The 114,271-nt window shown below is 62.5% G+C and carries 102 protein-coding genes, 3 tRNA genes and 1 pseudogene (2 of these 106 only partly in view); 50 read left to right on the top strand and 56 right to left on the bottom strand.

Features of this window, described 5'->3' with window-relative positions:
* The 4 genes in view from HK107_RS03855 to HK107_RS03870 are tightly spaced (at most 57 nt apart) and all read left to right on the top strand, a layout consistent with a single transcriptional unit that may run on beyond the window.
* Positions 1–53, top strand: partial view of a PilZ domain-containing protein gene (locus HK107_RS03855; RefSeq protein WP_173196935.1) — the 3' portion only. 535 nt of this gene lie to the left of the window's left edge; only the last 53 of its 588 coding nucleotides appear in the window; the start codon falls outside the window, past its left edge; it ends in the stop codon at positions 51–53.
* A 12-nt stretch (positions 54–65) separates the two neighbouring features.
* Entirely contained in the window at positions 66–554 is a 489-nt protein-coding gene (locus HK107_RS03860) for a hypothetical protein (protein WP_173196937.1), read from the top strand.
* Between the two features lie 57 nt (positions 555–611).
* Positions 612–1,313 (top strand): response regulator, encoded by a 702-nt coding sequence (locus HK107_RS03865; protein ID WP_173196939.1) that lies wholly within the window; start codon positions 612–614, stop codon positions 1,311–1,313.
* 9 nt (positions 1,314–1,322) lie between these two features.
* Complete coding sequence (locus tag HK107_RS03870; RefSeq protein ID WP_173196941.1) at positions 1,323–2,624, top strand: ATP-binding protein; 1,302 nt, start codon at positions 1,323–1,325, stop codon at positions 2,622–2,624.
* Positions 2,625–2,629: 5 nt separating this feature from the next.
* Here the strand turns inward: HK107_RS03870 and HK107_RS03875 are convergent, their stop codons facing one another.
* From HK107_RS03875 to HK107_RS03905, 7 genes are all read right to left on the bottom strand, one after another.
* Positions 2,630–4,009, bottom strand: coding sequence for an outer membrane protein assembly factor BamB family protein (locus tag HK107_RS03875; RefSeq protein WP_173196943.1), 1,380 nt, complete (start codon positions 4,007–4,009; stop codon positions 2,630–2,632).
* Positions 4,006–4,878: a tetratricopeptide repeat protein gene (locus HK107_RS03880; RefSeq protein WP_173196945.1), complete on the bottom strand. Its 873-nt coding sequence runs from the start codon at positions 4,876–4,878 to the stop codon at positions 4,006–4,008. Before HK107_RS03880 ends, HK107_RS03875 begins: the two co-directional genes overlap by 4 nt.
* A gap of 32 nt (positions 4,879–4,910) precedes the next feature.
* A tRNA-Trp gene (locus tag HK107_RS03885) sits at positions 4,911–4,986 on the bottom strand.
* A gap of 69 nt (positions 4,987–5,055) precedes the next feature.
* Complete coding sequence (locus tag HK107_RS03890; protein WP_173196947.1) at positions 5,056–5,460, bottom strand: nuclear transport factor 2 family protein; 405 nt, start codon at positions 5,458–5,460, stop codon at positions 5,056–5,058.
* Positions 5,461–5,524: 64 nt separating this feature from the next.
* Entirely contained in the window at positions 5,525–5,986 is a 462-nt protein-coding gene (locus HK107_RS03895; RefSeq protein WP_173196950.1) for a J domain-containing protein, read from the bottom strand.
* 9 nt (positions 5,987–5,995) lie between these two features.
* Positions 5,996–6,886 carry a division plane positioning ATPase MipZ gene (locus HK107_RS03900; RefSeq protein ID WP_173196952.1) on the bottom strand — a complete coding sequence of 297 codons (891 nt, stop codon included), beginning with the start codon at positions 6,884–6,886 and terminating at the stop codon, positions 5,996–5,998.
* Positions 6,883–7,380 (bottom strand): hypothetical protein, encoded by a 498-nt coding sequence (locus HK107_RS03905; protein WP_173196954.1) that lies wholly within the window; start codon positions 7,378–7,380, stop codon positions 6,883–6,885. Before HK107_RS03905 ends, HK107_RS03900 begins: the two co-directional genes overlap by 4 nt.
* A 98-nt stretch (positions 7,381–7,478) precedes the next feature.
* Between HK107_RS03905 and panC the strand changes: the two genes are divergently transcribed.
* On the top strand, positions 7,479–8,339 hold the full coding sequence (panC, locus tag HK107_RS03910; RefSeq protein WP_173196956.1) for a pantoate--beta-alanine ligase: 861 nt from the start codon (positions 7,479–7,481) through the stop codon (positions 8,337–8,339).
* A 49-nt stretch (positions 8,340–8,388) separates the two neighbouring features.
* A complete protein-coding gene (locus HK107_RS03915) occupies positions 8,389–8,958 on the top strand; it encodes a hypothetical protein (RefSeq protein ID WP_173196958.1) in 570 nt (189 codons plus the stop codon).
* On the opposite strand, the gene HK107_RS03920 is transcribed toward HK107_RS03915, so the two are convergent.
* Both HK107_RS03920 and tig read right to left on the bottom strand, forming a co-directional pair.
* Entirely contained in the window at positions 8,955–9,752 is a 798-nt protein-coding gene (locus HK107_RS03920; protein ID WP_173196960.1) for a hypothetical protein, read from the bottom strand. The genes HK107_RS03915 and HK107_RS03920 overlap by 4 nt on opposite strands.
* A 73-nt stretch (positions 9,753–9,825) precedes the next feature.
* Positions 9,826–11,151 carry a trigger factor gene (tig, locus tag HK107_RS03925; protein ID WP_173196962.1) on the bottom strand — a complete coding sequence of 442 codons (1,326 nt, stop codon included), beginning with the start codon at positions 11,149–11,151 and terminating at the stop codon, positions 9,826–9,828.
* Between the two features lie 214 nt (positions 11,152–11,365).
* On the opposite strand from tig, the gene HK107_RS03930 reads away from it, so the two are divergent.
* Together HK107_RS03930 and HK107_RS03935 are read left to right on the top strand one after the other, a co-directional pair.
* The gene (locus HK107_RS03930; RefSeq protein ID WP_173196964.1) at positions 11,366–12,226 is read left to right on the top strand and encodes a M23 family metallopeptidase; all 861 of its coding nucleotides are present in this window, start codon (positions 11,366–11,368) and stop codon (positions 12,224–12,226) included.
* Positions 12,227–12,624: 398 nt separating this feature from the next.
* Complete coding sequence (locus HK107_RS03935) at positions 12,625–15,177, top strand: glycoside hydrolase family 3 protein (protein ID WP_198912283.1); 2,553 nt, start codon at positions 12,625–12,627, stop codon at positions 15,175–15,177.
* A 151-nt stretch (positions 15,178–15,328) separates the two neighbouring features.
* Here the strand turns inward: HK107_RS03935 and HK107_RS03940 are convergent, their stop codons facing one another.
* Positions 15,329–18,454, bottom strand: a complete 3,126-nt coding sequence (locus tag HK107_RS03940; RefSeq protein WP_173196966.1) for a TonB-dependent receptor — start codon at positions 18,452–18,454, stop codon at positions 15,329–15,331.
* Positions 18,455–18,684: 230 nt separating this feature from the next.
* Between HK107_RS03940 and HK107_RS03945 the strand changes: the two genes are divergently transcribed.
* Genes HK107_RS03945 through HK107_RS03960 form a run of 4 tightly spaced genes read left to right on the top strand, consistent with a single transcriptional unit; the run spans position 18,685 to position 24,711 of the window.
* Positions 18,685–20,208: a tryptophan halogenase family protein gene (locus HK107_RS03945; protein WP_173196969.1), complete on the top strand. Its 1,524-nt coding sequence runs from the start codon at positions 18,685–18,687 to the stop codon at positions 20,206–20,208.
* Positions 20,208–21,668 (top strand): tryptophan 7-halogenase, encoded by a 1,461-nt coding sequence (locus tag HK107_RS03950; protein ID WP_173196971.1) that lies wholly within the window; start codon positions 20,208–20,210, stop codon positions 21,666–21,668. The genes HK107_RS03945 and HK107_RS03950 overlap by 1 nt, the downstream gene beginning before the upstream one ends.
* Positions 21,655–23,172, top strand: a complete 1,518-nt coding sequence (locus tag HK107_RS03955; protein WP_198912285.1) for a tryptophan halogenase family protein — start codon at positions 21,655–21,657, stop codon at positions 23,170–23,172. Before HK107_RS03950 ends, HK107_RS03955 begins: the two co-directional genes overlap by 14 nt.
* 30 nt (positions 23,173–23,202) lie before the next feature.
* Entirely contained in the window at positions 23,203–24,711 is a 1,509-nt protein-coding gene (locus HK107_RS03960) for a tryptophan halogenase family protein (protein WP_173196973.1), read from the top strand.
* Here HK107_RS03960 and HK107_RS03965 read toward each other — a convergent pair whose 3' ends face one another.
* A complete protein-coding gene (locus HK107_RS03965; RefSeq protein WP_173196975.1) occupies positions 24,712–25,446 on the bottom strand; it encodes a tetratricopeptide repeat protein in 735 nt (244 codons plus the stop codon).
* Positions 25,447–25,786: 340 nt separating this feature from the next.
* Here HK107_RS03965 and HK107_RS15490 point away from each other — a divergent pair, with 340 nt between their 5' ends.
* Positions 25,787–26,875 carry a LacI family DNA-binding transcriptional regulator gene (locus HK107_RS15490; RefSeq protein WP_269815570.1) on the top strand — a complete coding sequence of 363 codons (1,089 nt, stop codon included), beginning with the start codon at positions 25,787–25,789 and terminating at the stop codon, positions 26,873–26,875.
* A gap of 19 nt (positions 26,876–26,894) precedes the next feature.
* On the opposite strand, the gene HK107_RS03975 is transcribed toward HK107_RS15490, so the two are convergent.
* From HK107_RS03975 to HK107_RS04000, 6 genes are all read right to left on the bottom strand, one after another.
* On the bottom strand, positions 26,895–27,722 hold the full coding sequence (locus tag HK107_RS03975) for a sugar phosphate isomerase/epimerase family protein (RefSeq protein ID WP_173196977.1): 828 nt from the start codon (positions 27,720–27,722) through the stop codon (positions 26,895–26,897).
* 40 nt (positions 27,723–27,762) lie between these two features.
* A complete protein-coding gene (locus HK107_RS03980) occupies positions 27,763–29,457 on the bottom strand; it encodes a GMC family oxidoreductase (RefSeq protein WP_173196978.1) in 1,695 nt (564 codons plus the stop codon).
* A gap of 30 nt (positions 29,458–29,487) precedes the next feature.
* The gene (locus HK107_RS03985; protein WP_173196980.1) at positions 29,488–30,090 is read right to left on the bottom strand and encodes a gluconate 2-dehydrogenase subunit 3 family protein; all 603 of its coding nucleotides are present in this window, start codon (positions 30,088–30,090) and stop codon (positions 29,488–29,490) included.
* On the bottom strand, positions 30,087–31,403 hold the full coding sequence (locus HK107_RS03990) for an MFS transporter (RefSeq protein WP_173198734.1): 1,317 nt from the start codon (positions 31,401–31,403) through the stop codon (positions 30,087–30,089). The genes HK107_RS03985 and HK107_RS03990 overlap by 4 nt, the downstream gene beginning before the upstream one ends.
* 136 nt (positions 31,404–31,539) lie before the next feature.
* Complete coding sequence (locus HK107_RS03995; protein ID WP_173196982.1) at positions 31,540–32,592, bottom strand: sugar phosphate isomerase/epimerase family protein; 1,053 nt, start codon at positions 32,590–32,592, stop codon at positions 31,540–31,542.
* Entirely contained in the window at positions 32,589–33,686 is a 1,098-nt protein-coding gene (locus HK107_RS04000; protein ID WP_173198737.1) for a Gfo/Idh/MocA family protein, read from the bottom strand. Before HK107_RS04000 ends, HK107_RS03995 begins: the two co-directional genes overlap by 4 nt.
* Positions 33,687–34,011: 325 nt before the next feature.
* Between HK107_RS04000 and HK107_RS04005 the strand changes: the two genes are divergently transcribed.
* The 6 genes from HK107_RS04005 (at position 34,012) to HK107_RS04030 (ending at position 40,778) form a co-directional block, all read left to right on the top strand.
* Positions 34,012–34,599: a hypothetical protein gene (locus tag HK107_RS04005; RefSeq protein ID WP_173196984.1), complete on the top strand. Its 588-nt coding sequence runs from the start codon at positions 34,012–34,014 to the stop codon at positions 34,597–34,599.
* Between the two features lie 157 nt (positions 34,600–34,756).
* Entirely contained in the window at positions 34,757–35,869 is a 1,113-nt protein-coding gene (locus tag HK107_RS04010; RefSeq protein ID WP_173196985.1) for an endo-1,4-beta-xylanase, read from the top strand.
* A 221-nt stretch (positions 35,870–36,090) separates the two neighbouring features.
* Positions 36,091–36,486, top strand: a complete 396-nt coding sequence (locus HK107_RS04015; RefSeq protein WP_173196987.1) for a DUF4402 domain-containing protein — start codon at positions 36,091–36,093, stop codon at positions 36,484–36,486.
* Between the two features lie 165 nt (positions 36,487–36,651).
* Complete coding sequence (locus HK107_RS04020) at positions 36,652–37,155, top strand: DUF4402 domain-containing protein (protein WP_198912288.1); 504 nt, start codon at positions 36,652–36,654, stop codon at positions 37,153–37,155.
* 25 nt (positions 37,156–37,180) lie between these two features.
* Entirely contained in the window at positions 37,181–38,020 is an 840-nt protein-coding gene (locus HK107_RS04025; RefSeq protein WP_173196989.1) for a molecular chaperone, read from the top strand.
* 10 nt (positions 38,021–38,030) lie between these two features.
* Positions 38,031–40,778, top strand: coding sequence for a hypothetical protein (locus tag HK107_RS04030; protein WP_173196991.1), 2,748 nt, complete (start codon positions 38,031–38,033; stop codon positions 40,776–40,778).
* A gap of 134 nt (positions 40,779–40,912) precedes the next feature.
* Here HK107_RS04030 and HK107_RS04035 read toward each other — a convergent pair.
* Positions 40,913–40,997, bottom strand: a tRNA-Leu gene (locus tag HK107_RS04035).
* Positions 40,998–41,100: 103 nt separating this feature from the next.
* On the opposite strand from HK107_RS04035, the gene HK107_RS04040 reads away from it, so the two are divergent.
* A complete protein-coding gene (locus tag HK107_RS04040; protein WP_173196992.1) occupies positions 41,101–41,451 on the top strand; it encodes a DUF1428 domain-containing protein in 351 nt (116 codons plus the stop codon).
* On the opposite strand, the gene HK107_RS04045 is transcribed toward HK107_RS04040, so the two are convergent.
* Positions 41,444–42,907, bottom strand: a complete 1,464-nt coding sequence (locus HK107_RS04045) for an NAD(P)H-hydrate dehydratase (RefSeq protein WP_173196994.1) — start codon at positions 42,905–42,907, stop codon at positions 41,444–41,446. The genes HK107_RS04040 and HK107_RS04045 overlap by 8 nt on opposite strands.
* A gap of 127 nt (positions 42,908–43,034) precedes the next feature.
* Here HK107_RS04045 and dprA point away from each other — a divergent pair, with 127 nt between their 5' ends.
* Positions 43,035–44,147, top strand: coding sequence for a DNA-processing protein DprA (gene dprA, locus HK107_RS04050; RefSeq protein WP_173196996.1), 1,113 nt, complete (start codon positions 43,035–43,037; stop codon positions 44,145–44,147).
* Here the strand turns inward: dprA and HK107_RS04055 are convergent.
* From HK107_RS04055 to HK107_RS04065, 3 genes are read right to left on the bottom strand one after another with little or no spacing between them, the layout of a single operon-like run.
* Positions 44,114–45,064: an alpha/beta hydrolase gene (locus tag HK107_RS04055; RefSeq protein WP_173196998.1), complete on the bottom strand. Its 951-nt coding sequence runs from the start codon at positions 45,062–45,064 to the stop codon at positions 44,114–44,116. The two genes, dprA and HK107_RS04055, sit on opposite strands and share 34 nt — an antisense overlap.
* Positions 45,061–45,378, bottom strand: a complete 318-nt coding sequence (locus HK107_RS04060) for an SCP2 sterol-binding domain-containing protein (protein WP_173197000.1) — start codon at positions 45,376–45,378, stop codon at positions 45,061–45,063. Before HK107_RS04060 ends, HK107_RS04055 begins: the two co-directional genes overlap by 4 nt.
* The gene (locus tag HK107_RS04065) at positions 45,371–46,312 is read right to left on the bottom strand and encodes a class I SAM-dependent methyltransferase (protein WP_198912289.1); all 942 of its coding nucleotides are present in this window, start codon (positions 46,310–46,312) and stop codon (positions 45,371–45,373) included. Before HK107_RS04065 ends, HK107_RS04060 begins: the two co-directional genes overlap by 8 nt.
* A 192-nt stretch (positions 46,313–46,504) precedes the next feature.
* Between HK107_RS04065 and HK107_RS04070 the strand changes: the two genes are divergently transcribed.
* Positions 46,505–46,975 (top strand): Hsp20 family protein, encoded by a 471-nt coding sequence (locus HK107_RS04070; protein WP_173197002.1) that lies wholly within the window; start codon positions 46,505–46,507, stop codon positions 46,973–46,975.
* A gap of 199 nt (positions 46,976–47,174) precedes the next feature.
* Here the strand turns inward: HK107_RS04070 and HK107_RS04075 are convergent, their stop codons facing one another.
* Entirely contained in the window at positions 47,175–48,122 is a 948-nt protein-coding gene (locus tag HK107_RS04075; RefSeq protein WP_173197004.1) for a LysR family transcriptional regulator, read from the bottom strand.
* Positions 48,123–48,217: 95 nt separating this feature from the next.
* Between HK107_RS04075 and HK107_RS04080 the strand changes: the two genes are divergently transcribed.
* On the top strand, positions 48,218–48,502 hold the full coding sequence (locus tag HK107_RS04080) for a hypothetical protein (RefSeq protein ID WP_173197006.1): 285 nt from the start codon (positions 48,218–48,220) through the stop codon (positions 48,500–48,502).
* Positions 48,503–48,661: 159 nt separating this feature from the next.
* Positions 48,662–49,831, top strand: a complete 1,170-nt coding sequence (locus HK107_RS04085) for an MFS transporter (protein ID WP_173197008.1) — start codon at positions 48,662–48,664, stop codon at positions 49,829–49,831.
* Here the strand turns inward: HK107_RS04085 and HK107_RS04090 are convergent.
* From HK107_RS04090 to HK107_RS04105, 4 genes are all read right to left on the bottom strand, one after another.
* A complete protein-coding gene (locus tag HK107_RS04090) occupies positions 49,783–50,184 on the bottom strand; it encodes a hypothetical protein (RefSeq protein ID WP_173197010.1) in 402 nt (133 codons plus the stop codon). The genes HK107_RS04085 and HK107_RS04090 overlap by 49 nt on opposite strands.
* Before the next feature lie 78 nt (positions 50,185–50,262).
* Positions 50,263–50,850 carry a class I SAM-dependent methyltransferase gene (locus HK107_RS04095; protein ID WP_173197012.1) on the bottom strand — a complete coding sequence of 196 codons (588 nt, stop codon included), beginning with the start codon at positions 50,848–50,850 and terminating at the stop codon, positions 50,263–50,265.
* Between the two features lie 92 nt (positions 50,851–50,942).
* Entirely contained in the window at positions 50,943–51,107 is a 165-nt protein-coding gene (locus HK107_RS04100) for a hypothetical protein (protein WP_173197014.1), read from the bottom strand.
* Between the two features lie 170 nt (positions 51,108–51,277).
* The gene (locus tag HK107_RS04105; protein ID WP_198912290.1) at positions 51,278–52,321 is read right to left on the bottom strand and encodes a succinylglutamate desuccinylase/aspartoacylase family protein; all 1,044 of its coding nucleotides are present in this window, start codon (positions 52,319–52,321) and stop codon (positions 51,278–51,280) included.
* Between the two features lie 132 nt (positions 52,322–52,453).
* Between HK107_RS04105 and rpmG the strand changes: the two genes are divergently transcribed.
* Positions 52,454–52,621, top strand: a complete 168-nt coding sequence (rpmG, locus tag HK107_RS04110; RefSeq protein WP_173197016.1) for a 50S ribosomal protein L33 — start codon at positions 52,454–52,456, stop codon at positions 52,619–52,621.
* A gap of 173 nt (positions 52,622–52,794) precedes the next feature.
* On the opposite strand, the gene HK107_RS04115 is transcribed toward rpmG, so the two are convergent.
* Complete coding sequence (locus HK107_RS04115; protein ID WP_173197018.1) at positions 52,795–53,382, bottom strand: flavodoxin family protein; 588 nt, start codon at positions 53,380–53,382, stop codon at positions 52,795–52,797.
* A gap of 120 nt (positions 53,383–53,502) precedes the next feature.
* On the opposite strand from HK107_RS04115, the gene purQ reads away from it, so the two are divergent.
* Positions 53,503–54,162, top strand: a complete 660-nt coding sequence (purQ, locus tag HK107_RS04120; RefSeq protein WP_173197020.1) for a phosphoribosylformylglycinamidine synthase subunit PurQ — start codon at positions 53,503–53,505, stop codon at positions 54,160–54,162.
* On the opposite strand, the gene HK107_RS04125 is transcribed toward purQ, so the two are convergent.
* A complete protein-coding gene (locus tag HK107_RS04125; RefSeq protein WP_173197023.1) occupies positions 54,159–54,881 on the bottom strand; it encodes a sterol desaturase family protein in 723 nt (240 codons plus the stop codon). The two genes, purQ and HK107_RS04125, sit on opposite strands and share 4 nt — an antisense overlap.
* Positions 54,882–55,022: 141 nt before the next feature.
* On the opposite strand from HK107_RS04125, the gene HK107_RS04130 reads away from it, so the two are divergent.
* On the top strand, positions 55,023–56,261 hold the full coding sequence (locus HK107_RS04130; protein ID WP_173197025.1) for a DUF917 domain-containing protein: 1,239 nt from the start codon (positions 55,023–55,025) through the stop codon (positions 56,259–56,261).
* A gap of 8 nt (positions 56,262–56,269) precedes the next feature.
* Here HK107_RS04130 and HK107_RS04135 read toward each other — a convergent pair whose 3' ends face one another.
* Positions 56,270–57,376, bottom strand: coding sequence for a serine hydrolase domain-containing protein (locus tag HK107_RS04135; RefSeq protein ID WP_173197027.1), 1,107 nt, complete (start codon positions 57,374–57,376; stop codon positions 56,270–56,272).
* 75 nt (positions 57,377–57,451) lie between these two features.
* Here HK107_RS04135 and HK107_RS04140 point away from each other — a divergent pair, with 75 nt between their 5' ends.
* Entirely contained in the window at positions 57,452–58,033 is a 582-nt protein-coding gene (locus tag HK107_RS04140) for an NnrU family protein (protein WP_173197028.1), read from the top strand.
* 43 nt (positions 58,034–58,076) lie between these two features.
* On the top strand, positions 58,077–60,800 hold the full coding sequence (purL, locus tag HK107_RS15810) for a phosphoribosylformylglycinamidine synthase subunit PurL (RefSeq protein WP_269815571.1): 2,724 nt from the start codon (positions 58,077–58,079) through the stop codon (positions 60,798–60,800).
* Between the two features lie 67 nt (positions 60,801–60,867).
* Here purL and HK107_RS04165 read toward each other — a convergent pair whose 3' ends face one another.
* A complete protein-coding gene (locus HK107_RS04165; protein ID WP_173197029.1) occupies positions 60,868–61,521 on the bottom strand; it encodes a hypothetical protein in 654 nt (217 codons plus the stop codon).
* 55 nt (positions 61,522–61,576) lie between these two features.
* Positions 61,577–62,593, bottom strand: a complete 1,017-nt coding sequence (locus HK107_RS04170; protein ID WP_173197030.1) for a ligase-associated DNA damage response exonuclease — start codon at positions 62,591–62,593, stop codon at positions 61,577–61,579.
* A gap of 89 nt (positions 62,594–62,682) precedes the next feature.
* Between HK107_RS04170 and HK107_RS04175 the strand changes: the two genes are divergently transcribed.
* Both HK107_RS04175 and HK107_RS04180 read left to right on the top strand, forming a co-directional pair.
* Positions 62,683–63,660, top strand: coding sequence for a YncE family protein (locus tag HK107_RS04175; RefSeq protein ID WP_173197031.1), 978 nt, complete (start codon positions 62,683–62,685; stop codon positions 63,658–63,660).
* A 61-nt stretch (positions 63,661–63,721) separates the two neighbouring features.
* A complete protein-coding gene (locus tag HK107_RS04180) occupies positions 63,722–64,375 on the top strand; it encodes a DUF2793 domain-containing protein (protein ID WP_173197032.1) in 654 nt (217 codons plus the stop codon).
* A 156-nt stretch (positions 64,376–64,531) separates the two neighbouring features.
* Here the strand turns inward: HK107_RS04180 and msrB are convergent, their stop codons facing one another.
* From msrB to HK107_RS04195, 3 genes are read right to left on the bottom strand one after another with little or no spacing between them, the layout of a single operon-like run.
* Complete coding sequence (msrB, locus tag HK107_RS04185; protein ID WP_173197033.1) at positions 64,532–65,062, bottom strand: peptide-methionine (R)-S-oxide reductase MsrB; 531 nt, start codon at positions 65,060–65,062, stop codon at positions 64,532–64,534.
* Between the two features lie 42 nt (positions 65,063–65,104).
* Positions 65,105–66,010, bottom strand: coding sequence for a 4-hydroxybenzoate octaprenyltransferase (gene ubiA / locus HK107_RS04190; protein WP_173197034.1), 906 nt, complete (start codon positions 66,008–66,010; stop codon positions 65,105–65,107).
* Between the two features lie 30 nt (positions 66,011–66,040).
* Positions 66,041–68,098, bottom strand: coding sequence for a TonB-dependent receptor (locus HK107_RS04195; RefSeq protein WP_173197036.1), 2,058 nt, complete (start codon positions 68,096–68,098; stop codon positions 66,041–66,043).
* A gap of 222 nt (positions 68,099–68,320) precedes the next feature.
* Between HK107_RS04195 and nuoE the strand changes: the two genes are divergently transcribed.
* Positions 68,321–68,977, top strand: a complete 657-nt coding sequence (gene nuoE, locus HK107_RS04200) for an NADH-quinone oxidoreductase subunit NuoE (protein ID WP_173197038.1) — start codon at positions 68,321–68,323, stop codon at positions 68,975–68,977.
* An 18-nt stretch (positions 68,978–68,995) separates the two neighbouring features.
* Here nuoE and HK107_RS04205 read toward each other — a convergent pair whose 3' ends face one another.
* On the bottom strand, positions 68,996–71,029 hold the full coding sequence (locus tag HK107_RS04205; protein WP_173197040.1) for a TonB-dependent receptor plug domain-containing protein: 2,034 nt from the start codon (positions 71,027–71,029) through the stop codon (positions 68,996–68,998).
* Between the two features lie 239 nt (positions 71,030–71,268).
* Between HK107_RS04205 and HK107_RS04210 the strand changes: the two genes are divergently transcribed.
* Together HK107_RS04210 and HK107_RS04215 are read left to right on the top strand one after the other, a co-directional pair.
* Complete coding sequence (locus tag HK107_RS04210; RefSeq protein WP_173197042.1) at positions 71,269–71,688, top strand: nuclear transport factor 2 family protein; 420 nt, start codon at positions 71,269–71,271, stop codon at positions 71,686–71,688.
* On the top strand, positions 71,685–72,623 hold the full coding sequence (locus HK107_RS04215; protein ID WP_173197044.1) for a polysaccharide deacetylase family protein: 939 nt from the start codon (positions 71,685–71,687) through the stop codon (positions 72,621–72,623). Before HK107_RS04210 ends, HK107_RS04215 begins: the two co-directional genes overlap by 4 nt.
* Here HK107_RS04215 and HK107_RS04220 read toward each other — a convergent pair.
* The 3 genes from HK107_RS04220 to HK107_RS04230 form a co-directional block, all read right to left on the bottom strand.
* The gene (locus tag HK107_RS04220; protein ID WP_173197046.1) at positions 72,620–73,216 is read right to left on the bottom strand and encodes an exopolysaccharide biosynthesis protein; all 597 of its coding nucleotides are present in this window, start codon (positions 73,214–73,216) and stop codon (positions 72,620–72,622) included. The genes HK107_RS04215 and HK107_RS04220 overlap by 4 nt on opposite strands.
* Before the next feature lie 47 nt (positions 73,217–73,263).
* A complete protein-coding gene (locus HK107_RS04225) occupies positions 73,264–74,424 on the bottom strand; it encodes an alkane 1-monooxygenase (protein WP_173197048.1) in 1,161 nt (386 codons plus the stop codon).
* Between the two features lie 112 nt (positions 74,425–74,536).
* Entirely contained in the window at positions 74,537–75,457 is a 921-nt protein-coding gene (locus tag HK107_RS04230) for a glycerophosphodiester phosphodiesterase family protein (RefSeq protein ID WP_173197050.1), read from the bottom strand.
* A 170-nt stretch (positions 75,458–75,627) separates the two neighbouring features.
* On the opposite strand from HK107_RS04230, the gene nuoF reads away from it, so the two are divergent.
* On the top strand, positions 75,628–76,932 hold the full coding sequence (nuoF, locus tag HK107_RS04235; protein WP_173197051.1) for an NADH-quinone oxidoreductase subunit NuoF: 1,305 nt from the start codon (positions 75,628–75,630) through the stop codon (positions 76,930–76,932).
* 18 nt (positions 76,933–76,950) lie between these two features.
* Here the strand turns inward: nuoF and HK107_RS04240 are convergent, their stop codons facing one another.
* Positions 76,951–78,171, bottom strand: a complete 1,221-nt coding sequence (locus HK107_RS04240) for a glycosyltransferase family 4 protein (RefSeq protein WP_173197052.1) — start codon at positions 78,169–78,171, stop codon at positions 76,951–76,953.
* A 17-nt stretch (positions 78,172–78,188) separates the two neighbouring features.
* The gene (xrtD, locus tag HK107_RS04245; protein ID WP_173197053.1) at positions 78,189–79,766 is read right to left on the bottom strand and encodes a VPLPA-CTERM-specific exosortase XrtD; all 1,578 of its coding nucleotides are present in this window, start codon (positions 79,764–79,766) and stop codon (positions 78,189–78,191) included.
* Positions 79,767–80,054: 288 nt separating this feature from the next.
* Between xrtD and nuoG the strand changes: the two genes are divergently transcribed.
* Positions 80,055–82,169, top strand: a complete 2,115-nt coding sequence (nuoG, locus tag HK107_RS04250) for an NADH-quinone oxidoreductase subunit NuoG (protein ID WP_173197054.1) — start codon at positions 80,055–80,057, stop codon at positions 82,167–82,169.
* A 4-nt stretch (positions 82,170–82,173) separates the two neighbouring features.
* Here nuoG and HK107_RS04255 read toward each other — a convergent pair whose 3' ends face one another.
* Positions 82,174–82,479, bottom strand: a complete 306-nt coding sequence (locus HK107_RS04255) for a hypothetical protein (RefSeq protein ID WP_173197055.1) — start codon at positions 82,477–82,479, stop codon at positions 82,174–82,176.
* A gap of 132 nt (positions 82,480–82,611) precedes the next feature.
* Here HK107_RS04255 and HK107_RS04260 point away from each other — a divergent pair, with 132 nt between their 5' ends.
* Positions 82,612–83,445: an enoyl-CoA hydratase-related protein gene (locus HK107_RS04260; RefSeq protein WP_173197056.1), complete on the top strand. Its 834-nt coding sequence runs from the start codon at positions 82,612–82,614 to the stop codon at positions 83,443–83,445.
* Between the two features lie 17 nt (positions 83,446–83,462).
* Complete coding sequence (locus HK107_RS04265) at positions 83,463–83,879, top strand: DUF6491 family protein (protein ID WP_173197058.1); 417 nt, start codon at positions 83,463–83,465, stop codon at positions 83,877–83,879.
* Here the strand turns inward: HK107_RS04265 and HK107_RS04270 are convergent.
* From HK107_RS04270 to HK107_RS04280, 3 genes are all read right to left on the bottom strand, one after another.
* The gene (locus tag HK107_RS04270) at positions 83,876–84,706 is read right to left on the bottom strand and encodes an HpcH/HpaI aldolase/citrate lyase family protein (RefSeq protein ID WP_173197060.1); all 831 of its coding nucleotides are present in this window, start codon (positions 84,704–84,706) and stop codon (positions 83,876–83,878) included. The two genes, HK107_RS04265 and HK107_RS04270, sit on opposite strands and share 4 nt — an antisense overlap.
* A 51-nt stretch (positions 84,707–84,757) precedes the next feature.
* A complete protein-coding gene (yghU, locus tag HK107_RS04275; RefSeq protein ID WP_173197063.1) occupies positions 84,758–85,612 on the bottom strand; it encodes a glutathione-dependent disulfide-bond oxidoreductase in 855 nt (284 codons plus the stop codon).
* Between the two features lie 219 nt (positions 85,613–85,831).
* Positions 85,832–85,905 (bottom strand) — tRNA-Gly (locus HK107_RS04280).
* 51 nt (positions 85,906–85,956) lie between these two features.
* Between HK107_RS04280 and HK107_RS04285 the strand changes: the two genes are divergently transcribed.
* Positions 85,957–86,565, top strand: a complete 609-nt coding sequence (locus HK107_RS04285; protein ID WP_173197065.1) for a DUF938 domain-containing protein — start codon at positions 85,957–85,959, stop codon at positions 86,563–86,565.
* Here HK107_RS04285 and rsmD read toward each other — a convergent pair.
* The 3 genes and pseudogenes from rsmD to HK107_RS04300 all read right to left on the bottom strand — a co-directional run.
* Complete coding sequence (rsmD, locus tag HK107_RS04290) at positions 86,546–87,112, bottom strand: 16S rRNA (guanine(966)-N(2))-methyltransferase RsmD (RefSeq protein ID WP_173197067.1); 567 nt, start codon at positions 87,110–87,112, stop codon at positions 86,546–86,548. The genes HK107_RS04285 and rsmD overlap by 20 nt on opposite strands.
* Complete coding sequence (locus tag HK107_RS04295; protein ID WP_173197069.1) at positions 87,112–87,975, bottom strand: hypothetical protein; 864 nt, start codon at positions 87,973–87,975, stop codon at positions 87,112–87,114. The genes rsmD and HK107_RS04295 overlap by 1 nt, the downstream gene beginning before the upstream one ends.
* A 2-nt stretch (positions 87,976–87,977) precedes the next feature.
* Positions 87,978–88,700, bottom strand: a pseudogene (locus tag HK107_RS04300) (pseudouridine synthase); the annotation flags it as partial.
* Between the two features lie 131 nt (positions 88,701–88,831).
* Here HK107_RS04300 and HK107_RS04305 point away from each other — a divergent pair.
* From HK107_RS04305 to HK107_RS04315, 3 genes are all read left to right on the top strand, one after another.
* Positions 88,832–89,491: an OmpA family protein gene (locus HK107_RS04305; protein WP_173197073.1), complete on the top strand. Its 660-nt coding sequence runs from the start codon at positions 88,832–88,834 to the stop codon at positions 89,489–89,491.
* 265 nt (positions 89,492–89,756) lie between these two features.
* Positions 89,757–91,499 carry a flagellin N-terminal helical domain-containing protein gene (locus HK107_RS04310; protein WP_173197075.1) on the top strand — a complete coding sequence of 581 codons (1,743 nt, stop codon included), beginning with the start codon at positions 89,757–89,759 and terminating at the stop codon, positions 91,497–91,499.
* A 143-nt stretch (positions 91,500–91,642) separates the two neighbouring features.
* Positions 91,643–93,100 (top strand): flagellin N-terminal helical domain-containing protein, encoded by a 1,458-nt coding sequence (locus HK107_RS04315; RefSeq protein ID WP_173197076.1) that lies wholly within the window; start codon positions 91,643–91,645, stop codon positions 93,098–93,100.
* 2 nt (positions 93,101–93,102) lie between these two features.
* On the opposite strand, the gene HK107_RS04320 is transcribed toward HK107_RS04315, so the two are convergent.
* Entirely contained in the window at positions 93,103–94,104 is a 1,002-nt protein-coding gene (locus HK107_RS04320) for an SDR family oxidoreductase (RefSeq protein WP_173197077.1), read from the bottom strand.
* A gap of 247 nt (positions 94,105–94,351) precedes the next feature.
* Between HK107_RS04320 and HK107_RS04325 the strand changes: the two genes are divergently transcribed.
* Entirely contained in the window at positions 94,352–95,977 is a 1,626-nt protein-coding gene (locus HK107_RS04325) for a hypothetical protein (protein ID WP_173197079.1), read from the top strand.
* 120 nt (positions 95,978–96,097) lie between these two features.
* Here HK107_RS04325 and HK107_RS04330 read toward each other — a convergent pair whose 3' ends face one another.
* Entirely contained in the window at positions 96,098–97,885 is a 1,788-nt protein-coding gene (locus HK107_RS04330) for an acyl-CoA dehydrogenase C-terminal domain-containing protein (RefSeq protein WP_173197081.1), read from the bottom strand.
* Positions 97,886–98,179: 294 nt separating this feature from the next.
* Here HK107_RS04330 and HK107_RS04335 point away from each other — a divergent pair, with 294 nt between their 5' ends.
* The 4 genes from HK107_RS04335 to kdsB all read left to right on the top strand — a co-directional run bounded on the left by HK107_RS04335 (position 98,180) and on the right by kdsB (position 102,649).
* Complete coding sequence (locus HK107_RS04335) at positions 98,180–100,444, top strand: tetratricopeptide repeat protein (RefSeq protein ID WP_173197083.1); 2,265 nt, start codon at positions 98,180–98,182, stop codon at positions 100,442–100,444.
* Between the two features lie 96 nt (positions 100,445–100,540).
* On the top strand, positions 100,541–101,515 hold the full coding sequence (galE, locus tag HK107_RS04340; protein ID WP_173197084.1) for a UDP-glucose 4-epimerase GalE: 975 nt from the start codon (positions 100,541–100,543) through the stop codon (positions 101,513–101,515).
* Complete coding sequence (locus HK107_RS04345; RefSeq protein WP_173197085.1) at positions 101,508–101,903, top strand: VanZ family protein; 396 nt, start codon at positions 101,508–101,510, stop codon at positions 101,901–101,903. Before galE ends, HK107_RS04345 begins: the two co-directional genes overlap by 8 nt.
* Positions 101,900–102,649, top strand: a complete 750-nt coding sequence (gene kdsB, locus HK107_RS04350; RefSeq protein WP_173197086.1) for a 3-deoxy-manno-octulosonate cytidylyltransferase — start codon at positions 101,900–101,902, stop codon at positions 102,647–102,649. The genes HK107_RS04345 and kdsB overlap by 4 nt, the downstream gene beginning before the upstream one ends.
* On the opposite strand, the gene HK107_RS04355 is transcribed toward kdsB, so the two are convergent.
* From HK107_RS04355 to HK107_RS04375, 5 genes are all read right to left on the bottom strand, one after another.
* Positions 102,646–104,358, bottom strand: a complete 1,713-nt coding sequence (locus HK107_RS04355; protein ID WP_173197087.1) for a GGDEF domain-containing phosphodiesterase — start codon at positions 104,356–104,358, stop codon at positions 102,646–102,648. The genes kdsB and HK107_RS04355 overlap by 4 nt on opposite strands.
* Before the next feature lie 108 nt (positions 104,359–104,466).
* Positions 104,467–104,877: a hypothetical protein gene (locus HK107_RS04360; protein ID WP_173197088.1), complete on the bottom strand. Its 411-nt coding sequence runs from the start codon at positions 104,875–104,877 to the stop codon at positions 104,467–104,469.
* Positions 104,878–105,241: 364 nt separating this feature from the next.
* A complete protein-coding gene (locus tag HK107_RS04365; protein ID WP_173197089.1) occupies positions 105,242–105,889 on the bottom strand; it encodes a hypothetical protein in 648 nt (215 codons plus the stop codon).
* 81 nt (positions 105,890–105,970) lie between these two features.
* Positions 105,971–106,534 (bottom strand): elongation factor P, encoded by a 564-nt coding sequence (efp, locus tag HK107_RS04370; RefSeq protein ID WP_173197090.1) that lies wholly within the window; start codon positions 106,532–106,534, stop codon positions 105,971–105,973.
* A 121-nt stretch (positions 106,535–106,655) separates the two neighbouring features.
* Entirely contained in the window at positions 106,656–107,714 is a 1,059-nt protein-coding gene (locus tag HK107_RS04375) for a GIN domain-containing protein (RefSeq protein WP_173197093.1), read from the bottom strand.
* A gap of 180 nt (positions 107,715–107,894) precedes the next feature.
* Here HK107_RS04375 and HK107_RS04380 point away from each other — a divergent pair, with 180 nt between their 5' ends.
* The 3 genes from HK107_RS04380 to HK107_RS04390 all read left to right on the top strand — a co-directional run bounded on the left by HK107_RS04380 (position 107,895) and on the right by HK107_RS04390 (position 113,864).
* Complete coding sequence (locus HK107_RS04380) at positions 107,895–108,212, top strand: DUF4212 domain-containing protein (protein ID WP_173197095.1); 318 nt, start codon at positions 107,895–107,897, stop codon at positions 108,210–108,212.
* Positions 108,209–110,008 carry a sodium:solute symporter family protein gene (locus tag HK107_RS04385; protein WP_173197097.1) on the top strand — a complete coding sequence of 600 codons (1,800 nt, stop codon included), beginning with the start codon at positions 108,209–108,211 and terminating at the stop codon, positions 110,006–110,008. Before HK107_RS04380 ends, HK107_RS04385 begins: the two co-directional genes overlap by 4 nt.
* A 142-nt stretch (positions 110,009–110,150) precedes the next feature.
* On the top strand, positions 110,151–113,864 hold the full coding sequence (locus HK107_RS04390; protein WP_173197099.1) for a sodium:solute symporter family transporter: 3,714 nt from the start codon (positions 110,151–110,153) through the stop codon (positions 113,862–113,864).
* Here HK107_RS04390 and HK107_RS04395 read toward each other — a convergent pair.
* Positions 113,836–114,271, bottom strand: the 3' portion of a protein-coding gene (locus HK107_RS04395) for a LuxR C-terminal-related transcriptional regulator (protein ID WP_173197101.1). The gene runs 194 nt beyond the window's last position; the window shows 436 of its 630 coding nt (coding positions 195–630); the start codon falls outside the window, past its right edge; it ends in the stop codon at positions 113,836–113,838. The two genes, HK107_RS04390 and HK107_RS04395, sit on opposite strands and share 29 nt — an antisense overlap.

The raw sequence follows: 114,271 nt of genomic DNA on the forward strand, positions 1-114,271 counted from the left end.
ACCATGCCGAAGGCATCGGCATCAGCTTCCCGCCGCCGCGCTACAAGGCCTGACTGGAGAGAAGGATGGCGACCGAGAACTGGTGCATGAATGTCGGCGAGCGGATCTACGGTCCCTACTCCACCGACCAGCTCAAAGACTTCGTTGGCCAGAAGCGCCTCGCCTATCACTCCATGGTGGCCCCGGCAGGGAGCCGCGACTTCCGTCCCGCACTCCAATATTCCGAACTGAGGGCCTTCTTCCGCGGTGAAGGTGCCGTTGCCGAAGCGCAGCCCCAGACTGGGGCCGTCCACCTCGCCATCTTCGGCAGCGACGACGCAGCCGCCAAGGCCAACTCCCAGCTGTTCGCTGCCCTGCCCGAGGCACGGCCGCTCAGCGGTTCGGCGTATATGATTGTCTCGCCGAAGAGCGCCGACGACCTGCGCGATTCGCTGAGCCAGACCCTCGGTGCGATGGAGCGGACGATCATTGTGACCCTCGGCGATGCCGAGATCTCCTCCCACGGGGTGAGCCTTCAGGAGCATGAGACGTTAAAGGCGATGCTCGGCTCGTGATCAGGGACGCTGGCTCTTCTTCTTGGGCCGAGGCCAGAAACTGTTCTAAAGGGCCCCATGAGCTCCCGTAACGACACCCTCGCTGGTTCGGACACGCCGCATATCCTCGTTATCGACGATGACGAGCGGATTCGGCAGCTCCTTGCCCGTTACCTGCGGGAGAATGGCTTCCTCGCCTCTGCCGTCGAAAGCGCTGACAAGGCCGATGCGCTGATGAAGACCATCAGCTTTGACGCGCTGGTCATCGACGTGATGATGCCGGGCGAAGACGGTCTTTCCATGACGAGGCGTGTGCGGGCCGGATCGGCCGTGCCGATCATCCTGCTGACCGCGCGGGGTGAGCCTCAGGACAGGATCGCAGGCCTCGAATCAGGCGCCAGCGATTACCTGCCGAAGCCATTCGAACCGCGTGAGCTGGTGCTGCGGCTTCAGGGCCTCCTCCAGCGTTCGGCCCTGCCGCCCAAGGATGATGTCATCCGTTTCGGTCCCTTCGCGTTCGATCCAGGCCGGGGTGAGCTGACCCGCGGCGAGGAGCGCGTGAAGCTGACCGATGCGGAGCTTCACCTTCTCCGCACGCTCGCGGCCAAGCCTGGCGCACCGATCCCGAGGACGGTGCTCGCGCAGAAAGAGCTCGGGGTCTTCGACCGCTCGATTGATGTTCAGGTGACGCGCCTTCGCCGGAAGATCGAGGATGATCCGCGTACGCCCCAGCACCTCAAGACGGTGCGCGGCATCGGCTACGCCTTGATGACGGACTAGCGGCGAAAAATGCTCCGCCGTATTGCTCCCAAAAGTCTCTGGGGACGGACGGTCCTGATCGTCGTGCTGCCCATCTTCATGATGCAGTCGGTGGTGACCTTCATCTTCTTCAACCGCCACTGGGAGGAAGTGACCGGCGCCCTCGCCCGTCAGTCGGCGAGCGAGATGGCGCATATCCTGAACCTCTGGAAGGAGCCGCCCGAAGGCTTTACCCGCGCCGATGTCACCCGGATGGCGCGGGAGGACCTGCAGCTCTTCATGCGATGGGCACCGGGGGAGACCATTCCGGCGACGGATAAACTCTCCTTTTTCTCCCCGCCCAACAGGACCCTCGAGATGGAGCTCGAGCGCGCGATCGAGGAACCGGTCTGGATCAACACGAGAGGGTATGCGGAGGAAGTCGAAGTCCGCGTGCAGCTCGATGAAGGCTATATGGTTTTCGTCACCCCGCGCGATCAGGTGAGCGCCCAGAACGGGCACCTCTTCGTCCTCTGGATGATCGCGACCACCGGGCTCCTCGGCTATGTCGCCGTCCAGTTCATGCGCAATCAGGTGCGCTCCATCACGAGGCTCGCAGCCGCTGCGGAGGCCTTCGGCCGGGGTGATGACATGCCTGAGTTCAGGCCCACCGGCGCGCGCGAAGTCAGGAAGGCAGGTCAGGCCTTCATGGCCATGCGTGCACGGATCAAGCGTTACCTCCTCCAAAGGACTGAGATGCTGGCCGGGGTCAGCCATGACCTGCGCACCCCCCTCACCCGCATGAAGCTCGGCATCGCGATGCTGCCCGATAGCGAAGACAAGACCGCCCTCGATGCCGATGCGCGGGAGATGGAGCGGATGCTCGAAGCCTATCTCGACTTTGTCCGGGACAGTCAGGACGCGGATCGCGAGATCGTCGACATGCAAGAGCTGGCGAACGAGCTGATCGCGGAACATGGCCGACTCGGCCACGACCTCACCGCCAAGATTGAGGAGGATCTCTCCGTCCACGCAGGGCGCGTGAGCCTCAAGCGGGCGCTCGAGAACCTCTGCTCCAACGGCTTCAAGTTCGGGGAGAAGGTGACGCTATCCGGGCACCGTGCGGGCGACAATGTGGTGCTGACCATCGAAGATGATGGGCCCGGCATCGCGGAAACGGATCGTGAGCGGGCGCTCCAGCCCTTCGAGCGGCTGGATCAGGCGCGCTCTACGCCAGGCACGGGCCTCGGTCTGGCAATCGTGCAGGACATCGTCAGGAGCCACGGCGGGCGCCTCACCCTTGGCGATGCGCCAGACGGAGGCCTCCGCGCCCAGATCAGCCTGCCCGGCTGATCCGTTTACTGAAGTTCGAAAGGTGCTGCGCCGAAGGCCTCGATGAAGCCGTCATCGGTAATGACGAACAGCATGCCCTGCGCCACCACTGGCGGCTGGGTCGAGCCTTCCTTCAGGCGGTACTCATCGATGATCTCGCCATTCTGGGGATCGACGGCCACAAGCTCACGCTCGGAACCCGAGAGATAGAGCTTGCCGCCAGCAAGCACGGGGCCCGACCAGGTCCTGCGCTTCTTGCGCTTGTCGGGGTTCCGCCAGAGCGGCAGCTCCGCCGTCCACCGAACGCGGCCATCGACGCGGTTGAGCGCCGTCAGGCTGCCGCGGTTCGAAAGAACGTAGATCGTCTCTCCTGCGACCCAGGGCAGGTTCTGGCCACCCACAGGCTGCTCCCACGCAACATTGCCCGTACGCAGATCAATGCCGGCCATCTGTCCGGCTTGGCTGACGGTGAAGACAGCGCCTCGGTCGATCACCGGGCTGCCTGCGATATCGCCGAAGGTCGAAAGGGCGTTGAGGCGCGAGGTCCTTGCGATCACGGCCTGCCACAGGACACGGCCGTTGGTGCGGCTGAGGGAGACGATCTCACCGGAGGAGAAAGGCACGACGACGCTTTCGCCTTCGACGGCAGGGGCGGCCGAGGCGAGGAACCGTGCGGACTCCTCAAAGCTCTCATAGCTCCAGACTTCATCGCCGGTCTGCTGATCGTAAGCGATGACCTGGTTCGAGATCGTCACCGCGATCACGAGGCCATTGGCAACCGTTGGCGGATTCCGCGTGGGGCTCGGCGTGTCGATCTGCCAGAGAAGCTCGCCCGTGCCCGCATCGAGCGCGGCCACGAAGCCGAAGCCGCTGGTCACGAAGACCCGGCCGTTCGCCAGGGCCACACCGCCGCCGAAGCCGAGATCTTTCGGATCGATCTTGGCAAAGATATTCCATGCACGGACATTCTCGTCGCGCACATCAGGGGTCAGGGTCGTCCGCCACGTTTCATCGCCGGTGGCGATGTCGATCGCGACCACCGAACCGATGGCGTCGATGACGAAGAGGCTGGTCTCGCTCACCGCAGGCGCGGAGGTAACCGGGGCACCGCGCGCCTTGCGACTGTAGGCAGCCGTGCGCCATTGGCGCTCGAGCGTGAAGGGTGCCGCGACGTGACCGATCGCGTGGCTCGGACCGCCTGCGACCTGTGGCCAGACCATATTTTCTGTGGCCGGAGGGATCGCGACGGGCTGCCCTGCGAACTCAGGATCCGGGAGGACCTGGTCTTCAGGGTTCAGGATCGCAACGGCGTCGGAGAAGTCACCCTTGTCCTTGTCGCCCGTGTAGCTGCCGCAAGCGGCGAGGAAAACGAAGGACGAGGCGGCGAGCCAGTGGAGACCCCTCACGGTTGCTCACCTTCTTCGGTTTCTTCTTCTGCGCCTTCGGCAGCATCCTCAGCGGCGGCGACTGCAGCTGCTTCAGCGGCTGCGGCCTGCTCAGCCAGGGCGCCAAGTTCGGGAAGTTCGGGGAGCGCGGGAGCGTCGGTGACGCTCGCTCCGGACGTGCCGAGCTGCTCACCGAGCCGTTCAATAAAGGACTGGGTGCTCTCTGGCGGGGTCAGCTGGGAGCCGTTGGCAGCAGCATCCGCGACCGCGGCATAGAGGTCCGCGCGCTGCTGAAGGCTCGGCGGGACACCGTCCTGCGCGGAGAGTGCGCGGAACCCGGCCCGGGCAGCGGCATACTGGCCGTTCTTGAGCGCTGCGGCGGAGGTGAGCTCTTCTGCGTGGAAGCGGAAAGCCTCGCTCTCGACCTGCGCAGCGATGTCTGCGGCACGGTTCGTCTTGTTGTCGAACAGGAGATAGGCAGCGCGAAGACGGGCCAGGTCGCGGAGCGGCGCGGAGAGGCCGTCATCCTCATAGACCTTTGCGTAGAGCTCCTCGGCGCGCTCGAGGTCACCCTCGGCGCCGAGCTGTGCCGCCGCGCGGAGCGAAGCGAGGACAGCATACCCCCCGCCGGTCTCATTCGCGAAATTGGTCAGTTCGCCAGCGGGCACTTCGCCCTCGGCGCCGAAGCTGAGCGGCACATAGGCCTGCGCCGCAGAAGACACGGCGTTCTCTTTCGAGGTCGACCAGATCTCATTGCCTGCCACACCGCCAAGGACGAGCACCGCGCCAGCAATCAGCGGCGTGCGGTACTTGCGGAGGCGGTCAAAAGTTTGGTCCCGGGAGAGATCTTCATCGACCTCACGAAGGAGGACGTCTTCTTCAGAGGCCACAGGCGCTCCTCATTCTTGCGAAACGGAGGGCCTGGCAGGGGCAGCAGGACTTGAACCCGCGACCCTCGGTTTTGGAGACCGATGCTCTACCAACTGAGCTATACCCCTAAGGCCGTCTGGGGGCCTTACGGCCCCCGCTCTTCTGACGCAATAAGCCCTGAACCATGAAGGGCGATTTTACATCGGATAGAAGAATTCCTCGCGGACGATCTTCCCGTCCTTGACGTGATAGGTCGCGATTTCCGTCCCTTCGGTGATTTCCCCGGACTGCTTGTTCTTCACCTTCATCTGGAAATGGACGCTGAACGCCTCATCGCCGTGGTAGTAAGGCCCCTGAACGGCCTGCTCTGGCGGGATGGCGCCGATCTGCTCTTCGAACATCGACTCCCACCATTCGTGCTTACCCTTGATGGCGTCACGACCGTTGGCCTCCCGGTCCATCTTCATGTCAGGGTTGGCGTAGGCTTCGACCGAGACAGCGTCTTTGGCATAGAGCTTCTCAAGGTTCTGGCTGGCCGTTCCTTTGCGGCAGCCATCAACCAGCGTGGTGGCGACTTCGCGCAGCTTGTCACTCGGACCCATGATGTTCTCCCTTTGTTTCACGCCCCTCCGTCGCACGGACAAAGAGGCGGGGCAAGCACGGGAGTCAGTTCTTCGGCAGCAGGATGCCCTTCGCCTCGTTGACCTTGGCGGCAAGGTAGTCGCTGCCGCCCTGGTCGGGGTGGGCGCGCATGATCATCCGCTTGTGCGCGGCGACGATCGCCTCGCGGTCAGGTTCGCCTTCGAGGCCGAGGACAGCCATCGCCTCGTCGCGGCCCATGCCTTTACCGGGAGGCGGCGGCGGAGCGCCTGCCGGCTCACCGAGATCGTCTTCGAAGTCCCCTCGCCTGCCGACCTCCTGCATGAGCTGGCTCGCCGCAACGCCGACACCGATCACCGTCGCGAGTGCCGCGAGGGGCGCCAGCCGGATGAGGCCCAGCGTGAAGACGATGACGGCCGTGGTGGCACCGATCAGCATCAGCCGACGGCGCAAGGCCACCGAAGGGGCGAAACGCTTCTCGACCACACCGTAAAGAACAAGGAGAGCCGCAAGGCAAAAAAGGACCATGCCTTCTCCCTACGCGGCTGCGATGCTCTCCGCTACCGCAGGTTTCGCGGGCTCTGCAGGTGCTTCGGGTGCCGCCAGCTGGGGCAGCTTGAGGAACGAGAGATAGCTCCTGAGCTCCTGGCGTGCCGCGATGTGGCTCATCGAGGAAAGTTTCCGCGGGCTGCCTTTGCACCCGAGATCGAGGAGCGTCATGCCATAGCTAAAAAGCTCCCGGTAGATGACGCGTTCACCGAAGCCCCGGGCCTGACGGAACTGGATGCGGGACGAAAGGTCCTGAAGCTTCGCCGCCATCGCCGCCTTGTTCTTGGCGTTGGTCGCCTGAAGGCGATTCCTGAGGACCACCCAGTCGATGCCGCCGATGACCCCCGACTTGGCCCGCATCTGGCGCGCCCGCCAGACGGTCTCTGCGTAGAGCGAGGGGCCGATGATCTCACCCGTCGCCGGGTTCACTCGCGCGAGGAGGTCGAAATCGACGAAGCTGTCGTTCAGCGGTGTCACGATCGTATCGGCATAGCAGTGGGCCGAGCGGCTGAGATGGGTGTCCGCGCCTGGGCTATCGATGACGAGGAAGTCGCAGTCGGCGAAAGCTGCGAGCGTTCGCCGCAGCCGGTCGTCATCGTCCTGAATGCGCTTCTCGTGGCTGTCATGCTCGGAGTTCTGGAGCGGCAGGAACTTCGGCATCGGAAGCTCTTCGGCCGTGAGGCCCTGAGCCACGCCCCACTGGGCGCGGTTCTCGAGATAGCGCGCGAGGCTCTTCTGACGCACATCGATATCGAGGACGCCTACGGAGTATCCTGCGCGAAGAAGCGCCACGACGGTGTGCATGGCGACGGTGGTCTTGCCGGAGCCGCCCTTCTCATTGCCGATGAGAATGACGTGGGTGTCGGTTTCTCTGTTCATCCGCGGGTTCCGAAATCAGAGGTGAGGAAATCGCCGGCAGCACTTGCCGGAACGCAATAGGCACCCGCGCCCCTCAACGCGGAACATAGGTCAAAGGCTTCGCTCTCGCCGGGCAACGGCCCCGCATAGAGCCTGATGAAAATGCCCCGCTCGCCAAGGTCGACTTCCCGCAGGAGCGGCGTCCTAGGGTCAAGCTCCTCCGGATGGCGGCTGGCGAGGATCTCCCATCCACGCAGCGCGGCACTCTCGGAGTAGTAGGATGCAAGGTGCACCATGGCGCCCTCGCCCTCCTCGTCCAGCGCAGCCTCTTCCTCGAACTCTTCGTCCTCTACGGCTGCCTCCAGCTCCTCCGCAGGCTCGGGCGCGGGGGCCGGTGCCTTCGGCTCGAGCCGCAGCGGATCGCGCACGGAATCGAGCGATTGCGCAGCCGCCATCCCCGGCGCGAGAAGCACCGAAAGCAGCAAGAGCTTGAACTTCGAAGCAGGCTTTGACATGCGACCCAGCGTTTCCCATCGGGGTTGACGAAAAGTTACCGAACACGCGCGCAATACGTGTGCGGTGGTTCGCGGATAAGAAAAAGGCCAAATTGTCGATGCAGGTAGCCCGCGGCCGAGCCGAGCTGGACAAAATTCTGTCGTCACAGAAGTTTCACGGAAGGTCGCGGGGCTTCGTACCGACCATGGGGGCGCTTCACGATGGGCATTTGTCCCTCGTCCACGTGGCCAAGGCACACGCGGAACGTGTGTGTGCGTCACTTTTCATCAACCCCAAACAGTTCGGACCCACTGAGGACCTCGCCAACTACCCCCGGACCGAGGAGGACGACCTCGCCAAGTTCGAGGCAGCAGGGGTCGATCTTGTCTATATCCCGAGCGCCGAGGGGATGTATCCTGAGGGCTATGCGACACTCGTCGATGTCGGCCCGGTGGCGCGGCCTCTCGACGGCGCCTCGCGTCCTGCCTTCTTCGGGGGGATCGCCACGGTCGTCACCAAGCTCTTCATGCGGGTGAAGCCTGACGTCGCGGTCTTTGGCGAGAAGGACTATCAGCAGCTCCTTGTGATCCGCCGCCTCGTTCAGGATCTCGACCTCGGCGTGAAGATCGTTGGCGCACCGATCATCCGTGAGGATGACGGTCTCGCCATGTCCTCGCGCAACCGCTACCTCACGCCGCCTGAGCGGAGGATCGCCGGTGAGCTCAACCAGATCATGCGCAAGGTCTGTGAGCGGATCAGGGGCTCTGTCCCCGTCGAAGCTGCCCTCATCCAGGGCATGCAGGAAATGGATCAGGTGGGCCTTCGCCCCGTCGACTATTTCGAGCTACGCTCATCGGACGACCTCGCCCCCATGCCCGACCGCGTCCTCCGCAAGGACGAAATCGCGACTGCAAGGCTTTTCGCTGCGGTCATGCTGGGGCGTACGCGGCTGATCGACAATATGGCGGTCGCAGTATGAGTGATTGCCACGCCTGAAACTCTCTGTAGAGTAAAGAGGACGGGGAGTTATGAATATGTTTTACAGGACTTTTTCTTCTTTCGTCAGCCTGGCGCTGTCATCTTTCGCTTCGGCTAGTGCGGCAACTATCTGGGACGAAGCGATCGATGGTGACTTGGCCAGACTTCCGCCAGGTACCGACCTCGGTTCGATCACAGAACCAGGGTCCGTGATCGTCGGATCTCTCTCAGCGGGCCCTACCGGGACGCAGCCGGTCATCGATGAATTTGACTTTTTTGCGTTCACGACGGACGGCTCCCTTGAAATTGCTATCACTTACGTCACTGGCACGGCGCAGGCCTTCAACAACGTCAGCTCGCTGGCAATCACCTTCCCGGCTTTCGGGCCACCTCTCCAGATCGTTCCGATCGGTCAGACCTTCGTTTATTCTCCATCGGACTTCGATTTCGCCAATTCGCTGAGCATCGGACTACTTCCGTTCGCGAACGCCGGTGATGCGGTGTATCGGGTGGAGTTTCGGCCTGAGACGCCGATTCCGGCACCAGGAGCCGCGCTCCTTCTTCTCAGCGGTCTTGCACTTACAACCGGCCGACGGCTGACAGCGAGACCGAAAAACTAGCGCTCGGCGCCGCCTTCTCCCGCCTTGTCTTCTGTCAGCTGCTGGAGGCCGCCTTTCCGGCCCTCGCACTCGGGGCGGTCGAGGAGGCATCTCAGATGCTCACGAACGTTCCGTACGGCGAGCATTTCGGCCTCGCGCTCGACGGAGAAGTCTTCGGAGAGTTCGATCTGGTTGAAGAAGGCCACGAGGGCGCGATTGTCCGATCTCAGGCCTTCGAGGTCGTAGCTCTTCCCGAGCGCGATCCCCTCGCCGTTCGCTTCGCCTGCGAGGATCGCGTGCTGGTCCGAAAAGGGCTGCGCACCGAGGAGCGCTGACCTCAGCGCGTCCGCCCGCGCCGCGACCTGTTCGTGGGTCGCCATCTGGCGCTGGAGAAGGCCCCGCAGCTCCTGATCGCGGATAATCGGCATACGGCCCGTCGAGATGAGTTCGTCATAGGTCCCCGTGAGGACCGCGGGCCTTGGCAGGTCGCCTGACTGCACCAGCGCATCGACCGTGCGCTTGCGCTCCTCGGGGGTCAGCGCCTCTCCCGAAAGGAGGCGCTCCAGCGCCTTCCTGCCCTGGTCCCGCCTGTACCACATGCGCTCGAGCACTTCCTTGAGGGCGCCGTGATTGGCCTCTGCGTCTTCGAGAAGCCTTGCGAGATATTCCGTCTCGTCTTCGCGGTTCTGCACCTCGTCGCGCCATGCGTCGATCCGCAGGCCAATGAGGATACCTGCGATGACGACGAGAAGGTCGAGGCCAACGCCGAGCCAGTTCTGCGTCTTCCAATGGCGCAGGATACGGCGGACCAGCATTTTGGGCGCTCCTTAGAGAAAAGGCGCCGGACGTTCCCGCCCAGCGCCTTTCATTGTTCCGATGACGGAGGGCTTACTCGTCGCCCGGCTCCGCCATGAGTTCGTCCTTGGACACCGTTTTCTCGGTGACGTCGGCTTTCTCAATGAGGTGATCGACGACCTTCTCTTCGAAGAGCGGTGCACGGAACTGAGCGAGCAGTTCAGGGCGCTCCTGGATCATCTGGAAGAGCTGCTGAGGCTGCATGCCCATCTGCATGGCCTGCATCTGGATCGAGCGGGTCAGCTCGTCCTGCGGGACATCGACGTTTGATTCCTTGCCGATCTCGGCGAGGAGGAGACCGAGTCGCACGCGGCGCGCGGCGATCTTCTCGTAGTCAGCCTTGAGGTCGTCTTCCGACTTTTCCTTGTCCTCTTCGTCGAGCTCGGCCGACTGGACCTGTTGCCAGATCTGCTCGAACTCGGCCTTCACCATGCCTGGGGGCAGATCGAAGTCGTGCTTCTCGTCGAGATAGTCGAGGAGCTCACGCTTCATGTGGAGGCGGGACTGGCTGTCGTAGCGGCCCTGGATCATCTCTTTGACGCGGGCTTTCAGCGCATCGAGGTCGTCCATGCCGAGCTGCTTGGCGAGATCGTCGTTGATCTCCGCGTCCTGCGGCTCTTGGTTGGCTTTGATCGTGACTTCGAACTCAGCCTCTTTGCCTGCGAGGTGCGCGGCCTGGTAGTCCTCAGGGAAGGTCACGGTGATGACCTTCTCTTCGTCCTTCTTGGCGCCGACAAGTTGCTCTTCGAAGCCAGGGATGAACTGGCCGGAGCCGATCACCAGCTCGGCGGCCTCGCCCGAGCCGCCTTCGAAGTACTCGCCGTCGACCTTGCCCTTGAAGTCGATCGTGACCTTGTGGCCGTCCTTGACGTTCCGGTTCTTCGGAAGATCCTTGTACGTCTTGTTCTGGTCAGCGAGCTGCTTGAGCTCTTCCTCGATCTCCTCGTCGGCGATCTCGGCAACCATCTTCTCGAGCTTGATGGCGTCGAGGCCCTGGGGCTCGATCTCAGGAAGCACTTCGACGTGCATGTGGTATTCGAGGTCGGCCTTGCCGTCGACAACCTCGTCGAGGAGGCCGTCCTTCATGTGCGGATGCGGCTGCATCGCAGGCTGGACGTCCTTGAGCGCTTCGGCCTGGGCCGCCTGCATCTCTTCCTGGATCAGCTCGCCCATGAGGTTCTTGCCGTAAAGCTTCTTGAGGAAGCTGGTCGGCGCCTTGCCTGGGCGGAAGCCTTTCAGGTGAACCTGCGGCTTGATCTCTTCGAGCTTGGCGTTGAGCCGCTCCGAAAGGTGAGCCTGCGGGATGACGACGTTATATTCGCGGCTCAGGCCTTCGTTCTTGGTCTCGGTGACTTGCATCTCGTTTCCGTTCCGGTGCCCGTTCATGCAGGCGCGTGTGATCCATGGCGCCGGGCCCTCCCGGCGGAAGCGGAGCGCCTAGAGCGGAAAGACGCTCTTTTCAATGGGGCGCTTGTCGATTGCTTGGGTTGCAGGGGTCAGGGCCGCAGCGCGCAGCTTGACTCACTGTGTCGCGATCGTGAATCATTAACGGTACGCAGTTGGGGTCAGGGCCATGCGGGACATCGTCAAGTTCGTCAGGATCGCCTTCCTGATGCTGCTCTTCGCCGGTGGCTGGCTCCTGGGCGACCGGTTTGGCGTCCCACAGGTGGTCCGCGATCAGACCGACATCGTCTGGGGACAGGCGGTCTCCGGTGGCCAGAGAGCTTGGGCAAACTCAGAAGACATCATTCGCGAGCGGCTCAACGAAGCCGCAGCGTTCGACTTCGACGTCGACCTGCCTGAGCTCCCCTCCTCAATCAGTGCCGAGGATATCTCCATCGTTGTGACGCGCCCTGAGGTGACCCCGGCAATCAACCCCTCAGCTCCTAAGACCGTCGCAGAGAGTGGCGCGATGAGCCTTGTGAGGCTGTGCAAGGGGATGAGCATCTCGAACGCACCAAGAGCCGGGAGCGATCTCGTGGTGCAGGGCCTTGCCGAGCGGCGGGTCATCAATGGCGTCGCGATCCGCACCGTCCCGGTCTCAGAAGGCTGCATCAGCTCAGGCCATGGCCCGCGCAGCGGTAAGACCCACCGCGGCGTCGATTTCCACCATCCCTCAGGATCGACAGTTATGGCGGCGGCTTCAGGCAAGATTGTCGAGGCGGGATATCGCGACGACTTCGGCAACTACGTGATCCTCGACCACGGCAAGGGCGTCTACACGCGCTACGCCCACCTCGCGTCGTTCAGCTCAGGCATCAAAGCGGGACGTTCTGTGAAAGATGGCCAGGCGCTTGGCAGGATGGGAAATACGGCTGGCTACCCCATGCCGATCCACCTGCACTACGAGCTGCTGACAGGCGACTATGAGACCTCGAAGAAAAGCTTCGGCCTCAAGGACGCGAACCCGTTCACGGCAGGCAGCAGCGCCTGAGGGCATCTGCCTTTTTCATGGCTGACTGAAGAGCGTGGGGTGCTCCGTGCGGGTGCTAGGGTTCCCGCACGGAGCAATCGTGCTGCCCGCAGGGAGTTGCGGGAACACGGAAACGGACATGAGCAGGAATGCCTTTGGGAAGGAGGAGGCGCAGACCGTTCTTCTCCCGACGTCCTGAGACTGACATCCCTGTTGACTACGTTGTCAAATGTGGCACGTAGACGCTTATTGTCATCGTTGTCAATATTTTCCGGCACTGTGCCCCACAGTTGGTGAGAGCACCGACCGGGATTAGTGCAGGGATGGCGCGACACCGCGAGAGAGAAGCAGCGCATGCGCTTTCAAGTGGCCTCAAGAGGACGAGCCGAGAAACGCAGCCGCAGGGAAAGGGAACTCAAATGATCAAACGTACGAACTGGATGGGCCCATCGTTCATTGCCCTGACCGTAGGTCTTGCGGCCTGCGGCGGCGGTGATGCGCCAGAGGCTACGGCTCCGAGCGCCGGTGAACCGACCGCTGTCGCCGAAACGGGCGCAGCGCCGGCTCCCGCCGAAGCGGTCATCAATCCAGAGAACTGGCCGAAGGTCGAGACCCCGGCTCTGAACCCAGTGGTTGAGCGCCGCGTGGATGAGCTCCTCTCGAAGCTCACCCTCGAGCAGAAAGTCGGTCAGGTGATCCAGGCCGATTCAAGCGATATCACTCCTGAGGAGGTCAAGAAGTACCGCCTCGGATCCGTTCTCTCCGGCGGCAACTCGGCTCCTGGTCCCCTCCCCTATGCTGATACGGCGACGTGGCTCGCAGCTGCCGACGCTTATTGGGAGGCCTCCGTTGATGGCGAGGGCGTCGAGGTCGCCATCCCGATCATGTGGGGCATCGACGCTGTCCACGGCCACGCGAACCTGCGCGGCGCCACCGTCTTCCCGCATAATATTGGCCTCGGCGCTGCCAACAACCCTGACTTGATCGAAGAGATCGCCGCGGTCACGGCACGCGAGCTGACCGTCTCCGGCCACGACTGGACCTTCGCACCGACCCTCGCCGTCCCGCAGGACGACCGCTGGGGCCGCACCTATGAGGGCTTCTCCGAAGACCCCTCGATTGTTGCATCCTATGGCGACCGCATCGTGATCGGCCTTCAGGGCCGGTTCGGCTCGGACGAGTTCATGGGGGATGGCCACGTCATCTCTTCGGCGAAGCACTTCCTCGGCGATGGCGGCACGAAAGACGGCATCGACCAGGGCGACGCCATCATCAGCGAAGAAGAACTGCGCGACATCCACAATGCCGGCTACGTCACTTCGGTGCAGGCTGGCGTTCAGACCGTCATGGCGAGCTTCTCCGCATGGCAGGGCCAGCGCATGCACGGCCAGAAAGAGCTCCTCACCGACGTTCTCAAAGGCCGGATGGACTTTAAGGGCTTCGTCATCGGTGACTGGAACGGTCACGCGCTGATCCCGGGCTGCACGAGCGAGGATTGCCCCCAGTCGCTCAATGCCGGCCTCGACATGTACATGGCGCCTGACAGCTGGCGCTATCTCTATGAGAGCACCCTGCGCCATGTGCAGGAGGGCACGATCCCCATGGAGCGCCTCGACGATGCGGTCCGCCGTATCCTGCGGGTGAAGGTCCAGTCTGGCATCATGGACAAGCCCCGGCCCTCTGAACGACCGAACGCAGGGGACGAAAGCGTTCTCGCATCGGCAGAACACCGCGAGGTCGCAAGACGCGCCGTACGCGAGTCTCTCGTCCTGATGAAAAACGAGAACCAGACGCTTCCCCTTGATGCCTCCAAGACGATCCTCGTCGTTGGCGACGGTGCCGACAGCATCTCCAAGGTCTCAGGCGGCTGGACACTGAGCTGGCAGGGCGGCGGCTACCCGAACTCGGAATTCCCGAACGGACAGTCGATCCTCGATGCCATGGAAGAAGCGGTCGAGGCCGCGGGCGGCGAGCTCATCTTCTCCGCTGACGGCTCTTACGATGGCGAGGCCGACGCGGTCGTCGCGATCTACGGCGAAGATCCGTATGCCGAGTTCCAAGGCGACAGGCAGGATGTCGACTTCGAGCCAAACGGTTTCGACACAGGCCTCCTCCAGACCTATCGTGACCGGGGTCTGCCAGTCGTATCGGTCTTCCTCTCGGGTCGTCCGCTCTGGACCAACCCGGAGATGAACGACTCCTCCGCATTCGTCGCAGCGTGGCTGCCGGGCTCGGAAGGCGGCGGTGTCTCCGACATGATCTTCCGGAGCGACGACAGCTTCGAGTTCACCGGACGTCTCAGCTATTCATGGCCGGCGCTTGCGACCCAAACGACGGTCAATGTGGGCGGCGATGAGACCCCCCTCTTCCCCGTGGGCTACGGTCTTTCCTACGGCGACAGCGCAGAGCCTGTGATCCTGAGCGAGGAATCAGGCCTGACCGATGCGGCAACGGCTGCGAAGGGCGAGTTCTTCGTCCGCGGCGAATTCCGCCAGCCCTGGCAGCTCTACCGCGACGGCACGCCGGTCGACGCGGTTCCGTTCAGCGACGACGTGGTTGCTGCACGGACGGTGGATGGAGAGGCTCAGGAAGACTCCCTGGCGTTCCGCTTCTCGGGCGCTGGCGATGTCGCCATCGGATCGGGCTACGGCCATGACTTCTCTCGCGAGAGCAATGGCGCGCTGGAGCTTGTCTTCCGTGCACGCATCCTCTCCGGCCCTGAGGACGTCACGGTCGGGATGGGTTGCCATCAGGACGACTGCACGGCCTTCGGCACCATGACCCTCGATGAGGAATGGTCAGAGTACCGCATGGCCCTGTCCTGTTTCGCTGGGGACGGCGTCGACATGACGAGCTTCAACCGTGCCCTGATCATCCGGGGTGCTGAGGGCCAGGAGGTCGCCGTCGGCAATGTCCGTCTGACCTCGGATGATGACGGTCAGGCCGACTGCCCGGCTGGCCTCGGCGACTGACGCCACTTCCATAGAACCCACAGAGGCCGCAGCGTTTCCGCTGCGGCCTTTTTTACTGCCCGGCATTCACCCGACTACGGACGATCCGCCCACGAAAAAAGGGGAGGCCGCAAGGCCTCCCCTTCTCCTTTTGAGCAGTACCAGCCCGCTCTTAGAAGAACGAGTACCGGACGCCGACTTCGAAGCGGCGGTCGTTGGTGAAGACCGAGCGGCCGAAGCGCTGGCCTTCCTGGTCGATCTGCTGGAACGCGACAGCTTTGGTATCCAGGAGGTTTGCACCGAGGATACGGAACTGAAGGTTGTCCGTCAGGTCGTAACGGAGCGACGCATCGAGGAAGCCGATGTCATCCTGGATGATCGGGTTACCCGTGATGAAGTCGCGGTACGAGCTGAAGTACTCCGAACGCCAGTTGTAGGCGAGACGGGCTTCGAACTTGTCGGTCTGGTAGAGGCCGACGAGGTTGTAGTTGTGCTCGGAGAGACCAAGGAGGTCCTGCACACCCCAACGGAAGACCGTCAGGAAGCCTTCAACACCGTCACCGTCAGCATCTTCCAGAGCCGGAAGCGGCTCGGTTTCAGACTGGAGGTAGGTGTAGTTGGCCTGCACACCGAAGTTCGACCAGTAGCCCGGCAGCTCGGTGAAGAACTGCTGGAAGGCAACTTCGACACCCGAGACCGAACCGTCGTTGAGGTTCGTCTCGCCGCGGAAGTCGAGGCCGATGTCCATGCCGTCAAGGTTCACGACACCGAGGTTCTCTTCACCGAAGACGATAATGTTCTCGAGTTCCTTGTGGAAGAACGCGACCGAGAACTGGCCGTCTTCACCGAAGTAGTACTCGTAGGACAGGTCGAAGTTCAGCGATTCGATCGGCTGAAGGTTCGGGTTGCCACCATTGATGATGATGGTGCCCTGCGACTCGATGTTGGCGACCGCCATCGGATCGTTCGGGTCAGGCGTGAAGACCAGCGGAGCGAATGCACCGCCGCCTGCGTTGAGGCTGGCGATGTTCGGCGGCGTGATCGACTCGCTGATGCCGAGGCGGATCAGCATCTCGTCGTTAAGACCCCATTTGAGGTTCAGCGACGGCAGGTAGTACTCATAGTCACGCTCGGTGACCGAGAGTGCATCGCCGTTCGCCATGAACGCTGCCAGTTCCGGAAGGAACGATGCCGGTTGGGCATCGAGGTTCTGGAAGTCGACGACGCCGTTGCTCAGGATGTCCGTCCGGGTATAGCGAACACCGAAGTTGCCATCGAGCGTCATGCCGTTGGCGAACTCGCTTGCGATGTCGAAGCGAACATAAGCGTTGGTGGTTTCTTCCGTAACCGAACCATCTGCGCCGCGACCGGCAAAGTCCGTGACGCCATTGCGGCGAAGCGGGTTCCAGTCAGGAGCAAACGTGCCTGGGGTGTTGATGAGCGGCTCATTGTCAACAAAGGCGACGAAGTCGTCATAGTTGTTGAGAAGCTCGGCGCTCGGGAACACGACGCCCGTGTTCTCGCCCTGGAAGACACCGCCACGCTGGAAGTTGCTGAAGTCGACGAACTCAGAAGCGTTGTCGACGGCAGTGATGTTGCCAAACGGCAGGTAGCCGCCAGCCCACGGAGGAGCGATACCAGCCCAGTTCAGGCCAGCCTGACGGTTGTTCTGCTTACGCTCAGCACGGCGGACGCCGAACTTCACCGACTCGAACCAGCTGTCGTTGTCGAACTCATAGGTCGCGTCACCGCGCCATGCGAAGAGCTCGCCATCGTTCTCCTGGAACTCGTCTGCTGCGAAGAGCAGGAACGAGGTTGCCGGGTCTGCGAGCGACGTCGGCGGAACGCCATTGCCACCGCGGACAGCCCATTCCTGGACCTGCATCGAGTCATCGAGGAACAGACGGACCTCGGGGTTCTCGATGTCGGAGAAGTCGAACTCGTAGTCCGCGAAGACATTCGTACCAGCCCAGAGGCGGTCGAGCGTAGCCGTAGCTTCGGTGTAGTGCGCGTCAAACTCGAGGAAGAGGTTGTCGGTCGCACGCCACTTATAGTTGGCGCTGAGGTCCGAGGTCACCGAGTTACGGGTCTCGCGAACGGCAAGGCCAGAGAACGGAGTGCCGAGCGTACCATCGGTACCGAGCCAGTCACGCAGGCCGTTGGAGACCGTACCGGCTTCGAAGAGGCCACCGTCAACCGGGACGAGCGTCTCACACGAGCCCGGACCGCCATTGGCGCCTTCGTTGTTGCCGTTACACTGGGGCAGGCCCGAGGACGTGAACGGGGTGATGTTGTAGTCGGTGCCGAGGAATTCCCAGTTCTGCCACGACTCACCGTCGGTGAACCACTCGAAGGTGCGCTCGCTGGAGGCCGTGTCGTTTTCGGCACGGATGTACTTGACCGTCAGCTCACGGGTCGAGTCAGGCGAACGCCACTGACCAGCGACGTAGATCGAATCGCGCTCGCGCTCGAAGTCGACGTCACGAGCCTGGAAGCCGCCGGGAAGGCCGATGGTGCTCATGTTGTTCGGATCCGGGTGCGCGACCGGAACCACTTGACCGTACTGGAAGCCGTTGATCTTCGAGTTGAGCTCGGAGGTCGAGAACATGCCCAGGAGACCCCAGTCGCCTGCGTCCGTGCTCCAGCGGTTGCCGAGAACGACGCTGCCGCCCGGTGCCCACTCTTCTGCGAGGTCAGTGTAGGTGGCTTCGCCAACGACAACGGCAACAGGGCCGGAATTGTCGAAGGGCTCGAGGGTGCGGAGGTTCACCGTACCGGCGATACCGCCTTCGATCATGTCGGCCGATTGCGACTTGTAGACGTCGACCGAGCCGATCAGTTCCGGCGGGATCGAAGCCCACTCGAGAGCACGACCACCGTTCGCGGAGAACGCGTCACGGCCGTTGAACTCGGAACGAACGTACTGGAGACCACGGACGATGTTGCCGGAGCCTTCAGGGCTCGGGAAGTCGCCGTCGGAGCCGCCAAGCTCAAAGCGCTGAACCACGACACCCGGGACACGGGCGAGGGCTTCAGCAACCGAGAGGTCGGGCAGCTGGGTGACGTCCGATGCCGTGATCGAGTCGACCGCGACGTCGGAATTCTTTTTCGTGTCACGTGCGGTACGCAGCGACTGGCGGATGCCTTTGACGACGATGACGTCGCTGTCTTCGGCGGCTTCGATCCCGTCAGCAGGTTCCTGCGCGTGGGCAGTGGGCATCGCCAGCGCCAGGAGCGCTGTTGAGCCCAGCAGCGCGCACTTCGCTGAAGCGCCGCTGATCTTCAGTCTCAAACTCATTGATGATCCTCCCTAGGATACAAAAAGGCCTTCTGATGTCTTTGAAGAGGCTATTGACCCTGCGCTGTCCCCTGCATCCTGCCTGACGTGTCCCCGCCAATTCGGATCGTTTGCAAGAGGGTGCCCTGTCCTCCACAGAAGACATCGTTAGCCATTTGTCGCGGCGTGTATAGTGTCACAAAAGCGATAACCGTGCTAAATGTGCACGCTACCATAAGGATGTTGTATTTATGCAGCAGTCGCAGTCTGTATGCGTGCTAGGGGGCGGCACGGCCGGTTGGATGACCGCTGCTGCCCTTGCGAACAAGTTCCAGAGGTCGGCCGTGCCGGTGACCCTGATTGAGTCCGAGCAGATCGGAACGGTGGGTGTCGGCGAGGCAACCCTTCCGCATATTCGCTTTTTCAATCAGGCCCTTGGCATCGACGAGCGGGCCTTCATGCGGGAGACGAATGCGACCTTCAAACTGGGCATCGAGTTCTGCGACTGGGGTGCGCTCGGAGACCGGTACATCCACCCGTTCGGGGACTATGGGCTGCCCACCCCGGACAATGATTTCCACCAGCTTTGGCTCCGCGCAGGCAAGGTTTCCAAGGTCTCGCGGCTCGACGACTATTCTTACCCAATAGTTGCGGCGGAGGCCGGCAGGTTCCGCATTCCGGGTGAGAATCCTGACCAGATTGGCTCGAATTTTGGCTATGCGTACCAATTCGACTCGAATCTCTTCGCGAAGTTCTTGCGCGGCTATGCCGAATCGGCAGGCGTCGAGCGGCAAGAGGGCAAAGTGGTCGATGTCGCCGTCGATCCCGAGAGCGGCCACGTCCGGTCGGTGACCCTCGACGACGGCAGAACGATCGAGGCGGACCTCTTTGTCGACTGCTCAGGCTTCAGGGGCATCCTGATCGAGCAGACCCTCAAAACCGGCTATGATGACTGGTCGAACTGGCTGCCTTGCAACCGGGCGGTTGCGGTGCCGACCGAGCTCAACGGAAAGCCCCTGCCCTTTACCCGCGCCACAGCGAAGACCGCTGGCTGGCAATGGCGGATCCCGCTCCAGCACCGAACCGGCAACGGCCATGTCTACTGCAGCGATTTTGCCACCGATGATGAGGCCCTGAAGACTCTCATGGACGGTCTTGATGCACGGGCCATCGCAGAGCCGAGGCAGCTCTTCTTCACGACGGGCCGCCGCAAGAAGTTCTGGAACAAGAACGTGGTGAGCATCGGCCTCTCCGGCGGTTTCCTCGAGCCATTGGAGTCAACGTCGATCCACCTGATCCAGGAAGGCATCACCAACCTGATCGAGCTCTTCCCGACCGGTGAGCTCGAGCCCTACGACATTGACGAGTACAATGAGCGGATGGGCCTCAACTTTGAGCGGGTGCGGGACTTCCTGCTTCTTCACTATGTCGCCACCCAACGGGACGACAGTGAGATGTGGCGGCATTTCCGAAACCTGACCCTTCCGGATTCGCTTCAGGAGAAGATCGATGCATGGCTGACGCGTGGCTATGTGCTGCCCTACGAATTCGGCGTGTTCCTGCCGCCAAGCTGGATCGCCGTGATGCTCGGCCAGAACCTGGAGCCGAAGAATCACGACAAGCGTGCGGATCGCATTCCGGAGGCTGATCTTTTGAGATATCTTGAGGACATTCGCGCCAAGACCGCGAAAGAGGCGGAGGCGACCCCCGTCCACGCCGACTTCCTTGAGCGTTACCTCGCTGACGCGCCGCAAGCGGCCTGGCGGACGACCTGATGGACCAGCCTTCAAAAAAGCCTCTCCGTGTCCTGATCTTCGGACGTGGCATGACCGCCGAGCTGACTGCAGCAGCCCTCGCGGTCGGCCTTGGCAGCGCAGCCACCTGCATCCGTGTAGGGAGCGTCGCGCCCGCGCCCGACGACATTCTGTTCGGCAATGCCGCGGGGCCGTCGGCCTATGATTTTTTCCAGTCGATCGGCCTGACCGAACCGAGGCTCTTCCTTGGTGCCCCGACTTCGTTCTCGTTCGGCACCAAGTTCGAAGACTGGCCTGCGCCTGGCAGGAGCTGGCTTCAGAGTTTTCAGGCGCCGATTGAAACCCTTTTCGGCGTTCCGTTCCATCAGTTCCTCCGTGAGCGGAGCGAGGGCCTATCGCCCTACCTCATTGCGGCCGCTGCTGCCGAGGCAGGCAAGTTTGCCCACCCGCCCGAGGAACAGGGGCACCCCCTCGCCAAGGCTGAGTATGGTCACCATATCTCTCCAGAAGCGCTGACAGCTCTCGTCGGGCGCCATCCGGCAGTCACCGCGCAGGAGCGCTATCTCAGCGATGGTGCTGAAGTCCTCGTCGAGGATGGCGAGATCAAGGGGTTGAAGCTCGTCGATGGAAGGACCGTCGAAGCAGATCTCTACGTCGACTGTTCGGGCACAGAGCGTAAGCTCGCTTCAGCGGTCGGTGCGCGCTTTTCAGCAGCTCGGACCCTGGCAGCAGCCCACTCTCAGGCGGCCCTCACCTCGCCCCCTCCCGCCTACAGGACCGTCAGCCTCCAGAGCTTTGGCTACGATATCGACACCCCTCTGCAGGACAGGATTTCGAAGCTCCGCGTCTTCCATCCCGACCAGAAGCAGGAGGCCGTTGGCGATGAAGAGGCGCTGACCTTCGAAACCGGCCATGTGGAAGAGGCATGGGTCGGCAATTGCGTCGCCATCGGGCTTGCCTCTGCGGTTCTTGAGCCCCTCACCCCTGCGCCGATGATGCTCCTGGAGCGCGCGGTCCAACGTCTGGTCGAGCTTGCTCCTGATGCAGACGATATGTCGGTGGAGCGCCGTGAGTTCAATCGCCTCCACGCCAACGACACGAAGAACGCGAGCCTGTTCACCCGCGCGCTTTTTGTCGGCGACGACTTCCCCGACACGCCCTTCTGGGCTGAAGCTCAGGGCTCGGACATTCCCTCCGAACTCGACCGCAAGCTGAAGCAGTTCGCATCCCGCGGCGTGCTCGTACAGTACGATCATGAACCGTTCGACGCAGAGGACTGGGCCGTCCAGCATTTCGGTATCGGTAGGCGCCCGTCGCGGCACGATGCACAGGTCGATCAAGTCCCCACCGATGACATCGATCGTGCGCTGACGAGTGTCCGCACAACGGTGGACAGGGTGGTGGCCGCCATGCCGCCCCACCATGTCTATCTTACGAAATTCAAAGACTATCTGACGAGGAAGAACCTTGGCCAATCCTGAAGACAACCAGGTCCGCAAGGTCGTCATCGTTGGCGGCGGTTCCGCCGGATGGATGACGGCTGCCGCGCTGTCGAGCCTTCTTTCTCCGCGTGCGGTGGAAACGGCTCTGGTCGAGTCCGATGCTATCGGCACGGTCGGCGTCGGCGAAGCGACGATCCCGGACATCATCAACTTCAACGCGCTGCTCGGCATCGACGAGGCAGAGTTCCTGAAGGCCACCAACGGCACCTTCAAGCTCGGCATCGAGTTCGTGAACTGGTCTCGTCTGGGCGAGAGCTATTTCCATCCCTTCGGCACCCACGGCGCCGATATGCAGGGCATCGACTTCCATCAATTCTGGATGCGGACGAAAGCCGGCGACCCTCAGAGCCGGCTCGAGGACTACAGCCTCTGCTCGGCCGCGGCGATGAAGGACAAGTTCTGCCTGCCGCAGAACGATCCGCGTTCGGTGCTTTCGCAGATCCGCTACGCCTATCATTTTGATGCCACAGCCTATGCCCGCTTTCTGCGCGACTACGCCGAGAAGCGCGGCGTGAAGCGGCAGGAAGGCAAGATTGAAAGCGTCGCACAAAACGCCGAGAACGGGTTCATCGAAAGCGTCACGCTGGACAATGGGACGACGATCGAGGGCGACCTCTTCATTGATTGCTCCGGATTCAGAGGCCTTCTGCAGGAAGAGACGCTGGACGTTCCGTACAGGGACTGGAGCCACTGGCTGCCCTGCGATACCGCCCAGGCCGTCGCGTGCGAGCGGAGCGGGCCTCTCCTGCCCTACACCCGTTCGACGGCGACCGAAGCAGGCTGGCGCTGGCGCATCCCGACCCAGCACAGAACGGGCAACGGTCAGATCTATTCGAGTGCCTACATGGATGACGACGCCGCGCGCCAGTCGCTCCTTGATGGCCTTGACGGCAAGCCCTTGGGTGAGCCGCGGAAGATCAAGTTCCGCACCGGTTGCCGCGAGCGGTTCTGGGAGAAGAACTGCGTCGCCATTGGCCTCTCTGGCGGCTTCCTTGAGCCTCTGGAATCGACATCGCTCTACCTCATTCAGGAGGGCATTTCGAAGCTGATCTCGCTCTTCCCAACGGCGGACATGCCGGCCATCGTGCAGCAGCAATATAACAGCCTGCTGACGAAAAAATTCGAACAGGTGCGCGATTTCATCATCCTTCACTACAAGGCAACCGAACGCGATGACTCGCCGTTCTGGAACTATTGCCGGACGATGGATGTGCCGGACTCCCTGAAGGAACGCTGGGAGCTGTTCGAGCAGGCGGGGCGCGTGTTCCGCTTCGAGGACGAGCTTTTCTCCAAGACGAGCTGGATCGCGGTTTTCATTGGACAGAACATCATTCCGCGGACGGTCGATCCGATCGCAAGCTCCGTGGAGCTTCCCGCCATCGAGCGCAGCCTCGCCTCGATGAAAGGCGCCATCGCGCAGGCGGCAGAGCGGATGCCGACCCATGAGGCCTTCATCCGGCGCTACGCCCCATCGGGCATCTAAGAGAACAACAAAAGACTAGGGATCAGAGACGTGGACGATTTGAGGATCAGGAAAATTGTCGTGGCAGGCGGCGGCACAGCGGGCTGGATGGCAGCCTCAGCGCTGGCCATTCTCCTCAATGACCCAACCGTCAGCATACGGGTCATCGAATCTAAAGCGATCGGTACGGTAGGCGTCGGCGAGGCGACCATCCCGCATATTCGCTACTTTAACCGTCTGCTCGGCCTTGATGAAGCAGAGTTCCTGCGGAAGACCAAAGCCACGTTCAAACTCGGCATCGAGTTCGTGAACTGGGGCAAGCTAGGCGACAGCTACATACACCCGTTCGGTCCGTATGGATACAATATGGACGGGGTGCACTTCCACCATTACTGGCTTCGTCACCAGAACCAGCCAGGCTCTGCCCACGTCGATGACTACAACCTGGTCGTCTCGGCGGCCAAGGCTGGCAAGTTCACCCACCCTAAGACCAACCTCAACAACTCGCCGCTGAACACGGTCGAATACGCCTATCAGTTCGATGCCGCGCTCTATGCGCAGTACATGCAATCGGTCGCTGAAGCCCGCGGGGTACGGACGACCGAGGGCAAGATCACCAAGGTCAACCAGCGCGCCGAAGATGGCTTCATCGAAAGCCTCGAAATGGAAGATGGCGAGGTCATCGAGGGTGATCTCTTCATCGACTGCACGGGCTTCCGTGGCCTTCTGATCGAGCAGACGCTTCAGACGGGGTACACGGACTGGTCGCACTATCTGCCTTGCAACCGCGCTGTCGCCATGCCGTGTGAGATGAATGGCCCGCCCATTCCCTACACCCGCGCAACGGCTCGTGACGCGGGCTGGCAGTGGCGCATTCCGCTGCAGCACCGGACAGGCAACGGTCATGTCTATTGTAGCGAGTATATCAGCGACGACGAAGCCGTCTCGGTCCTCAAGAGCAACCTCGATGGCGAAGCGTTGGCAGACCCCAACTTCCTGCGCTTCACCACGGGGATCAGGAACAAGGTCTGGAACAAGAACGTCGTGGCGCTCGGCCTCGCGTCAGGCTTCCTTGAGCCGCTGGAGTCGACCTCCATCCACCTCATTCAGACCGCCATCGCGCGGTTGATGACCAACTTCCCGGACCGTCTCTTCAACGAGCATGATATCGAATACTATAATCAGCGTACGCTGCTGGAGTACGAGCAGGTGCGAGACTTCCTCGTCCTCCACTACAACGCGACCCAGCGGGACGATACGCCGTTCTGGAATTACTGCCGGACGATGGAGCTGCCTGAGACGCTCAAGCAGCGGATGGACATCTATTCAGAGAACGGACGGCTCTACCGCCACGACAACGAGCTGTTTGGCGACACCAGCTGGTTTGCGGTCTTCGAGGGGCAGAATGTCCGTCCGAAAAGGTATCACCCGTTTATCAACCGCCTGTCCGATGCAGAGCTTGATCACCGTATGACCGAGATGCGCCGCGCCACGCAGAAATGCATGGACGCCTTCGAGGATCACAGCACCTATCTTCAGAAGGTCATGGGCGCGCGCTGATCAGCGCAGCTCGACCTCTCCGGCAATCGCTGCCTCAAGGTGCGTGATACGCTGTTCGATCTCGTCCTTGGCTTCGCATTTGCGGCAGCGGCGCAGCACTGTCTTGATGCTCCGCAGGCGTCGCTTCGCAGTACCTTCATCTCCCTCAAGAAGGGCGATCAGGCCTAGCTTGTAGTGGGCGTCGTAGAGCATGGGGTCGAGGGAAATCGCGGTCTGGAAATTCTTCTTCGCGTCCTCAGTCTTACCGAGCTGAAGCTGCGAGAGGCCCTTCATGTAGAGCTGGAAGCCGCGGTTCTCGCAGGTGCGCTCCTTGCTCTCCTCGCCCTCGTCACGGACATTGTTCGGCACGGAAGAGCCGCCGCTGCTGGCGCCCTGATTGCTGGAGCCGCCCTGGCCCGGGCCGCTGGCACCTGAGGGGGTCGTGGACTGGCTCTGGCTCTGCGTCTCGCCACGCGCTGCATCACGGCGGGCGTTTTCGAAGGCCGCTTCCTGCTCACGCTCACGGCGAAGGGCGCAGCGGGCGTTGAGATTGAACTCCACCTCAGCCTTTGCGTAATCGCCGCGCCGGAAGGCATCCATGGCGTTGTCGCGCTGGATCGGGACCTCAATGACGATCGTGTCGTCTGCCTCAGCCTCGGCCTGATCGGCGGCCTCCTCATTGTCCTGAGCGCTCGCGGGGAAGGAAGCTGCCATCATGAAGCCGAAGGCGGCGGCCAACAGGCGGTTCTTAGTCATGAGATCTTCCCCAATCGAAGCGGTTCGACCCCACTATACTGCCCGATCTGACATCGAGAGACAATAAAGGCCGACACAGAGCGGAAAATCCGATCACAGCATCGCCGGCGGACGTCGGAGAGCTTCAAGCCTCTGTTTTCGTATATTTTTCTAACTCTGACAGTCAGGGGTGTGGCAAAATGGCAGCGCCGATGTTACTGTTATCATTCCAGAACGATGAGCGACCACGGAGGGAGAGAGGGCCGTCGGTCGGATCTGGCCTCGAGAGGGCGCTGCACGCACCACAATATCTCTTGGCAGGATGCGCTCTTCTATCTGGCGATGTTCAAGGTCATCGCGTATGCCGTTGAACGCTAGGGTTTTTGTCGCGTTGACTCGCGGCAAAAAGAAAAAGGGAGTCTGGGACGTGCGTCGCTCTGGTTCGACGATCAAAGAAGTTGCGCAAAAAGCTGGCGTATCGCCCATGACCGTTTCGCGGGTCCTGAACAATCAGGACGTCGTGCGCGAGACGACGAAGCGCCGGGTCTTCGACGCTATCCGTGAGCTGAACTACCGGCCGAGCATCATGGCGCGCAGCCTCGCCAATGGCCGCAGCCTGTGTGTCGGTCTCCTCTACACCAACCCGAGTCACGGCTATCTGAGCGAGCTGCTGCTCGGCACGCTTTCAGCCTGCCGGGAGCGCCAACACCTTCTGGTGGTCGACAAGCCGGATGAGGATCTTCTGCGTAGGGATCCTCAGTATGTGGAACAGACGTTCCTGCGCTCGAGCATTCAGGCCCTGGTCGTTGCGCCGCCTCTCTCGGAAGACGCTGAGTTCATGGCGAAAATCGCAGCTGCGGAAATCAGGTACATCGCGCTTGGCCCTGTCCATTGGGGCAACGGACTGTCCGTATGCATCGATGAGATCGCGGCTGCGGAGGATATGACCAGCCACCTCCTTGAGCTCGGCCACCGGGACATCGGCCTGATCCGGGGGCCCGCTGCGCACGCCGCGAGCGCCTTGAGGTTTGAAGGCTACAAACGCGCAATTGAAAAGGCGGGTATCCCGGTCGACGAGCGTCTGATCGCCGACGGTAACTTCGACTACCATTCGGGCCGGGAAGCTGCTCGCAGGCTCCTCTCGGGCGACAAGAAGCCTACGGCGATCTTCGCGACGAACGACGACATGGCCTGCGGCGCTATTGGTTTTGCTTATGAGCAGGGCCTTCGCATCCCGAGGGATCTGTCCGTGGTCGGATTTGACGACTCGCCGAGCGCTGCAGCCAACTGGCCGCCCCTGACGACCATTCGTCAGCCAGTGCGGGAGATGGCGGAGATCGCCGTCGGCTTGCTCGACGCCGACATTATGACGATCGCCCCTGACCAACGCCAGCGAGTTGTTCCGCACACCCTGGTCAAGCGAGAGTCAACAAGGCCGCTTCTCGACTAGAAGCGGCCCTGGTCGCTGGCTAGAATTCGAGATCGCTCAAATGCTCATAAGCGTAGCTGATCGATACGAGCGCGTCGTCCGGGTTGTCGTGCTCGACGAAGTAGTGCTCGACGCCCGTTTTCCTTCCCGTCGATAGGATCCGCGCGAAGTCGATATCGCCTCGGCCAACATCGACCATCGATTGATCCGTACTTTTCATATCCTTGATGTGGAGGAGCGGGATGCGCCCAGGGTTCGCTTCCATGATCGCAACCGGATCAAAGCCTGCAAGCGTGGCCCAGAAGACGTCGAGTTCAATCTTCACACGGTCCGGGTCGGTGCCTTCGAGGATGAGATCGAAGGGGATCACGCCCTCCACCTCTTCGAACTCGAACTCGTGATTGTGGTAGGCGAACTTGATGCCGATTTTCTCAGCATACGCACCGGCCTGATCGATCCGCTCGACCCACTGCTGCCATTGGGCAAGCGTCTGGCGCTCATCTTCGGGGAGGTAGGCGAGGATCGCGTACTCGGCGCCGACGGCTTTGGCTTCATCGATGACCGCTTCGGGCGTATCGCGGAAGCGTCGCCAATCGACATGGGACGCGACAGGGGTCAGCCCTTTGCTGGCCAGGATTTCGCGGACCTCGGCGGGATCGCGACCAAAGAAGCCCGCGAGTTCAACCTGGTCATAGCCGACATCAGCGATTTTCTGGAGGGTGCCCTCATAGTCTTCCGCAAGCGGTGCTCGCAGTGTGTAGAGCTGAACGCCAGGGGCGTAGTCCGAACCCTCGGGGGTCGAGACTTCACCGCCAGATCCGCATGCTGCGGTGAGTGCAAGCGCGCAGATGCCGAGAAACCGTTTCATAAGCCGATACCTTTTTCTTCCGTAGACGGTTGGCTCCGCCCTATGAGAACACACCCTGCTCGAAGAGGTCCGTGGCGTAGTTCGCAGCCCTTGCCGAGAAAGCCATGTAGGTGAGTGAGGGGTTCTGACAGGCGCTCGACGTCATGAACGCACCGTCGGTCATGAAGAGATTGTCGATGTCGTGGGCCTGGTTCCACTTGTTGAGAACCGACGTCATCGGATCGCGACCCATCCGCGCCGTGCCCATCTCGTGAATCGTGTTGCCAGGGGCCGAGAGCCCGAAATCGTCCTCAGACGAATAGATGATCCTGCCGCCCGCTGCTTTCAGCATCTCGGCTGCGTCCTTCGACGCCTTGCGCATCATCTTTTCTTCGTTCTCCCCGTAGCGCGCATCCATGACCGGGATCGGCACGCCCCATTTGTCCGTCTTCGTCGGGTGGAGGGTCATGCGGCTGTTCTCATCGGGGAGAACCTCGCCGAAACCGGTGAGCCAGAAGATCCACGGACCTGGATCGCGGTTCTTCTCTTTGAGGTCCTGTCCGATACCCGGAATGTCGGAGTTCCAGCCAACCCTCCGTGCACTGCCCTGATAACCAAAGCCTCGGACGAAGTCCTGATCCTGTCCGCCAATATTGACGTAGCGCGGGATGTAGATGCCGTTGGGCCGCCTGCCGAAATAGTAGCTATCGGGGAAGTCGTTGAAGACGGCCTGCGCCCTCGCGCCGGTGACGTGGTCCATCAGGTTGCGGCCAAGCTGGTCGCTGCGGTTCGCAAGGCCGTTCGGGTTTTCCTCATCGGCCGAGTTCATCAGTATGCCCGCAGACGCAATGGCCGATGCGTTAAGGAAGACGAGCTTCGCCGTGTAAGTCCGGCGCTGCATCGTGTTGGAGTCGATAACTTTCACGCCCGTGATGCGCTTCGTCTGTGGATCGTAGTCGACAGAATGGACGATCGCATCGGTGACGATGGTCGCGTTGCCAGTCCGCCTCGCGGCCGGAAGCGTTGCCGAGACAGCCGAGAAGTACCCGCCGAAAACGCAACCATTCTCGCATCGCGACCGGACCTGGCACTGGACCCGGCCGAGCTTCTTATGATGGTCCCGAGCCTCGCGCAGGTGCGCTGCGCGCCCGGTGATCATCTTGCGTTCAGGCCAGCGCTCCTCGATGGCGGCCTTGACCTTCTTCTCCATGCAATTGAGCTCAAAGGGCGGGAGGAAGTCGCCGTCAGGAAGCTGCTCAAGGCCCTCTTTCGACCCCGAGATACCAGCGAAGTTTTCGACATAATCATACCACGGAGCGATATCGTCATACCTGACCGGCCAGTCGACGCCATAGCCGTCCTGCGCATTGGCTTCGAAATCGAGAGGCGCGAAGCGATAGCTCTGCCGCGCCCACATGATCGAGCGCCCACCGAGGTGATAGCCGCGACGCCAGATATAGTCCGTTCCGGGAGCTGTTTCGTAGGGGTGCTCGGTGTCCTTGACCCAAAGCTTCTTGTTGACCTTGGAGAAGGCGTAGACGCTCTTCTGGATGTGGTATTCTTCCTCTTCCTCGTCGGTAAGAGGGTCGGTTTCCGCGATCTCCCATGGCGTTTTCTGGTCGGTATAGTCTTCGGCCGGATCAATGTTCCGCCCGCGCTCTAGCACCAGCACCTTGAGGCCGCGCTCGGAGAGCTCCTTGGCGACCCAGCCGCCGCTCATCCCCGATCCAACGACGATGGCATCAAAATCAGTCATCAGTGTACTCCAATACCGTCCTAGCCTGCCTTAGACAGCCCAGGTCCGGCCAATCTCTTTCAGGGGAACGCAGGCCTTCCAATCACCGGGGGTGGCGAGCCATTGCAGCTCCTCCGTACACCCGGCTTCGGTGGTGTAGTAAGCGCCGACGATCTCTCGCTTCAGCTGGCGGTAGGCGTCTGCGCCGTTGCCGCCTTTGTCATAGGCCTTTTCATCCATGGCTTTGACCATGGCCAGCCTCGCTTCGGCATCAGCCTCAGCAAACGATCTGTCACCGTCGGCGGAGAGGGCGTCGTGGACCTCTTGAACCTTGGTGAGCCATTCGATCTTTCCCTGCCGGTCGAGCCAGTTCTCATGCACCATCGCCAGGCGCTCAGGCACCCCGGCCTTGAGGGCTCCGGGGCTGTCCGTATCCGGCACGATGATATCGCTCAGCTGGCTGACGAAGGAACGGAGCTCTTCGGTGTAGAACCCCGACGCTGCTCCGTTCCGCGGATCACCTTTGGGATAGAGCGTTCCTGCAGGCACGTCGGCCTGACCCGTCTGCTGGCCACAGGCTGCAAGCGCTCCGGTCCCTGCAAGGGCGAGGAGCCCCTGCAGCATGTCGCGGCGGGATGCTTGAGGTTGGGTCATGCTTCGTCTCCAGCCGTTTTCGCGATGCGGTCCTTGAGAGCGTAGAGGATCGCAAAGAGCACGATGAGGGACACAGGGAAGAGGACGAGCTTGGAGAGCGCGCCCTGCCCTGCCGCAACCTCGACAGCCGTGCCTGTGAGCCCCGTCTCCTCAGCCGTCATCCGTGCACTGTCGATCCAGCCACCGATGATCGGGTTCCAGATGGTCAGCGCGAACATCCCGGCGGCCCCGACAAGGCTCATCCCCAAAGCGCCAGAGCGCGGGATGAACTGCGCTGTCACACCGATCATGGTCGGCCAGAAATAACAGACGCCGAAGGCGAAGATGATCGCCGAGACGTAGACCATCCCTCCCGATGCGGACGACATGAGGAAGAGCCCCAGCGCCGTCAGCACTGCGCTCATCAGGAGGACACCGAACGGGTTCAGCGCATGGATCAGGGGTCCTGCGAAATAGCGGCCCACGGCCATGATGCCGGTCACCATGCCGAGGACGATCATCGCCTGCCCCGGAACGCCGCCGAGCTGGGCGCCGAGGATGCGGTCGACCCATTGCTGGGTGCCAAGCTCCGATGTCGCGGTGATGCTCATGATGCCCATCAGGACGAGGAGCAGCGCTGCGTCTCGCGTCTGGCCCGTGCGGAAGAAGGTCAGCGCGAAGGTCAGCGCCACGACGCCGATCAGCGGCAGGAGGAAGGTGCCGGGAAGACCTCCAATGAAATCATTCGGCGTACCGATGAGGACGAGCAGCGCGAAGATGGCTGCCATCAGGCCAATGCCCTTTGCATCCAGATCGACCTTTTTCTCGACTTCTGGAATCGCCGGGAAGACCGTGGTGAAGACCATGTACCCATAGATCGCCGTGGGGATCAGCATGACCGCGATCTGCGGCTGCCAGCCAAGGCCTGCATTGGTCATGAGGTAGGAGATCACCGCGCCAATCACGATGCCGCCGGGGAACCAGACGTGGAAGCGGTTGAGCCACTTGGACTTATCATCCTTGTAAAGATCAGCGACCAGCGGATTGCACGCCGCCTCCACCGAGCCATTGGCAAAGCCGATGAAGAAGGTGGAGATCAGGAGCCCTAAAAACCCACCTGCTGTGATCGTCAGCACGAGGCCCAAAAGGTGCCCTGCGAAGGCGAGGATCATGATCAGCCTCGGCCCCAGCTTGTTGTAGAGGAAGCCAAAGACCACCATCGCCAGCGGGAAGCCAAGGAAGGCCATCGAGTTGACCCAGCCGAGCTGGGTATCGCTGAGCGCGAACTGCTCGGAAAGCTGGGAGAGGATCCCTGCCCTGATCGCGAAGGTCATGGCCGTGACGACCAGCGACAGGCAGCTCAGGAGGAATAGGCGATCCGCCTTGATCGCGCCGGGAGGCGAGGCAGCAGCGCCGGGATGGGCTTCAGATGAGGACAAGGCTTTCACTCCCGCTAAGTGCTTCGTAACCTCAGTCGAGGCCGAGCATCTTTCTGTTGGTTTCTGTACTGACGTCACCGCCTGCGAAGTCGTCGAAGGCCTTGTCCGTCACGCGGATGATGTGGTCGGAGACGAACTGAGCCCCCTCTCGCGCGCCGTCCTGGGGATGCTTGAGGGCGCATTCCCACTCGACCACGGCCCAGCCGTCGAAGTCATTGGCCGCCATCTTCGAGAAGATCGCACCGAAATCGATCTGGCCATCGCCCAGCGACCGGAAACGCCCCGGACGGTCGACCCATCCCTGATAGCCGCCATAGATGCCGCTCTTGCCGTTGGGCAGGAACTCCGCATCCTTGACGTGGAACATCCGGATACGATCCTTGTAGTGATCAATGAAGTCGAGATAGTCGAGCTGCTGCAGCACGAAGTGGCTCGGATCGTAGAGGATGTTGCACCGCGGATGATCGTCCACCAGCGCAAGGAAGCGCTCGAAGGTCACGCCGTCATGAAGATCCTCACCCGGATGGATTTCGTAGCAGACGTCCACGCCGCATTCGTCATAATAATCGAGGATCGGACGCCAGCGCCGGGCCAGCTCCTCAAACCCTTCCTCGACGAGACCAGCGGGCCTTTGCGGCCAAGGGTACATGAACGGCCAGACGAGCGCGCCCGGGAAGGATACGGAGCGGCCGAGACCTAAGTTTTGCGACGCCTTGGCGGCGTACATGACCTGCTGCACGGCCCATTCCTGACGGGCCTGCGGTTTACCGTGCAGCTCTTCGGGAGCGAAGGCATCGAAGGCCACGTCATAGGCCGGATGCACGGCCACGAGCTGGCCCTGAATATGGGTCGAAAGCTCGGTGATCTCGACGCCCCATTCCTTGCACTGACCTTTGAAGGTATCGCAATAGTCCTTGCTCTCGGCCGCGAGCTTCAGGTCCATGCAGACAGGATTATCCGAAGGCACCTGCACCCCCTTGTAGCCAGCATCGGCCATCCAGCGGCACGCGCTCTCCATCGTGTGGAAGGGCTCATCGCCCATGAACTGCGCCAGAAAAATGGCAGGGCCCTTGATAGTCTTCACGCTTCAATCTCCGTCCACGCAGCATTGTTACCGCTGCTTTTCACGAGCGCCTCGACGAACGCCATGCCCCTGATTGCAGGCTCCATGCCCGCCTTCACGCCGCCGCCCGAGCGGACCGCTTCGACGAACTCGAGGTAGATGTTGGCGAAGGCTTCAAGATAGCCCTCGGGGTGTCCCGGCGGCGTGCGGTACTGCGCCTGAATGCTCTCAGGCAGATATCCGTGGGCTGACCGAATGACCTCCATCGGACGGTCGGCATAGGTCCTGAGGAGCGTGTTTGGCTCCTCCTGATGCCATTCGAGGCCGCCCGTTTCGCCGTAGACGCGGATCGACAGGCTGTTCTCCCGCCCGACGCAAACCTGCGAGGCGGAGAGCGTTCCCTTCGCCCCGCCATCCATGCGGAAGAGCGCTGAACCATCATCATCGAGGCGCCTGCCATCGACGAAGATCGAGAGGTCGGCCGCAACGTGGCTCATGCGCTGGCCGGTCACGTACTCAACGAGATTATGCGCATGCGTGCCAATATCGCCCATGCAGCCGGAGATGCCCGAGCGGGAGGGGTCGGTGCGCCAGTCGGCCTGCTTGTTATCGACTTCTTTCGCCAACCAGCCCTGGATATACTCAGCGTAGATCTTGCGGACCTTGCCGATGCCGCCCTCAGCGATGATCTGGCGCGCGGCGCTCACCAGCGGGTAGCCGAGATAGGTGTGGGTCAGGCCATAAGCCTTGCCCGACTTCAGAACGATGTCGCCGAGCGCCCGCGCCTCATCGAGATTGAGGGTTGCAGGCTTGTCGGAGAGCACATGGAACCCCGCCTCCAGCGCCGCCTTCGCCACGGGAAAGTGGACGTGGTTCGGCGTGACGATGGAAACGAACTCCATCCGCTCGTTCTCCGGAAGCTGTGCTTCCTTCGCCATCATTTCTTCGTAGTCGGAATAACAGCGCGAGGGGTCAAGGCCAAGCGAGGCGCCTGTTTTCTTGCAGTTGTCAGGGTCGCGGGAAAACGCTCCGCATACGAGCTGCACCGCCCCATCGAGGCGTGCCGCGAGACGGTGCACGTCGCCGATGAAGGCGCCAGCACCCCCGCCAACCATGCCCATGCGCAATGGCTTGGAAGTCACTTGTTTCCTCTCCTGCCCTGAGTATTATGGTAACGCTAACGCTCAGAAGTTCCGGAGCGGATGTCAAGGTTGTCAGCTGTATTCTTGAAGGGGAGCACTGCTCTCGCCTTTAGCGAATATTGCGCTGCACAATGACAATCGTACCGCACCGTTCTTCTGCGGACCCCTGCGTGGCCACGGGGTCTGAACGCGACAGTTGAGGCCCGGGAGGACAGAACCGGGCGAGGCAAGGAAACGAGGCAAGTGTCGTCCTGAGGTCACCGGGTCATGCACTGCCGAAGGCTAGGGAGTAACGCTCATGGGACGGCGTTTCTGGGCAGGCATGGTCGCCGCCCTTTTCGGTCTGGGTGCAGCAGCGCCCGCTGCAGCACAAGATGATGCTGCGATGCAGGAAGCGATTTCGGCGCTGGAATCTGCGCTGAAGGGCGAGCTTCTCAACAATCCGTATACAACCCGCTGGAGCACAGAGGGCAACGGCGTACGCGGCAAGGTGGTCCGTTCGGACACTGCCCCAGGCGGTGCAGCGTTTGAAGTCTCGGTCAAACGCTCCTTCCAGAACGCCTGGGAGGGCCGCGTGACCGTGCCGCTCGAGAAGGACATCGAGAAAGGCGACATGATCGAAGTCTCGATCTACCTCCGCGCCGAGAAGCTTCCCAAATCGATGCAGGCCGGCAATGTGGACCTTCAGGTCGTTCGCACCCGCGAGCCCTATGACAACATCATGAGCGAGAACATCCGTCCGGGTTCGGATTGGCAGCTCTACACCGTCCGCGGCGTCGCAGGTCGCGATTTTGATGCGGACCAGACAGTGTTCGGCGTCAACATGGGATCGGCAAAACAGACGCTCCAGCTCGGCTCGGTCTACGTCGTCCGCAAGCAGCAGTAGCGCTGCCGCTCCACGCAACAGAACCTCGGAAGGCCGCGGGCAGCATTGCCAGCGGCCTTTCTTTTTGCCGGCCCTTGGCTCACCGGCCTGCTCATGTTAGCGCAAACATCATGCGAGCGCCTCAAATTCTCAAGGGGCCCTCACGGGAGCCAATGCCATGACCTTCACCCCCAGCCGTCGCGAAACCCTCCTTGGCGCGGCAAGCCTGCTCGCCGCTGCCGGCTGTTCCCAGAGCGCTCCTGCACCCTCCCCGTCGCTCGCCTCTCTCGCTGCCGAAAAGGGGCTCAAGTTCGGCACCGCGATGAACTCGCGGCAGCTGTCGGACCCCCGCTACATCGACCTTGTGCTGAAGGAATGCGCCGTGATCGTCGCAGAGAACGAGCACAAGATGTACACGATCCAGCCAAGCCCCGACGCGATGGATTTCTCCCGCGGCGACGCCCTCGCCGCCTTCGCACGGGAAAACGGCCTCGGGATGCGCGGCCACACCGTCGTCTGGCACCACCCCAGATGGCTTCCCGACTGGATCAACAATTCCGTGTTTGGATCAGCTGCCGAGGCTGAAGCTGAACTCACTCGCTATATCAATGCCGTCGCAAGCCGTGATCAGGATGTCATATACTCCTGGGATGTCATCAACGAGGCTGTGGACGACCAGACCGGAGAGCTGCGCGAGACCTCCTACTCCCGCGCCATGGGCGGCGGGGCAGAGGTGATCGACTTCTGTTTTCGCCAGACGAAGGAAGCCGCTCCGAATGCGACCCTGGCGTACAATGACTATATGAGCTGGGAGCCTGGGACGCAGAACCACAGGCGAGGAGTCCTCAGGCTTCTCGAAGAGCTCAAAAAGCGCGGCACACCGATCGATGCCCTCGGCATCCAAAGCCACTCGAACTACGGCATGCCCGACGAATTCACGGCGGAGCGGAAGCGCGAGTGGAAAGCCTTCGTTGATGAAGTCGTGGGCATGGGCCTCGACATCTACCTGACGGAGTTCGACGTCAACGACACAAGGCTGGACCCCGACCCAGCCCTCCGCGACCGGCTGATCGCAACCTATACGGAAGAATATCTCGGGATGATGCTGGACTATCCCCAGACCAAGGACATCCTCCTCTGGGGCATGGTCGACAAGGACAGCTGGCTCCAGACCTTCCTGCCGCGGGATGACGGCGTCGAGAAACGCCCCGTACCCTGGGACTCGGACTACCAGCCGAAGCCCATGCGGGAGGCCATCGCGCGAGCGCTCAAGGCTGCGCCGGCTCGGTAGGAGATCTCGTTCTCCTTCCCTCAGGATACGAACGTCTTCCACGGTCAGGCCATAGATCCGATGCCCATCACTGCCGGAGAAACCAAGGCATTGAAGGATCTTCAAGACTTCTGAGCTAGTCCAATGCGATGGCTTGGATCAGGTGGGTCAGGCAGAGCGTTCACGCTTCTTGTTTCGCGCTTGCGACGCTCTTCGCGACCGCATCGATCGCTCATGCTCAAGTGCCCCTGATCGTCGTCTCCGTGACAGAGCTCGACTTTGGAAAGCTCATGGGCTCAGCAAGTGGCGGGACGGTGAACCTGACCGACGGCGGGGTCAGGACCACGTCGGGCGGAGTGACAGGCGTCGACCTCGATTACTTCGCAGTCGAGATCGAGATCATGGGAACACCGAACGCGAAGTACGTCTTTGACGAGCCCAGGAAGGTCCCCCTTGCACACCCCACAGGGGGCGCGTCGATCGAGATCCGGGCCGTTGACTGCAATCCGAACAAGCGCGGGACCCTGGACACAACAGGACGCGCGACGATCCGCTGCGGCGGAGCCTTGGTAGTACCGGCCAGCCCCTTGGCGGGGCTCTATGCCTCCACAGTCTTCATCGACTTCGACTACAAATAGTCCTGCCAGCGACGCAGAGACCGGTGAGCCGGGTCGGTCAGGTTTGATTCACTTTAGCCACGCCCATTGCACATAGTTCTTCAAGGCCATGTGATTAAATATCGATCCATCGGGCCAGTGGGGGTCCATCTAAAATGGGCATCTCGGGTACCCGTGGAGAGAACAGTGAAAAGAACGATCCTCAAGGCGTGCTCGGCCGCCTCGACCGCTATCCTTGCCGTCACCAGCATCGCCGCCGCTCAGGACACCGCGGACTTCACCGCGAGCGCGCTGATCCTTGAAGCCATCACGGTCACGAAGTCGACGGACCTCGACTTCGCATCGATCGCGCCGGATGCATCTACGGCCGCAACCGTTGAAGTCACCCCGGCGGGCGCACGGAACTGCGGGGCTATCCTGACCTGTTCCGGAACCGTCAGTGCAGCGAGCTTTAGCGTTACCGGCGCCGACGGCGCGACCTTCGCTGTCACCCTTCCCGCAGCCGCCAACATCACGTCCGGTGCAGATACCATGCTTGTGGACACGTTTACTTCATCGCTTACGGGTAACACTGGGACCCTGACCGGCGGTGCGGCGACGTTTTCGCTTGGTGCGACTTTAAATGTCGGCGCCGCGCAGCCAGCGGGTTCCTACACGGGCACCTTCACGGTGACCGTCGACTACAACTAAATCTGCCGAGGGCGGGGCGACGATCATGAACTCTGGAGCAAGGCGGTTTCTCGCCTCTTTCATCCTTGTCTGGATCGTTGCCTTTCCTCACGCGGCCCATGCTCAGGGCGGTGACCTTGTCGTTGCTCCTGTCCGTGTCGTCTTCGAAGGCCGCGCCCGCGTCGCCGAGGTCACCCTCGTCAGCCGGGCCGACGAAGTGAAAACCTACCGTATCAGCTTCGAGAACCGGCGGATGACGCCAACCGGCAGCTTTGTCGCCATCGACAATGCTGGTCCCGGCGAGCGGTTCTCCGACAGCCTCGTCCGCTACGCTCCGCGCAGCGTCGAGCTGGAGCCCGGCAAGGCACAGACCATCCGCCTCCTCCTTCGCAAACCAGCTGATCTCGAATCCGGCGAGTACCGTTCGCACCTGAAGTTCGCAGCCGTCCCGGAGACCGCCGGCGCGATCAATTCGATCGAACGGACCGGTGATAAGAAGGACGGAATCTCGATTGCCCTGACGCCGATCTATGGCGTCACCATCCCGGTGATCGTCCGCCATGGCCAGACGAAGGCGTCCACCTCGATCGCGTCAGCCGATCTTGTGGACGACGAAGGCGGCATCGGTGTCGTCGTGGATCTCCAGCGTGAGGGCACGCGCTCTGTCTACGGAGATATCCGCGTCTACTCCGCCAATGGCAGGACCCTGCTGACTGAACAGCGAGGGATCGCCGTCTACACGCCGAACAACAACCGGCAACTCCGCCTCGGGCTTACCGCAGACGCCGCAAACACGGCAGCACGCGACGGCGTCCTCGTGAAATTCGATGAACGCAGCCCGCGCGACAATGCATCCTCGCGCTTCATCTCGGACCCCCTGAAGTAATCTTCAAACCATGGGGTGGGGCGGGAGCATAACCAAGCGCCTGATCGGCGCTCTGACGGCCTGCCTGCTCGCCACAACCCCGGCCAGGGCTGCGTTCCCCGAAGTCTTCTCGGACGAACTCCTCATCCTCAAGGTGCGTACCGGCGGCATCATGCTCTCCGACGCGCTTCTGGCTTATGAGACGGACAGTGGCACCTGCGTTCTCCTCGACGATTTCGCGGCTGCTCTTGAGTTTCCAATCACTACGGAAGGAACCGTCGCCTCAGGTTGGCTCTTCCGTCCCAAGAGGACATTCCGCCTCGACCTCGAGACCGAAGAGCTTGAGCTTGAAGGCCGCGCGAGGTTCATCGGTCCGGGTGACGTCTATCTGGATCAGGGCCTGCCTTGCGTGACGCTGGAGGCGGCCGGTCGATGGTTTGGCCTCAAGTCGGAGCTCATCAAACGGGACGCTCTTCTCCAGATCGAAAGCGCTATTCCCCTCCCCGCTCAGGAACGGGAGAACCGCGAGAAGATCCGCAAAAGGATGCGAACAGCCCTCGGCGAAACAGATGAGGATCTCGAGCGTGCTGACCTCGTTCCCTACGCGTGGGCGTCTGTTCCCCATACGGATTTTAACCTGCGCTATGTCAGTGAAGAGGCCGGTGAGCGGGTTGAAAGCGACCTCCTTGCCATCGGCGATCTTGGAAAGATGAGCACTGAAATCCTGGTGCGGGGCGACACCGACCGGGGGCTGCTTGGCGTGCGCGGCCGGATAGGCAGACGTGCCCCTCAAGGGATCCTCCCGCGAGGGCCGAGGATAACTGAAATGGCTCTCGGCGATATCGAAACGCCAGCAGGAAGGCTCAGTGCAGAGACTATCCCGGGCCGCGGGGCGATCATATCCTCGCGGAGGCTCGGCCAGCCCGACGTCTATGACCGGACGACTGTCGAGGGTGATGCGATCCCCGGGTGGGAGGTTGAACTCTACCGCAACAAGACGCTGCTCGATGCTCAGATCGTGGACGAAACCGGGCGCTACCGATTTCTCAATGTACCGCTCCTCTTCGGCAACAACCGCTTCGTTCTCGAACTCTACGGTCCGGAAGGGCAGCGTCGCCGGGAGGTTGAGAACGTCGTTGTCGGCGATGAAGCCCTGCCCAAGGGCGAGAGCGAATTCACCATCGCGGCGAACCAGCAACGCGTGCCGACCTTCTACGCCAAGGAGCTCGATTCCGATCCTGACACCGGTTCAGCCCGGGTCGGTGCGCTCCTCGCCTACGGGCTTGGTCAAAGCACGGCCCTGACAGTCGGTACACAGACCTATCAGTTCGATGGCGAGCGTCTTTCCTTTTTCGACGCCGGGATCAGGTCAGGCCTCAAGGGTATTGGCCTCTTCGTTGATAGCTCCTTTCAGAACGGAGGAGGATCCGCCTTCTCGATCGGTGCGCAAAAGGGCCTTTCGGCAGGCTTGATCACAGCCCGCCTTGAGACCTTCTCCAGCTATGTCAGCGAGCGCGCACGGGCCTTCGGGGACGACACGCTTTCGAGCCGTGCGGTACTTAATTCAGAGGTCACCGCCCGGCTGCCGGGGCAGCTCTTCGTCCCCCTCGCCGTCACCCTGTCGAGGGAGGAGCGTACTTCCGGCCGTTCCGATGACCAGCTGGCGATAAGAGCCAACACCCGTTTCGGCTCTGCCAGCATCAACCAGCAAATCGGCGTCAGGCGTATCGTCATACCGGGGCTTGATGTCACCGAGAACATCAGTGGACGGACGCTGATCAGCCGACGCGGACGCTGGCTCAACCTTCGTGCAGAGGCCGATTACCGGTTTGGCGACGACAGGAGCTTCGATCGCATCAGCGGCACTGCGGAATACCGGGCCGGAAAGAGTCTTTTCGTTCGCCTCACGGGCGCCCATCTTCCGAGAACAGAGCAAAACACTGTCAGCTTGGGGATCAATGCCGTCACCAACTGGGCAACTTTCGGGGTTTCAGGGACAAGGGATCCGAACGAGGAGGTGAGCTTCCGCGCCAGCCTCGCCATCTCAGCAGCAAAAACCCCAACCCGGAAGCCCCGGCTGATCACATCGCGAAGAAGCTTTGCGAGGACAGGAACGGCTTTCGTCAGGCCGTTCATAGACACCAACGCAGACGGCGCGCACCAGGAAGGCGAACAGGTGCTTGAGAGCACCATTGTCGTCAATGGCCGGGCTTATCAGTCGACTGAGTGGACGAGCGAAGGCGCGCTCATCAGGTACCTTCGCCTGGACAGGCCCAGCGCCGTGACGGTCGATCTCTCAAGCGTTCCGTCCGACGACGTGATCCTCGTTGCACCGGAGGAAGCAAAGCTCCTGCCCCGTGCCGGCAGGACGCCGGTGATCGACCTCCCCCTGACGCCGTCGGGCGATATGATCGGACAAACGAAGGATGAGATCAGCGGGATCATCCTGTCCGACGTGGCGCTCGAACTGGTCGATGAAAAAGGCGCGGTGATCGCAGAGACCCGGTCGCTCTTCGACGGCTACTTCATCTTCGAGAACGTGCCCCTCGGCGGTTATCTCGTGAGGATCGCACCAGATCAGCGCGAACGGCTGGGCATAGGATCGATCAGTGAGCGTTGGGTCGTTCTGAGCGAAGGCGTCGATATCATCGAGGGTCTTGAAATGCTGATCGACAGCACGGCCGCTGGACGCTTCGACTTGCCGACAGCAGCCTACCCCTATCTTCCCGACGACCCCGAAGGCGAACGCGGCTCGGACGAGGCAGCAGGCGCGCAATGAATGCGGATCGTACGCGTGAAAGGTCTCGCCCAACGAACCCTTGATTGAGAGAAAGCCAGCCCCTGCCAGGGCATTCGCCACTTTCAAAAGGTCCCCCAGACCTTTTGATCGCGCCTTGCGCGACCAGAGGCGAATGGTGCGGATGAGAGGACTCGAACCTCCACGCCGTAAGACACCAGAACCTAAATCTGGCGCGTCTACCAATTCCGCCACATCCGCACGGTTTGGGCGAAATGGCTGAATAGTCCCTGACGGGGCTGCTGTCGAGAAGGGTTGTGGCGTGATCTTTCCCGGGCGACCCTGCGGCGTCAGGAGGACCCCCATGAGCTATCTGGAAGTTGCTGTCTCACCAGTGCCGACCGAGAACCGGGAGCGTTATGTCGAGGTCGCGGAGGCCGCCGCCGCTGTCTTCAAGAAGCACGGTGCGCTGAGCATTACCGAGAATTGGGGCGATGATGTGCCCGAAGGAAAGCAGACGGACTATCACCGTGCCGTGGCGAAGAAGGATGGCGAGACCATCGTGATCTCCACGATCCTTTGGCCCTCTAAAGAGGTGCGTGATGCAGCCTGGCCCAAGGTCATGGAAGACCCTGCGATGGGCGCCCATGACGGCCTTTTCGACATGTCGCGGATGATCTTTGGCGGTTTCGTGCCGATCGTCTCGGTCAGCTAGACGCGAGCCTCTCGAGCACCGCTGCGATGCGCGGAGCCAACTGATCAGCGTTGAAGCCGGGGCCTGCGCCCTGCGCAGCTTCGGCGTGCACCCACGCGGCAGCGGCGGCGGCGACTTCGGGCGCGATGCCCCGGGCCATGAAGCCGCCAATAAGGCCCGCGAGGGTGTCGCCTGATCCGGCCGTGGCAAGCGCAGCGCTGCCGTTGGTGTTCAGTACGGGGAGGATGCCTCCGGCGATCGCGGTGGTCGAACCCTTGAGGAGGACCATCGCACCAGCGCGGGCAGAGGCCTTTTTCGCGCGCGAAAGCCTGTCACCATCGAGGCCGGGGAAGAGCCGGCTGAACTCTCCCTCGTGGGGGGTCAGGATGCACCTCTCGTGGAGCTTGCCGAAAAGGACGTGCGGCGTGTCCTCGTAGAGGGTCAGCGCGTCGGCATCGAGGACACAGGGCAAGCCGCTTTCAAGCGCCGCGCTCAGACACTCGCTGGCCAGGCGTCCATGGCCCATCCCCGGGCCGATCACGATCGCCGATGCCGTGCCATCGATCAGGGTGCGGAGCTCCTCAGGACCGGTGAGCGGCTTGACCATAACCGCATCGAACTGGCTGGCCGCGAACTCCGCTCCTGAAAGCGGCGCAAGATACGTCACGGCACCGGCGCCCGAAACACTGGCCGCGCGTGCCGCAAGACGCGCTGCGCCGCCCTTGAGGCCGGGACCACCGACCACGGCGACATGGCCGCGCGCATATTTGTGGGTATCTCCGTCAGCGACCGCGAGGCTTTGCTTCCAAAGCGCCGGATCATTGTGGAGCGCAGAGGTATCATCATGGTGCGGAACGATGCCGATATCCGCGATGAACAACCTGCCGGAGAGACGCCGTCCTTCGCCAAGAAAATGCCCAGGCTTAGCGCGGTGGAAGCTGACCGTGATGTCGGCCTTCGCCGCAGCGCCGAGGACCTCGCCGGTCCTGCCGTCAATGCCGCTCGGTAAGTCAACCGCGAGGACCGAAGCGTCCGACGCTTCCAGTTTTTCGATGAGAAGCCTCGCTTCGCCTTCGATGGGACGATTGAGGCCTGCGCCGAAGAGAGCGTCGACGACCAGCGTGCCCGCCTCGGGGCGGAAGGTCCCCGTCGGACTAAGGAGCCGCATGAGCCCCGAAGAGGTGTCGCTCTCATCCATCACGCCAGCATCGAGAAGATTCAACGTCACCGGCCAGCCCGCCTCGTCGAGAAGCGCCGCGAGCATCAGCCCGTCCTCGCCGTTCTGGCCCGGTCCGCAGAGGATGGTGACAGGTCGCCGCGTATAGTGTGCACGGAGGATCCTGAAGATGGCCCGCGCCGCTCGGGCGACCAGCGTGCCCACGGGGGTGCCGCCCGCGATGGTCCGCCGGTCGGCGGCCTGCATCGCATCGGGCGTCAGGAGCGCCTGCCGTTGCATCGCCTCCCTCTCGAACCCCATCGCTTCACCCCATGCATGGACGACCGTCCCGGAATGGGACGGCTGTGTCTCTATGATAGTATAACGCAAGAGCGTTGCCATGCGATCCAAACTGGAACCTTTTCGCTCAGGCTGTTAGCGCATCCCCATGAGGGCATTGATTTCAGACGAAGAAAAGCTGGCGCGGTTGCGTCTCATCCGGTCCCGGGGCATCGGTCCCCTGACCTATGGACAGCTCCTGGCGCGCTCGGGATCGGCACTTTCGGCGATCGAATTGCTGCCTGAGCTGGCAGAAAAAGCGGGCCGGAGGCGGATCGAACTGATGGGAGCGGGACCTGCCGCGCGGGAGATGGATGCCGCTGCGAGGCTTGGCGCGAAGATCGTGACCTTGGGAGAGGCTGAGTATCCCGGAGCGCTTGCAGCCATCGCCGACCCGCCTCCCCTCCTCACGGTGATCGGCAACCTTGCGCTTCTCCTCAAGGACAATATCGGCATCGTCGGTGCGCGGAATGCCTCGGCAGCGGGTCGGCGCATGGCGCGGGACCTCGCCCATGATCTGGGGGCGGAGGGTTTCGTCGTCGCCTCTGGAATGGCGCGAGGGATCGACGGCGCGGCCCATGAAGCGGCTTTCGAGAACGGTACCGTCGCCGTGCTCGCAGGCGGCGCTGACTCCATCTATCCGCCGGAACATGCATCGCTCTACCGTCAGATCACGGAGAAGGGCGCCATCGTTTCCGAGCAGCCTCTCGGGATGACGGCCCGCGCCAAGGACTTCCCCAAGCGAAACCGCATTGTCTCAGGCCTCTCGCGCGGCGTGGTGGTGGTCGAGGCTGCAGAGCGGTCAGGCACCCTCATCACCGCCCGCCTTGCCTCTGAGCAAGGCCGGGAGGTCTTTGCCGTACCCGGATCACCGCTTGACCCGAGGAGTGGCGGGACGAACGACCTTCTCCGGCGCGGCGCGACCCTGATCCGCGATGCGCAGGACGTGATCGACGAGCTTGCCCAGCCGATGCGCCAGGGCCTCTTCGAGCCTCCAGCCGATCCCTATACAGAGGAAGGTTTCGAGCCGGATCCCACTTTGCGGGCGACTATTCTCAGCCTTCTCAGCTTCACTCCGACCCACCGGGACCGCCTGATCGCGGAGGCAGGCGCCTCTGCAGGCCAGGTCGCTGCTGTGCTTCTCGATCTGGTGTTAGAGGGCAAAGCCGCGGAAGAAACAGGAGGGGCTTACGTGCTCTCTTCGGAGAGCGGCGGCAGGTAAGCCTCGCAATGGCTGTCGAAAATGTCCCAGAACTGGTCGCGATACTCGTCGCGCTCCATCAGGACCTCGTGCTTTGCGCCGGGGATCTCTGAGACGGTGACATGGGCCGGACAGGCCTCGGCCACCTTGTGATGGTGCGCCGGGTTGACCCATTCATCGTCAGGCAGGCTCACGATCACCGTGGGCACCGTAATCTGGTCGAGCGCACCTTCCTTTGAAAGCTTTGCATGCTGATCATGCATGGCCGCAACCATATGCGCGTAGGTCCTCGGCAGCGTCAGCCGCTCATCCTCGAGAAGCAGGTCCCGCAGCATCGCATGACGTTCCGGGTCGGAGGTCAACGTGTTGCCTTCGAACTCCATCGCCTGCCCGCCTTCGGGGGAAAGCGGTCTGTCGCCCTGACCAACGGCTTTGAGGAGCGCGGCGGCCGCCCGCGCACCCATGCGCTGAACGACTGAAGGGAAGATCCGCGTCGCCGGCGCAGACAGGATCGCGCAGTCCGCGCGGCCACCTTCGGCAAGGTAGCTGAGCGTTGCCAGCCCGCCCATTGAGTGCCCAAGCAGCGTCAGGCGTTCCGCACCCAGATGATCAACGGCGGCCCTCAGATCACCCACATGCTTGGAGAAATCATCAATCCGACCGCGCTCGTCACCTTCCTTGAGGCGCTGGGACATGCCTTGTCCGCGCGGGTCGATGGCATGGACGCGGAAGCCCCGGTCAATGAGATCGAGGGCAACCTCGGTGTACTTTTCCGAAGGCTCGGTCCAGCCGGGGACCATCAGGACATCGCCGCGTGTGCCGGGGCCACCGAAATGGACGAGCCTTATCGTCGCGCCGTCAAAGCTCTCGATGAACTCGGCAGTCGCTTCTTCAGGAACAGGGACGCTCTCGACACGGACGATAGGCGCTTCGGTCATTCAAAATCCCTGATCTTGAGGCGGGCCATCACCGCCATGTCGCCGCTGATTTTCAGCTGACCTGCGGTCATCGCCGTCTCCAGCCGCCGCTGGCCGGAGAGCACGGTCCGCAGGACCTGCCCGTCGCCGCGCCACAGGCAGAACCGCGACATCACCTCAGGCGGAGCCGCCTCGGAGATCGCGACCGCATCTTCCCGGCCATCAATCCACAGGGATGATCCGTCATCGGTACATTCGATCCTGAGAACACCGGCGAAGGGAGCAAGGAAGCTCTCCTTCGCCGCGGTCTCAAGTGATGAGGCAATGCTACTCAAGGAGCGCTTCCGCCGGCTCGATCGGCTTCTTGAAGCGAAGGGTCATGCGGTCGCTTTCGCCGATGGCCTTGTATTCCTCAGCATCGAAACCTTCAGGCGCCGTACCGTCCTGGCCAGAGGTCCGGCTACGCGGCGGCAGGGTCCAGACACCGAATGGGTGGTCCGCATCGTCGTTCGGGTTGGCGTTCACTTCGCTCGATCCGTCAAAGACAAAGCCAGCTTCTTCAGCGAGCTGACGAACGGTCGAAACCTTCACATACCCGGACGATTTCTCCATCGCCTTGTCAGCTTCTTCAGGCAGGCGGTGATCGACGACACCAAGGACACCGCCGGGCTTCAGCGCTTCGAAGAAGCCTGCGAAGGCCGCTTCGGACCAGCCGCCCATCTCGAAATTGTGGACGTTGCGGAAGGTCAGGACGACATCAGCCGTGCCTGCAGGCGCGAGCTCCTGACGCTCCGAGGTGAGGACCGACATCTCGATCTCGCCGAACTCGTCCGCGTTGTCGACGAAGCGCTCTTGGAAGGCTGCGAGCGAAGCCTGAACCCGCTCGTTCTCGCTCTCGGGATCGAAGCCAGCTGCGTAGAGCTTGCCGCCACCCGCTGCGAGGTAGCGCGCCAGAACCTGAGTGTACCAGCCGCCGCCGGGCCATGCTTCAACGACGGTGTCATCAGGCTCGACGCCGAAGAAAAGGAGCGTGTCGACCGGATTACGGAATTCGTCGCGCGCTTTCTGGTCCTCAGGACGGTCAGCGTCGTCGGCCGCAGCCTGAAGCATCTCGCGACGCGCCTCTTCGGAATAGCCCTCGGCCTCCGCAGGGGCTTCGGTTTCGACCGGTGCCAGGACTTCAGCGGGCTCAGGCGCCTCGGCTTCGGGGGAGCCGCAAGCGGCCACGAGGGCCAGGGCGGCGACAGAAAGAAGGGACGTTGCTTTCACGGGAGTTTCCTCACTTCACGTTCGGCGACGCCCATAAACGGTTTTCGGGGTCCTCGGAAGGGAAGAGAAAAAAACTGCGCAGCGACCTCTTGAACTCTTTTGTCCTCCATCCCAGTTTTCCGGTGTCGGACGCCATAATGGGTCCGGCAAAGCCCCAAGAGGGGCGCAAGTTGTTGCTCAATGGAGAATGACATGAGGACTTACGATATGAGCCCGGTTTACCGCAATTCTGTTGGTTTCGACCGGCTTTTCAACGAGCTTTTTGATGGTCTCAGCAAAGCTGAAACCTCTGGCTACCCCCCCTACAATATCGAAGTGATCGACGAGAACGACTACCGCATTACCGTGGCTGTCGCTGGTTTCGCTGAAGAAGAACTCGATATCGAAGTGACGGACCGCGCGCTGCGCGTAACCGGCTCGCGTAAGGGCGAGGAAGCCGAACGGACTTTCCTGCACCAGGGCATTGCCGGCCGCTCCTTCGAGCGCCGCTTCCAGCTTGCCCAGCACCTCAAAGTGCGCGGCGCGACGCTTGAGAACGGACTTCTCAACATCGAGCTGCAGCGGGACATCCCCGAAGCGATGAAACCTCGCAAGATCTCGATCGGTACGTCGGAAGACGCCGAGACGGGTCCGCGCGTCATCGCCAGCAACGACGCGGCTTAACCTCCGCTCCTCTTCCTCCCACGATGGTGGCCTGAGGGTTCGTTTCCCTCTTCCTCCCCCGAACGCTCGGGCGCCTTCACGGCGGAGATGATGCCAATCGTTGCAAGTCAGGATGCCGCCTCCGGCATCCTGGCGACGACCTGAGAAGATCTGAAGATCAACCGAGCACGCCGGCCCCTCGAGGCCGGCGTTCGGCGTTTCAGAGCCTGAGATTCTCTTCTGCCAGGCGGCTCAGCTCGTTCATCAGCCGCTCGCGCACCCAGCGGTGCTGGGGGTCATGGGTCCAGTTGGGATGCCAGCCGATATAGCAGGCGAAGCCTTCCGTATGCACTGGGCACGGCATCACCGAGAACTTGTCCTGGTGATAGCGGAAAAGGCTCGCCGGCGCGGTCAGCACACAGTCTGAGTTCTCAAGCGCTTCAAGCGCGAGAAGGAAGGTCTCCGTCCTGAAGGCGATCCGCCGCTTGCGCCCAGCATCATGGAGGCGCTGGTCGATCGGCCCCACATCCATGCCTTCAGGGTTGATGAGGATGTGGTCCGCCTCGCAGTAGCGCTCGATGTCCATGCCGTTGGCCAACGGGTGATCCCGCCGGACTGCCGTGACGTAACGCTCTTCGAAAAGACGCCGCTGGACGAAATCGTCGATATTCACCCCGGGCGGCAGGGACAGCATTTTGGGTTCAGGGAGGATGATCGCGTCGATCTTGCCTGCGATCAGGTCCTGGGCCTGGGCGACCGCTGGTTGGAGGATATCCAGTTCGAGCCCCGGTGCGTCTGGTTGTATCACTGACTGCCAGGATCGGACCACCATTGCCCCAATGCTGTCTATGACAGCTATTCGGAATTTTCCCTTTTGATGGGCTGGATCGAAGCTCTCTTCTTCCAGAAGAAGGTCCCGCATCCGGTCGACGATCTCCGCGACCCGGGGCTGCAGGCTCTCCGCCTTCTTGGTCGGAAGCATGGTCCGGCCTGATTTGATCAGCAGCGGATCCCCCAGAAGCTCCCGCAATCGGCCAAGCGCATGGCTCACCGTCGGCTGAGAGACATCGAGCCGCTGGGCGGCGCGGGTCACGGACTGTTCGGTGAGCAGCCAGTGGAGCGTGACGATCAGGTTGAGGTCGAGGTCTTCAAGGCGTGTGCGGGTCATAGAGGCAGCCTATAACGAAACTGACGATCTTGCATTTGATTTTATGACAGGAGGCTCCTAATTCGTTTGCAACGCACAAACCACGGAGATTTCCTGTGACCAAAATCGCTCAACTTTCCGCTGCTGCCCTTGCTCTCACGTTCGCCTTCGGCACCGCACAAGCCGGTAGCCTAAATGACGACATCAAGAACTGCCGCGCTGCAATCGAAGAAGCTGAGCTTCTCGGTGGTGCTGAGTTCAACCTCGACTTCGTCTCGGACAAGGGCAAGCGCAGCCGCGTTATCACCCTCGAAGCCCGCGTCGTCGGCGGTGACAACCAAACCATCGAATGCCGCATGACCCGTTCGAAGATCAACGAAGTCGTCGTCATCGAGGGCTAAGCCTTCCTGCTGGCACCCGGCGCGCTGCGCCGCGCCTTCCGGATGCCATTTTCTCCTCCTCCCGGGAGACTGATCGCCGCGCCGGCTGCCTCCGGCGCGGCGTTTCCTTTTTCGGGGGACTGGCCTAGGCGCGTGATCAGAGTGTGAGGCCAAAGCGTAATGTCAGCGAGCAGGAATCAGACTGACGAAGCGCCGATCCCCTGGCTCAGCCTGACGGCAGCCATCGCCGCGATTTCCGTCGCTGGCATGGGATTCGGGCACTCGCTGCCGCTCTTCTCCGTCCTGCTGGAAACCTACGGCGCCTCGGATTTCGAGATCGGCCTCAACACAGCGGTCGCGGCCATCGCCTCCCTCATTGGCGCGCCTTACTACCCCAGGATCATTGAGCGGATCGGTCTCAGGCCGTTTCTCCTCATCGCCCTTGCGGTGATGGTGACGCCCTACCTCCTCGTCTATCTCGCAGGGGACCAGATCATCTGGTGGTACCCCTTGCGGTTCATCTTCTCCGTCGGCGGCGGCGCCTTGTTTGCGGGGTCGGAGATCTGGATCAATGCGGCCACCCCTGACCGCATCAGGGGACGGGTGATCGGCCTGTACGGGACGTGCCTCGCGCTTGGCTTTGCCCTCGGTCCGTTGGTCGTCGACCAGACAGGCTATCAGGGCTGGCTGCCCTTCGTGGTCGGCGCAGGGGTCTTCTCCCTCGCAGCCATTCCGCTCGCCATCGCCAAGTCTCCAGGCATGGCCGAGAAGAGCGAAGGCAACATTTTCAAGGAGATGTTCAAGGACCGGGTCCTCTTCGGCGCAGCGGCCATGTTCGCAGGCGTAGAGAGCGCCATGCTCATCTTCCTGCCGATCCTCGCCATGGAGATCGGCCACGGCGTCTCGGCAGGCGCGCACTCGCTAACGATTTACGGGATCGGCCTCCTCGCGGCCCAGACCCCGGTGGGCAAGCTCTGCGAAATGTTCAGCCCGGGCAAAGTGCTGACAGGTTGCGCGGCCCTTGGCGCAGCGCTCGCCTTCGCCGTGCCGTTCGTTCAGGGCGAGCTCTTTCTCTTGCAGGCCGTCCTGTTCTTATGGGGTGGTGCGGTGGGCGGCATTTATACGTCAGGGCTGGTGGAGCTGGGCAACCGGTTCAAAGGCGCGGCGCTCTCAGCAGCCAACACCGGCTTTGTCTTCACCTATGCCCTGGGTGCCGTCGTCGGCCCGCTGGCAGCAGGCGCCGTGCGCGGGGGGATCGGTCCCGACGGGCTCCTCTACGGGATCGCCCTGTCGCTTGGCCTTTATGCCGTGGCGGCGGCGCGACGTCGTTCCGGTATGGCAGGGGCGTAGAACCCCAGAAGCGGAGCCGCACGGTCGAGCAGGGTCTGCACCTCACGCTCAGGAACCAGCCAGAGCGCGGCCTGACGAGCTTCATCTTCGCGGCGGTCGGCAATTGCGCGGATCATGGAGAGAAGCCGCGTTTCCTGCGGGCTTGGAACAACGCCCTGATCCATGCGCCAGCCACGGCGACCGTGCCGCCTCAGATGCTCAAGGGTCCGCTGCAAAGCCCAGCCGAGAACGCGGCCAGCGGCCCTGCCGGGGTCTTCAGCCAGCGCATCGCAGGAACGGGCCCGCATCTCGTCATTACCGACAGCGTGGGTGCGGAGGTGGCTCAAAAGCAGAAGGTCGTCCTGTTCGATCATTCCTAGATAATAATCATTCGCAGGAGCAGTCGCAACCGTTTTTGCGAATGTTTCGCAGAAGCAATTCGGCGTCCGCTTTCACAGGGGCCGCCGCGCCTCATACATGTTGTTTCCGCCCTCATCCGAAATCGTCGCGATCTCCTCGAACCCCGCATCCGCAAGCAGGCTCCGGTACCGCGCCTCCCCCAAGGAGACAGACCGCCGCCCGGTGAGGATGTCATCCCAGTCCCCAACCTCCTTCGGAGCAGAGAAAAGCAGCCATCCGCCGGCCACCAGCCCACCGAAGAGTTCTGGGAATAACGCCTCCTGCTCTCGCTCGGGCAGGAGAAAGACGAGCCCGATGGCAATGACGGCTCCGAAGCCCCCGCCCTTCAGGAAGGCGCTGCCTTGCACCGGGCCACAGACCCATTCAGAATCAGGGAAGCGCTTGCGATAGGCTTCCATCAGCGTCGGCGAGGCGTCGAGACCTGCCTGCTTCATCCCGCAGTCCGAGAGTACGTCCCCGATCGGCCAGCCCGAACCGCACCCAAGGTCGAGGACCCGAGCGCCCGGCGCGAGACGCCGCTTTGCCCAGGCTTTGACCGCCTTCGCACCCACCTCGCTTCTTACGTCCACGAACTGCCCAGCCACCGCTTCGTAGCCGGACGATTGGTCGTGCTCATCCATCGGAGACCTCCGATCAAAGCTTAGCGGGAGGTGGCCAAGAAAAAAGCCGGCCCCGCAGGACCGGCTCCTCTCAAAGGGGGTTTCAAAACGCCTCAGGCGGACTTCTTCGCCTTGTCGTCTTCCTTGTATTCACCGCACCAGTCCGAAGCGGCGACGGTCGGCCAGCTGGCCTTTTTCTCATTGTCAGCAGGCTGCGGTGCGTAACGGCGGCACTCGCTACCCTTGTCGTTGAAGTAGGCGCAGGACTGACAACTCATCGCGGTTCTCCTTCTTAAGGTCTGAATTGCTGACAGCTTGGCTACAGTGATCGTTCGCCTAAAACAACAGTAATCGAAGCACTATCTTTGCTCATGACTTTGCGAAACACTCGCATTGCAGATGCAAGTCTTTCGCAATGACTTTGAGAGACGTTCTCAATTGCAGAAGGCTAGACGATCTCTTCGCCATCAAAGAGCGGATCAACTTCGACGGCCTTCTCGAGCGCATCGTGGGCAGCCGCCGCTTTCTTGGCTGTTTCAGCGATGTGAAAGAGCGCATCGCCCCGGTTGACGATGGGCAAGTTGGTTCGCCCGATCATCAGGCCTTCTGTCCGCGCACGGACTTCTGTCTCCTCCTCGCCCAAGGGCCCGGAGACAACGCCCAGGAGCGCACCCTCCTCCACGTAATCGCCGAGGGAGACATAAGCCCTCATAATGCCGCTGATCGGCGCACGCTCCCAATGGCTCTGGCCTGAGCGCAGGGGTTTGGCGGGAGGCTTCTGGGTCTTCGTTCTCGGCAGCATGCCGCGCTGGCGCATGACGTTGAGGATGCCGCGCACACCGATCCTGATCGCGGTCTCGTCAAAGCGCAGCGCTTCCCCGGCTTCATAGAGAAGGATGTCGCAACCAAGCGCCTGCGCCTCGGCCCTGAGGGAGCCATCCCGAAGGCGCGCGTCGAGCATGACGGAGGTACCGAAAGCGGTGGCCATCGCCTCCACTTCCTCGTTGCCAAGGTCAGCCCTGATCTGGGGAAGATTGTCCCGGTGGACGGCAGCGGAGTGCAAATCGATGCCGATGCTCGAAGGCTTCACCACCTCCTGCATGAAGGTGTGGGCGAGCTGCGCTGCCATGGAGCCCCGCTGCGTGCCCGGGAAACTGCGGTTGAGATCACGCCTGTCCGGCAGGTACCGGCTTTGGGTCACGAAGCCATAGGCGTTGACGACCGGCACAAGGATCAGGGTCCCCTTGAGCTTTTCCAGCGCCTTCACCTCGGCAAGGCGGCGGATGATTTCGACGCCGATAATCTCATCGCCGTGGATCGCGCCCGAGACGAACATGACCGGACCGTCCTGCTTGCCGTGGATCACCTGGGCGACGAGGTGCATTCGGGTGTGGTCCGAAAGACGGCTGAGCGGGATGTCGATGGTCTGGCGCTGGCCCGGCTGGATTTCTGTCCCTGCGAAGATGAAGGACGAACGGGGTGTGGTGGTCACGAACGGTTCCTAGAAAGAGCGCCTGTCTTTTCGGCCTTATCGCGGGGCCCGTCGAGCAGTTTCGCTTGACAGGACAGCGTCAGCCTTTAAACGCCGCGCTTCTGATTTTTCGAACCTTCGACAGGTGACCCCGTGGCAAAACCGACTACCATCAAGATCCGCCTCAACTCGACCGCAGGCACCGGCTATTTCTACGTGACCAAGAAGAACACGCGGACCATGACCGAGAAGATGGTCGTCCGTAAGTACGACCCGGTCGCGCGCAAGCACGTCGAGTTCAAGGAAGGCAAGATCAAGTAAGCACGCTTGATCGCCAGAACGACGAAGGGGCGCCTGAGCGCCCCTTTTTTGTTGCCGATTTTCAGGTGCAGCTTCGCTCCTGAGGTCTCCGCACGAAGGCCCTCAAGCGAGGGCCCGGCGCAAAAGCGCCGCCCCGCCGGAGGCGCCACGCGCCGTGAGGCAGAAGAGCCTTCCTACTCGATCAGCCCGACACCCCAACGCTTCGCGGCTTTCGCGAACCGCTCGCCGTAAAGCTTCGCCGTTTTGATATCGCCCCGAGGCGGGTTGTTCGGGCCAGGCTCAGCGTTTGCCGACTGCGCCATCGGGCCTAGATAGCCGCCAACGCGGTTCACAGCATCTTCGAAGGCACCGTCGTAGTCAGGATCGGAAGTCTGGTTACCGAGGCCAAGGTTGACCCACAGCATCTGCTGTTGACCGGCGAGGACCGACATTCGCTGCAGGGTCGCAAGCTTGTCGCCCGACAGGCTGCCTGAATTGGTGAAGCCGCCCGCGAGCTTGTCCTTCCAGCCCTGGCGGAACCAGATCTTCGAGGTCTTGTCGAAGAAGTCCTCCATCGGTGCAGAAACCGAGCCCATGTAAGTCGGCGAGCCGAAGATGATGCCGGCGACATCATCAAAGCTGTCCAGCGCATCGCCTGCTTCCTCAACGGTGTGGAGGCGGACCTCGACCCCGTCGACGCTCGCAGCACCGTCGCGCACGGCTTCTGCGACGAGTTTCGTGTGGCCGTAGCCTGAGTGATAAATGATAGCGATCGTGGTCATGGCCGAAGCCTCCTCTCGTAACGGGAGGAATGTGAGACAGGCAGCGCCCGATACCAGTTCCTTCTCAGCGAAGCTGCCTTGCCCCTTTCGCAAGGGACCGGGTCTCGCTAGGGGGCGCGGATGAAGACTGCCGTCATCGTATTCCCCGCCTCGAACTGCGACCGTGACGCCCAGGTGGCCCTGCGTGAGGTCACCGGCCAAGAGCCGCAGATGATCTGGCACGCCGAGACCGAGCTGCCCGAGGGCCTCGACCTCGTGCTGCTGCCCGGCGGGTTCGCCCATGGTGACTATCTGCGCTGCGGCGCGATCGCTGCGCGCTCGAAGATCATGGAAGCGGTGAAGAAGCGCGCCGAGGCTGGCGGGCCGACCCTCGGCATCTGCAACGGGTTCCAGATCCTCTGCGAGACAGGGATCCTCCCCGGTGCTCTCATGTCGAACACCAACCAGCATTTCATCAGCCGCGAAGTGACCCTGCGTGTCGGCAATTCCGACAATCCCTTCACCAGGGGCTACAGCGAGGGCGACTTCACGCGCTTCTCGGTCGCGCACCATGACGGCAATTATCAGGCCTCGGATGAAGAGCTCGACCGCCTCGAAGGCGAAGGCCGCGTGGCCTTCCGCTATGTCGAGCCGATCAACGGAGCCGCGCGCCAGATCGCAGGGATCGTCTCCGAGGACCGCAAGACTCTCGGCATGATGCCCCACCCCGAACGCGCCATGTCCGAGGGCGCCTATGGCCGCATCTTCTTTGAACGGATGATCGAGGCGCTGGCAGCTTAGTCCTGCACCTTCCGCATCAGGAGCATATCCTTGATCCTGAGCGCGTTCTCGGGCTCGAAGCCGCATGCCACCTCGCCTTTTCGCGGGTTGGCGTAGGTGCCGAAGACCGCGTCCCATATCGGCAGGCCGTAGTTCCGCGCATGGACGCCCCGCTCATGGTGGAGGCGATGCATCTCCGGCCTCTGGGTCAGGAACCCGAGCCAGTGGGGGGTCTTCTGATCGGCATGGGCGATGAGGTTGAACACCGACACATAGAAGATCGCAAGACCCGCCGCCCACGGACTAACCCCGAACAGAAGATAGGCGACCCCTGCATTGAGAAGGTTCGCCGCGAGGCTGTCGAGCGGATGGACATAGAAGGCGGTCAGCACCTCGATCCGAGGCGGACTGTGATGCAGCTGGTGCATCATCCGCCACAGCGTGTCCGACTTGTGGATCAGCCGGTGCCACCAATAGGCGAGGAAGCTCGCGGTCAGGAAGACGGCGACGCTCTGGCTGAAGGGATCGCTGAACGGCAAAGGCAGCAGCGCGTTCATCCCGATCCATCGGGAGAAGACGAACCCTGTGATCACGACCACGGCGACATTCCCGGCATTCACCGCGCCCGCGAGGATACGCCAGCGCTTGTCACAGCTCGCCCCTGACGCAGGGGCGATGACTTCCCGGGTGAAAAGCGCCGTGAACAGAACGATCGTCGCGATATAGGCCAGAAGAACCAAGGGCCTGCCTCCTTGCGCTCAGCCTAGTGGCCATGCCCAGCCTGTTCCAGCGAAATGACGCCGCGCTCGCCTCTGCCTCCGAGATTTGCGCCCGTCCGGCAATTCGGCCAGCCTCCCGCCTTCTTCTGGAGGGACAAAGCCATGCTCGGACGCCGCCAATTTGTCACCGGTCTCGCCCTCGGCCTTGGGGCTGTCGCTGGGTGCAGTGAAGGATCAGAGGCCGAGGCCCCTGCACCGGCATCTGCGCCAGCGGGCACGCCGCCCAAGGGACAGGCCCTGTCGCTGACGGATCTCGAAGATGCGCTGACCGGCGCGAGCTATCTTGGGTGCGGTGGAGGCGGGGGCCTCGCCGAAGCGCGAAAGCTGATCCGCGATGATATCGCCGCTGGCCGGTCCTTCTCCATGCTGCCTGTCGAGAGGCTCCGGGACAAGGACCGCGTCGCCTGCCCCTACGGCCTTGCGAGCCTTGCCCCGACGAGCCCTGAGATGAAGGCGCGCCTCGACAGCTTCGAAAACCTGGACACCTTCCCGGTGCTTTCCTCCTTTGAGCATCTGGAGCAGCACCTCGGCACACGCTTTGCTGGCGTCATCCTCGGCGAGATCGGCCCCCTGTCGCTGGCTGAGGGCCTGTCGATCGCTGCGCGTATCGGCAGGCCTGCGCTCGATGCCGACACGGTCGGCCGGGCCGTGCCGGAGATCAATCAGCACTCGGTCAAAGTCGCGGGGCTCCCCCTCACCCCGATCGGCGGCGCAACGCCGTTCAGGGACAGGGTCGTCCTGTCGGAGACCGGGCATCCGACCCGTGCGGAGGACATGCTGCGCGGCCTGGCTGTGGTCAGCCGCGAGCTCGGTGTCACGGACTCGCCGATCACGGGCGCAGAAGCCAAACGCACCGGCACCCTCGTCACAGGCAGCCTCTCCCTCGCGATGGGCATCGGCGCCGCGGTCAGGCAGGCGCTGGCGGCAGGCGGCGACGCCATAGAAGCCGCAAGGCTTGCAGGCGATGGCTACACCCTGTTTCAAGGCGAGGTACAGGATTTCAACTGGCGCGATGAAGACGGATTCCTGATGGGTACACTGACCGTTACCGGAACGGGCGCCTTCGCAGGATCAACCCTCCTCACGGACTACAAGAACGAGCATCTCCTCGCCAGAAGGGACGGCGAGGTCATCGCCACCTGCCCTGATCTCATCACCGTGATCGACGAGGAGACAGCGGACGGGATCAACAACCCTGATTTCGTCAGGGGACAGAAGGTAAGAGTGCTAGGCTTCCGCTGCGACCCGCTTTGGCGGACACCGCAGGGCCTCGAAGTCTTCAGCCCCGGCTATTTCGGCTATGACGCCGACTACATCCCGATTGAAGAACGGTTAGGCTGAGGGGGCCCTCACAGGCCGTCGATCAGCAGCTCGCGCAACAGCCCGCGCATAGGGCCGTATCCGGATTGATCGAGTGCAGCGCCTGAGACCACGCGTCCGCTGTCGGGCCGGATGCTGACATAGGTGCCCCAGAACCCTCCGTGACTGTAGATCCGGACGCCGTCGATCTCCCCAGTGAACAAGCCGATGCGGTAGGGGCTTCCTTCGGGATGCCCGGGAGCCGTGATCATCAGATCGAGGGTTGAGGGGTCTTCGAAGACCTCGCCCTTGAAGAGGCTCGCATAGAAGAGCGCGACCTCCTCAACGCTGGCGATGAGGCCGCCTCCCCCATGCGCATCAATCGAACCATGGATGTCATGGGTCGGTGCTCCGTTCACATATTGATGTGCGCGTGGCAGGGCGCCTTCGGGCTGCGGCTCTTCACCATCCCACCAGGTTCGCTCAAGCCCAAGCGCATCAAGCTTTGTCAGCTCCCTGACGGCTTCGTGGAGAGGCCTTCCCGTGAGACCCTCGATGATGAGACCGAGCAGCACATAGCCGCTGTCGGAATAAGCGAACGCTTCGCCCGGCGCGCTCAGCGGATCGGTCTCGGCAACGAGCACGCCAATCTGCTCTTCAGGGGACCAGACCTTGCTCCGCTCACTGAAAACCTGATCGAGATAGGCTTCCGTCTGGGCATGGTCGGCAAAGCCGCCTGAATGCATCAGGAGGTGCCGCACGGTGATCGCGCCGAGGTCATAACCATCGCCAGAAAGAAGCGCCAACACATCCTCTCCGACCAGCGGTCCGATCGGGCTGTCGAGATCAATCTCGCCTTCCTCCATCAAGCGCAGGACAGCGGCGGCGACGATGGTCTTGGTGATCGAAGCCATGCGCAGAGGCGTCGCTGGCGTCATGGGTGCGCCCTCAGGATCCGCAACACCTGAGGCGCCTGAGATCATCCCGCCGCCCGCTTCGATGATCGCGAACGCAAAGCCTGGGACATCGCCGTTCTCATCATGCAGCGCCGTGATCCTCTGGGCGAGGGCCGTCTCCGGCGGCATTTCGCTGGGCGACGTTTCGGGCTCTGCGCAGGCAGCGAGCGCGAGGGCGGCAAGAGGAAGAATGGGTTTCATAGGTCGTCTCCTGCGCCCGGGCCTTCCCGAAGGACGCAAAAGGTTCCTACCCTCCCCATCAGCAGGGAGGAAGACATGGCCATTCTCTATACGGGGCTCGCGATCTTCATCGGGGTCCACCTTTTCACAGGCTTCGCGCGCGGCCCCCGGGCGGCACTGATCGGCAAGCTTGGAGACGGCGGGTACAAGGGGATCTACTCCCTCGTCTCTCTCGCCGGCTTCATCCTCATCATCATCGGATGGCGGCAGGGGTCGACCGACCCCGTCTACACCCCGCCCGAATGGGGACCCGGCGCAGCGGTCATTCTGATGGCGCTGAGCTTCATCCTCTTCACAGCGGCTTACCTGCCAGCCGGGCGGATCAAGTCATTCGTGGGCCACCCTATGGTCGTCGGCACCATCCTTTTCGCCGCCGCACACCTCCTGACCAACGGTGACCTCAGATCCGGAGTGCTCTTCGGCGCCCTCCTCGGATGGAGCCTCCTCGACCGCATTGCCGTGAAAATGCGCGGCGATCTTGGGCCGAAGGGCAGCTCGCTCGTTGGCGATGGCTTATCAATCGCGGCGGGGCTCTTCAGCACCTACCTCGTGGCGCACCACCTCCACCGCTACATCGCGGGCGTCGGCCTCGATCCAGCGCATTTCTTCGGCGGGTAAGCATCCCTTGCGCAGAGGCGGAGATGGGGGCATTCCGTGCCCCATGACTCACTCCGCCGAGACCATCGCCGAACACGGCCTGACGCCCGAAGAATATGACCGCTTCAAGACCTCGATCGGTCGCGAGCCAAGCATGCTTGAGCTCGGCATCGTCTCGGTCATGTGGTCCGAGCACTGCTCCTACAAGAGCTCCCGGCGGCACCTGAAGACCCTGCCCACCGAAGGCCCGCAGGTCATCCACGGCCCCGGCGAGAACGCAGGCGTGGTCGACATTGGCGACGGTCAGGCGGTCATCTTCAAGATGGAGAGCCACAACCACCCAAGTTTCATCGAGCCCTATCAGGGAGCAGCGACCGGGGTGGGCGGCATCATGCGCGATGTCTTCACCATGGGCGCGCGTCCGGTGGCGCTTCTCAATGCGCTCCGCTTCGGCGCGATCGATCATCCGAAGACGAAGCACCTTCTGTCGGGCGTCGTTGCGGGCATTGGCGGCTACGGCAACTGCATGGGCGTCCCGACCGTCGGCGGTGAGACAGGGTTCGATCCCCGCTACAATGGCAACATCCTCGTCAACGCCATGTGCGTTGGCATCGCGGACACCGACAAGATCTTCCTCTCGGCTGCCAAGGGTGCAGGCAATCCTGTCGTGTACGTCGGATCGAAGACTGGCCGCGACGGTATCCACGGCGCGACCATGGCCTCGGCTGAGTTCGACGAAGCCTCCGAGGAGAAGCGCCCCACCGTGCAGGTCGGCGACCCCTTCATGGAGAAGCTGCTCCTCGAAGCCTGCCTCGAGCTAATGGCCGAAGACGCTATCGTCGCGATCCAGGACATGGGCGCGGCTGGCCTCACTTCCTCGTCGGTGGAGATGGCGTCCGGTGGCCTCGCAGCTGGCGAAGGCGGTCTGCACCTCAAGCTCGATGACGTTCCTCAGCGTGAGGACGGCATGACGGCATACGAGATGATGCTGTCGGAGAGCCAGGAGCGTATGCTGATGGTTCTCAAGCCCGGCGCCGAAGACAAGGCCCGCGCCATCTTCGACAAATGGGAAGTCGACTTCGCCGTCATCGGCCATACGACGGACACAGGCCGGCTCGTGATCGAGCACAAGGGCGAGATTGAATGCGACCTTCCCCTCGAACCCCTCGCTGACGAAGCGCCGAACTATGACCGTCCGCAAGCGGAACTCTCTGAGCCTGCACAGCTCGAAGATCCGGTCGCCAGCTTCACCGACCTTCAGGTCTCGCTCACCAAGGGTGAGCAGGACCTCGAACAGGTGGCCGAAGCCCTGATCTCCGAGACCCTGAGCGGCAAGGACGGCATCGGCGCTGTTGGTATCTCTGAGGGTAACGGAACCCTCACCATCCACGCGCGCACCAGCTTCGGCGCGGACAGCGCGGTTCTCGACACCTTCAAGACCGCCGCCCAGAATCTTGAAGCCGCAGGGGCTGTCGCCAAGGTCCGCGCCGAAGACGAGACGGTGGAGGTGAACCTCGCCGACCAGCCGGGCGGCGACACCATGCTGCTGGCACTCCGTAAGCTGACGGCTTCGCCTGACCTTTGCTCGCGCCGCTGGATCACCCAGCAGTACGACCACACGGTCATGGCCGACACGCTAATAACCGGCGGCGATGCTTCGGTGGTTCGGGTGCACGGGACGAACAAGGCTCTCGGCGTCACCGCCGATTGTACGCCCCGCTATTGCGCCGTAGCGCCCTATGAGGGCGGCAAGCAGGCCGTGGCCGAAGCCTGCCGCAACCTCTCCGCCGTGGGTGCTGAGCCGCTGGCGATCACCAACTGCCTCAATTTCGGCAATCCCGAAAAGCCCGAGATCATGGCCGGTTTCGTCGGCTGTATCCGGGGCCTCGGCGATGCTGCCAAAGCGCTTGGGGCACCTGTCGTGTCGGGCAACGTCTCGCTCTACAACGAAACCGACGGCTCGCCCATTCCGCATACCCCGGCCATTGGCGCCGTAGGCATCCTCCGTGACCAGAACAAGCGCGCGACCATCTCCGGCATGGAGAGTGGCGATGCGCTCATCGCCATCGGTGTGACCCGGGGCCACCTCGGCCAGTCGCTCTACATGCGAAACCTCTTCGGCATTGAGGAGGGCGCTCCCCCCGCCGTCGATCTCGAGCTTGAGAAGAAGACCGGCGATTTCATCCGTAAGCAGATCGAAGATAGCGCTGTCTCGGCCGTCCACGACGTCTCCGATGGCGGCCTTCTCGTCGCAGCGTCCGAAATGTGCCTCGCCAGCGGCATGGGCGTTGCCCTCACGACCTCGATCAGTGCCCGGAAGGCAGCCTTCTGGTTTGGCGAGGACCAGGCCCGCTACCTCGTCTCCGTCCCGGCCGAGACCGCAGACAGCTTCGTCCTCAAGGCCGCCATGGCAGGGCTCCAGGCCAGCCGTCTCGGCATCTTCGGCGGCGAGGAAATCATCCTCGACGGCCAGGAACGCATTGCCGTCACCGATCTCGCCGCAGCCCACGAAGCCACGATCCCTGAACTCTACCGCCTCGAGGAGGACCGCCTGATGCCCATGAAGGAATCCGAGATCAAAGAGATGATCCTGACCGCCATGCCCGACGCCGAGGTCGAGATCGAAGACCTCGCAGGCGATGGCGACCACTACCGCGCAGTCGTCCGGTCAAACGCCTTCGAAGGCCTCACCCGCATCCAGCAGCATCAGTTGGTCTACCGAGCACTGGGCGGAAAAATGGGCGACACCCTCCACGCCCTGGCCCTTGAAACACAGGTTAAGGGGTAGAGCTGCGCGCTGCCCCTTCTTCAGGTAGGGGCAGCGTTGATAAAGCGAAGGCCGCGCTCGAGCGCCCTCAGCATTCCTCTGAGATGCGAGCGAACGAGATGTCGGCATTCTCACGGCCCGTCAGCCTCGCGACCTCGGCCAGCAGGGCATCCCGATCAAAGTCGGCTGGCGAGATGATGACTTCAGAAGCCTCCACACTCATTGTCAGTGGACCGATGACCTGAACCTCAGCGTCGTTCGCCTCAATGGTGATCCCGTTGCGTGGTTCGAAGCGAACCTGCCGATTTCCCGCCGACGTGAAGGCGAAAGCCGCGTAGCCGGAAAATTCGAGGCCACGCATCCTGTATCGGAATCCTGGAGCAGCCTGCCTACCCTGCAACTGATCGATCGACATTACCCACCGAGACGAAGACACGACCTCCCCCGGCGCCAAGCGCTCTCCAGCGCCAAATCGGAAAAAGAGAGAGCTGTTGCTCATCCCAATTCCCGTTTTTACCTCACAACCGGTGGCAGACGCGTATTGCGAGAAACGCACCTCGGTACTCAGATACGTAACAGGCGCTCCGTCGCGGCTTGCCGCCTCCGCCTCGAAAGCCTCCAGAGACGCCCGTTCGATAACCAATACTGACAGAGGTTCATCCGCAGACGCGATATCAGGCGGTCGACTCGCGCAAGCGGCGAGCGCGAGCCCGAATAGGAGTGAAGAGATAAAGCGTTGCATCGTTCTGACCCACTGAGCTGGAGAACTGAACCACAGCCCAGCGTCACACGCCACCCTACTCATTCTCGTCCTCATACCCCACAAGATGCAGCGCCTTAGCCTTCCGCCCCTGAAGCTCCGCCCACCGAACAAGCGCATCCTCTCGCCCGTGGGTGACCCACAGCTCTGAGGGATCGACCTCCTCCACCGTGTCCGTCAGCTCGTTCCAGTCGGCATGGTCGGACATGATGATCGGCAGCTCGACACCGCGCTGCTTTGCACGCTGACGAACCCGCATCCACCCACTTGCAAAGGCGGGAAGCGGATCAGGAAAGCGCCGCGCCCAAGTCGACTGGATCGCGGCAGGTGGGCAGACGACGATCTCCCCGGCGAAGCGGTCCTTTTCGCCTTTCCCCTTCTCGATCGTCGCAGGCTCCAGCGGTCCGAGGGGGACGCCGAGTTCTTCGTAGAGGTCGCAGAGCTTCTTCATCGCACCATGGATGAAGATCGGCTTGTCATAGCCCTCTTCGCGCAGGTGGCAGATGAGCCGCTGCGCCTTCCCCAAAGCATAAGCTCCGACAAGATGCGCGCGCTCAGGGAACTGCTCCGTCGAGGCGATCAGCTTGCGCGCCTCCCCATCAGTAGGCGGATGGACAAACACCGGAAGCCCGAAGGTCGCCTCGGATATCAGCACATCGCAAGGCACAGGCTCGAACTGGGCACAGGTCGGATCCCGCCGGCGCTTATAGTCCCCGGTGGTCACGATCCGTGTACCCTTGTGCTCGACCACTGCCTGCGCTGAGCCCAGCACATGGCCAGCAGGCACCAGCCAGACGGTGACGCCGTTCACTTCGACGACCTCGCCATAGGCAATCGGCTGGCGCTTCTCGGTGAACATCTCGCCGTAGCGCACGGCCATGATCGCCAGCGTCTCAGGCGTCGCGAGCACCGCGCCGTGCCCTGCCCGCGCATGGTCGGCATGGCCATGGGTGATGATCGCCCGCCCCACCGGCGCCACCGGGTCGATGTAAAAATCCCCCGGCGGGCAATAGAGCCCCGCAGGCGTCGGGTGGAGGAGGGCTTCAGGCTTCACGCTGAGGGACCTAGGCCGCGCGCTGTCTTCCGCAAGGGACGCTTGACAGGCGCGGGGCCGGGGCGGACCGTCGCACGTAGGAGGTTCCCATGCACCGTTTCCTGATCGCCGCCCTTGCTTTGGTAGGCACCGCCCACGCCGAAACCCTGATCGTCGGCAACAAGGCCGAACACACGGTCAGCTTCATCGACCTTGCGACCGGCGAGGAAGTCGCCCGTCGCGAGACCGGCAAGCATCCCCATGAGATCGTCACCACCCCCGATGGAAAGACAGCGGTGGTCGTGAGCTATCGCGGCCCCGACTACACTGGGAACAGCCTCCACCTCTTCGATGTCGCAGGCATGATCCGGACGGACGTGACGAGCCTTGGCAGCGCGAGAGGGCCCCACGGGCTCAAATGGATTCCGGGTACGGACAAGGTGATCGTCACCACCGAAGCGACCCAGAACGTGGTCATCCTCGACCCGCTCGACGAGCGGACCGGGAGGCGGGTCGCGACGGACCAGCAGGGCTCCCACATGGTCGCCGTCGCCCCTGACGCGGGCCGCGCCTATGTCGCCAACATCGGCTCGGGCAGCTTCACGGTGATTGACCTCAAGCGCAACCGCAAGGTCACGGACGTCAAGGCTGGCGACGGGACCGAAGCGATTGCCGTGACGCCTGACGGCTCGACCATCCTTGTAGGGAACAATGGCTCGAAATCGGTCATGCTGTTCGATGCCATGACGCTGCAGCAGACAGCCGCCTTCGACACACCGGGCGTCCCGATCCGGGTGGAGGTGCACCCCGACGGCGAGAGCTTGGCGGTCAGCCATTTCGATATCGCCGAGGTGCATATCTACGACATGGCGAGCCTCGACCGAACGGCGACGATCAAACTTGCGGAGAATAGCCTCCCGGTCACCATGCTCTACGGCCCCGAAGGCAAGCGCCTCTGGGTCGCGGCGACCCGGGAGCAGATGATCTACGAGATCGATACGTCTACGAATGAGATCACGCGCAAAATGAAGGCTGGCGAAGGCTCAGACGGGCTCGGCTATTCGCCCATCACGCTGGAGCGCGGCTGACTTATCCCCGCCCTCTCCGGCTGCCTTAGGCTCTGGTCACTGAATTGACCGGAGCCGCCCCATGTCCCTCACCTCGACCCGCCTCGGGCTCAGCTACCTCGCCGAAGCCCAGGCGCAGAAGCATGTCACCATCAACGAGACCGTCCGTATGCTGGACACTCTCGTCCACCTCTCCGTGAAGAGCGCCAGCATCGCTACAGAGCCCGCGGGCGTTGACGGCGAGGCCTATATCCTGCCCGCTGGCGCGAGCGGTGCGGCGTGGGACGGCAGGCCGGAAGGGACCGTGATGGCCTTTCAGGAAAACGCCTGGGCTGAGATCACGCCGCTCATCGGGATGGTCGTGTATACGGAGGATGAAGCCAGCCTTAGGGTCTATACCGGCGCGGCTTGGGCAAGCCTCAACGAACCGAGCGTCCTTGGCGTCAACGCCTCGCCCGATGCCACGAACCGCCTGACCGTGAAGTCTGACGCAGCACTCTTCAGCCATGATGACGTCACCCCGGGGTCGGGGGACATGCGCCTCGTGGTGAATAAGGCGGGCGGCACCGAGACCGCGTCGATCCTCTTCCAGTCGGCCTTCTTAGGCAAGGCCGAGTTCGGCCTTACGGGCACGGATGATTTCGTGATCAAGGTCGCTGATGATCAGGGCCAGTTCCGGGATGCGCTGGTGATCGATCGTCAGACCGGTTCGGTCAGTCTACCGAATACAGCGTAGGCGGATCTTTGTCTGTCCATTTTTTTCGAGATGGATCCTGGATCGAGTCCAGGATGACGAAGAAGGAGAGACCACCTCACCACCTGTCATGCTGGACTTGATCCAGCACCCATCACGAGCGTCAGCTCGCCAAAAAAGGCGCTCGAAGAGCCCTGCTCACGCAGGCACAAACAACAGCGCCGCGCCATTGTTGCAATAGCGAAGCCCCGTCGGATCCGGCCCGTCCTTGAAGACATGCCCCTGGTGCCCGCCGCATCGTATGCAATGATATTCCTTACGCGGATAAATTAGCTTGTAGTCCGTCTTGAACCCGAGCGTCCCTTCGGCATAGTCGAAGAAGGACGGCCAGCCGGTTCCTGAGTTGTACTTATACGACGACGGGAAGATCGGCAGGTGGCAGCCCGCGCAGATGAAGACCCCTTCGCGCTTTTCGTCGTTGAGGTCGGAGCTGCCTGCCCATTCGGTCCCTTCCTTACGCAGGATGCGGAACTGCTTGTCGGTCAGGCGCTCGCGCCATTCGTCCTCGGTGATGGCCTTCCAGTCGACGTCGCTCTCGCCCAGCGGCACGGGTTTCACCTCGGTCATCTTGCTCTCCTCGTCGGCATCGTTCGTCCTTGCGCAGCCCACGGCTGGCAGCACCAGCCCCGCGGCGGTGCCTGCGATCAATGTGCGGCGGTCCAGTCTCATCGGCTTGTCCATCCCCTTAAAATGGGCGGCGCCGGGCTGAGGTCAAAGCGGCAGCATCGCCGCAGCCATCATGGCGCCCGGCCAGATGTTCGACTTGAAGAGCATAAGGTTACGCCGGGCGTCCTCGGGATCAAGGCTCGCCACCTGCCAGGTGAGGTGCATCGCGACCGGCAAAAGCACGGGGCTCCACTGCCCCTTCCCGCCGAAGACAAGCGCCGCCGAAGCGAGGGCGATAACGATGGCGTAGAAGACCAGAACGCCCCACCGGACGCCGCCGCCAAGCCGCCTCGCGCTCGATTTGATCCCCGCCAGCGCGTCATCCTCGATGTCCTGCAGCGCGTAGATCGTGTCATAGCCGAGGGTCCAGAAGACCCCCGCAGCATAAAGAAGCGCCGCAGGCAGGGTCACCCCGCCGCTCACCGCCGCCGAGCCGACCAGCACCCCCCAGTTGAAGGTGAGGCCCAGCCAGACCTGCGGCCACCAGGTGATCCGCTTCATGAAGGGATAGGCCGCAACCAGCGCGATTGACGCGATGCCGATCAGGATGGCCGCCATCCCCAGCTGGATCAGCACGAGAAAGCCCACAAGGCAAAGCACCACGGCCAGCGCGAGGCCAGCCTTCCGGCTCACCACGCCTGAAGCAATCGGCCTGTTGCGCGTCCGCTCCACCGAACGGTCGAGGTCCCGGTCCACAAGGTCATTCCAGACGCAACCAGCCGACCGCATCACGAACGAGCCGATGAAGAACAGAACTGCCAGCCACCAGAACCGGCCTGCATCCATCGCCTCTGGCCGGGCTGCCATCATGCCCCAGAGGCAGGGAAGAAAGAGAAGCCAGACGCCGATCGGCCGGTCCACCCGCATCAGCCTCAGATAGGGGCGCACTGCCGCGGGGGCGCGGTCCACGAGCCCCGGCTCGGCGTCGATCGTCTTTTCGGAAACACTCATGGGCGTTGGCCTAGCAGCGCCCGGCCCTCATCAGAAAGTCCCGACAATATCGATAGCCCAGCGCTGATTGTCATAGCGCTCGCGCCGCTCAATCTCCTCAATCACGCCTTCGTCGCGGAAGCCATCATAGCGGATGCGGTTCACCTTGAAGTCCGTATTCGCAATATTGCCGACCCGCAGGCGCAGGATCGCTCCGTAGAAGTCCTTGTACTCAATGCCGGCACCGTAGAACGGCTTGGACAGGGAGAAACGGGTCTCTTCATCGAAGCGGATGAACTCCTCAGGCCCACGTCGCCTCACGTCACCGCCCCAGGCCCAATTCGTACCCGGAATATCGTGACGGAAATCAATGCCATAGAACCAGTCATTGAAACCATTGAAGCTGCGGTTCTCTCCGGTCAGCTGGTCCTCGACCTCGGAGTAGAAGCGCGCGCCCTCGAAGTCGAAACGCCCACCCTTGAGCCCCCAGCGGTCGGTCAACACCGTTCCTTCGAGCCGTGCCGCCGCGAAGCGCGCCTTGGGGATGTTACCCGTCGCGTTCTGCCTGACCAGCTCGCCATCGCGCTCCACCGTAACGAGGACATTGTCCACCCGGTCGGCGATGAACGCGTGATTGAACCGCAAGACGATCCGCTCGTCATTGCCGAAGTCGCGCTGAAGCTCGAGCTCTGAATCCCAGCTCTGCTGCGGTACGAGGTTCTTGTTGCCCGCATCCTCCCGCTCATCGGTGAGGTTCACGGACGAAACGAAGTCGAAGAAGTTGAGCTGGCCCACCGACCGGTCGACCCGGGCCCGCATGCTGAGCTTCTCGCCGAGCGGGAAGGCAAGGCTGACAAAGCCCTTGGGGCGCAGGAAGGACTCTTCGCGGGTCTCTTCGCCCGCCTCATTCTCGACGGTCAGGCGCGACCACTCGCCAGCGAGCGAGGCCTGCACATTGACCTTCTCGAAAATCTTGAAGCCCCGCGTCAGCGACGTCTGTGCACGGAGTTCCTCGACACGAACGCCGGGGATATCCACGACTTCATTGTCGAGGCCATCCTGGATGATGAAGTCGGATTCCACCTCGACAAAGTTGAACGCGGTCTCGCCTGCGAATTCCCATGAGACACCGCTCTCGGTCGCCCAGGCATATTCCGCCCGGCCGATGCTCTCGGCTTCATCGGCGACCTGCTCGAATGTCTGGATGAAGTCTTCCTCACCCGGCGTGCGGAGCTTTGTGCGGCTGAAGAAAGGCGAATGCTCGAACCGGGTATAGCCGATCAGCTTGGCCGTACCCGGACCAATATCATGGCTGAGCTCAGCCGTGATGTCCGTGTTCCACTCATCCTCGGCGTTCTCAGCCGTGCGGAAGCTGCCGTTGGAGCTCTCCGAACGCTCGATCTCCTGGAAATTGCCAAGCTCCCCTGAGCCCGTCAGGCGGAGTTTCGTCCTTGCACTGAAGTCATAGCCGAGGTCATAGGTCAGCCGAGGGCCATCATACTTGATCTGGAGGTGTTCATCGCGCAGCTCGATCAGGTTGCCCATGCCGTTAAGCACTTCCTCTGGCCCGCGCTCGAAGCCTCGGCGGGACCTGCTCGCAAGACCGAGTGTGTAGCTGAGCTTGCCAGCCTCGCCCGACACCGAGACCTGGCCCCGCTGGAAGCGCGGCTTGGTCTCGTCACGGAACTCCATCGAATATTCGTAGCTGCCCGAAAGGTTGGAGCGGTCGATGATGACGTTCGCCACCTGCCCGGTGAGGCCCGTCACGCCGAGGGTCGCAGCGTCCGCCACTTCGATGGCCACGACGGTCGCCGCCGGGGTGCGCTCGAGAATCTCGATGACGTTCGATTCCTTCGACGTCACCCGCTCGCCATTGATGAGGACGTTCGTACCGCCCTGCCCGAGACCACGGCCTTCGGTGTTGTTCCTCACCGAGAAGCCCGGGATGCGACGGACCATGTCAGCAGCCGTCTGGGGGGCGAACCGCTCGAAATAGGCAGGCTCGAACCGCTGGACGCCAGAATTCTCAGCTTCTGCAGGGGCTTGCTGCGCCCAGGCCGCGCCGGGCACCAGGGCAGCCAGAAGGCAGGCTGTCAGGCAGCTTCTCATGGTAGGCCCCTCCCTTGTCGCGGTAGCCCCCGGCTTACCGTTTCTCGTTAAAGGAGTTCGTAACAGAGGGATGGCGTGTGTTCCACCATCACATCGGCCCCTTACAGCAGATTTGCAGCGATGAAGACCCCGCGCGCTCTGTCCCACCTCAAGTCTCTGGACAATTCACCAGCTTCCCGCGATAGGCAGGGCTTCGCATTCTAACGCTTTCGAGGAGCCGAGATGGCCGATCGCTCACCTGCCCGTCTGCAGCCCGACAGCTTCGCCTGGAGCGAAGAAAACAAGACCTGGTGCGCCGAGCAGCTCAAGAAGTACCCCGAGCCGCGCAAGGCTTCGGCGGTGATCCCCTATCTCTGGCGCGCCCAGAAGCAGGAAGGCTGGATCTCCATCGCAGCGATGGAGACGATCGCGAGCCAGCTCGAGATGCCCTACATCCGGGTCTACGAGGTCGCGACCTTCTACACGATGTTCAACCTGCGCCCGGTGGGGAAATACTTCGTCCAGCTTTGCGGCACGACGCCCTGCATGCTTCGCGGCGCTGAGGACCTCGCCGAGGTTTGCCGTGACGTGATCGGCCCGCAGAACGCCATCAATGAGAGCGGCAATCTCTCCTGGCTCGAAGTCGAATGCCTCGGCGCCTGCTGCAACGCACCGATGGTCCAGATCAACGACTATTACTATCAGGACCTCACCCAAGAGAGCTTCCGCGAGATCCTCGCCAAGCTCGACAAGGGTGAATATGTCGAGCCCGGCGTCTTCAACGAAGGCCGCCACACCTCCGATCCTGAAGGTGAGAACACGACCCTCACCGATGACAGCATCTATCAGGGCGAGCAGGCGAAAGAGATCACCAAGCTCCCTGGCACCGACGCTGCCTAACTCCTCATCGGAGGGGACCTAGAAGGTCCCCTCGAGGTTGAAGCCGACAATTGCCTTGTAGTCCCGCGACCGCGCCTCGCGGAAGAGGACGTTCCCTTCCGTCCGGAACCCGTCATAGACCGTGCGCTCGAACCGTTCGTCCATGTCGAGAAGGTTCACGACATAGGCGCTGAGGTTCATCCCGAAGAAGTCCTTGTGGACGACATAGAACTCTGTCTGCGGCTGGCTGAAGCTCTGGAAGCTCGTCTGGAAGATCTGCTCACGGCCTTCGAACTCGAGGTGCGTGATGTCGAAGCCGTAGGCATAGTCGGTGTTCGGAATGTCGTGCCGGTAGTTCATGTTCACGAAGTACCGCAGATTGCCCGAAAACGGACGTGCTTCGCCGGTCAGGGGATCATCAAGTTCGGTAAAGTGGCGCTCCCCTGAGAAATCGACCCGGGCGCCAGTGATCCCGAACCTGTCGAGAAGCGTTGTCCCTTCCATCTCGAGAGACAGGCTCCGCGCCTCATCGATGTTGCCGATGGCCTCCTCGCCATCGACGAGGATGTTGTCGACCCGGTCCTCGATCAGGCGAACCCGTGTACGGAAGATGATCTTCTCTTCCTCGGCCCAGCGCTTCTCAAGCTCAAGCTCGCCTTCCCAGGCCTGCTGCGGGACAAGGTCAGTGTTGCCTGCCGAGGTTTGCTCATTATTGAGATCGAGGGAGCTGACGAATGCGAAGAAGTTGAGCTGGCCCACAGTCCTGTCGATCCGTGCACGGATATCGAACTTCTCATTGACCGGGTAGGCAAGGCTCACATAGCCCCTCGGCCTGAAGAAGCTGCGCGGCTCGCTCTCGACACCTGCGACCATCGACTGGATCTCGGAATACTCCGAGCCCACCGAGCCCTGGAAGGCGAGCTTGTCGAAGAACTTCCTGTTGTAGGTCAGCGAACTCTGGATCCGGTCTTCGGTGACCTCGACCGGGTCGAGATCGCTGACGTCGATCATACCCGCATCATTGGTCTCGAAGCTCGATTCCGTCTCCAGCGTGTTGAGCGCATATTCTGCGGCCAGTTCCCACGAACGCTCGTTCGGGCGCGCGATCACATACTCAAATCTGCCAATAGCTTCCGCTTCATCAGCTGTCTGAAAGAAGGTGTCGACGGGAAGGACCTCGTCCTCCTCGAAGGTCGTCAGGCGCGACTGGAACGGGCTATGCTCAAACCGGTAGTAGCCGATGATCTTCGCATCGCCGGGGCCGATCGTCTTGGTGAAATCAGCGTTGATCGACGCGTTCCATTCGTCCTCAGCGTCTTCGCTGATCCGGACCACCCCGTCGGCGCGCTCCGAAATCTCCCGGCCGTCGAAGCTGAAAAGCGTTCCGTCCGCGTTGATATTGTATTTGAGACCAGAGGTTTGCCCGCCCGAGAGGCTCGCTTCGATCGAGTGATTCTCACCGAAATACTGGCCATCCTCGTAGCGTTCTTCCGTGAACGTTCCATCTGGACCAAAGACATATTCAGGACCCCGGTGGCCGTTGCGGAAGGGGCTGTTGCTGACACCGACGGTGAACGACGTCCCGCCTGTCTCGCCGCTGATGGAGATCTCCGCATTGGCTATCCGCGGCGGCAGGCCATGCCTGAACTGAGGCGACCATCGCCAGTTGCCCTTGAGCTCTCCCCGCTCCACGATCACGTTCGCAACCTGACCCGTCAGGCCCGTCACACCGAGGCTAGCTGCATCGACGATCTCGATACGGACAACCGAGCTCGCCGGCGTATTGCCGAGGATATCGAGGGCACCGGAGGTCTTCGAAGTGATACGCTCGCCGTTGATCAGGACGTTCGTTCCGCCCTGTCCAAGGCCACGACCTCCCTGATTGTTCCTTACACTGAAGCCTGGTACACGCCGGAGCATATCGAGGGCCGTCTGCGGGTTGAAACGTTCGAAGAAGGCAGGCTCATAGACCTCCGCTTCGGAGACCTCCACGGCTGCTTCCGTTTGAGCGAGGGTCATCGTCGGCAGCATCGCGAGCGATGCCGCCGCTGCAAGAGCGAGGCTTTTTTTCAATGTCTTGTTCCCTGCGAGCGGCAAGCTCCATCCCGTGGAACTTACCGTTTTCCGATAAGCTGGAGGTAACATCGCCTACACTTGTAGGCTACCCCTTGATCCGACGAAATGACTACAGATGTGGTCGAATGTGATGACAATTCTGTCATGTTCTAACAGCTGCTAAATGACAGCTCGGACATGATGCGCCGCACTGTTCTTGGGGCATGCTCGTCAGCATGCAGCCGAAAGGAAGAGCCATGCTCCGTGCCGCCGCCATTTCCGCCCTCCTCGCCATCTCCTCCGCCCACGCAGGGGACAAAACCAACGATGCCATCGCGGCAGCCGTGTTCGATTACTTCGACGGCCAGGGCGAGCGCAGCGCCGAGCGCCTGAACCGCGCTTTCTCAGCCGAGCATGCAAGAATGATCGGCGTCCTGAAGGATGACGGGGAAACGGTTGTCCGCACCTGGGAGATGGAGGACACCATCGCCAATTGGTCGAAGGGCGACCCCATCACCGATGAGCGGACAGGCAAGATCGTCTCGATGAATGTTGTCGACGACAGGCTCGCCGTGGTGCTCTTCGATTCCAATGGACGCTTTCTCGACGCACTGACCCTCGCCAAAGTCGGTGAGGACTGGAAGATCATGTCGAAGGTGTTCATCGTTCAGGAATGAACAAGCTCCTCCCCGCCGCTCTCGCCCTCCTCACAAGCTTCGGCCTCGCCCACGCCGAGGAGGGCAAGCGCATCGCCATCACGTTCGATGACGCCCCGCGCTCGGACAGCAGGGTCATGACCGGCGATCAGCGGACGGAGCTCTTCCTGAGCTCGCTCGCCAAGGCTGAGATGCCGCCAGCCACGATCTTCGTCACCACCCGCGGGATCGAGCAGCTGGAGACAGGCCACGCACGGGTGAAGGCCTACGCTGATGCAGGCCATCTGATCGCCAACCACTCCCACAGCCACCCATGGCTGTCGCGCACGCCCCTCGAGACCTATCTCGCTGACCTCGACAAGGCGGAGGAGCTTCTGACGGGCTTCGCCAACCGCAGGGCCTGGTTCCGCTTTCCGTTCCTCGACGAAGAACGTCAGGACAAGGTCAAACGCGACGCCATGCGGAAGGCTCTCGCCGACCGCGGGCTCTTCTCCGGTTACGTCACCGTCGACACCTATGACTGGCACATGGAGAGCCGGTGGCAACAAGCTGTCCGGGATGGCCTGCCTGTCGACAAGGAAGCTCTGAAGGACGCCTATGTCGCGATGGTCGTCGAGGCGTCGGAGCACTACCATCATCTCTCGGAGGAATGGCTGGACCGCCAGCCCGCTCACGTACTCCTCCTCCACGAGAACGACCTCGCGGCGAACTTCATTGACGAAGCGATCGACGCGCTCCGAGCCAAAGGCTGGGAAATCATCTCCGCGGACGAAGCCTATGCGGACCCGATCGCTACGAAGCTTCCCGATACGCTCTTCGCAGGGATGGGCCGCGTCTCCGCCCTCGCGTACGAACGAGGCGCAAGGGGTTCTGAGACCTTCGACCATTGGTCTGCGGATGAAGACGGAATAAACAACCGGCTTGCAGAGCTCGGTGCGATCCCGAAGCCTGACTAGACGACGAGGAATATCCCGGCGGCTGCCAGCGCAACGCTCATGAACGCGATGGCCATGACCAGCCCGTCGCGGACCAGAAGCGCCAGCCCAAAGAGCGCAATCGCCGCCATCGGGATGGCGCTCGCAAACGGGATCAGCTCAAGCGGCGGAACCGTCAGGCAGAGGCAGATCACAAGAAACGCCGCAAGCTTGACCATCGGTGTACGAAGAAGATGCCGGAACCGCTCGCGGGTGTGCCGGTCGAGCCATTTGGCGAGCGGCCTGATCATCTGATCGGCCTTCTCGATCGCTGCGCCCTTGACCCGCCGCCTCTCGATGAACCCCGGCACCCAGATGTGCTCGCGCCCCGCCAGCATCTGCACCGCAGCCGTTAGCACAATGAAGGCGAGGACCGTCGGCACACCCGGTATTCCGCCCACAGGCGAGAGCTCGATCAGCGCCGGGACCAGGAGGAACGGCCCGTAACTGCGGTTGCCAATCGAATCGAGGATCGTGCCCACGGACACCTTGCCAGACCCCGCAGCGTTCTCACGCCGGACAGCCTCATCCAGCGTGTCGAGGAGGCCGGTGACGGAGCTCGTGGTCTCGGACATGGGGAGAAAACAGGCGCCCCATGCCGCTGGTTCCCTTCAACCCCCCGTCAGGTCGCGGGCGCCTCACGGAAGCCCCAATTGAGCTTGCTCTCGTCGCCGTCCGCAAAGGTCGCGCACCATGCCCGGACCCTTGGGTTCATCACCGCGAACCAGACCGGCGGGACCAGGGCCATGGTGATGCAGCCGGGATAGCCCGAGGGAAGCCTTGGCAGCTCATCGAAGTTGCGCAGGCACTGGTAGGGCCGGGCCGGGTTCGCATGGTGATCGGAATGGCGCTGCAGGTTGATGGTCACGATGTTGGAGACGACATGGTTCGTGTTCCAACTATGGTAGGGCTTGCACGGCTCATAACGCCCGTTCGGCAGCTTCTCCCGCTTCAACCCATAGTGCTCGATGTAGTTGACCACCGTGAGGGCGAACCAGCCAAGATAGTGGTGGAGCACGATGAACGGCAGCGCGACCCAACCGAGCCAGGCAATCATCGCCGCGGCGAAGACCAGCGTCACCGCATAGCTCTGCAAGATCTCGTTGTGGTGAGAAAAAACAGGCAGCTTCTTGTTCCGCAGGCGCTTGGCCTCATGCATCCACCCCCGCCGGAAGGCCCCGATAATGTCGCGAAACATGAAGCCGTAGACCGTCTCGTTCATCCGGGCTGACGCGCAGTCTTCGGGCGTGGCCACATGCACATGGTGCCCGCGATTATGCTCGATACAAAAATGTCCGTACCCGATGATCGACAGGGCGAACTTCGCCATCTGCCGGTCGAGATTGTTCGTACGGTGACCAAGCTCATGGGCATAGACGAGGACCTGACCTGCACCAAGGCCGAAGGAGAACATGAACGGAATTGCCGCCCAGAGCGGAAGCCCATCGACCAGCAGCATGATACCGAGGGCGAAGTTCAGCAGATAGACCGGAAGGATCGCAAAGATAAGGTTCGTATAGAAACGGTCTGCCTCAAGCCGCTTGTACTCGTCCTCAGGCGGAACGGTCTCATCCTCCCCGATCAGGAAGTCGAGGATCGGGATGATGACATAGAACCAGATCGCTGGAAGGAGGGTCACCCAGGCCGCACCGCCCAGCGCATGGTAGAGCGCCACCGTCAGGGTCACGGCAAAGGCATGGGGCACGCCGAACAGGAACAGGAACCGCCGGGGCGCCCTCACCTGGAGAGGCTTGCGAACAGCATTGGCGACAGTCGAGCTCATGGCGGTCCTCCTTATCGAACCTCCCTCAATCTAGTGGAGGAACCTTTCCGCCTCCATCCATCTCATCATTCGCTGGCACGAACATTATTATGCCCGCCGCCCTGCCTTGACTTCAGGAAGACGCGCAGGACCTGATCGCCGCGGCCGTCTGGCTCGCACCGATCTCCCGGGCAGCTTCCACGGGCCTGTCGGTCGCGATCACGTCGAGCCCTGCATCCTCGAGCCCGGCGTAAAGCCCGCGCTCGCCAGCCGCCGCGCGGCGGTCGAGCCTGCCGATGGCGCCGCCCGAGGTGCTGACGTCCTTCTCGCCTAGGACGCGGTAGAGGGCAGCATTGGGGTTCTCGATCAGCCCGGTCCACGCAACGAGCCTTCCCTTGGGCAGGCCCCGCCGCTCAAGGTCGGCAAGGTGCGCAGAGTTGTCGACCGACGCGATGACCGAGAGGAGCGGCGAAGCCTGCGCCGCAATGATTGCGCCATTGTCGGAATAGGTGATGATCGCCGCATGGCCCTCGGCACCCTTGGCCACCACGGCCCGCGCGACTTTCCTGAGAGAGACGCCCCGCTTGACGTCGAGCTGCAGGATCGTCTTGCCGCGCATCGCGTCCAGCGCCTCATCGAGGGTCGGGATCCGGAACTCGGTGAGCCTGCCGTCCTTATCCTTGAGGCGGAGCGCCTTCACTTCCTCCAGCGTCAGATCCGAGATGTCTCCCGACCCATCACTTGTCCGGTCCACCGTCTCATCGTGGAGGAGGACCAGCACCCCGTCGGAGGTTTCGCGGACGTCGGTCTCGATGAGCGCAGGGACCCGGGACAGGGTCCGCTCGAAGGTCTCGATGGCGTTCTCAGGAAATCCCGGAGCTGGCCCGCCCCGGTGCGCGCTGACGATGGCTTCCTTGCCCTCGAGGCACGAAAGGAATGCTGCGGCGGTGACGTCGGTGGTAATCGGGGCCGTCGGCTCGCCATTCCCGGCGTCCTCGGCACAGCCAATCAGCGAGAGTGCGGCGGCGGCTCCGGCCAAGCTCTTGAGTGTCATATTCGCTCCCCAGCAATGCCCCTAGGCTTCGACGGGGCGCGATTAAGCAAATTTGATTGAATGGCGCCAGCAACTCCTGATCGTCGGCGCGTCAGAACGCAGCCTTGCGCCCGGCTCGCCTTCGCCGTAGCTGCAGCCGGTACGCATTCACTGAGGTGACGGGCACCACCATGCTCCAGGACAAAGACCGCATTTTCCAGAACCTTTACGGCCTCCAGGACCCCTTCCTCGAAGGGGCCAAGAAGCGCGGCGCGTGGAACGCGACGAAGCAGATGCTGGACCAGGGACCTGAGTGGATCATCGACCAGGTCAAGGAATCGGGTCTCCGCGGCCGCGGAGGTGCTGGCTTCTCCACCGGCCTCAAATGGTCGTTCATGCCGAAGGAAGTGAAGGACCGCCCTCACTACCTCGTCGTGAACGCCGACGAATCAGAGCCCGGCACCTGCAAGGACCGCGAGATCATGCGGCACGATCCGCACCTCTTCATCGAGGGCTGCCTCGTCGCCTCTTTCGCGATGAAGGCGCACGCCTGCTACATCTACATCCGCGGTGAATACATCCACGAGCGCGAGCAGCTCCAAAAGGCCATCGACGAAGCCTACGCCGCGAACCTCGTCGGCAAGGACAACATCCACGGCTGGCCGTTCGACATCTACATCCACCACGGCGCAGGCGCTTACATCTGCGGCGAGGAAACGGCGCTTCTTGAAAGCCTCGAAGGCAAGAAAGGCCAGCCGCGCCTCAAGCCGCCCTTCCCCGCAGGCGCTGGCCTCTACGGCTGCCCGACCACGGTGAACAATGTGGAGTCGATCGCGGTCGTCCCGACGATCCTCCGCCGCGGCGCTGACTGGTTCAAAGGCTTCGGCCGCCCGAATAATCACGGCACGAAGCTTTTCTGCATCTCCGGCCACGTCAACAAGCCGTGCAACGTCGAAGAAGAGATGTCGATCCCGCTCAAGACCCTGCTCGAGCGCCATTGCGGCGGCGTGCGCGGCGGCTGGGACAACCTCAAGGCTGTGATCCCCGGCGGATCGTCCGTGCGCTGTCTTCCCAAGGATATCTGCGACGATGTCCTGATGGATTTCGACGCCCTGCGTGAGCACCAGTCAGGCCTTGGCACCGCGGCGGTCATCGTCATGGACAAGTCCACGGACATGGTCAAAGCGATCGCCCGCATCGCCTACTTCTACAAGCACGAGAGCTGCGGCCAGTGCACACCGTGCCGTGAAGGTACCGGCTGGATGTGGCGTGTGCTGACGAGGATGGAGCGCGGCGAGGCCGAGATGTCCGAGATCGACAAGCTCCTCGACGTGGCTGGCCAGATCGAAGGGCACACCATCTGCGCCCTTGGCGACGCAGCCGCATGGCCGGTGCAGGGCCTGATCCAGCACTTCCGCCATGAGATCGAAGAGAAGATCACCAACTACCGCCGCGCACCGGGCCACGTGGCCGTGCCGTATATGGCCGCTGAGTAACGCGAACACGCGAAAGTCCTACTTTGCTAGGACTTCCCCGTAGAGGGCGAGCATCCGCTCGCCCTTCATCTTCCAGGCAAAATGTTCCTCGACGCGCTGGCGTCCCGCCTCGCCCATGGCGCGCATCCGCTCCATGTCCGAGCCTAAAGAGCGCATCGCCTCGGCAAGATCATCCCTGAACTGATCACGTGACGTTGGCGGCACGAGGATGCCTGTCTCAGGCCTGACGTAATCTGCAGGCCCGCCCCAGTCCGAAGCGATCACGGCGCGCCTCAGCGCCATCGCTTCGAGGACAACAGCGCCGCCGCACTCGTAGACCGAGGGCAATGCGAGGCAGTGCGCCTCGGCCATCTCCCGCACAACGTCAGCCTGCGGAATAGCACCCAGGAACCTGACCCTGCCGCCAAGCCCAAGCTCGCCAGCCAGCTTCTGCCAAGCGGCCCGCTCGACCCCGTCACCGCAAATCGTGAGGGTCTCATCGCCACCAAGTTGCGCAAACGCCTCGAGAAGAATGTCGAGTGCCTTCCAGTTGACGAGACGCCCAACAAAAATGAACCGCGCAGGACCGTCAGCCATCGGACGTTCATCCTGCCACAGGGAGAGGTCAACACCGTTCTCGACGAACTCCACGACCCGCGAAGCATCAACGCCGTCAGGCAACCCCGCAGCCGTCCGCTCATTCGAGACCAGCACTCGCGCAGCCTTCGGCTTCCCGCCGAACACGGAATGCATGGGCGCAGACAGCTTCCGCGCCAAGCCCTCGGCTTCCTCGGAGGCATCGCCATAGCTCGTCGCAAAGCCGTCAGGGAACGTCATGTTCCCGTTGAGGGGGCCGATCACAACAGGGATCCTCGGGTGGGTCACAGGCGAGGGCAGCCTCGGCGAGACAGGGATCACCTGATGGATCAGGTCGATGCCGTCGCGGTCTGCGATCTTCCGCGCCTCTTTCCCAAGGCGGATCATCGAGGTCAGCTGCAGGGAGAACCCACCAAGCCGCCAGGCGATGCCCTTCGACTTCTGCCGGAACTTCCAGATCTCACGCTCGGCTCCGGAGTCCTCGATGTAGTGGACAGGCATGCCAGCGAAGGCGCTCGCGTCGATCTCTTCCTTGCACCTGACATGGGTCAGGAGCCGCGCATCGACGCCGAGGGCGCGAAGCTCCCGCAGCCAGTGGAGGGGCAGGATCGCCTCTCCACCCATCCGCGCCGAAGCGTTGGGCGCAACGAGCAGGACGCGCATGGCCGAACCCTCCGCCGTTAGGACGGGATGTATTTCGGAAGGATCGGCGTCAGCGTCTCAACGCGCATGTTCTGAAGGCGCGTCTCGGCTTCCTCGATGGTCTCGTCAGGCGCGATCGGGGTCATCATCCGGATCATCGCACCGTCCGAGCGGCGCTTGGTCGCAACGTCCCAGATCAGCACGATCTTCATCCAGATCTCATCGGCGAAGGTCCGGCCGCGCTGGTCATACCAGTAATAGACGAGGTAGCGAGTTTCGCCCTGGCTCATGATGATCCGGTTGTAGGCGTGGCCCAGAACGTTCTGGGGTCCCTCGGCGATGATCTCCTGAACGTCGAAGGTCCAGCCGCCACCGGGCAGACACTGGCGCGGCGAGTGCCAGGAACGGCCGTCACGCTGCGCTTCGAGATAGGCGATGTAGAGGTTGTAAACCTCGCGGTCCTCGGGATCGACGAGGTTCATGACGATATAGTCGTCAGCGCCCAGCGCCTCTTCCGTCGCAACGTCGAGGGCAGTCTCGCGCACCTGCCAGCCTTCAAACTCCAGCGGCAGCTGGGCGAAGGTCTCGCGGTCAGGCGCGATGAGCTCGTCCTCAGTGGTGTGAAGCAGCACGGCGAAGACAGCGACCGCAGCCGTCGTTGCACCTGCCACGAGCATGAAACGCTCCCGCGTCCATGCAGCGGCAGGTCGGATCGCTTCGGCGTGGGGCAGGCCCAGCGTAGCGAGGACGTTCTTCTTGCCGCTGAAACGGGCCAGTGTGACGAGCACGACGAGCAGCAACGCAATACACATCAGGAAGACGACCCAGCCTTCGAAGAAGTGCAGGAAACCTTCGGTGTGCGAGGGGCCATAACGGTCCGACAGGATGCCGGTCATGGCGATCCGGAAGCTGTTCATGACGATCGTGATCGGGATCGTCGACAGGAGCACCAGCGCCCGCTGCCACAGCGGCCCGCGGTAGAAATAGGCTGCCAGCGCACCAAGGCTGAGGAACGGGAAGAGATAGCGCAGGCCCGAACAGGCCTCGACCACTTGAAGGGTGATGTTGCCAAGCTCGATGACATTGCCGCGCAGGAGCACGGGTACGTCAAAGAAGCGGATCATCGCGACGCCAAGCTCCGACGACCAGAGCTGGAACTGCCAGCTGGTGACCGTGATGATCCAAAAGGGCGGCGGGATCATGAAGATGAGATAGGCGAGCGGGAAGAACGTCTGACGGAAGAGCGACTGGCCGCCGATCAGAAGCGCGAGGCCAAAGGCCGAGATGATGATGCCGAGGTGCTCGATCAGGAAGATGTGCGTCGTCTGGTAGCCAGCAACGGTCAGCACGCCAAAAGCAAGCACTGCAGCGCCAATCCAGCTCGGCGCGCCGATGGAAGCCTTCAGGGCCTCGCGGCGGTCCCACAGCATCCATGCCGTGATGGCCGGGATGAAGTAGGAGTGGCTGAGCTCCTCACGACGGCCCCACCGGTCCCACAGGTTCGCGAACCCTTCATGGAAAAGAAAGGCGACGACAACGACGAGCGCCGCCAAAACACCATAGAGGGGCCAGTCCTTAGAACTGGGCTTCGGGATCTGAAACGTCGTCGCGCTCACGGCGTTGCCTCGATTGTTCTGTTCTGGACCAAGCCTTACGGCCTAGTCCTTGTTTTCTGCCTAAGAGATAGGAGCCTCCGGGGCAATGATTGCAGGCTGCTGCAACCACCATTCCACGCGCTCATTCGAAGAAACGATAGCCGGCCACTAGCGTTCCCCAAGTGATGCAACTGAACCACGAATCCACCACCGCAACGCACCTTTGCACCGCGACTTCGAAAGCTCTGGAATTCGCCCGCATCATCCGTTAGCTCGCCGGGAGTTTTCCGCGAAGAAGCTTCTCCGATCATGACCGAACTCCGCACGATCAAAGTCAACGGCCGCGAAATCGACGTCGATCCGCGCCTCACGCTCCTCCAGGCCTGTGAAGAGGCTGGCGAGGAAATCCCCCGTTTTTGCTACCATGAGCGCCTCTCGGTCGCCGGCAACTGCCGGATGTGCCTGATCGAGGTGAAGGGCGGACCGCCCAAGCCCGTGGCCTCCTGCGCCCAGAACGTGCGCGATCTGCGACCAGGCCCCGACGGTGCGCCGCCGGAGCTCTTCACCAACACGCCGATGGTCAAGAAGGCCCGCGAAGGGGTGATGGAGTTCCTCCTCATCAACCACCCGCTCGACTGCCCGATTTGCGACCAGGGCGGTGAATGCGACCTGCAGGACCAGGCCGTGGCCTATGGCCGCGATGGCTCGCGCTTTGAGGAGAACAAGCGCGCGGTCGAAGAGAAATACATGGGCCCGCTGATCAAGACGATCATGACCCGCTGCATCCAGTGCACCCGCTGCGTCCGCTTCGCGACGGAAGTGGCCGGCGTCGATGATCTGGGTCTCGTCAACAGAGGCGAGAATGCTGAGATCACCACCTATCTCGAGAAGGCGGTCGATTCAGAGCTGACCGGTAACCTGATCGACATCTGCCCGGTCGGTGCCCTCACCTCGAAGCCCTATGCCTTCAACGCCCGTCCGTGGGAGCTGAAGAAGACCGAGACCATCGACGTGATGGACGCGGTTGGCTCGAACATCCGCGTCGACGTGCGTGGCCGTCAGGTCATGCGCATCCTCCCCCGCGTCCATTATGACGTGAACGAGGAGTGGCTGGCCGACAAATCCCGCTTCATCTGGGACGGCCTCGCCAAGCGCCGTCTCGACCGCCCTTATATCCGCGAAGCAGGCAAGCTGCGCGCGGCCAGCTGGGAAGAAGCCTTTGGCGTCATCGCTGCGCGCCTTGAAAGTGCGCAGGCTGACAAAGTCGCCGCCATCGCAGGCGACCTCGTCTCTGCAGAAGCCGTCAAAGCGCTCAAGGACCTGATGGCTGCCATCGGCACACCGCACACGGACTGCCGCCAGGACGGTGGTTCCTACGGTCAGCTTCCGAACGGCGAACGCGCCCCGCGCTCGAGCTATACCCTCGCAGGCGGCATCGCCTCGATCGACGAGGCCGACGCCATCCTCTTCATCGGCACGAACCCGCGCATCGAAGCGCCGCTGGTCAATGCCCGTGTGCGGAAGAACTGGCTCGCCAAGATGGACCTCCATGTCGGCGTGATCGGCGAGAACCGCGACCTCTCCTACGAGACGGTCCATCTCGGCGCGAGCAGCGACGCCCTCAAGAACCGCGACCACGCCTTCTTCGAGACCCTCAAGGAGGCCGAGCGTCCGCTGATCATCCTCGGCGCAGGCGCCCTCACCCGCGGCGACGGTGATGCGGTGATGGCAGAAGCCCTGAAGCTCGCAGAGGAAGTCGGAGCCCTCGGCACTGACTGGCGCGGTTTCGGCGTCCTCCACAACGCAGCAGGCCGCGTCGGCGCCCTCGACCTTGGCTTCCTGCCGGGCGAGAACGGCAAGAGCTTTAACGACATCCTCGCAGGCGCCAAGGCTGGCGAGATCGAGATCGTCTACAATCTCGGTTGCGACGAGGCCGACCTTTCCGGTCTCCAAGATGCCTTCGTCATTTATCAGGGCCACCACGGCGATGCCGGCGCGAAGGTTGCGGACGTCATCCTTCCGGGTGCCGCCTATACCGAGCAGCCTGGCCTCTACGCCAACACTGAAGGCCGTGTGCAGATCGCCAACCGCGTCTACTTCCCCTTCGGCGAAGCCAAAGACGACTGGGCCATCCTCCGCGCCCTGTCCGAGCGTCTCGGCAAGACCCTGCCCTATGACGACCTCTTCGCGCTCCGTCAGGCGATGATCGACGATGCGCCGAGCTTTGGCTCCATCGACACGATTGACGCTGGCGAAGCGCCTTCCGCCTCGGCTTTTGCCGCTGAAGGCAGCCTCGATGCAGTACCCTTCGGTGCGGTCTTCGACAGCTACTACCTGACGAACCCCGTCGCCCGCGCGTCGGACATCATGCAGGAATGCGCCGAAGGCAAAAAGCCGACCCAGCCGATGCTGGCGGCCGAGTAAGAGATCAGCTTGCGGAGGACGGGACGGCCCTGTCGCCCTCGTCCTCCGAAGCCTCTTCCTCCCTAGCGACGATGCGACGGACGAACGCCCTGATCTCGTCCTTGCGCCGCTTGATCACCGACAGGCCGAACAGCCCCCCGCCGATCCAGAAGCAGGCTTCCGCGAAAATCGCGAGCAACGCGGTCGCGATTATGACTTTCTGCCCGTCCCACGACTGAACCGAAGCGGTCACCCCGAGCCCAACGGCGCCCAGAACCGCCGCGCCGGACATGCCGAGTAGTGCCAGACCCATCGCCTTGACGGTGAACATAGTCATCTCCCTGCCTGCTGGATGGAATCCTCACCGCTCACGAAAACGTGGTCAAGGGAACTTTGAAAGTTCCATGACGCACCCTGCCTTTTCGCGCGCTCTTTCCAGAGTATTCATGCTAGGAACCATGCCATGACTGACAGTTTCCGCCTCGAACGCGACGGCCATGTCGCGACGCTCACCCTCTCCCGCCCTGAAAAACGCAACGCCATGGATGCGGCTTTTTGGGAAGACTTCCCCGACGCTGTGGACGCCCTTTCCGAAGAAGGCTCCTGCCGCGCCCTCGTGATCGCTTCTGAGGGGCCGCATTTCAGCTCAGGCATTGATCTCGGCATGTTCCAGAACGTGCAGGACGATGAGCTGGGCGCCGCCAAGGGCATGGACAGCTACCGCTTTATCAAGCGGATGCAGCGCACCTTCACCTCGCTGGAGCAGGCCCGGATGCCCGTCATTGCAGCCGTCCAAGGCGGCTGCATCGGCGCGGGCGTTGATCTCGTCACCGCCTGCTGCATCAGGTTCTGTACGGAGGACACCTACTTCTCCGTCTACGAAGCGGTCATGGGCCTGACCGCAGATGTCGGCACCTTCCCGCGCATCCTGAACCTGCTACCCGAAGGTATCGTTCGTGAGCTGAGCTATACGGGCCGCAAGATGATGGCTGATGAGGCCTTGCGCCTCGGCTTCGTCAATCGCGTCCTCCCGGACCATGACGCCGTGAACCAGGCGGCGCAGGAGCTGGCTGCAGAGATCGCCACCCGCGCACCAATGGCCGTTCACGGAACGAAGGAGATCATCACCTACTCCCGCGACCACACAACAGACGAAGCGCTGGACCGCATCGCCCTCTGGAACGGATCAAACCTTCAGCCTTCTGAACTTATGGCGGCCATGGTCGCCAAGCAGACAGGCCAGCCCGGCCAGTTTGCAAACCTGCCTCCCCGCCGAAAGGTCGACGGGAGGGACTGACGAAAGGAGTACTCCCCATGCGTCTCATTCTAGCGGGCTTCAGCCTCGCGGCCCTCACAGGATGCGCCTCGACAGGTGCGTCCACCGACCTCACCGACGCTCTCTCCGAGATCACCGGCCAGAACGGCAGGGCTTGCGTTGATCAGCGGGACATTCAGGGCTTCGGCCTCGTCTCGAACCGTACACTGTCGATCAACACACGGACGAGCAGCTACTACCTTGCCACGACGCAGCTTGCCTGCGACCCGCTCGGTGTCGACGTTCGCGGCGCCTTCGGCGGCCGGTTCAGCGAGACCTGCGGCGGTAGGGGTGACCGGTTCAACACCGCCAGCGGCTCCTGTCAGATCAAGGCCATCTACCGCTTCGACAGCCGCGAAGCCGCTTTCGCAGCTGCCGATGAAGCGAAAGCCCTCGCCGCAAGAGTTGAGGACTAAGCCCGCTCCGCCGCAGCGATCTTGCGGCGCGCAGCCTTGATGACGGGAAGCTCGATCATCTTCCCGTCGAGAAGCGCAACGCCGCCCTTCGCGGCCTCGAAGGCTTCGACTATGCGCTTCGCCCGCGCCAGTTCCTCCGCCGTCGGAGCAAGGGCTTCGTGGATCGGCCCAAGCTGCGCCGGATGGATCGCAGACCTTGCATGGATGCCAAGGCTCTGCGCCTTCTTCGTCGCAGCCTTGAGGCCCTCAGGATCCTTCACATCGAGGTAGGGCACATCGAAGAGCACCTTGCGCGCAGCTCCAAACGCCGCGGCGCACCGGGACCTGCCGTAAAGATGCGCTTCCCATGACAGGTCACATCCGATCTCACCGGCGAGGTCGATAGCGCCATAAATCGCTCCGCATACGGCAGGGTGGTCGGCGATGGCTTCAGCCAGCCCGAGCGACCGCGCCGTCTCCATCACCACGATGATCCGGTCCTGACCATAGGCATCGCGCAGCTGGTCAATCTCGATGAGCGCCATAGGCTTAGGCATCATCACGAAGTCGACGCCCTCCGCGCTCTTTAGCGCGGCGAGGTCCGCCTCGTAAGGCTCCGTATCCGCACCATTGACCCGAAGGCCCAGCGGCGCAGGACGCTCCTCCGGACCGGCCAGCCATTCAAGCGTCGCGGCCCGCGCCTCGTCCTTGCCGTCGGGGGCCACGGCGTCCTCAAGGTCGATGCAGACGAGGTCCGCGCCTGCCGCAGCCGCCTTGGCAAAGCGGTCAGGCCGCGTGCCGGGCACGAAGAGCAGGCTGCGCCAGAGGGCAGGATCGAAAGCGGCCATGGGGAACTCCCTTGTCGTTTTCGCTCCCTCTAGCGCCGGGCCCGCAGCTTGTCAGCTTTTGCCGAGCACCGCGTCGATGTCGGCAGCGGAATGACGCTCCTTCAGCTGGGTGGCCTCGTCACCAAAGCCCTTGTTGACGATCACGCCGCGCTTCACCGGCTTACGCGCATTCAGCTGCTTCGCCCACCGGCCAAGATGCTCATACTCATGGACCTGAAGGAACTCCGCCGCGCTGTAGAGCCGCCCGAGCACCATGCCGCCATACCAGGGCCAGACAGCCATATCCGCGATAGTGTACTCGTCACCCGCCAGAAACTCATTATGCTGAAGATTCTTGTCCAGTACATCAAGCTGGCGCTTCGTCTCCATCGCATAGCGGTTGATCGCGTACTCGAACTTCTTCGGCGCGTAAGCATAGAAGTGCCCGAAGCCCCCGCCGAGGAACGGCGCAGAGCCCATCTGCCACATCAGCCAGTTGAAGGTCTCGGTCCGCGCCTTATGCTCCGTAGGCAGAAAGGCGCCGAACTTCTCAGCCAAGTAGATCAGAATTGAGCCCGACTCAAAAACCCGTGTCCCCGGCTCCGTCGAGCGGTCGAGAAGAGCGGGGATCTTCGAGTTCGGGTTGATCTCGACGAACCCTGAGCCGAACTGCTCGCCCTCGCCAATATTGATCAGCCACGCGTCATATTCCGCGTCGTGCCCTGCTGCGAGGAGCTCCTCCAGCATCACCGTTACCTTCACGCCATTGGGCGTCGCGAGGGAGTGAAGCTGCAGAGGATGCTTGCCGACCGGAAGGTCTTTTTCGTGGGTCGAGCCTGAGATCGGGCGGTTGATGCTCGCAAAACGCCCGCCAGACTCCGAGTCCCAGGTCCAGACTTTCGGCGGTGTATACTCTTGATCGGCCACGGGATGCTCCCTTGTCGCTGGCTTTGGCAGGCTACTTAGGGAGGAACGGCAGAAAGATCAGCCGCACAACACAGCTTTGCAGCTGTAACCGTCAACCTCTCCGCTCGGCCGCCAAGGGCGCAAGCGCGCCCCGGCCGGTCAGGCCGCCACATCGGAGGGCCCTCAGCCCGTGAGATGCACCCGCGCTCAAATAGCGAAGCGATAGCGCAAACGAAAAACTGGAGCGGGTAGCGGGAATCGAACCCGCGCGTTCAGCTTGGGAAGCTGACAGGCTACCATTACATCATACCCGCGAAGGTCCTCCGGTTTGCGCGCCGGGATCGCCCAAGTCAACGAGGAACGCCATGACCGACCCCAAGCTCTATTCGACCAGCGCCGCCCGCAACAAGGGGGTCATCGCCGAGGCGTTCACAAGGCTTCTTCCGTCTGCGGAGAGCGTCCTCGAAGTGGGTTCAGGCACGGGAGAGCATGCCGAGGCAATCCTCGCCGAGAACCCATCCCTCCGCTGGCAAGCTTCGGATCCCAAGCCCGAAGAACGCGCATCCATCAGTGCAAGGATGTCTGCGCTTGGCCAGCCCGAGGCCCTGCCGATCGACACACGCGAAGACGGCTGGTGGCAGGTCGTTCCTGAGAAAGTGGATACCATCGTCGCGATCAACATGATCCACATCACCTCGATCGCAGGCTATGAGAACCTGTTCCGGGGCGCGGCGGCTCTTCTTCCCGAGGGTGGCCACCTCTTCCTCTACGGCCCCTTCTCCCGGCGCGGCGCGATGGAAGAGTCGAACCAGCGCTTCCACCAGTCCCTGCGTGAGCGTGATCCTGAATGGGGCGTGCGCGACCTCGACGATACGCTCCAGCCGCTCGCTGCACGCTTCGCGCTAGGCCTTCAGCACGCAGAGCGTGTCCCCGCCAACAACCATGTCGTCCTGTTCAGGCAGGAGGGACGTTGAGGAAGCTCATCTCGGTGTCGCCGAAGGCACGGGTCTCCTCGAGCATCCGACCTTCAGGAGTCTCGAAGGTCTCGCCCCTAGCATGCTCCGCCACGATCAGCGCACCCGGCGCCATCCATCCGCCTTCGGAGAGAACCGCTAGGGCCTTGTCGATCAGTCCCTTGTTATAGGGCGGGTCCATCAGGCAGAGGTCAAACGGTGCCCCGACGCCAGCAGGCTTCGCGCCCAGCGCATCGGCGGGCCGCCTGTGGATCCGCGTCCGCCCGAAAAGCTGCAGCGCCTCGACATTGTCCCTGATCGCTCCGCGTGCGGAAGCATCGGTGTCGACGAAGAGGCAGAAGCTCGCCCCGCGCGAGATGGCCTCGAACCCGAGCGCCCCTGATCCCGCGAAGAGATCCAGAACCCGCGCGCCTTCCAGCTCCAGCCCCTCACGATGGGCGAGGATATTGAAGAGCGACTCCCGCGTCCTGTCTGTCGTGGGTCGCGTGTTCTGGCCTGAGGGAGCAATGATCTTCCGTCCCCTGAATTCACCGCCAACAATCCGCATTAGAGAACCCCCGCGCCGAGGATCGAACCCTCGGTCTTGACCATCGCTTCCCGCTCCTCAGCCGACGTTCCTTCCGGCGGGGACAGGAGCTCCGCGAGGCTTCCCTCCCTGTTCCGTTTGAGGAGCTCCTTCACGAACGCCTGCACCTGCGCCTTGTCCTTCACCTCGCCATCGGGGGCGGAAGAGAGGATGAGGCTCGGATAGATCTCAGCAAAGACGAGCGATGGCGCGCGCGGAAGGTCCTCCGCGAAATCCGTCTCGAACGGCCAGACCTTGGCCCCGAGTCTCCTCCGCATACGCTCAAGATGAGCGATCCCGAGGATCGTCTGGCTGCCCACCGCGCCATTATAGGCAAGCTGGAACACAGACTTGGCCGAGGGCACCCGCTCCTCCACCAGCCTGCGGGGATCAGCATCACCCGGCCTTTTGGCAGGCACGTTCGGATAGCGATCCTTATGCTGATGGGGCTTCCCCCAAAAGAGCGCCTCGCCCGCTCGGCGGTTCATCCGCCCGGCCACGTCAAAACGGTTCGAGCGGTTGTCCTCGTGATCCTCGACCTCAGAGGCGAGATAGGCCCAAAGCCCCTCCCAGCCTTCCGCCCCGCAAACCCGTGCCGACTGCGCCTCTGGGTAGCCAAAGGCAAAATCGAACCCCGCCAGCACCCGGTGCCCCCGCTCAAGACCTTTGCGGAACAGGTCTTCGAGAAAAGCCACCGCTTCCATCCGTGTGGGAATATTCTCGCAGAGCGTCGCATGCCCTGCTTCTTCGCGCCACCCGGCAGCGACCCAGATCGAGTCCTTGCCCTTCGCCCGTGCATTGGCCGCCGACCAGTCGACTGCCACCACGCAGTCGAAAAGGCTCACAGCCCGATCTCCTCGCTGATCTTCTTACCAAGCTGTTCGCGAAGTATCTTGCCGGGGACTTCCTCGACCCGGCCTTCCTTCATCCCGCCGAGCTGGAAAGGTCCGTAGGCGGTGCGAATGAGGCGGTTCACCGTCAGGCCGAGATGGCGCATGACGTTCCTGACCTCGCGGTTCTTCCCTTCCGTGATCGACAGGGTAATCCAGCAGTTCCCGCCCTGTTGCTTGTCGAGCTTGGCCTGCATCGGCCCGTAGGCGACGCCTTCGACCTCGACGCCCTCCGCTAGCTGATCAAGTCGGTTTTGCGAAATCCGTCCGTAGGCGCGCACGCGATAACGGCGCTTCCAACCCGTGCTTGGCAGCTCCAGCACCCGGGACAGCCCGCCATCGTTCGTGAGCAGAAGAAGCCCTTCGGTCGTCAGGTCCAGCCGCCCGACCGACAGCACCCGCGGCAGCTCAGGCGGCAGGCTGTCGAAAACCGTCGGCCGTCCTTGGGGGTCCTTATGGGTCGTCACCAGCCCCGCAGGCTTGTGATAGCGCCAGAGCCTCGTCGCACCTGCTTCACCCACCCGGCTACCATCGAATCGGATGTCTTCGGTGCCCAGAACCTTGGTTGCCGGGCTCGTGATGGTTTCTCCATCAATTGTAATGCGGCCTTCGGTTATCAGGCGCTCAGCCTCTCTGCGCGAGGCAATTCCTGCCCTTGCGAGAACTTTTGCGATCCGCTCGCCGTTAGAACTTGTATCACTCATGGCTTAGGGGGCCGCCTTCTCGGGAATTTGACCGTGCGTCTTGTCACGGCGTTGATATAGAAGCGTGGAAGGATGGAACTCTATACGCCTTCGAACGGAGAATTCGAATGAAGAAACTTATCCTCGGCGCAGCCGTCATCGCGCTCGCAGCTTGCACCACCGACCCCTACACTGGTGAGCAGCAGGCGTCCAAGACCGCGCGTAACGCTGTGATCGGATCGGTCGCAGGTGCTGTTGTCGGCGCTGTTGTCGCCAACAACACGGGCGGCGGCGATGCCAGGAAAGGCGCCATCATCGGCGCAACGGCAGGCGGCCTCACCGGCGGCGCCATCGGCATCTACCAGGACCGCCAGGAAGCACGCCTCCGCGAAGAGCTTCGCGCCACGGGCGTGCGGGTTCAGCGCGATGGCGACCGCATCTCGCTGATCATGCCGGGCAACATCACCTTCGCCACCGACCAGTCGGCCATCCGCTCGGACTTCTTCGCGACCCTCAATTCGGTCGCCAAGGTCATCGCCGAGTTCGACGAGACCGTCGTCCTCGTTCAGGGCCACACGGACTCCACAGGTTCGGACGCCTATAACGACCAGCTCTCGGTCGAGCGCGCCGTGGCTGTCGGCAACTATCTCGCAAGCCAGGGCGTTGCTGTGGCACGCATCGACGCCACCGGCTTTGGTGAGCGTGAGCCAATTGCCTCGAACGACACGGCAGAAGGCCGCGCCCAGAACCGCCGGGTCGAAATCGACCTCGTGGTGCCCGGCGCTTAAGCCTCAACACATCTGAAACGAGAAAAGCCCGCGGCTTCGCCTGCGGGCTTTTTTAGTGCGCCGACTTTCTTCTGAAAGCGGATGGAACGCACCGGTTCTCCGGCAGCCCCAGCCCCGTCGGGCCGGTTGGTTCTCGCATGTGAGGAGCCTAGCTCAATTCGGTGAATCGAGAATTAAGGATAAACTGAAGCGACTTTCACTGCCCTTCAACACCTCTGATTTACCATAGCAAATCGGAAGAGGGAGTCGCGAGAGCTTCAGTATCATGGGTTCGCTCCTCGTCAATGCGTCGGCGAAAGCTGCCTTGCGTACACTGAGCACTGTACGCAGGGAGAGCGATGACGTGCGCGCAGAGCTCAACACCGGCCTCAAGATCCGCGGCGCGAAGGACAATGCTGCCTTCTTCCTGGTAGCAGCTGAAACCCGCAGCGACGTCGTCATCACCAAGGGCGTCCGCGACAATCTCGTCGCGGTGGACAGTGCACTGACCGTTGCCTTCACCGGCATCAGCAATATCCGCAAGAGCCTCGACAATATCCGGGACGCAATCGTCGCAGGCGAGACCGCTGGCTATGACAATGGCCTCGACAAGGTTATCCGTGGACAGATCGAAACGGTACGCGATGTCATCCGCGCGACCTCGTCAGCAGATCAGAACTTCCTCGCGGAAGGAGGCGACCAGACCATCATCACCAATGTCCGGGACGAGGTCGGCAAGGGCTTCAAGGTCGACACGCTCACCGTTCGCAGTCTCGAGCTCGACCGCCGGGATGCCAGCCTGACCGAAGGCCTGGAGATCGTCCCAGCCCAACAGACGTTCGACCTGAGGAGCGGCGGCTCCGTCGTCAGGTTCGGCGGTCGCTACAAGGTGACCTCCCTCACCAACGCCAACGTCGCAAGGACAGGTGCAGCGTTCAACGCTTATCGCCTGGGCCCTGCAACCACAGACCCGGCACCAAGGATCGTCCATCCCACGGGCAGCGAGAAGCAATGGCTCCTGTCTGACTTCTCCGATGATTTCAGGACCCGTCGCGGCTCCGGCAACTCGGTCTTCGGCGGCGCAGGCAATGACCGCCTCGTTTCAGGGACCAACGACTCGGTCCTTGTTGGCGGCGATGGGGACGATCTGATCGTAGGCGGACGAACGGGCGATCGCATCTGGGGCGATGCCGGGAACGACTTCCTCCGCGTGACCCGCAACGGCAGCAGCGCTGTCGGCGGTGAAGGCAACGACACCCTGCGCGGCGGGAACGGCGGAGAGATCTTCTTCGGCGGCCTCGGGAATGACAACATCGCGTCGGGCCGCGGCAACGACATCATTATCGGCGGTGCAGGCGATGACGTCATCAATGGCGGCAATGGCGCTGACCTGATCTACGAGGGCGACAATTCAGGCTCCGACCTCATTCGCCTTGCAGGTGGTGGCGGGACCGTCTTCTACGAAAGCTCTGCCAGTCAGTATACGATCAATGTCATCAACGGGAACCGTTTCCTCGTCACCGACAACCGGACCGGCGACGTGGACGATATCAGGAACGGCACCCCTGCCGATCTCGTCTTCGACGTCGCGCCACCTGACCAGCCGGACTACCCGGTCACCGCCGATTTCTTCGAGTCCCTCACCATTGATTACTCGGCCCTCACAGATCCTGTGAGCGGCGAAGCCGTCCGCCAGAGCCTCAGCTTCATGGCCCTTGTCGATTTCCTCGACCCTGACACCTCCGGCTACTCCATGGCGGGCGCGCTGCAGGTCCTCGATACGGCCCTCCAGAAGCTCAACTTCGGAGAAAGCCAGCTTGGCAGCTACCAGACCTCGATCCGGCGCCAGATGGAGGTCTCCGACGGCCTGACCGACCGTCTCGAAGAGGGGGTCGCTGCGCTCGTCGAAGCCGATCTCGCCGAAACATCCGCGCGGCTGGCCGCCGTCCAGGCGAGAGAAGAGATTGCCCTTCAGGGTCTTGGCATCTCAGGCCAGCGCCCGAGCCTCCTTCTCAGCCTCTTCCGGTAGGCTGTCCCAGATCGGGACGTGTGTCATCATGGTACGGAATTTCTGTACCGTGATTGCGTCGCAAATTGACTCTTTCTCTACGAACCTGCCCTAGACGTAAATCCAATGGGTGCCGGAAGAAGCATTGAAGGGGTTCAAGGGTCGTGACGTCGCTGCTGACCAATCCATCGGCGAAAACCGCGCTCAGGACGCTCCGCGTGGTGCAGGCAGCGGGCGACCGCGTGCGCACCGAAATCTCCACGGGCCTCAAGGTCCAGGGCGCCAATGACAACCCCGCCTTCTTCATGGTCTCCAGCCGCACCCGCGGCGACATCGCCGTCATCAACGGCTTCCGCGACAATCTCGTGGTCTCGCAGGGCGCCATCAAGGCGGCCGAGGCAGGTCTCAACCAACTCAACGACCTCCTCCTCCAGATCACCGACATGATCCCGGTCAGCCAGAACGGCATCGCCGTCGAGGAGCTGGAGACGGTCTATGACGACCTCCTCGACCAGATGCGCCAGACGATCGAGGCATCGGGCTTTCAGGGTACGAACCTCCTCAAGCAGGCAGGATCGACCACCAGCGTCATCGGTCTCAACCGCACAGGCTCGGAGTTCGATTTCCAGACCCTGTCGATGGAAGGCGGCGACTTCCTGAGGAAGAGCTTCGACGGCCTGGTCGAGAGCGGCAACAACTTCGTCTTCGACGCCGCGTCGAGCGCCTTCAGCTACACGAGCGCTCAGGGTACCGACACGAGCAACACGGTCGACCGTGAGAACTCTTGGGAGATCATCACCGATCCCCTCGACCCTCTCGCCGGGTGGGTCCGGTGGGACCAGGACACTGTCGGCAACGACATCTACTTCACCCAGGCTCAGGTCGACGCGAACTCGCCGCGCATGGATTTCCGCGTGCAAGTGGTCAATCCGGGCCGCTACTACGTCAACGTCCAGGGCTTCGGCACCAATGGCACGTCAGACTCGATCCACCTCGGCATTGACGGTGTGAAGTTCACGGACAATGGCGGCGTCGACCTGCCCTCGAACAACCCCACTGCATGGGGTGGCCGATCGACTTACGGCGGCGACGTCTTCGTCGATATCGCAGCGCCAGGGATCTACACGATCAACATCTGGGGTCGCGAAGACGGTGCGGCTATCAAGACCGTTGAGTTCACGGACGATCCCGCGAACAGGCCCAACGGCTACACACCGGCCCTGACCCCCATCGGCGGGTCGGACCTTCCCTACTTCACCCACCCGCTCGACGGCGAGGAGCGGCGCGCAGCGGCTGGTCTCATGGAGCTGGTGGAGGCGGTGAACCCCGAGGCCATGCGCCTCAATCCTGACCAGGCGATGCTGGTGATCGACTCAGCCCGCGCGAAAATCGCCCGCTACCAGGCTCAGGTCGGCGCCTATGACGCCACCCTCACCCGCCAGACGAGCTATCTCGCCAATCTCGAGGACGGCCTGACCGGTTCGGTCGCCGCCCTCGTGGAAGCGGATCTCGAAGAGGCCTCGAGCCGCCTCCAGGCGCTTCAGGTGCAGGAGCAGCTGGCCGTTCAGGGCTTGACCGTTGCCAATGGCCGCGGCTCGGTAATCCTCAGCCTCTTCCGCTAGCCTCAGGCTTTCACGCCGTAGGCGGTCTTTCCGATTTCAGCCATGCCCGCCCGCTCCATCAGCGCAAGCTGGGTCTGTTTCGAGACTTCGTTGATTGCTGCCTGAGGTTTTGGACCCGGATGGACAGGAGTCCTGAGCGGCCTCTGCCCCGCGGGCATACGGATGATTTCAGCAACAGCACGCGGGATATCCATGGGATCAGTGTTGCGCGGTGCAGCGCCTGCCTGCCTGACCCACGCCAGCATCTCGCCATAAGCTTTCTGCTGGTCGCCGGGGACGCGGTTAAGAAGACTTTCTGTCCTCGCGTCGGAGTTCTCCCAGATCTTCGTGGGATAGCCGCCGGGTTCGATGATGTTCACGTCAATGCCGAAAGGTGCAACCTCATAGGCCATGCCCTCGCTCATCGCTTCCAGTGCGAACTTGGTCGGCGAATATTGTCCGTAGGCAGGCACAATGACCCGGCCAAGCTGTGAGCTGATCTGGACGATCAGACCACTGCGCTTTTCACGCATGGCAGGCAGCAACGCCCGCGCGAGGCGGTGAGGGCCATAGACGTTCGTCTGGAACATATGCTCCGTGGCCTTCATGTCCTGCATCTCGACAGGACCGGCATAGGAAATGCCGGCATTGTTCACGAGCACCTCGATGTGCCCTCCCGCAGCCTTCAGCGCCTTCTTCGTCGCCTTGGCTACCTGACGATCGGACGTCACGTCGATTTCAAGAACGGTCAGGTCGACCCCCTTGTCCGAAGCAAAGTCCTTGAGCTCCTCCGCTTCGGGACGCGGCACATTGCGCATGGTGGCGAAGACCTTCGCGCCTTCTTCCGCGAAATGCTCCGCCATCAGACGACCAAAGCCTGACGAGCATCCGGTGATGAGGATAGAGCGGCCTTCAAGGCTCCGCACCGGGTCCTGAGCCGCGGCGCTGCCCGTCTGCGTTGCAGCGGCGGCGCTTACCGCGGCGGCACCGGCAAGCATCTGGCGTCGGTTGATAGGGCTGGTCATGGGCGTTTCTCCAAAGCTCTCTCGTTTGAGAAGAACCTAGCCCGTCACCGCCGTCACGACGACTGAAGACCGCAGCCGTGCCCCGATTATGGTTTACGAGTATTATTGGTTAATGCGCATTATCATTACTTGTCTCTTGATATATTGATGTCGTCTTTTTTCGGCCAAATTTGCATAAGATACGTTCTTTTAACGATTTCAACTGATATTTGATCATCGAACACTTCACCCCTTCGGGAGCAGGGTCATGGTTGGTATCAACTCGAACTACTCGGCAAAGTCGGCGCTGTTTCAGCTGCGCGCTCAGGGCCAGGCAGAGGCCAAGTCACGCTTCGGCGGGCCGCTTCTCAATTCGCTCGGCAAAGGCCGCGGCAACTCCGCAGCCTTCTTCAGCGTCACTGGCGCCCAGAAAAGCGAGAGCGCCATCGTCCGCACCCTTGGCGAGAGCCTCGGCAAAGCCAGGAACACCGTGGCTGCGGCCCAGACCGGCGTCAGCAAGGTCGGCGAAGTCCTCGGCAAGGTCGACACGCTCATCGCAGCTGTCGAAGCCGGCGCGCCGGGATCGGCCTTCAAAGGCGCCTTCGATGGCCTCCAGCGTGAAGCTGATCTCGCCGTTGCGCGTTCAGGCTTTAGCGGCACGAACCTCCTCAAAGAGGGCGAAGTCCTGACCGTCACCGTCGGCCTCAAGGCTGGCAGCGACTATGACTTCCGCCAGCTGAACTTCGAAGCCGTGGGCCTCTCCCCCACCGACGCGGCGAAGGAAGTGACCACCGTCACCAAAACCGTCACCGAAACCGTCGAGACACCGATCACCCGCGAGCAGAAGCTCACCGAGCGCCTCGAAAAGCTCGGTCAGCGCATCGAACGCTTCGAAGCGCGTGAAACTCGCCTCGAATCCCGTCTCGACAAGCTCACGACCCGGGAAGAGAAGCTCACCAATCGTCTCGAGCGCTTCGAGAAGGTCGAGCAGCGCCTCAACAACAAGCTCGAAAAGGTCGGCGCACGTCCAACCGACGCACGTGATGCCTTCCGCCTCGAGACCGCGAAACGCTACGCAGCCTTCGCCGACCGTCTTGAGGAGCGTGGCTCCACCCGCATCGCAGCGTTCGTCGATGCCGTCGCCAACCGCGTCGCGGAAAGCGCTGGCCTGACGGTTTCCCTCGACAAGCTCGCGAAGATCGAGAAGCGCCTTGAGCGCACCGAAACCCGGATCGAAAAAACGAACGCCAAGATCAACAAGACTGCCGAGCGGCAGACGTTCATCAGTGATCGCCTGACGAAAGTCTCCGAGAAAAAAGCAGCGATCAGCGAGAAGATCGACGACATCTCCGAGCGCCTTGATCACTTGAGCCCGGACAAGCTCAACGAAGTCGTCGGTACAGTGACGGAAACTGTCGAACGGACGGTGACTGAGGTGGTCAAGAAGGACGAGAATGTCGGCTTCGAGAACCTGATCGGCGGCATCGCTGAGAAGCTCGCGGCTGGCGACACCGAAGGCGCCAAGGCCCTCGCCGCTGAAGCCAAGGCCCGCGTCGAGCGTGTCGATGAGCAGCTCGGCCGCATCAAGAACTCCCTTGGCCGCCAGTCGAGCTTCTTCGGCGCCGTCGCTGACCGCATCGACAGCCAGATCAAGGTCAAGGTCGAGGACAAGCTAGGCGAGGACGACGCCGCACGCCGCGCCGCCGCCATCCTCAGTGGCCTTGCCAAAACCGAAGGCCTCCTCGGCGGCGACGCCCGCCCGGGCATCCTTGCTCTCTTCGAGACCGGCGGCAGCGCCCCAGGCGAGAACGCCGGCTTTGGCGAGAAGGATGCCGAAGACGACAAGCCGTCCTTCTACGCACCCGCCGACCAAGAGACCGAAGACGCAGACTGATCAACCCCGAGAGATTTCAGGCTCTCCCTTCCGGCCGATCCTCACCTTCCCTCATGGGCCGGAAACAAAAAAGCCCGGGCGTCATGCCCGGGCTTTTCCTTTGTCCGTGTAGGGACTGGCTTAGAAGGCTTCTGCTTCCAGCTCCATCATGGTGGAGGTGCCGGTCTTCACCTTGGCGAGGTGCATCGAGCTTTCCACGATGACGCGGTCGAAGAAGTACTTCGCCGTGATCAGCTTGTTCTTGTAGAACGGATCGCTGTCGCCTGCGCGGTCAAGCGCTTCCTTGGTCATCATCAGCCACATGTAGCCGATAGCCACGAGGCCGAAGAGGTGGAGGTAGTCGTTCGACGCGGCACCGGCCTGGTCGAAGTCCTTCATGGCGTTCATGCCGAGCCACTGGGTCGCTTCGGTCAGCTCGCCCTTCGCGGCGAGGAGCTTTTCGATATAGGCGTCGAGGTCATCGTTCTGACCTTTGTTCTCCGCACACCAATCGTCGATTTCCTTGAAGAAGGTCTGCCAGTAACGGCCGCCTTCCGCCATCAGCTTACGGCCGACAAGGTCGAGGGCCTGGATGCCGTTGGTGCCTTCATAGATGAGGGCAATACGGACGTCGCGGACGAACTGGGACATGCCCCATTCTTCGCAGTAGCCCGAGCCGCCAAAGACCTGGAGGCTGTCGTTCGCACCTTTCGAACCCTTGTCCGTCAGGTAGGCTTTGATGACCGGCGTGATGAGCGCCATGTAGTCGTTCGACTTCTGACGGTCGGCTTCCTCAGGCGCCTTGTGCTGCATGTCCTCGTGGAGCGCAGCCCAGAACGTCAGGGCACGGGCTCCTTCGACAAAGGCGCGGGTGTCCATCAGCATACGGCGCACGTCCGGGTGGACGATGATCGGGTCGGCAGGCTTCTCAGGAGCCTTCACGCCCGTGACCGAGCGCGACTGCAGGCGGTCGCGGGCAAAGGCCGCTGCGTTCTGCATGGCGACTTCAGCGGCTGCGTACCCCTGGAGGCCAACGCCGAGACGCGCTTCGTTCATCATGACGAACATGGCGCGCATGCCCTTGTTCTCCTCACCGACGAGGAAGCCCGTGGCGTCGTCATAGTTCATGACGCAGGTCGCGTTGCCGTGGATGCCCATCTTCTCTTCGAGGCCACCGCAGGTCACGCCGTTCCGCTCACCGAGCGAGCCGTCGTCGTTGACCATGAACTTCGGCACGATGAAGAGCGAGATGCCCTTGATGCCTTCAGGCGCGCCTTCGATCCGTGCAAGGACGAGGTGGATGATGTTCTTCGACATCTCGTGCTCGCCAGCCGAGATCCAGATCTTCTGGCCGCTGATCTTGTAGGTGCCGTCGCCCTGCGGGACAGCTTTCGAGCGGATGAGGCCGAGATCCGTGCCGCACTGGGGCTCGGTCAGGTTCATCGTGCCCGTCCACTCACCGGTGGTCATCTTGGGCAGGTAGGTCTGCTTCTGCTCGTCCGACGCAGCAGCGTGGATCGCGCGCCATGCGCCAGCCGCGAGGCCCGGATACATGCCGAACGCCTGGTTCGCCGAAGAGGTCATCTCGGAGATGGCCATGGCGAGGGTCACGGGCAGGCCCGAACCGCCATATTCAGGGTCCATGGCGAGGGCGCCGAACCCTGACTCGCAGAACTGGTCGTAAGCTTCCTTGAAGCCGGTCGGCACGGTGACGGTCGCGTCATCGTTGCGCTTACAGCCTTCAAGGTCGCCGACGCGGTTGAGCGGCGCGAGCACGTCACGGTGCCACTTGCCGGCCTCTTCGAGGATGGCGTCGATCGTGTCCTTGTCGGCGTCAGCAAAGCCGGGAAGGTTCGAGTAGTTCTGCAGTTTCAGGACGTCGTGCAGCAGGAACTGCATGTCGCGGATAGGTGCCTCATAGACGGGCATATCGGTCCTCCGTTGGTGGCGCGGCTGCACTCCGGCAGCTGGCGCATTCTTGGGTTTGAGGACCGTCTAGGGCTTCGACGTTAAGAAGGCAAAGACGCGAAGCGTCGCAAATTATTGCAACCTCATGCTCGCATGCGCGTTGGTAATGGTGACTTTGGCTAGAGGCTCTTAGGTTTTTGTTAAGCAGGCGGCTTCACCAAGGGTTGAAATCAGCTTAACGCCGTCAGAACCGGGAAAATCAGAGAAGTGTCCAGGGCGCGAGGACAGCGCGACATGGATGCATTAAAGGGCCGCATGAGCGCGAAATCGAACGTCCCATGGAGCGTCAAAGGCATCGATCAGGATGCCCGCTCAGTGGCGAAGGCGCTGGCCCAGCGTCGCGGCATGACCCTCGGTGAGTTCATCACCGAGATGATCCGCGAAAAAGGTTCCGACGAAGCCCTCGTTGCCGACAGCCCTTCGCCCGATTCTCGCCGTGAGAAAGTCGTCTCCGGCGTCACCACCGAACAGCTTCGCGGTGTGGTGGACACCCTCAACCGCCTCAATGAGCGCCTGATCTCCGCCGAGCAGAACCTCCTCCAGAGCGAGCTTCAGTCTCGTGAGGCCATGGGCGGCCTCAACCAGGGCCTCGAGACCATGTTCGAGCGCGTGAAGCGCCTCGAAAAAGAAGCCCGCGGCGAGCCCACCGGCGAAGTCGAGCAGCGCCTCGACAAGCTTGAGGGCGCCGCTGAAAAGAACTCTTGGGTGAAGAGCCTCGTCGCTCTCGAAAAAGCCCTCTCCACGCTGGTCGAGCAGGTCGAAAGCTCCCGCGAGGACACCGACGAACGCCTATCGAAGAACGAAGGCCTGATCGAAGAGATCCAGCAGCGCCTCTCCACCGAGGACGAAGCCCTGCGCGAGGAACTTGGCGGGCTTCTCGAAGCGATCGACTCAACCGCTGACCGCCTCACCGACACCGACGCCAGGGTGCAGGAGGCCCTCGCCGCCGCGAAGGACGCTGCCGAGAGCCGCGACGAGCACTTCATCGAGCGGACCAGCCAGAAGCTCCAGCTCCTCGGTTCGGAGATCAAGCGGACCTCCGACCATATCCGCACGCTGGAAGGGAACGTCTCCCGCCTCTCCGAGAAGATCGAGGCCGGCGAGGAGCGCAGCGCAGAGGGCATCAGCCGCGTCGCTCAGTCCCTCGACAGCCTCCGCCGCGACCTGGAAGAGACGAGCCTCACCCGTGGCCCCGGCGCTCCTGCCGCCGAAGCCCGCAAGGCCGTGGCCGACGCTGGCCGCGATGCCGCCGCCCTCGAAGGCGCGTTTGCAGCCGTGGTCGACCGGCTCGAAGGCCGCGACCTGCCCGAGGACCGGATAACCGTTCCGCTCTCGGCGTCGCCCCTGCCCGAAGAAGCCCTGCGCTCCGATTTCACCGCACCGGGCAGCGATGACGCCTTTGAGGACGAGTTCGACCGCGTCTTCGAAGACCCCCTCAAGCTCGGTCTTGGCGCCAAGAGCACTGCGCGCGCCGATAGCTTCCCAGAGCCGTCCTTCGATGAGCCCGAGGCCCGCCCCTCTGCCCCGGCTTTTGAGAACACGCCGATCACTGAGGCTCCCGGCGCCACGGATGCGTTTTTCTCCGATCCCGCGCCCAGCGACGACTTCCGTGAGGAGCAGCCGGCTCCCGAACAGGACCCAGACGATGGGTTCACGGCCTGGGACGTCCCGGCCTCCGACAGGAACCCTTTCTCTGCTCCTCCAGCGGACCCGGTCAGCTTCGATCAGGACGGCCTCTTCCGTGAAGACGAAGAGCCGACCTTCGGTGAGCGCGTCGCGGCCATGGCGCGCGGCGCTTTCAGCGCACCGTCCGAGAACAACGCTGCTCTTGGCTGGGTGCTCGTCCTGATCGCCATTGTCGCCATAGGCGCGACGGCCCTGACCCTCAGCCGCCCCGGCGGTTCCGAGCCTGTCGTCATGGAGCCCATGCCCGAGACGAGGCCCGCCGAACCCGCAGCGCCTGACCCCACGGCCCTTTACGCAGAAGCGCAGCAAAAGCTCGCCACCGCCGTCCTCCCCGAGGAAGTCACCGAGGCCATCAGCGCGCTCACCGACGCAGCTGACGCTGGCTCCATCCTCGCCCAGAGCGAACTCGGCGAGATCTATCTGTCCGGCGACGGCGTCCCTCAGAACGGTCTTCTCGCGAGGACATGGTTCGAGCAGGCCGCTGAAAGCGGCCATCTCCGATCCATCCACCGTCTCGCGGGCCTCGACATCAACGGCACTGGCGGTCCTGTGGACCAGACCCGCGCCCTTGAAGGCTTCACCCGCGCTGCAAACGCCGGATACGCGCCATCCATGTACAATCTCGGGGCCCTCTACGACCCCCGGAATGCCTATCTTTCGGACGGCAGGACCAACCGCGACGAGGCTTATTTCTGGTACCGCCTCGCGGCCAACCAGGGCGATTCCCAGGCGCTTGAGAAGGCCAACGAGCTGGCTTCCGAGATGACCCCCGGCGCCATCGGCCGGGCCGAAGGTCGTCTCTCCAGCTGGCGTCCCCAGCCGGTCAGTCGCTGACCTGCTGACTTTTTTCGCAAGTTAGGCGCACTGGCGCTTCCCCCGCTCCGATAATCGCGGCAGAGAACAGCTGTCTTTCGCGGAAGGGTGGTCAGCATGTCAGTCATCGCAGTGGTCGGTGCGGCAAGCTATGAAGGGCGCCAGCTCATGCTGTCCCTCGCCGATGAGGGCCGCGCCCATATCGGCTTCGACCGCCGCACCTCTTCCAAGCTCGAAGGCGATGACCCGATCGAGCGCCTGAACATCGAAAGCTCCACCAAGCTTTCCGAAGCCTTCGAAAAGCACGGCGTCACCGACGTCATCCACCTCCCCGACCGGGGCACGGTGGCGAAGTCCCTCAAGGATCCGCTCGACGCTTTCGAGATGACCCTCCTGCCGCTCATGGCCGTCCTTAGGGCCTCGGCCACCATCGGCGTGAAGACCTTCGTCCTCTCTTCGACAGCCTCCGTCTACGGAACGCCCGAACGCATCCCCGTGCCGGAGAAGTCGACCCTCAAACCCATCTCTCCTCTTGGCGCAGCAGCAGCAGGGGCGGAGCGGATCACCACTGAAGTCTGCCGTACCCAGAACATCCCGCTCGCCATCCTGCGCTACTTCAATGCAGCTGGAGCCGATCCTGACGGCAGGGCCGCCGCCGCCGACGCGCCGAAGCACCTCATCACCGCTGCCGTCAAAGTCGCTCTCGGCCACCGCAAGGGGCCGCTCAAGATCTACGGCAATGACTATGACACCCCCGACGGCACGCCGATGCGGGACTATGTCCATGTCGCCGACGTCGCCCTCGCCCAGATCGCAGCCGTCGACCATCTCCGTAGCACCGGCGAAACCGTCGTCCTCAATTGCGGCTATGGTGAAGGCGCTTCGGTGCAGGACGTGATCCATTCGGTCGAGCGCGTTATTGGCAAGGAGCTGCCGGTCAGCATCGAAGGACGCCGCGAGGGCGATCCCTCGCAGCTCATCGCCGACACCGCAGCCATCCGTCAGGCCCTCGGCTGGCGCCCGCGCTACAATGACCTCGACCTGATCGTCCGTACAGCGATCGATTGGGAGCGGAAGCACGGGAATGCCTAGGCTCGCAAGGCTCGGCACGCTCCTCGTCGCCCTCGTCATCGCCTGGCAGTCCCTGAAGCCGCCATCGCCCGACGAAAGCGGCGGCCCCGCACTCCTCCGCTTCCTGGCAGACCTCGTCCTCGGCAATCCGGACCAGCACGACAAGATCGGCCACTTCCTTGCCTACGCAGCACTCGCCGCCTGCGCCTTCATCGGCTTCAGGAGCAAAGCGGGCATCGCCATAACCCTATCCTTCGCCTACGGAGCGCTCTTCGAGGGCCTCCAGGCCATGATCCCCGGCCGCGATGCCTCATGGCTCGACATGGCCGCCAACGGCACAGGAGTCGCCGCGGGCCTCATCGCAGGCATCCTCTTCTCCATCCTCGCAGCAGGAGTTCTCAAAAAATGAGCCGTCCCCTGATCGTCATTCCCGCCCGCTATGGTTCCCAGCGCCTCAAGGGCAAGATGCTCCTCGCTGAGACCGGCAAGCCGCTCATTCAGCATACGTGGGAGGTTTGCCGCTCCGTCGAGGGCGTCGACGTGGTCATCGCCACGGACCATGAGGACATCGTCGAGGCCGCCAAGGGCTTCGGTGCCGACGTCGTCATGACCGACCCCGACCATCCCTCAGGCACGGCCCGCGTTGCAGAAGCCGCCAAGGGCCGCGAGGCGTCCATGGTCATCAACTGCCAGGGCGATGAGCCAGAGGTCGAGCCTGACAATATCCGTAAGCTGATCGAAGGTCACGAAGCCGCCATGCGCGAACCCCGCGCAGCCTTCATCTCGACCCTCGCCTGTCCCTGGCCTGAAGAGCTCGACGCCACCAATCCGAACACGGTGAAAGTCGTGACGACCGCAAAGGGCGGCGAGGCGGAGGACGCCCTCTACTTCTCCCGCTCGGTGATGCCCTTCCCGCGCACCCGCGAGCATCGCCCGAAGATGCATATCGGCCTCTACGCCTTCGCGCCCGACTGCCTCCAGCGCTTCGCAGCCCTCAAGCCTTCGGGCCTCGCGGAGACCGAAAGCCTTGAGCAGCTCACCGCCCTTGAAAGCGGCGAGCGTGTGGCTGTCATCATGGTGGATCGCGCCTCGCCGGGCATCGACACGGTTGAAGACTACGCAGCCTTCGTCAAGCGCTATAAAGCAAAGGCTTAAACGGCTGCTGACTGGTCAGAAGACGGAGCTTCTGGCTTCTCGCGGCTCGTCCACTCATCACGGCGAACCGGCTTTGAGATATAAAAGCCCTGCAGGAAGTCAACGCCCAGCGCCTTGAGGATGCGGGCGTCGGCATCATTGTCGACCCACTCCGCCACGGTCTTCATCTCGAAGTTCCGTGCAAGGTCGATCAGGGTCCTGACGAAGAGCTGGTTCTCCCGCGACTGGGCGAGCCCGGTGATGAACGAGCCGTCGATCTTCAGAATGTCGATGTCGAGGGCCTTGAGGTTACGGAACGAGGTGTAGCCCGCACCAAAATCATCAAGCGCGAACTTGGCACCGAGCGATTTGATCCGTGCCACGAATTCCTCCGAAGCCTCGATGGCATCGACGATCCGCGTCTCGGTCAGCTCAACCGTCAGGCGGTCTGCGATGTGGCTGTTGGCGCGCAGGTGCGTTGTGTATCCGTCGGCCCAGACCGGGTCCTTCACCGTTTCCCAGCTCACATTGACCGCAAGCTGAAGATCAGGGTTCCGGTTCAGCGCGACGCAGGCGAGCTCCAGGACCCGGCGGTCGAGAAGGTGCACAAGCCCGAGGCGCTCCGCCGCCGCAATGAAATTCGGCGCAGAGATTTCCTCGCCATCCTTGGAGTCGAGCCGGATCAGGCACTCATACTTCGCCCACGGTGCATCGACATCGGTGACGATGGGCTGGAACGCCACATGGACCCGGCGGTCATTGAGGGCGTTGAGGATGAGGTCTGACATCTCCGTATCCCGGTGGCGGGTGGAGACGGGGTCTGTCAGGTCACTGAAGACCGACCAGCTGGAAGGGCCAGACTGACGCGCCTGGTCAAGGGCCGCTTCGGCCCGCGCCATCGCGATATCGGCATTGCCGATGTCACCGGTCAGCGGGACTGCGCCGAGGCAGACAGAAGCTGCGACAGCGCCGCTGCGCGTCTTCACAACGTCCTGGCGGACGAGGTTCAGGATCTCGATAGCCCGTTCACGGATCTCTTCAGGCGAGCGGCCTTCGGAGAGAATACCAAACTTGGTCCCTGCGACCCGGCCGATGGTGCAACTGTCGCCTAGGGACGAGCCGAGACGGTGCGCGATGGTCGCGATCACCTGGTCAGCAGCGTCAAAGCCGAAGCTCACATTGATGCCGCCGACATTGTCGATCCCGACGAGGAAGAAGGCGCTTCCGCGGCCATCGCCAGCGCGCTCGATCGCAGCGCCGATCTTCTCTTTCGTCCGTGCGCGGTTGAGCTGCCCCGTCATTTCGTCATGGGCGGCCATGAAGGCGAGCTGTTCTTCGCGCTGCTTCTGGGCATCGATCCGGCGCAGGACGCCGACCATGCGCTGTTGCCCGCCAATCTTCAGCCAGGTGCCGCGCTCTTCGTACCAGTGGAAGCCGCCATCGGGGCGCTCCACGCGAAACTCGACATTGTAGGAGCTGCCGCCGTCGCGGGCTGAGGAGATCGACGCTTGCCGCTGGGCCGCGCCTTCGGGGGCCACTTGCGAGATCAGCGTGTCATAGGATTCCGATGTCGCCTCACCGTCGAGGCCGAGCACATCGCCTGCCTGAGCAGGGTCTGCCCACGCGACCACGCCGCTTTCGGGATCGAACTCGAACATCGCCTGGCCCGATGCCTCAAGGGCAAAACGGACAGTGTCGGGTCCGACGGCAAACGGAGTGTTCGAGGACATAAGACGCGTTTCCTGATGACAGGCCTGATGGAACGTCAGGAAACGCTAGGGGAGCGGGATGAAAAAACGCTGAAACGGAGGTTTCAGCGAGGTTTAAACCGGCCGGGCTCAGCCGGTGATGCCGCCGCTGACACCAAAGTCACGCCGTGCTGCGAACGTCGTGATCATGAAGCCGGCCATGAAATCGAGGCCCGTCATGAGGGTCAGGAGGAAGAACGGCGTCGTCGAAAAGTTCGGCACAATCACGAAGGACAGGGCGCAAGCGATGAAAAGAACGGCCGAAAAGGCGTGGTTCAGGATCGACTCAGTCCCTGTGTTGTTCGCCCGCAGCACTTCCCAGAACAGAAGCGCCAAAGAGGCCATCAGGAAGATATCGCCCCCGCGGATCAGCCAGTCATCGCCAGAGATCATCGTCACCGTGGCGATCTCGCCATCGACCCAGCTCGAGCCGCCCGAGGAGAAAGAGATGGCTGCGTAAATCAGGTAGCTGATCGTCAGGAGCGGAAAGATCTTGAACATGGACGTGCTTCCTCGGCCTTTTTTGCTGGGAGAGGAGTTTGCCGCGATCCCAAGGGCCGTGACCCTCGCCGCAGTTTCGTCCCTGACGCCCAACCTCTTGCTCCTTGGCCCACGAAGGGGCCTCGTCTTGCTACGGATGGCCAACTTCCGATGGCCTGCCAGAGGGCAAAGATGGCAACGCGGACGCGCCCTGACCAGCCCCCCAGCATGGTGAAGCCATAGTCTAGCACAAGCGCCTCAAAGCGCAGCAAAAACCTGCTTTCGAGGTTAACGGGCCTGTGCTTTCCCGATTCTGAAGGCCGCTGCGGGAAGACTGCAAATCTTTAGCGGGAATACCCTCCCGCCACTTCCCCGGAAGCGTGCGTCAGTCGACGAAGAAGGTCTCCAGCGCACCGCCATCCCAGCGCAGGATGAACCTGTCGCTTCCATCGATCGTCACGAGGATCACGTCGCGCTCCGCTTCGCCTTCCTCGGTGATCGGGCAGGCGATCGGGTCAACGCAGACCTCGCCGATGGCGTCTGCGGGAATGACTTCCCACTCCACCTGCGCCAGCGCATCGGCGCCGAGATGCTCGACGAAAACCTCACCGGTCGAAGAAAGCTCGAGCGCAATCTGAACGCCCGTATCGCTTTCGCGGGCCCTGGCTTCGTCAGGTGCACCGTCGCCGTCGAAGTCACCGACCAGCTCGGGGAACGCCACCTCATCAACCGTGGGAAGCGTCTCCTCGACGATCTGCATGTCAGCAGCGGCAAGGATTTCGGCGTCCTCGCCCTCTTCCTCACCGGGCTCAGAGGCACCCTCTTCGCCTTCGTCGTCCGGCTCTTCCCCTTCAGGATCAGAGCCCTCAGGCCCTGGCTCTTCAGGGTCGTCGCCGCTTTCGTCGTCGGGGTTCTCCTGGGGCTCTTCTACCGCAGGCTCAGGATCAGGCAGGGGTTCAGGCTCGGTCGCGCCGGGTCCATCCTGCCACGCCGCGACGAGTGCCGCGGCCATGCCGAGAACAGAAGCGATCATGCCACGGGGCCTCCCCTTAACTGCCCTTACCGAGACCTTAACAGGTCTTCGGCCTCACGGGTACAGTCAGGGACAGGATGGTTACTCAGCCCGTTTGACGTACTCGATCGTCTGGGTGTTCACGATGATCGCCGTGTCCGCCGAGATATGCGGCGGCACCATCACGCGCAGGCCGTTCTCCAGCGTTGCGGGCTTGTAGGAGCTCGACGCCGTCTGGCCCTTCACGGTGGGCTCGGTCTCGGTGATCGTCAGGGTCACTTGCTCAGGCAGCGCCACGCCGATCGGGCGGCCTTCATGCATTTCCACTTCGACAGCCATGCCGTCCTGCAGGAATGCGCGCTGCTCGCCGATCATGTCCTCAGCGATCTGGATCTGCTCGTAGCTCTCCGTGTCCATGAAGGTCAGCATGTCGCCTTCGGCGTAGAGGAACGTGTGCTCCTTCTGCTCGAGGCGGACCTTCTCGACGGTCTCCGACGAGCGGAAACGCTCGTTGAGCTTGCGGCCATCGATTAGGTTCTTGAGCTCGACCTGGGCATAGGCAGGGCCTTTGCCGGGCTTCACCGCATCGATCTTCACCGCACGCCAGAGGGTGTCCTGGTGCATGATCGTGTTGCCGGGACGGATTTCGTTGCCGTTGATTTTCATGGGACTGCCTTATGCTCGGTCGCGCGCGGTGCGCGGTCTATTCTTGGATGTCGAGCCTGTTGGCATGGGGGCGGGGACGCATCAAGCGCCCCCTGCCCGCCTTAGGTCTTAGTGCCCGGACCTAGTGGTAGTCCTTGTCTTTCTTTTCCTCGCCGACCTTCTTGCCGTCGACGCGGATGTCCTTGCCCTTGGCGTCAAGCTGGCCCGTGACCCGGCCGACGCGGATCGAGCCGGAGCCCGTGCTCCTGAGGCGCGCGTTCTTGGCCGAGCCGCCGAAGGTCACTTCGCCCGAGCCGTAGACCGTGGCGTCGAGGTCATCGACCGAACCATTGTCGATATCGAGATCGCCGGAACCGTGCACCGAAAGGTCGAGATCGCCGTTCACCTGGTTCACTTCGAGGTCGCCAGAGCCGTGGACGGAGCCTTTGAGCCCGCGCTCGATGCGGTTCATCTTGAGGTCGCCGGAGCCGTGGACGTTGGCCGAGACCGGGCCGAGCACGCGCTCGAGCGACAGGTCGCCGGAGCCGTGGACGCTGGCCTTCACTTCGCCGCCCACATTGCGGGCGTTAAGATCACCAGAGCCGTGCACCCTGAGGTCCGCCTCGCGGATGTTGCCTGCGATCAGGTCGCCAGAGCCATGCACCGAGCCGTCGAGCATGCCCGCGACATTGCCAACTTCGAGGTAGCCCGAGCCGTGGATTTCCAGCTCGGCGTCATCGACATCCCCGAGCACCACCAGGAGGTGCACATTGTCGGTGATGTCGACATCGCCCGCGCTCCCATCGGTGCGCATGTGGATCGCAGAGCCATTGATCTCGATATCCGTGCCTTGAGGCGCGGAGATCGTCAGGCGCGGACGCTCTTCCAGCATCTCTTCAAAGACGCGGTCGCGGTCCTTGGGCTGGCGGCCGGACCAGCCTTTGCGGTTGTTCTGGTATTCCTTCCACCAGCGGCGGCGGTCGATCTCTTCATCGCCTGTGATGCGGGTGGTGGAGCCGGTCTTGATGGTCACCTCGTCGGCATTTGGTCCCGACTTGATAGCGCTGATCTCGCCAGAGCCTGAAAGCTCCAGCTCCACCGTGCCGTAGAAGTCCTCAATGACGATCCTGTCGCCCGACTGCGCGTGGGCCACGCCGAGCAGTAGGAGTGAAGCCGCAAGGCCCGAAGTCATGATACGCATGGAAATGTCCTCTCCCTTATCGAGAAACGAGATAGGGGAACAATCTCACGATTACAAGTGTGGTCAATGAACGAAGAGCATGAGCAAGGTGGACCCCGACTAAGGTCGTCTACAACCGGCACCCCCGAGGCGCGTAGCGTCAGCGATGGACACAAAGGTCCTGACCTCGGGAGAAACGCCATGAGTGCGACAACCATCAAAGACGTAGCGTCAGGAGAAAAGGCGGATGTACCGCCAAAGCTCTCCTACTGGGCCGAGAACCTCCGCCTCTTGGGAGGACTGCTCGCGATCTGGTTCACCGTCAGTTTCGGGTTCGGAATTCTTCTCCGCGACCTGCTCGACAATTTCTCGATCCTCGGCGTGCCCGCCGGTTTCTGGTTCGCCCAGCAGGGATCGATTTATGTCTTCATTGCACTGATCTTCTACTACAGCCGCGCGATCCATAAGATCGAGCAGAAGCACGGTGTCGATGATGACGAAGAAGGAGCTTCGTCATGAGCGCCCAACTTCTCACATACATCTTCGTGGGCCTGAGCTTCGCGCTCTATATCGGCATCGCGATCTGGAGCCGGGCTGGCTCCACCAAGGAGTTCTACGTCGCCGGTGGCGGCGTGCACCCGGTGGCCAATGGTATGGCCACGGCCGCTGACTGGATGTCGGCAGCCTCCTTCATTTCCATGGCAGGCATCGTCGCCTTCGCAGGCTATGATGGCTCCGTGTACCTCATGGGTTGGACCGGCGGCTATGTGCTGCTCGCCCTGCTCCTCGCCCCCTACCTCAGGAAGTTCGGCAAGTTCACGGTGCCCGATTTCATCGGTGATCGTTACTACTCCAAGGCTGCGCGCCTGGTGGCCGTCGTCTGCCTCATCGTCATCAGCTTCACCTACGTTGCTGGTCAGATGCGCGGTGTCGGTGTCGTCTTCTCGCGGTTCCTCGATGTGAACATTGAGATGGGCGTCCTGATCGGTATGGGCGTTGTCTTCTTCTACGCTGTCCTCGGCGGCATGAAGGGCATCACCTACACGCAAGTCGCACAATATTGTGTGCTGATCTTCGCCTTCATGGTTCCGGCCGTGTTCCTGTCCTTCATGGTCACGGGCAACCCGATCCCGATGCTCGCCATCGGTTCGGAAGTCGGCGACACAGGGATGACCGTGCTTCAGAGGCTCGACCAATCGCTGGTTGATCTAGGGTTCGGTAAGTATACGGAAGGCACCAAGTCCACCATCGACGTCTTCGCCATCACCATGGCGCTGATGGTCGGGACCGCAGGCCTGCCCCACGTCATCGTTCGCTTCTTCACCGTCCCGAAAGTCTCGGACGCACGGAAGTCGGCCGGTTACGCGCTGGTCTTCATCGCCCTTCTCTATGTCACGGTTCCCGCCGTTGCCTCGATCGGCCGTCTCAACTTCATCAACACGGTGAACGAGACTTCCTATGATGGCTCGGCCCTAGCCGCAGAGACGACGCCGGACTTCTTCAAATCCTACGAAGACATCGGCCTCTATGCGTATGAGGACAAAAACGGTGACGGCATCATCCAGTATGGTCCGGGTGCAGCCTTCCAAGGCGGCAAACCTCAGTTCACCGGCGACCGTGGCCCGCTCGGCAACCGCCTCACCTCCAACGCCGACCCGGCTGTTGCGAATGAGGTGTATGCTGACCGTGACACGCTGGTCCTTGTGAACCCGGAGATGGCAAACCTGCCCGCATGGGTCATCGCCCTGATGGCGGCAGGCGGCATCGCAGCCGCTCTCTCCACCGCGGCGGGTCTCCTCCTGGTGATCTCGTCCGCCGTGTCGCACGACCTCCTGAAGAAGACAGTGATGCCCACCATCACCGACAAGCAGGAACTGTGGGCCGCACGCGGAGCCGCCGTGGTTGCCATCGGCATCGCAGGCTACTTCGGCATCAACCCTCCGGGCTTCGTCGCCCAGGTTGTCGCCCTGGCCTTCGGTCTCGCCGCATGTTCGCTCTTCCCGGCGATCATGATGGGCATCTTCACCAAGCGGATGAACAAGGAAGGCGCTATCGCCGGTATGGTGGCAGGTCTCCTCTTCACCATCCTCTACATCGGCACCTTCAAGTTCGGCTGGTTCGGCGATATTCCGAACACCGCGGACAACTGGCTCTTCGGCATCTCGCCTGAAGGTATCGGGACCATCGGTATGGTGATCAACTTCGCAACGGCCTTCACCGTCGCGGCCTTCACCGCCAAGACGCCCGAAGACGTCAAGGCCATGGTCGAGCAGATCAGGGTGCCCTCGGGCGCAGGCGCAGCGCATACCCACTGACTTCTCTTCCTTCAGTGGGTTCCACGGGAAAGGCGGTGCTTCGGCACCGCCTTTTTCGTATGCGGAGAATATTGGACAGCCCTCGCAGCCTATGGAAGACTGAGCGAAAAAGATAACTTCAAAGAGGGAGGCGCTCGGCGCCATGTCGACGGTGACCGTCGGGGCCGCGCTCGCGATCTACGCAGCGGTCCTTTTCGCAGTGGGCTTCATGGCCCAGAAGCGCGGATCCTTCCCGCCGCGCACCCTGCCGCTCGTCACCGCGCTCTCCATCGGGGTCTACTGCACCTCCTGGACCTTCTACGGCGCAGTGGGCACGGCCGCCCGGTCAGGGTGGGACTATCTGCCGATCTATCTCGGCCCCGTTCTGGCCTTCACCCTAGGCCTGCCGCTCATCGAGCGGACCATCAGCCTCGGCAAGGCCCACGGCGCGACCTCCCTCCCCGACCTCATCTCCCGTCGCTTCGGCCGGTCGCGCAGCCTCGCTGCGCTTCTTTCCGGCACCCTCGTCCTCGTCAGCATCCCCTACATCACGCTCCAGCTCATCGCCGTCGCCTCGACCTTCTCCGTCGTCACGGGGGGAGAGGAGACCCGGTCTCAGGCCCTCATCCTCTCCGTCGGCGCCGTCCTCGCAGCCTTCGGCCTCGTCTTCGGCACCAGAAGCCGTGACGCCACGGAGAGGAGCCCCGGCCTCGTCGCCGCGATGGCCTTCGACAGCGTCTTCAAGCTCCTCGCCTTCTTCGTCGTCGCCCTCGTCGCCCTCGCCATCCTCTCCGGCGGAGAGATCACCGCACCGCCTCTTCCTTCTGCGGAGGGGTTCACCGCACCGCGTTTCCTCCTCCTGACCGCGCTCTCCGCCTTCATGGTGCTCTGCCTGCCAAGGCAGTTCCACATGACCGTCGTGGAGCCAGACGGCCCGCGCACGGTCAGGCGCGCCGCGCCCATCCTCATCCTCTACCTCGGCCTCTTCGCCCTCCTCGTCCTCCCCATCGCAGGGGCAGGCGCGGGCCTCGGCCTCGGGGCATCGCCGGACATCTTCGTCCTGACCGTACCGAGGGCCTCAGGCGCAGAAGCCCTGACCCTCCTCGCCTTTGTCGGCGGCTTCGCGGCGGCGGCAGGCATGATCGTCGTCACCGGCATCGCGGTCGGCAACATGATCTCCAACGACCTCGTCCTTCCCCTCCTGTCGAACGCAGGGGAAGCCCGCGCCTTCAAGCACGCCCTGACCATCAGGCGCCTCAGTCTCTGTGCACTGATCGTCATCGCTTCGCTGTTCGCGCTCACGGTTCCCGAGGGGGCCATGCTGGCCGAGCTCGGCGTCGTCTCCTTTGCAGGCGCTGCCCAGCTCGCCCCGCTTCTCATCGCAGCCATCTTCGCCCCGCGCGTGACCTCGCCAGCGGCCGTTGCCGCCATCGTGACAGGGGTCAGCCTGTGGCTCATCCTCGTCCTCGGCCCCGTCGTCGCAGGAGGCACAGCGTTCGATGCCAGCCCGCTCCTTAAGATGCTCCTGCCGTTCATCGATGATCAGTTCACGGCAGGAACCCTTATTGCAGGGCTCGCGAACGTCTCCGTGCTCGTCGCACTGACGCTCCTCGCCCCGGCAGATCTCAAGGCCCGCGAGGATGCCGCCCGCTTCAACAGCCAGCGCGCCCAGGGTGCCCTCTCCGGCACGGTCAGGGTCGGCGACCTCCGCGCCCTTCTCGAGCAGATCGTCGGCAAGGACGTCGCAGCCTCCACCGCTCGTCCGTATGCAAATCTCAGGGACAGCGACCTCGCCCCCGCGGCCTTTGTCGAGGAAAGCGAGCGCAGGCTCAGCGGCGTTCTTGGTAACGCTTCGGCCAACATTCTCCTCACCCGCCTCCTGACGTCCAGCCGCGTGGCCGTAGGAGATGTCATGGTGCTGATGGGCGACGCCTCCCGTGAGCTTCGCTTCGGACAGGACCTCCTACTCGCCACCCTCGACAGCCTCGCCGAGGGTGTCTCGGTGATCGATGCGGAAGGTAAGCTCGTCGCCTGGAACAAGGCGTATGAGGAGCTTTTCGACTACCCCTCGGGCCTTCTCGCCGTCGGCACGCCCGTCGAGACCCTCCTCCGGCACAACCTCCCCCGCGCGCCGGAGGCAAAGCTGCAAAAGCGGATCGCGCTCCTCAAAGATGGCATTCCGCACACGTCAGAGACAACCTTGCGCGATGGACGAATCCTCAGGCTGCAGGGCAGGCCCGTCCCTGGCGGAGGCTATGTCACGTCCTTCTCCGATGTCACCGAATACCGCGTTGCGCAGACAGCGCTTGCCGAGAGCGAACGCACCCTTCGTTTTTACACGGATAATATTCCCTTTCCTATCGCCTTCGCTGACCCCGGCCAGACCATCCGCTTCCACAACAGAGCCTATGCGGAGATGACCGGCATGCTGGACCAGAGCCTTGTCGGCCTGCCCCTCGCCACCGTCCTCGGCGAGCACTACGCCAAGCGCAGCATCGCCATCGACGCTGTCCTCGAAGGCAGCGGCAGGCGCTTCGTTCTGTCTCCTGACGATATTGGCGGCGACGTCACTTGGCAGGTCACCTACGTCCCGCAAGTCTCGCAAAGCGGAACGGTGCTTGGCTTTTTCGGCTTCTATCAGGACATCTCCAAACGCCGCGCAGCCCAGTCGGCCCTCGAAGAAGCGAACCGCACCCTCGAAGCCCGCGTCGAGCAGCGGACCGCGGAGCTCAGCCTCGCCAACACCGCAGCCGACAGCGCACGGCAGGAGGCAGAGGCTGCGAACCAGTCGAAGACACGCTTCCTCGCCGCCGCCAGCCACGACGTGCTCCAGCCGCTCAACGCGGCCCGCCTCTTCGCCTCAAGCCTCGAAGACACGCTCCCCGAAGGCAGCGACGAGGCAGGCACCGCCACACGGATCGGGGCAGCGATCGGCTCCGCCGACACCCTCCTCAGGTCGCTCCTCAACCTCTCCAAGCTCGAAGCAGGCGGCGTTGATCCCAAGAAGAGCGCCTTTGCACTCGGCCCCTATCTCGAGGGCATCGCCGAAGAGTTCCGTCCGTTAGCTGAGGAACAGGGTCTCACTTTACGTGTAGTCTCCACGGGCCTCTGGACCGACACCGATCCTGGCCTCCTGCGCTCAGCCATCCAGAACCTCCTCGCCAACGCCGTGCGGTACACAGATGAAGGCGGGGTTCTGATCGGCGTCCGCAGGGTTTGGGGCCGGCTCGCGCTGGACATCATCGATTCAGGGCGCGGCATTGCCGCCGAGGACCAAGCGACGATCTTTAAGGAGTTCACGAGGCTCCCCCGTGACCGCGACGTCGAGGGCGCGGGGCTGGGGCTTGCCACCGTCAGCCGCGTGGCGGGACTTCTCGGGCACGACATCATCCTGTCCTCAGACCCCGGCAAGGGAACGCGGTTCCGCCTCCTTATCCCGCGTGCCGAACCAAGATCTGCCGTCGCCTCTCCGCGCCGGCGAAGCGCCCCCGGCTTTGGCGGCGCACGTGTCCTCTGCGTCGACAACGACCGATCCGTTTTAGAAGCGCTCGAGGCACGCTTCACCAAATGGGGCGCGGAGACTTCCGCCCTCGGCAGTGTGGACGCGGTCCGTGCCGCCTATGCCAACGGCGCCGCGATGCCTGATCTCCTGATCCTCGACTACCAGCTTGACGGTGACGAAACCGGCCTCGACGTCTTCGATTTCTTCGCTGAAGAAAAAGAGTGCCGCTTGCCCGCAATCGTGGTCACAGCCAGCCGCTCCGAAGCCACCGACGAAGCCGTCCGCTCAAGAGGGCTCGACATTCTCTCAAAACCGGTAGAGCCCGCAGCGCTCCGCTCACTGAGCGTCAGTCTTCTGAACGCTCCGAAGGTTTGACGTCGAGGCGGCGCGCCATCATGGCGGCCTGCGTCCTTGTCTGCACGCCAAGCTTCTGCATCACCGCCGTCATATGCGCCTTCACCGTGGCCTCGGAGATGTCGAGCTCGTAGGCGATCTGCTTGTTGAGAAGGCCGTCCCTGACATGGACCAGCACTTTGAGCTGGGTCGGGGTGAGGCTCGCCAGCGCCGCATCCTCCTCGGAAGGCTCGGCCTCTTCTGGCAGCCACGTCTCGCCATCGAGGACCGCCTCCACCGCTTCCCGGATGGTCGGCAGGTCGGAGGACTTCGGAACGAAGCCTGACGCTCCGAGCGCCGCCGCACGGCCAGGAAGCCCCGGCGCCGTGTCGCCTGAAACGACGAGGACCGGGACAGCCGGATAGAGCGAGCGGACCTGCAGGAGCCCT

It is taken from the genome of Parvularcula mediterranea, assembly GCF_013085255.1.
In the GTDB taxonomy this organism is placed as follows: domain Bacteria; phylum Pseudomonadota; class Alphaproteobacteria; order Caulobacterales; family Parvularculaceae; genus Parvularcula; species Parvularcula mediterranea.

Bases quoted from the DNA above. Each gene is read 5' to 3' on its own strand.
- HK107_RS03860 (WP_173196937.1), top strand. From the start codon at position 66: ATGGCGACCGAGAACTGGTGCATGAATGTCGGCGAGCGGATCTACGGT.
- HK107_RS03865 (WP_173196939.1), top strand. From the start codon at position 612: ATGAGCTCCCGTAACGACACCCTCGCTGGTTCGGACACGCCGCATATC.
- HK107_RS03870 (WP_173196941.1), top strand. From the start codon at position 1,323: ATGCTCCGCCGTATTGCTCCCAAAAGTCTCTGGGGACGGACGGTCCTG.
- HK107_RS03890 (WP_173196947.1), bottom strand. From the start codon at position 5,460: ATGGGTCCGAGTGACAAGCTGCGCGAAGTCGCCACCACGCTGGTTGAT.
- HK107_RS03895 (WP_173196950.1), bottom strand. From the start codon at position 5,986: ATGGTCCTTTTTTGCCTTGCGGCTCTCCTTGTTCTTTACGGTGTGGTC.
- HK107_RS03900 (WP_173196952.1), bottom strand. From the start codon at position 6,886: ATGAACAGAGAAACCGACACCCACGTCATTCTCATCGGCAATGAGAAG.
- HK107_RS03905 (WP_173196954.1), bottom strand. From the start codon at position 7,380: ATGTCAAAGCCTGCTTCGAAGTTCAAGCTCTTGCTGCTTTCGGTGCTT.
- panC (WP_173196956.1), top strand. From the start codon at position 7,479: ATGCAGGTAGCCCGCGGCCGAGCCGAGCTGGACAAAATTCTGTCGTCA.
- HK107_RS03915 (WP_173196958.1), top strand. From the start codon at position 8,389: ATGAATATGTTTTACAGGACTTTTTCTTCTTTCGTCAGCCTGGCGCTG.
- HK107_RS03920 (WP_173196960.1), bottom strand. From the start codon at position 9,752: ATGCTGGTCCGCCGTATCCTGCGCCATTGGAAGACGCAGAACTGGCTC.
- tig (WP_173196962.1), bottom strand. From the start codon at position 11,151: ATGCAAGTCACCGAGACCAAGAACGAAGGCCTGAGCCGCGAATATAAC.
- HK107_RS03930 (WP_173196964.1), top strand. From the start codon at position 11,366: ATGCGGGACATCGTCAAGTTCGTCAGGATCGCCTTCCTGATGCTGCTC.
- HK107_RS03935 (WP_198912283.1), top strand. From the start codon at position 12,625: ATGATCAAACGTACGAACTGGATGGGCCCATCGTTCATTGCCCTGACC.
- HK107_RS03940 (WP_173196966.1), bottom strand. From the start codon at position 18,454: ATGAGTTTGAGACTGAAGATCAGCGGCGCTTCAGCGAAGTGCGCGCTG.
- HK107_RS03945 (WP_173196969.1), top strand. From the start codon at position 18,685: ATGCAGCAGTCGCAGTCTGTATGCGTGCTAGGGGGCGGCACGGCCGGT.
- HK107_RS03950 (WP_173196971.1), top strand. From the start codon at position 20,208: ATGGACCAGCCTTCAAAAAAGCCTCTCCGTGTCCTGATCTTCGGACGT.
- HK107_RS03965 (WP_173196975.1), bottom strand. From the start codon at position 25,446: ATGACTAAGAACCGCCTGTTGGCCGCCGCCTTCGGCTTCATGATGGCA.
- HK107_RS15490 (WP_269815570.1), top strand. From the start codon at position 25,787: ATGCCGTTGAACGCTAGGGTTTTTGTCGCGTTGACTCGCGGCAAAAAG.
- HK107_RS03975 (WP_173196977.1), bottom strand. From the start codon at position 27,722: ATGAAACGGTTTCTCGGCATCTGCGCGCTTGCACTCACCGCAGCATGC.
- HK107_RS03980 (WP_173196978.1), bottom strand. From the start codon at position 29,457: ATGACTGATTTTGATGCCATCGTCGTTGGATCGGGGATGAGCGGCGGC.
- HK107_RS03985 (WP_173196980.1), bottom strand. From the start codon at position 30,090: ATGACCCAACCTCAAGCATCCCGCCGCGACATGCTGCAGGGGCTCCTC.
- HK107_RS03990 (WP_173198734.1), bottom strand. From the start codon at position 31,403: ATGACCTTCGCGATCAGGGCAGGGATCCTCTCCCAGCTTTCCGAGCAG.
- HK107_RS04000 (WP_173198737.1), bottom strand. From the start codon at position 33,686: ATGGTTGGCGGGGGTGCTGGCGCCTTCATCGGCGACGTGCACCGTCTC.
- HK107_RS04005 (WP_173196984.1), top strand. From the start codon at position 34,012: ATGGGACGGCGTTTCTGGGCAGGCATGGTCGCCGCCCTTTTCGGTCTG.
- HK107_RS04010 (WP_173196985.1), top strand. From the start codon at position 34,757: ATGACCTTCACCCCCAGCCGTCGCGAAACCCTCCTTGGCGCGGCAAGC.
- HK107_RS04025 (WP_173196989.1), top strand. From the start codon at position 37,181: ATGAACTCTGGAGCAAGGCGGTTTCTCGCCTCTTTCATCCTTGTCTGG.
- HK107_RS04030 (WP_173196991.1), top strand. From the start codon at position 38,031: ATGGGGTGGGGCGGGAGCATAACCAAGCGCCTGATCGGCGCTCTGACG.
- HK107_RS04040 (WP_173196992.1), top strand. From the start codon at position 41,101: ATGAGCTATCTGGAAGTTGCTGTCTCACCAGTGCCGACCGAGAACCGG.
- HK107_RS04045 (WP_173196994.1), bottom strand. From the start codon at position 42,907: ATGGGGTTCGAGAGGGAGGCGATGCAACGGCAGGCGCTCCTGACGCCC.
- dprA (WP_173196996.1), top strand. From the start codon at position 43,035: ATGAGGGCATTGATTTCAGACGAAGAAAAGCTGGCGCGGTTGCGTCTC.
- HK107_RS04055 (WP_173196998.1), bottom strand. From the start codon at position 45,064: ATGACCGAAGCGCCTATCGTCCGTGTCGAGAGCGTCCCTGTTCCTGAA.
- HK107_RS04070 (WP_173197002.1), top strand. From the start codon at position 46,505: ATGAGGACTTACGATATGAGCCCGGTTTACCGCAATTCTGTTGGTTTC.
- HK107_RS04075 (WP_173197004.1), bottom strand. From the start codon at position 48,122: ATGACCCGCACACGCCTTGAAGACCTCGACCTCAACCTGATCGTCACG.
- HK107_RS04085 (WP_173197008.1), top strand. From the start codon at position 48,662: ATGTCAGCGAGCAGGAATCAGACTGACGAAGCGCCGATCCCCTGGCTC.
- HK107_RS04090 (WP_173197010.1), bottom strand. From the start codon at position 50,184: ATGATCGAACAGGACGACCTTCTGCTTTTGAGCCACCTCCGCACCCAC.
- HK107_RS04095 (WP_173197012.1), bottom strand. From the start codon at position 50,850: ATGGATGAGCACGACCAATCGTCCGGCTACGAAGCGGTGGCTGGGCAG.
- HK107_RS04100 (WP_173197014.1), bottom strand. From the start codon at position 51,107: ATGAGTTGTCAGTCCTGCGCCTACTTCAACGACAAGGGTAGCGAGTGC.
- HK107_RS04115 (WP_173197018.1), bottom strand. From the start codon at position 53,382: ATGACCACGATCGCTATCATTTATCACTCAGGCTACGGCCACACGAAA.
- purQ (WP_173197020.1), top strand. From the start codon at position 53,503: ATGAAGACTGCCGTCATCGTATTCCCCGCCTCGAACTGCGACCGTGAC.
- HK107_RS04130 (WP_173197025.1), top strand. From the start codon at position 55,023: ATGCTCGGACGCCGCCAATTTGTCACCGGTCTCGCCCTCGGCCTTGGG.
- HK107_RS04135 (WP_173197027.1), bottom strand. From the start codon at position 57,376: ATGAAACCCATTCTTCCTCTTGCCGCCCTCGCGCTCGCTGCCTGCGCA.
- HK107_RS04140 (WP_173197028.1), top strand. From the start codon at position 57,452: ATGGCCATTCTCTATACGGGGCTCGCGATCTTCATCGGGGTCCACCTT.
- purL (WP_269815571.1), top strand. From the start codon at position 58,077: ATGACTCACTCCGCCGAGACCATCGCCGAACACGGCCTGACGCCCGAA.
- HK107_RS04165 (WP_173197029.1), bottom strand. From the start codon at position 61,521: ATGCAACGCTTTATCTCTTCACTCCTATTCGGGCTCGCGCTCGCCGCT.
- HK107_RS04175 (WP_173197031.1), top strand. From the start codon at position 62,683: ATGCACCGTTTCCTGATCGCCGCCCTTGCTTTGGTAGGCACCGCCCAC.
- HK107_RS04180 (WP_173197032.1), top strand. From the start codon at position 63,722: ATGTCCCTCACCTCGACCCGCCTCGGGCTCAGCTACCTCGCCGAAGCC.
- msrB (WP_173197033.1), bottom strand. From the start codon at position 65,062: ATGAGACTGGACCGCCGCACATTGATCGCAGGCACCGCCGCGGGGCTG.
- ubiA (WP_173197034.1), bottom strand. From the start codon at position 66,010: ATGAGTGTTTCCGAAAAGACGATCGACGCCGAGCCGGGGCTCGTGGAC.
- HK107_RS04195 (WP_173197036.1), bottom strand. From the start codon at position 68,098: ATGAGAAGCTGCCTGACAGCCTGCCTTCTGGCTGCCCTGGTGCCCGGC.
- nuoE (WP_173197038.1), top strand. From the start codon at position 68,321: ATGGCCGATCGCTCACCTGCCCGTCTGCAGCCCGACAGCTTCGCCTGG.
- HK107_RS04210 (WP_173197042.1), top strand. From the start codon at position 71,269: ATGCTCCGTGCCGCCGCCATTTCCGCCCTCCTCGCCATCTCCTCCGCC.
- HK107_RS04215 (WP_173197044.1), top strand. From the start codon at position 71,685: ATGAACAAGCTCCTCCCCGCCGCTCTCGCCCTCCTCACAAGCTTCGGC.
- HK107_RS04220 (WP_173197046.1), bottom strand. From the start codon at position 73,216: ATGTCCGAGACCACGAGCTCCGTCACCGGCCTCCTCGACACGCTGGAT.
- HK107_RS04225 (WP_173197048.1), bottom strand. From the start codon at position 74,424: ATGAGCTCGACTGTCGCCAATGCTGTTCGCAAGCCTCTCCAGGTGAGG.
- HK107_RS04230 (WP_173197050.1), bottom strand. From the start codon at position 75,457: ATGACACTCAAGAGCTTGGCCGGAGCCGCCGCCGCACTCTCGCTGATT.
- nuoF (WP_173197051.1), top strand. From the start codon at position 75,628: ATGCTCCAGGACAAAGACCGCATTTTCCAGAACCTTTACGGCCTCCAG.
- HK107_RS04240 (WP_173197052.1), bottom strand. From the start codon at position 78,171: ATGCGCGTCCTGCTCGTTGCGCCCAACGCTTCGGCGCGGATGGGTGGA.
- nuoG (WP_173197054.1), top strand. From the start codon at position 80,055: ATGACCGAACTCCGCACGATCAAAGTCAACGGCCGCGAAATCGACGTC.
- HK107_RS04255 (WP_173197055.1), bottom strand. From the start codon at position 82,479: ATGTTCACCGTCAAGGCGATGGGTCTGGCACTACTCGGCATGTCCGGC.
- HK107_RS04260 (WP_173197056.1), top strand. From the start codon at position 82,612: ATGACTGACAGTTTCCGCCTCGAACGCGACGGCCATGTCGCGACGCTC.
- HK107_RS04265 (WP_173197058.1), top strand. From the start codon at position 83,463: ATGCGTCTCATTCTAGCGGGCTTCAGCCTCGCGGCCCTCACAGGATGC.
- HK107_RS04270 (WP_173197060.1), bottom strand. From the start codon at position 84,706: ATGGCCGCTTTCGATCCTGCCCTCTGGCGCAGCCTGCTCTTCGTGCCC.
- HK107_RS04285 (WP_173197065.1), top strand. From the start codon at position 85,957: ATGACCGACCCCAAGCTCTATTCGACCAGCGCCGCCCGCAACAAGGGG.
- rsmD (WP_173197067.1), bottom strand. From the start codon at position 87,112: ATGCGGATTGTTGGCGGTGAATTCAGGGGACGGAAGATCATTGCTCCC.
- HK107_RS04305 (WP_173197073.1), top strand. From the start codon at position 88,832: ATGAAGAAACTTATCCTCGGCGCAGCCGTCATCGCGCTCGCAGCTTGC.
- HK107_RS04310 (WP_173197075.1), top strand. From the start codon at position 89,757: ATGGGTTCGCTCCTCGTCAATGCGTCGGCGAAAGCTGCCTTGCGTACA.
- HK107_RS04320 (WP_173197077.1), bottom strand. From the start codon at position 94,104: ATGACCAGCCCTATCAACCGACGCCAGATGCTTGCCGGTGCCGCCGCG.
- HK107_RS04325 (WP_173197079.1), top strand. From the start codon at position 94,352: ATGGTTGGTATCAACTCGAACTACTCGGCAAAGTCGGCGCTGTTTCAG.
- HK107_RS04330 (WP_173197081.1), bottom strand. From the start codon at position 97,885: ATGCCCGTCTATGAGGCACCTATCCGCGACATGCAGTTCCTGCTGCAC.
- HK107_RS04335 (WP_173197083.1), top strand. From the start codon at position 98,180: ATGAGCGCGAAATCGAACGTCCCATGGAGCGTCAAAGGCATCGATCAG.
- galE (WP_173197084.1), top strand. From the start codon at position 100,541: ATGTCAGTCATCGCAGTGGTCGGTGCGGCAAGCTATGAAGGGCGCCAG.
- HK107_RS04345 (WP_173197085.1), top strand. From the start codon at position 101,508: ATGCCTAGGCTCGCAAGGCTCGGCACGCTCCTCGTCGCCCTCGTCATC.
- kdsB (WP_173197086.1), top strand. From the start codon at position 101,900: ATGAGCCGTCCCCTGATCGTCATTCCCGCCCGCTATGGTTCCCAGCGC.
- HK107_RS04355 (WP_173197087.1), bottom strand. From the start codon at position 104,358: ATGTCCTCGAACACTCCGTTTGCCGTCGGACCCGACACTGTCCGTTTT.
- HK107_RS04360 (WP_173197088.1), bottom strand. From the start codon at position 104,877: ATGTTCAAGATCTTTCCGCTCCTGACGATCAGCTACCTGATTTACGCA.
- HK107_RS04365 (WP_173197089.1), bottom strand. From the start codon at position 105,889: ATGATCGCTTCTGTTCTCGGCATGGCCGCGGCACTCGTCGCGGCGTGG.
- efp (WP_173197090.1), bottom strand. From the start codon at position 106,534: ATGAAAATCAACGGCAACGAAATCCGTCCCGGCAACACGATCATGCAC.
- HK107_RS04375 (WP_173197093.1), bottom strand. From the start codon at position 107,714: ATGCGTATCATGACTTCGGGCCTTGCGGCTTCACTCCTACTGCTCGGC.
- HK107_RS04380 (WP_173197095.1), top strand. From the start codon at position 107,895: ATGAGTGCGACAACCATCAAAGACGTAGCGTCAGGAGAAAAGGCGGAT.
- HK107_RS04385 (WP_173197097.1), top strand. From the start codon at position 108,209: ATGAGCGCCCAACTTCTCACATACATCTTCGTGGGCCTGAGCTTCGCG.
- HK107_RS04390 (WP_173197099.1), top strand. From the start codon at position 110,151: ATGTCGACGGTGACCGTCGGGGCCGCGCTCGCGATCTACGCAGCGGTC.